111 protein-coding genes, 3 tRNA genes, 1 pseudogene and 1 riboswitch (2 of these 116 running past the window's edge) are annotated in these 115343 nt (G+C 45.8%); of the genes and pseudogenes, 13 read left to right on the top strand and 102 right to left on the bottom strand.

Annotated features, from left to right (window positions below; genetic code table 11):
* The 12 genes from EV210_RS06060 to EV210_RS06005 form a co-directional block, all read right to left on the bottom strand.
* Window positions 1-1147, bottom strand: the 5' portion of a protein-coding gene (locus EV210_RS06060; protein WP_132077104.1) for a phage tail protein. Its footprint begins 599 nt before the window's first position; 1147 of the gene's 1746 nt are visible here — the first part of the coding sequence; its start codon is at window positions 1145-1147; the stop codon falls past the left edge of the window.
* Window positions 1148-1214: 67 nt separating this feature from the next.
* Window positions 1215-2651, bottom strand: coding sequence for a hypothetical protein (locus EV210_RS06055; RefSeq protein ID WP_132077101.1), 1437 nt, complete (start codon window positions 2649-2651; stop codon window positions 1215-1217).
* 35 nt (window positions 2652-2686) lie between these two features.
* A complete protein-coding gene (locus EV210_RS06050) occupies window positions 2687-7159 on the bottom strand; it encodes a phage tail protein (protein WP_132077098.1) in 4473 nt (1490 codons plus the stop codon).
* Window positions 7160-7180: 21 nt separating this feature from the next.
* Complete coding sequence (locus EV210_RS06045; protein WP_132077095.1) at window positions 7181-7981, bottom strand: phage BR0599 family protein; 801 nt, start codon at window positions 7979-7981, stop codon at window positions 7181-7183.
* A complete protein-coding gene (locus EV210_RS06040; RefSeq protein ID WP_132077092.1) occupies window positions 7982-8332 on the bottom strand; it encodes a phage tail protein in 351 nt (116 codons plus the stop codon).
* Window positions 8329-8754, bottom strand: coding sequence for an NlpC/P60 family protein (locus EV210_RS06035; protein WP_132077089.1), 426 nt, complete (start codon window positions 8752-8754; stop codon window positions 8329-8331). Before EV210_RS06035 ends, EV210_RS06040 begins: the two co-directional genes overlap by 4 nt.
* A 12-nt stretch (window positions 8755-8766) precedes the next feature.
* Window positions 8767-9747, bottom strand: a complete 981-nt coding sequence (locus EV210_RS06030) for a hypothetical protein (protein WP_132077087.1) — start codon at window positions 9745-9747, stop codon at window positions 8767-8769.
* 55 nt (window positions 9748-9802) lie between these two features.
* On the bottom strand, window positions 9803-10366 hold the full coding sequence (locus EV210_RS06025) for a hypothetical protein (protein WP_132077084.1): 564 nt from the start codon (window positions 10364-10366) through the stop codon (window positions 9803-9805).
* Between the two features lie 47 nt (window positions 10367-10413).
* Window positions 10414-11178 carry a hypothetical protein gene (locus EV210_RS06020; RefSeq protein ID WP_132077081.1) on the bottom strand — a complete coding sequence of 255 codons (765 nt, stop codon included), beginning with the start codon at window positions 11176-11178 and terminating at the stop codon, window positions 10414-10416.
* A 37-nt stretch (window positions 11179-11215) separates the two neighbouring features.
* Window positions 11216-11629, bottom strand: a complete 414-nt coding sequence (locus EV210_RS06015) for a hypothetical protein (protein ID WP_132077078.1) — start codon at window positions 11627-11629, stop codon at window positions 11216-11218.
* 47 nt (window positions 11630-11676) lie between these two features.
* Window positions 11677-12390, bottom strand: coding sequence for a sigma-70 RNA polymerase sigma factor region 4 domain-containing protein (locus tag EV210_RS06010; protein ID WP_132077075.1), 714 nt, complete (start codon window positions 12388-12390; stop codon window positions 11677-11679).
* On the bottom strand, window positions 12356-12637 hold the full coding sequence (locus EV210_RS06005; protein WP_132077072.1) for a hypothetical protein: 282 nt from the start codon (window positions 12635-12637) through the stop codon (window positions 12356-12358). Before EV210_RS06005 ends, EV210_RS06010 begins: the two co-directional genes overlap by 35 nt.
* 164 nt (window positions 12638-12801) lie before the next feature.
* Here EV210_RS06005 and EV210_RS06000 point away from each other — a divergent pair, with 164 nt between their 5' ends.
* Both EV210_RS06000 and EV210_RS05995 read left to right on the top strand, forming a co-directional pair.
* Window positions 12802-13218 carry a helix-turn-helix domain-containing protein gene (locus tag EV210_RS06000; RefSeq protein WP_132077069.1) on the top strand — a complete coding sequence of 139 codons (417 nt, stop codon included), beginning with the start codon at window positions 12802-12804 and terminating at the stop codon, window positions 13216-13218.
* A gap of 59 nt (window positions 13219-13277) precedes the next feature.
* Complete coding sequence (locus EV210_RS05995) at window positions 13278-13622, top strand: hypothetical protein (RefSeq protein WP_132077066.1); 345 nt, start codon at window positions 13278-13280, stop codon at window positions 13620-13622.
* A 135-nt stretch (window positions 13623-13757) separates the two neighbouring features.
* Here the strand turns inward: EV210_RS05995 and EV210_RS05990 are convergent, their stop codons facing one another.
* The 5 genes from EV210_RS05990 to EV210_RS22525 all read right to left on the bottom strand — a co-directional run bounded on the left by EV210_RS05990 (window position 13758) and on the right by EV210_RS22525 (window position 18459).
* Window positions 13758-14972, bottom strand: coding sequence for an ABC transporter permease (locus EV210_RS05990; protein ID WP_132077063.1), 1215 nt, complete (start codon window positions 14970-14972; stop codon window positions 13758-13760).
* On the bottom strand, window positions 14965-15657 hold the full coding sequence (locus tag EV210_RS05985; protein ID WP_132077060.1) for an ABC transporter ATP-binding protein: 693 nt from the start codon (window positions 15655-15657) through the stop codon (window positions 14965-14967). Before EV210_RS05985 ends, EV210_RS05990 begins: the two co-directional genes overlap by 8 nt.
* A gap of 22 nt (window positions 15658-15679) precedes the next feature.
* Window positions 15680-16810, bottom strand: a complete 1131-nt coding sequence (locus tag EV210_RS05980) for an efflux RND transporter periplasmic adaptor subunit (protein WP_132077056.1) — start codon at window positions 16808-16810, stop codon at window positions 15680-15682.
* 17 nt (window positions 16811-16827) lie between these two features.
* Entirely contained in the window at window positions 16828-18075 is a 1248-nt protein-coding gene (locus EV210_RS05975) for a TolC family protein (RefSeq protein ID WP_165898803.1), read from the bottom strand.
* 225 nt (window positions 18076-18300) lie between these two features.
* Window positions 18301-18459, bottom strand: a complete 159-nt coding sequence (locus EV210_RS22525; protein WP_165898802.1) for a hypothetical protein — start codon at window positions 18457-18459, stop codon at window positions 18301-18303.
* Between the two features lie 328 nt (window positions 18460-18787).
* On the opposite strand from EV210_RS22525, the gene EV210_RS05970 reads away from it, so the two are divergent.
* On the top strand, window positions 18788-19732 hold the full coding sequence (locus EV210_RS05970) for a tripartite tricarboxylate transporter substrate binding protein (RefSeq protein WP_132077050.1): 945 nt from the start codon (window positions 18788-18790) through the stop codon (window positions 19730-19732).
* Window positions 19733-19974: 242 nt separating this feature from the next.
* Here EV210_RS05970 and EV210_RS05965 read toward each other — a convergent pair whose 3' ends face one another.
* From EV210_RS05965 to EV210_RS05820, 30 genes are all read right to left on the bottom strand, one after another.
* A complete protein-coding gene (locus EV210_RS05965) occupies window positions 19975-20682 on the bottom strand; it encodes a hypothetical protein (protein ID WP_132077048.1) in 708 nt (235 codons plus the stop codon).
* A gap of 350 nt (window positions 20683-21032) precedes the next feature.
* A tRNA-Arg gene (locus EV210_RS05960) sits at window positions 21033-21109 on the bottom strand.
* 15 nt (window positions 21110-21124) lie between these two features.
* Window positions 21125-21198, bottom strand: a tRNA-Gly gene (locus EV210_RS05955).
* A gap of 25 nt (window positions 21199-21223) precedes the next feature.
* Window positions 21224-21300 (bottom strand) — tRNA-Pro (locus tag EV210_RS05950).
* A 167-nt stretch (window positions 21301-21467) separates the two neighbouring features.
* Window positions 21468-22694 carry an NAD(P)-dependent malic enzyme gene (locus EV210_RS05945; RefSeq protein WP_132077044.1) on the bottom strand — a complete coding sequence of 409 codons (1227 nt, stop codon included), beginning with the start codon at window positions 22692-22694 and terminating at the stop codon, window positions 21468-21470.
* Between the two features lie 127 nt (window positions 22695-22821).
* Window positions 22822-23868, bottom strand: coding sequence for a [citrate (pro-3S)-lyase] ligase (gene citC / locus EV210_RS05940; RefSeq protein WP_132077041.1), 1047 nt, complete (start codon window positions 23866-23868; stop codon window positions 22822-22824).
* A 2-nt stretch (window positions 23869-23870) separates the two neighbouring features.
* Window positions 23871-25412, bottom strand: a complete 1542-nt coding sequence (gene citF, locus EV210_RS05935; RefSeq protein ID WP_132077038.1) for a citrate lyase subunit alpha — start codon at window positions 25410-25412, stop codon at window positions 23871-23873.
* Window positions 25409-26287 (bottom strand): HpcH/HpaI aldolase/citrate lyase family protein, encoded by an 879-nt coding sequence (locus tag EV210_RS05930; RefSeq protein WP_132077035.1) that lies wholly within the window; start codon window positions 26285-26287, stop codon window positions 25409-25411. The genes citF and EV210_RS05930 overlap by 4 nt, the downstream gene beginning before the upstream one ends.
* Complete coding sequence (citD, locus tag EV210_RS05925; protein WP_132077032.1) at window positions 26284-26577, bottom strand: citrate lyase acyl carrier protein; 294 nt, start codon at window positions 26575-26577, stop codon at window positions 26284-26286. The genes EV210_RS05930 and citD overlap by 4 nt, the downstream gene beginning before the upstream one ends.
* Before the next feature lie 57 nt (window positions 26578-26634).
* Window positions 26635-27576, bottom strand: coding sequence for an alanine-tRNA synthetase second additional domain-containing protein (locus EV210_RS05920; protein WP_243650452.1), 942 nt, complete (start codon window positions 27574-27576; stop codon window positions 26635-26637).
* 14 nt (window positions 27577-27590) lie between these two features.
* Complete coding sequence (locus EV210_RS05915) at window positions 27591-28838, bottom strand: methylaspartate ammonia-lyase (protein ID WP_132077029.1); 1248 nt, start codon at window positions 28836-28838, stop codon at window positions 27591-27593.
* A 12-nt stretch (window positions 28839-28850) separates the two neighbouring features.
* Window positions 28851-30302, bottom strand: a complete 1452-nt coding sequence (locus tag EV210_RS05910) for a methylaspartate mutase subunit E (protein ID WP_132077026.1) — start codon at window positions 30300-30302, stop codon at window positions 28851-28853.
* Complete coding sequence (gene glmL, locus EV210_RS05905; protein ID WP_132077023.1) at window positions 30286-31689, bottom strand: methylaspartate mutase accessory protein GlmL; 1404 nt, start codon at window positions 31687-31689, stop codon at window positions 30286-30288. Before glmL ends, EV210_RS05910 begins: the two co-directional genes overlap by 17 nt.
* Window positions 31686-32114, bottom strand: a complete 429-nt coding sequence (glmS, locus tag EV210_RS05900; RefSeq protein WP_132077020.1) for a methylaspartate mutase subunit S — start codon at window positions 32112-32114, stop codon at window positions 31686-31688. The genes glmL and glmS overlap by 4 nt, the downstream gene beginning before the upstream one ends.
* A gap of 49 nt (window positions 32115-32163) precedes the next feature.
* The gene (locus tag EV210_RS05895; protein ID WP_132077017.1) at window positions 32164-33123 is read right to left on the bottom strand and encodes a GntR family transcriptional regulator; all 960 of its coding nucleotides are present in this window, start codon (window positions 33121-33123) and stop codon (window positions 32164-32166) included.
* Between the two features lie 124 nt (window positions 33124-33247).
* Window positions 33248-34513: a SpoVR family protein gene (locus tag EV210_RS05890; RefSeq protein ID WP_132077014.1), complete on the bottom strand. Its 1266-nt coding sequence runs from the start codon at window positions 34511-34513 to the stop codon at window positions 33248-33250.
* Window positions 34513-35676 (bottom strand): sporulation protein YhbH, encoded by a 1164-nt coding sequence (gene yhbH, locus EV210_RS05885; RefSeq protein WP_132077011.1) that lies wholly within the window; start codon window positions 35674-35676, stop codon window positions 34513-34515. The genes EV210_RS05890 and yhbH overlap by 1 nt, the downstream gene beginning before the upstream one ends.
* A 42-nt stretch (window positions 35677-35718) precedes the next feature.
* Window positions 35719-37647, bottom strand: coding sequence for a PrkA family serine protein kinase (locus EV210_RS05880; RefSeq protein ID WP_132077008.1), 1929 nt, complete (start codon window positions 37645-37647; stop codon window positions 35719-35721).
* A 241-nt stretch (window positions 37648-37888) separates the two neighbouring features.
* Window positions 37889-39613, bottom strand: coding sequence for a methyl-accepting chemotaxis protein (locus EV210_RS05875; RefSeq protein WP_165898801.1), 1725 nt, complete (start codon window positions 39611-39613; stop codon window positions 37889-37891).
* 298 nt (window positions 39614-39911) lie between these two features.
* The gene (gene speD / locus EV210_RS05870; protein WP_132077002.1) at window positions 39912-40733 is read right to left on the bottom strand and encodes an adenosylmethionine decarboxylase; all 822 of its coding nucleotides are present in this window, start codon (window positions 40731-40733) and stop codon (window positions 39912-39914) included.
* A gap of 158 nt (window positions 40734-40891) precedes the next feature.
* Entirely contained in the window at window positions 40892-41377 is a 486-nt protein-coding gene (locus EV210_RS05865; RefSeq protein WP_132076999.1) for a YfcE family phosphodiesterase, read from the bottom strand.
* Entirely contained in the window at window positions 41374-41970 is a 597-nt protein-coding gene (locus tag EV210_RS05860) for an XTP/dITP diphosphatase (protein ID WP_132076996.1), read from the bottom strand. Before EV210_RS05860 ends, EV210_RS05865 begins: the two co-directional genes overlap by 4 nt.
* Window positions 41967-42707, bottom strand: coding sequence for a ribonuclease PH (gene rph / locus EV210_RS05855; protein WP_132076993.1), 741 nt, complete (start codon window positions 42705-42707; stop codon window positions 41967-41969). The genes EV210_RS05860 and rph overlap by 4 nt, the downstream gene beginning before the upstream one ends.
* 12 nt (window positions 42708-42719) lie before the next feature.
* Window positions 42720-44045: a histone deacetylase family protein gene (locus tag EV210_RS05850; protein WP_132076990.1), complete on the bottom strand. Its 1326-nt coding sequence runs from the start codon at window positions 44043-44045 to the stop codon at window positions 42720-42722.
* Entirely contained in the window at window positions 44035-45681 is a 1647-nt protein-coding gene (locus EV210_RS05845; RefSeq protein ID WP_132076987.1) for a hydantoinase/oxoprolinase family protein, read from the bottom strand. Before EV210_RS05845 ends, EV210_RS05850 begins: the two co-directional genes overlap by 11 nt.
* A 56-nt stretch (window positions 45682-45737) precedes the next feature.
* Window positions 45738-46412 carry a coenzyme F420-0:L-glutamate ligase gene (locus EV210_RS05840; protein WP_132076984.1) on the bottom strand — a complete coding sequence of 225 codons (675 nt, stop codon included), beginning with the start codon at window positions 46410-46412 and terminating at the stop codon, window positions 45738-45740.
* A gap of 12 nt (window positions 46413-46424) precedes the next feature.
* The gene (locus EV210_RS05835; RefSeq protein WP_132076981.1) at window positions 46425-46961 is read right to left on the bottom strand and encodes a hypothetical protein; all 537 of its coding nucleotides are present in this window, start codon (window positions 46959-46961) and stop codon (window positions 46425-46427) included.
* Window positions 46962-47010: 49 nt separating this feature from the next.
* Window positions 47011-47817 (bottom strand): glutamate racemase, encoded by an 807-nt coding sequence (gene murI / locus EV210_RS05830; RefSeq protein ID WP_132076978.1) that lies wholly within the window; start codon window positions 47815-47817, stop codon window positions 47011-47013.
* A gap of 56 nt (window positions 47818-47873) precedes the next feature.
* Window positions 47874-48287 (bottom strand): acyl-CoA thioesterase, encoded by a 414-nt coding sequence (locus tag EV210_RS05825; protein ID WP_132076975.1) that lies wholly within the window; start codon window positions 48285-48287, stop codon window positions 47874-47876.
* Entirely contained in the window at window positions 48284-48712 is a 429-nt protein-coding gene (locus EV210_RS05820) for a DUF3842 family protein (protein ID WP_132076972.1), read from the bottom strand. The genes EV210_RS05825 and EV210_RS05820 overlap by 4 nt, the downstream gene beginning before the upstream one ends.
* 222 nt (window positions 48713-48934) lie before the next feature.
* Between EV210_RS05820 and EV210_RS22520 the strand changes: the two genes are divergently transcribed.
* From EV210_RS22520 to EV210_RS22510, 6 genes are all read left to right on the top strand, one after another.
* The gene (locus EV210_RS22520) at window positions 48935-49075 is read left to right on the top strand and encodes a hypothetical protein (RefSeq protein WP_165898800.1); all 141 of its coding nucleotides are present in this window, start codon (window positions 48935-48937) and stop codon (window positions 49073-49075) included.
* 122 nt (window positions 49076-49197) lie between these two features.
* Entirely contained in the window at window positions 49198-49707 is a 510-nt protein-coding gene (locus tag EV210_RS05815; RefSeq protein ID WP_132076969.1) for a DUF1003 domain-containing protein, read from the top strand.
* Window positions 49708-49712: 5 nt separating this feature from the next.
* Window positions 49713-49871: a hypothetical protein gene (locus EV210_RS22515; protein ID WP_165898799.1), complete on the top strand. Its 159-nt coding sequence runs from the start codon at window positions 49713-49715 to the stop codon at window positions 49869-49871.
* Window positions 49872-49903: 32 nt separating this feature from the next.
* Window positions 49904-50626 (top strand): hypothetical protein, encoded by a 723-nt coding sequence (locus EV210_RS05810; protein ID WP_132076966.1) that lies wholly within the window; start codon window positions 49904-49906, stop codon window positions 50624-50626.
* A gap of 87 nt (window positions 50627-50713) precedes the next feature.
* Complete coding sequence (locus EV210_RS05805) at window positions 50714-51190, top strand: hypothetical protein (protein ID WP_132076963.1); 477 nt, start codon at window positions 50714-50716, stop codon at window positions 51188-51190.
* 72 nt (window positions 51191-51262) lie between these two features.
* The gene (locus EV210_RS22510; protein ID WP_165898798.1) at window positions 51263-51436 is read left to right on the top strand and encodes a hypothetical protein; all 174 of its coding nucleotides are present in this window, start codon (window positions 51263-51265) and stop codon (window positions 51434-51436) included.
* A gap of 230 nt (window positions 51437-51666) precedes the next feature.
* On the opposite strand, the gene EV210_RS05800 is transcribed toward EV210_RS22510, so the two are convergent.
* From EV210_RS05800 to EV210_RS05715, 18 genes are all read right to left on the bottom strand, one after another.
* The gene (locus EV210_RS05800; protein WP_132076960.1) at window positions 51667-52485 is read right to left on the bottom strand and encodes an FAD binding domain-containing protein; all 819 of its coding nucleotides are present in this window, start codon (window positions 52483-52485) and stop codon (window positions 51667-51669) included.
* Window positions 52479-52949, bottom strand: coding sequence for a (2Fe-2S)-binding protein (locus tag EV210_RS05795; protein WP_207900663.1), 471 nt, complete (start codon window positions 52947-52949; stop codon window positions 52479-52481). The genes EV210_RS05800 and EV210_RS05795 overlap by 7 nt, the downstream gene beginning before the upstream one ends.
* Window positions 52946-55060: a xanthine dehydrogenase family protein molybdopterin-binding subunit gene (locus tag EV210_RS05790; protein WP_132076957.1), complete on the bottom strand. Its 2115-nt coding sequence runs from the start codon at window positions 55058-55060 to the stop codon at window positions 52946-52948. Before EV210_RS05790 ends, EV210_RS05795 begins: the two co-directional genes overlap by 4 nt.
* Before the next feature lie 22 nt (window positions 55061-55082).
* Window positions 55083-55697 carry a nucleotidyltransferase family protein gene (locus tag EV210_RS05785; protein WP_132076954.1) on the bottom strand — a complete coding sequence of 205 codons (615 nt, stop codon included), beginning with the start codon at window positions 55695-55697 and terminating at the stop codon, window positions 55083-55085.
* A gap of 178 nt (window positions 55698-55875) precedes the next feature.
* Window positions 55876-56796 carry an NTP transferase domain-containing protein gene (locus EV210_RS05780; protein WP_132076951.1) on the bottom strand — a complete coding sequence of 307 codons (921 nt, stop codon included), beginning with the start codon at window positions 56794-56796 and terminating at the stop codon, window positions 55876-55878.
* 121 nt (window positions 56797-56917) lie between these two features.
* Window positions 56918-57940: a glycosyl hydrolase family 18 protein gene (locus EV210_RS05775; RefSeq protein WP_243650451.1), complete on the bottom strand. Its 1023-nt coding sequence runs from the start codon at window positions 57938-57940 to the stop codon at window positions 56918-56920.
* A 16-nt stretch (window positions 57941-57956) separates the two neighbouring features.
* The gene (locus EV210_RS05770) at window positions 57957-59825 is read right to left on the bottom strand and encodes a polysaccharide deacetylase family protein (protein ID WP_132076948.1); all 1869 of its coding nucleotides are present in this window, start codon (window positions 59823-59825) and stop codon (window positions 57957-57959) included.
* 2 nt (window positions 59826-59827) lie between these two features.
* Window positions 59828-61669, bottom strand: coding sequence for a glycosyltransferase family 2 protein (locus EV210_RS05765; protein WP_132076945.1), 1842 nt, complete (start codon window positions 61667-61669; stop codon window positions 59828-59830).
* Window positions 61670-61732: 63 nt separating this feature from the next.
* Window positions 61733-64384, bottom strand: a complete 2652-nt coding sequence (locus EV210_RS05760) for a polysaccharide deacetylase family protein (protein WP_132076942.1) — start codon at window positions 64382-64384, stop codon at window positions 61733-61735.
* A 17-nt stretch (window positions 64385-64401) separates the two neighbouring features.
* Window positions 64402-65724 (bottom strand): nucleotide sugar dehydrogenase, encoded by a 1323-nt coding sequence (locus EV210_RS05755; protein ID WP_132077385.1) that lies wholly within the window; start codon window positions 65722-65724, stop codon window positions 64402-64404.
* A gap of 27 nt (window positions 65725-65751) precedes the next feature.
* Window positions 65752-67257: a hypothetical protein gene (locus EV210_RS05750; RefSeq protein ID WP_132076939.1), complete on the bottom strand. Its 1506-nt coding sequence runs from the start codon at window positions 67255-67257 to the stop codon at window positions 65752-65754.
* 122 nt (window positions 67258-67379) lie between these two features.
* Window positions 67380-67465, bottom strand: a riboswitch (cyclic di-GMP riboswitch).
* A 139-nt stretch (window positions 67466-67604) separates the two neighbouring features.
* Window positions 67605-68462 carry a sensor domain-containing diguanylate cyclase gene (locus EV210_RS05745; RefSeq protein WP_165898797.1) on the bottom strand — a complete coding sequence of 286 codons (858 nt, stop codon included), beginning with the start codon at window positions 68460-68462 and terminating at the stop codon, window positions 67605-67607.
* A 234-nt stretch (window positions 68463-68696) separates the two neighbouring features.
* Window positions 68697-69854 carry a PucR family transcriptional regulator gene (locus tag EV210_RS05740; protein WP_132076933.1) on the bottom strand — a complete coding sequence of 386 codons (1158 nt, stop codon included), beginning with the start codon at window positions 69852-69854 and terminating at the stop codon, window positions 68697-68699.
* The gene (locus EV210_RS05735; protein ID WP_165898796.1) at window positions 69802-70200 is read right to left on the bottom strand and encodes a DUF1987 domain-containing protein; all 399 of its coding nucleotides are present in this window, start codon (window positions 70198-70200) and stop codon (window positions 69802-69804) included. The genes EV210_RS05740 and EV210_RS05735 overlap by 53 nt, the downstream gene beginning before the upstream one ends.
* A gap of 20 nt (window positions 70201-70220) precedes the next feature.
* A complete protein-coding gene (locus EV210_RS05730) occupies window positions 70221-70778 on the bottom strand; it encodes a SiaB family protein kinase (protein WP_132076927.1) in 558 nt (185 codons plus the stop codon).
* An 18-nt stretch (window positions 70779-70796) separates the two neighbouring features.
* On the bottom strand, window positions 70797-72017 hold the full coding sequence (locus tag EV210_RS05725; protein WP_132076924.1) for a SpoIIE family protein phosphatase: 1221 nt from the start codon (window positions 72015-72017) through the stop codon (window positions 70797-70799).
* 14 nt (window positions 72018-72031) lie between these two features.
* On the bottom strand, window positions 72032-72565 hold the full coding sequence (locus EV210_RS05720; RefSeq protein ID WP_243650450.1) for a V4R domain-containing protein: 534 nt from the start codon (window positions 72563-72565) through the stop codon (window positions 72032-72034).
* Window positions 72566-72776: 211 nt separating this feature from the next.
* On the bottom strand, window positions 72777-73076 hold the full coding sequence (locus tag EV210_RS05715; protein ID WP_132076921.1) for a hypothetical protein: 300 nt from the start codon (window positions 73074-73076) through the stop codon (window positions 72777-72779).
* A 60-nt stretch (window positions 73077-73136) separates the two neighbouring features.
* Here EV210_RS05715 and EV210_RS05710 point away from each other — a divergent pair, with 60 nt between their 5' ends.
* Window positions 73137-74516: a sodium:solute symporter family protein gene (locus tag EV210_RS05710; RefSeq protein ID WP_132076918.1), complete on the top strand. Its 1380-nt coding sequence runs from the start codon at window positions 73137-73139 to the stop codon at window positions 74514-74516.
* Window positions 74517-74593: 77 nt separating this feature from the next.
* Here EV210_RS05710 and EV210_RS05705 read toward each other — a convergent pair whose 3' ends face one another.
* The 32 genes from EV210_RS05705 to EV210_RS22505 form a co-directional block, all read right to left on the bottom strand.
* A complete protein-coding gene (locus tag EV210_RS05705; protein WP_132076915.1) occupies window positions 74594-75985 on the bottom strand; it encodes a tryptophanase in 1392 nt (463 codons plus the stop codon).
* A 198-nt stretch (window positions 75986-76183) separates the two neighbouring features.
* Window positions 76184-77818 (bottom strand): sigma-54 interaction domain-containing protein, encoded by a 1635-nt coding sequence (locus EV210_RS05700; RefSeq protein WP_243650449.1) that lies wholly within the window; start codon window positions 77816-77818, stop codon window positions 76184-76186.
* 81 nt (window positions 77819-77899) lie between these two features.
* Window positions 77900-78505: a DedA family protein gene (locus tag EV210_RS05695; protein WP_165898795.1), complete on the bottom strand. Its 606-nt coding sequence runs from the start codon at window positions 78503-78505 to the stop codon at window positions 77900-77902.
* 35 nt (window positions 78506-78540) lie between these two features.
* A complete protein-coding gene (locus EV210_RS05690) occupies window positions 78541-79836 on the bottom strand; it encodes a sensor histidine kinase (protein ID WP_132076912.1) in 1296 nt (431 codons plus the stop codon).
* Window positions 79817-80500 (bottom strand): response regulator transcription factor, encoded by a 684-nt coding sequence (locus EV210_RS05685; RefSeq protein ID WP_132076909.1) that lies wholly within the window; start codon window positions 80498-80500, stop codon window positions 79817-79819. Before EV210_RS05685 ends, EV210_RS05690 begins: the two co-directional genes overlap by 20 nt.
* Window positions 80501-80537: 37 nt before the next feature.
* A complete protein-coding gene (locus tag EV210_RS05680) occupies window positions 80538-82193 on the bottom strand; it encodes an ArnT family glycosyltransferase (protein WP_132076906.1) in 1656 nt (551 codons plus the stop codon).
* Between the two features lie 17 nt (window positions 82194-82210).
* Window positions 82211-83764 (bottom strand): ArnT family glycosyltransferase, encoded by a 1554-nt coding sequence (locus EV210_RS05675; protein ID WP_132076903.1) that lies wholly within the window; start codon window positions 83762-83764, stop codon window positions 82211-82213.
* A gap of 37 nt (window positions 83765-83801) precedes the next feature.
* Complete coding sequence (locus EV210_RS05670; protein ID WP_132077372.1) at window positions 83802-84728, bottom strand: NAD-dependent epimerase/dehydratase family protein; 927 nt, start codon at window positions 84726-84728, stop codon at window positions 83802-83804.
* 21 nt (window positions 84729-84749) lie between these two features.
* Window positions 84750-85718: a glycosyltransferase family 2 protein gene (locus EV210_RS05665; protein WP_132076900.1), complete on the bottom strand. Its 969-nt coding sequence runs from the start codon at window positions 85716-85718 to the stop codon at window positions 84750-84752.
* A 181-nt stretch (window positions 85719-85899) separates the two neighbouring features.
* Window positions 85900-86331: an EamA family transporter gene (locus EV210_RS05660; protein ID WP_132076897.1), complete on the bottom strand. Its 432-nt coding sequence runs from the start codon at window positions 86329-86331 to the stop codon at window positions 85900-85902.
* Window positions 86332-86486: 155 nt separating this feature from the next.
* A complete protein-coding gene (gene sufU / locus EV210_RS05655; RefSeq protein ID WP_132076894.1) occupies window positions 86487-86918 on the bottom strand; it encodes a Fe-S cluster assembly sulfur transfer protein SufU in 432 nt (143 codons plus the stop codon).
* The gene (locus EV210_RS05650; protein ID WP_132076891.1) at window positions 86905-88131 is read right to left on the bottom strand and encodes a cysteine desulfurase; all 1227 of its coding nucleotides are present in this window, start codon (window positions 88129-88131) and stop codon (window positions 86905-86907) included. The genes sufU and EV210_RS05650 overlap by 14 nt, the downstream gene beginning before the upstream one ends.
* A complete protein-coding gene (sufD, locus tag EV210_RS05645; RefSeq protein ID WP_132076888.1) occupies window positions 88121-89233 on the bottom strand; it encodes a Fe-S cluster assembly protein SufD in 1113 nt (370 codons plus the stop codon). Before sufD ends, EV210_RS05650 begins: the two co-directional genes overlap by 11 nt.
* Window positions 89234-89245: 12 nt before the next feature.
* On the bottom strand, window positions 89246-90652 hold the full coding sequence (sufB, locus tag EV210_RS05640) for a Fe-S cluster assembly protein SufB (RefSeq protein ID WP_132076885.1): 1407 nt from the start codon (window positions 90650-90652) through the stop codon (window positions 89246-89248).
* A 14-nt stretch (window positions 90653-90666) separates the two neighbouring features.
* Window positions 90667-91428, bottom strand: coding sequence for a Fe-S cluster assembly ATPase SufC (sufC, locus tag EV210_RS05635; RefSeq protein WP_132076882.1), 762 nt, complete (start codon window positions 91426-91428; stop codon window positions 90667-90669).
* Between the two features lie 364 nt (window positions 91429-91792).
* Window positions 91793-93004, bottom strand: a complete 1212-nt coding sequence (locus tag EV210_RS05630) for a GNAT family N-acetyltransferase (protein WP_132076879.1) — start codon at window positions 93002-93004, stop codon at window positions 91793-91795.
* Between the two features lie 109 nt (window positions 93005-93113).
* The gene (locus EV210_RS05625) at window positions 93114-93686 is read right to left on the bottom strand and encodes a flavodoxin family protein (protein ID WP_132076876.1); all 573 of its coding nucleotides are present in this window, start codon (window positions 93684-93686) and stop codon (window positions 93114-93116) included.
* 167 nt (window positions 93687-93853) lie between these two features.
* The gene (locus EV210_RS23275) at window positions 93854-94696 is read right to left on the bottom strand and encodes a methyl-accepting chemotaxis protein (protein WP_132076873.1); all 843 of its coding nucleotides are present in this window, start codon (window positions 94694-94696) and stop codon (window positions 93854-93856) included.
* 39 nt (window positions 94697-94735) lie between these two features.
* On the bottom strand, window positions 94736-95362 hold the full coding sequence (locus tag EV210_RS05615; protein WP_132076870.1) for a 3-oxoacid CoA-transferase subunit B: 627 nt from the start codon (window positions 95360-95362) through the stop codon (window positions 94736-94738).
* A complete protein-coding gene (atoD, locus tag EV210_RS05610) occupies window positions 95362-96021 on the bottom strand; it encodes an acetate CoA-transferase subunit alpha (RefSeq protein WP_132076867.1) in 660 nt (219 codons plus the stop codon). Before atoD (EV210_RS05610) ends, EV210_RS05615 begins: the two co-directional genes overlap by 1 nt.
* Before the next feature lie 85 nt (window positions 96022-96106).
* A complete protein-coding gene (locus EV210_RS05605) occupies window positions 96107-97504 on the bottom strand; it encodes a GntP family permease (protein ID WP_132076864.1) in 1398 nt (465 codons plus the stop codon).
* A 43-nt stretch (window positions 97505-97547) separates the two neighbouring features.
* The gene (locus EV210_RS05600) at window positions 97548-98576 is read right to left on the bottom strand and encodes a ketopantoate reductase family protein (RefSeq protein ID WP_132076861.1); all 1029 of its coding nucleotides are present in this window, start codon (window positions 98574-98576) and stop codon (window positions 97548-97550) included.
* A gap of 25 nt (window positions 98577-98601) precedes the next feature.
* Complete coding sequence (kce, locus tag EV210_RS05595; protein ID WP_132076858.1) at window positions 98602-99531, bottom strand: 3,5-dioxohexanoate:acetyl-CoA acetone transferase; 930 nt, start codon at window positions 99529-99531, stop codon at window positions 98602-98604.
* A 456-nt stretch (window positions 99532-99987) separates the two neighbouring features.
* Complete coding sequence (locus tag EV210_RS05590) at window positions 99988-101337, bottom strand: sigma-54 interaction domain-containing protein (RefSeq protein WP_132076855.1); 1350 nt, start codon at window positions 101335-101337, stop codon at window positions 99988-99990.
* A 333-nt stretch (window positions 101338-101670) separates the two neighbouring features.
* On the bottom strand, window positions 101671-101877 hold the full coding sequence (locus EV210_RS05585) for a hypothetical protein (RefSeq protein ID WP_132076852.1): 207 nt from the start codon (window positions 101875-101877) through the stop codon (window positions 101671-101673).
* A 250-nt stretch (window positions 101878-102127) separates the two neighbouring features.
* Window positions 102128-102349: an undecaprenyl-diphosphate phosphatase gene (locus EV210_RS23270; protein WP_279388489.1), complete on the bottom strand. Its 222-nt coding sequence runs from the start codon at window positions 102347-102349 to the stop codon at window positions 102128-102130.
* A 103-nt stretch (window positions 102350-102452) separates the two neighbouring features.
* Window positions 102453-103898, bottom strand: coding sequence for an ArnT family glycosyltransferase (locus EV210_RS05575; protein WP_132076849.1), 1446 nt, complete (start codon window positions 103896-103898; stop codon window positions 102453-102455).
* Window positions 103899-103935: 37 nt separating this feature from the next.
* Window positions 103936-104559 (bottom strand): DedA family protein, encoded by a 624-nt coding sequence (locus EV210_RS05570; protein WP_132076847.1) that lies wholly within the window; start codon window positions 104557-104559, stop codon window positions 103936-103938.
* Window positions 104560-104580: 21 nt separating this feature from the next.
* The gene (locus tag EV210_RS05565; RefSeq protein ID WP_132076844.1) at window positions 104581-105174 is read right to left on the bottom strand and encodes a phosphatase PAP2 family protein; all 594 of its coding nucleotides are present in this window, start codon (window positions 105172-105174) and stop codon (window positions 104581-104583) included.
* 187 nt (window positions 105175-105361) lie between these two features.
* Window positions 105362-106054, bottom strand: a complete 693-nt coding sequence (locus EV210_RS05560; RefSeq protein ID WP_132076841.1) for a response regulator transcription factor — start codon at window positions 106052-106054, stop codon at window positions 105362-105364.
* Entirely contained in the window at window positions 106051-107544 is a 1494-nt protein-coding gene (locus EV210_RS05555) for a sensor histidine kinase (protein ID WP_132076838.1), read from the bottom strand. The genes EV210_RS05560 and EV210_RS05555 overlap by 4 nt, the downstream gene beginning before the upstream one ends.
* A 168-nt stretch (window positions 107545-107712) precedes the next feature.
* Complete coding sequence (locus EV210_RS22505) at window positions 107713-107880, bottom strand: hypothetical protein (protein WP_165898794.1); 168 nt, start codon at window positions 107878-107880, stop codon at window positions 107713-107715.
* A gap of 342 nt (window positions 107881-108222) precedes the next feature.
* On the opposite strand from EV210_RS22505, the gene EV210_RS05550 reads away from it, so the two are divergent.
* Window positions 108223-108837: an outer membrane beta-barrel protein gene (locus EV210_RS05550; RefSeq protein WP_132076835.1), complete on the top strand. Its 615-nt coding sequence runs from the start codon at window positions 108223-108225 to the stop codon at window positions 108835-108837.
* A gap of 96 nt (window positions 108838-108933) precedes the next feature.
* Here the strand turns inward: EV210_RS05550 and EV210_RS05545 are convergent, their stop codons facing one another.
* Both EV210_RS05545 and EV210_RS05540 read right to left on the bottom strand, forming a co-directional pair.
* Window positions 108934-109617: a manganese catalase family protein gene (locus EV210_RS05545; RefSeq protein ID WP_132076832.1), complete on the bottom strand. Its 684-nt coding sequence runs from the start codon at window positions 109615-109617 to the stop codon at window positions 108934-108936.
* Window positions 109618-109686: 69 nt separating this feature from the next.
* Window positions 109687-110871, bottom strand: coding sequence for a zinc-dependent alcohol dehydrogenase (locus tag EV210_RS05540; RefSeq protein WP_132076829.1), 1185 nt, complete (start codon window positions 110869-110871; stop codon window positions 109687-109689).
* Window positions 110872-111080: 209 nt separating this feature from the next.
* On the opposite strand from EV210_RS05540, the gene cooS reads away from it, so the two are divergent.
* Together cooS and EV210_RS05530 are read left to right on the top strand one after the other, a co-directional pair.
* The gene (cooS, locus tag EV210_RS05535) at window positions 111081-113210 is read left to right on the top strand and encodes an anaerobic carbon-monoxide dehydrogenase catalytic subunit (protein WP_132076826.1); all 2130 of its coding nucleotides are present in this window, start codon (window positions 111081-111083) and stop codon (window positions 113208-113210) included.
* A 221-nt stretch (window positions 113211-113431) separates the two neighbouring features.
* Entirely contained in the window at window positions 113432-113881 is a 450-nt protein-coding gene (locus tag EV210_RS05530) for a hypothetical protein (protein ID WP_132076823.1), read from the top strand.
* A 2-nt stretch (window positions 113882-113883) separates the two neighbouring features.
* Here EV210_RS05530 and EV210_RS05525 read toward each other — a convergent pair whose 3' ends face one another.
* The 3 genes and pseudogenes from EV210_RS05525 to atoD (EV210_RS05515) all read right to left on the bottom strand — a co-directional run.
* Complete coding sequence (locus EV210_RS05525) at window positions 113884-114396, bottom strand: hypothetical protein (RefSeq protein WP_132076819.1); 513 nt, start codon at window positions 114394-114396, stop codon at window positions 113884-113886.
* Window positions 114397-114621: 225 nt separating this feature from the next.
* On the bottom strand, window positions 114622-115272 hold the full coding sequence (locus EV210_RS05520; RefSeq protein WP_132076816.1) for a 3-oxoacid CoA-transferase subunit B: 651 nt from the start codon (window positions 115270-115272) through the stop codon (window positions 114622-114624).
* 11 nt (window positions 115273-115283) lie between these two features.
* A pseudogene (gene atoD / locus EV210_RS05515) lies at window positions 115284-115343 on the bottom strand (acetate CoA-transferase subunit alpha); it runs 589 nt beyond the window's last position.

Below are 115343 nucleotides of genomic sequence, written 5' to 3'. Positions count from 1 at the left end.
CTTTAGCTCCAAATTGGCCTATAACATTTTGCATTGCATCCTCTTGCCAGGCTCCAGGCGTTCTAGTAGCATCTGAACCACGAACAAAATCTACAATTCTCGGCAATCGGAATGTTGTGCTTCCATCCCCACTAGAATACGCTCCTACTGAAGATTGTGCTGCCGCTTGCGCTTGCCACGCTGTTTCAGTTATTAGTGGGGCATTCGCTTGTACCCACGTCCATAAATCGGGATAAGCAGAACGACTAACCAAAGATCCTTGATCTATCCGCAGGCAACCTGCTGGTGGTGTATTAGCCAAAATCGCAAAGGTAAATCCAACGGGCATACCTGTTGTGACAGTAGTTGCTATAGAAGCGTTTCCCGATCCATCAAAGGTTGTTGCACCTGTAACATCACCTGTTAGGGTAATTGTTCTTGTTGTCGCCAATTTAGTCGCTGTTGCAGCATTACCTGTACAGCTATCTGCCATAACAGAGGTAACAGGTATTGTTATATTTCCACTGCCGTCGAAACCTGTTGCCGTTCCCGTAACTTTTCCGTTTAAAGCTATTGTCCTGGCAAAAGCCAATTTAGTTGCTGTAGCAGAATTGCCAGTGCAATTTGCCGCCGTAGTTGCGCTTGTTGCATTTCCGGTACAAGCTGCGGCCGTAGCAGCAGCCGCCACAGTACCGGTCACCGCGATCGTCACCCGGTCATTTGTCGCATCCGGTGTTAAACTAATGTTATTTCCAGCTACGAGTTCCAAAGTATCGGCAATATTATCAGCCTGTATTGTTGTACTACCAACCAAGACATTACTAAATGCATTTTGGTTGACTTGAGCACCTGCAGCAATTCCATCTAATTTAGCCTTGTCCGTATTACTCATAATTCCATTACTTGATGTAGTTGCGATATTATGTGTATGGCTAGCAGAAGCAAAAGCGCTTGCATCCAGCCCATCCAGCTTATCAGCATTTAAATTTGTATTGACTGTTCCATTTGAAACCGGAATCTTACCAGATGCATTACCAGCAGAAATGCCATTCAGCATTCCTGCATTCACCACTTGCCCGGTTGCGAGCCCTGCTAATTCATCACGAATATCTGCCGGCCCCTGTGCGATTGTCTGCGTATCGGCCGGTTTAAGTCCTGTATATCCCAAATTCTTCACTCCCTATCTAGAACATCTCCTAATCCTGTAAAGCACTTGTACCTATTATTTTTCTTTACTAATTTCCTGGCCTGGAATAAACCCTGCAAACCGTGCCTGAACGAATTCCTACTACTAAAGCAGCATTGCTGCCACCGTTTGTGCTATAAAATGTAACAGAATTCCAAGCGGAGGCCGTAATTTGATTTGCTGACATATAAATAGCATTTGTAAAACCGTAATAAGAATCAAAGGTTGGCATTAATTGCATTTGTGCATAATTATCTTTCGTTACCCAGGCGCAAATTGTTCTTCTGCTAATGCTCTTATTTTCTGGTGGATACTCCGAATTGTACAATGTACCACATATTAACGTGTATCGATTACCTTCTCCTTTTCCCGAAGTAGCAACATATCCATAATCAGAGGTATTTGTTTGTGTCGTTGTATTCGGATAAACATATAAGTAATATCCTCCTGTTGACGCATACGCACATCCTAAAGTATCAATTTGGAACATATATTCTTTACTAGCCATATCCAATTCGGAAATAGTAAAGGATGCCGTATCGGCACCAATCGTCACTTTATTGACAAATTGCCACCAGTCATTCTTAATATCCAGCGTATTTGCAGTATGCTTATGACTATCATCAGCAACAGTGGCCGATATAACAATATTGGCAGAACCATCGAAGGAGGCACCCCCTGTCACATCACCTGCTAATGATATGTTTCTACTTGATGCAAGTCTCGTTGCCGTTGCTGCATTACCAGTACATATCACTGCTGAAGAAGCAGTAGCTGCATTGCCGGTACAAGTATCCGCAGTAATCGCTGTAATAGGTATCGTGATGTTGCTGTTCCCATCAAAAGCTGTTGCTGTTCCCGCCGCTTTGCCGCTTATTGTTATCGTTCTAGCAGTTGCTAACTTAGTTGCAGTAGCTGCATTACCTGTACATAAACTTGCCATCGTGGCTGTTGCCGCATTTCCGGTACAAGCAGCTGCTGTATCGGCGATTGCGGCATTAGCAACCTTACCGGTCACGGCTATTGTCACTCTGTCATTCGTTGCATCCGGCGTTAACGCAATATTATTCCCCGCCAATAATTCCAGTGTGTCAGCTGCACTATCTGCTTGGATGGTTGTACTGCCCACTCGTACATTGCTGAAGGTATTTTGATTTACTTGAGCACCAGTGGCAATGCCATCAAGCTTCGACTTATCAGTAGTACTCATAAACCCACTGATTTCCGTAGTTGCCGCATTATGAGTATGTCCGGCAGCAGCAAAAGCACTTGCGTCCATTCCATCGACCTTGTCGGCATTTAAATTTATATTAAGCATTCCATTAGAAATCGGTATTTTACCGGCTGCGTTACCGGCAGCTATCCCGTTTAATAGTCCAGCATCAACAACTTGTCCTGTAACGAGTCCTTCTAGCTCATTACGGATATCCGCGGGTCCTTGGGCAAGCGTTTGAGTATCTGCCGGTTTCAGTCCTGTATATGCCATAATCTTCACTCCTTAAAATAAAAAAGGGCTACTTTTTAATAGCCCTTTACCCGCAAATCTACTATACCACCTGTATCGGTGCCCGTTACCGTGCTGAACACCTGTAACCTCACATCCGACTTAGTTTTTGCTGACCAGGTAGCTCTACTGCTTATTCCCTCAGCAGTAGGAGTTACAACAGGCACTTCATAAAACGTATAACCATAAGATGCAGTAATTCCGCCTACAGGTACGGTAACAGTTCTAGCAATATCCTTATCTGGTACATCCATACGGATTATCAATTGATTAACTTCCGGAGTTTTCGTTGTATCCTGCGTTACTAAAACAACCCGGAAATCGGCATAGCGAAAAGTTGCCTCTAATGGCTGAAAAGGCTGCCAGTCTGTCCAAGTTATGTTATCCCGCGACAACCGGTATTCCAATCCGGCTGCCGTACCTGCGGCATATAGAACACTTGGCTGAAATACAGAACTAATATTCGCCGTAATAACTTGCCCGATATCCTTCCGGGCGCATGTATAAGTACCCGTTTCCTGATAATGTCCATTCTTTTTTGCAAGCGTTAGTACAGTTGCACCACCGATATCCGAAAACTTGGTGTCTGGATAGTCACTAAAGCGCCCTGGCAATGTGGCAAAGGTAATCAAAGAAGGTCCGAACTCGGTTCCTGTATGCTCCCCTGTTTGTAACTCAATCTCATCAAATGTCTCAATAACGTTTTTTGGAGGCAAATCCGTTACGGCGATAGTTGCTGTTGCTGCCAAGCGGCTATAGCAGCCACTGCGATTCATTGCTTTAATGTGAAATCTGCGCAATATTTCCGTATCTACAGTAAGCTGGTATTGAGTTAGTGTAATACCGGTTGCAATAACTACACCATTGTCAAAATTACTACCTTCCCGCAACTCATACCCTACCACATCATTTTCAGGTACTTTATCCCAGACGAATGCTAACCTTTCGCCGTTCTGAAAAATCCGGAATCCGCTTACATTGGCTGGCTCCAAGGTCACATATAAGCGGGCACTTGCCTCATCGGAATAATAACCGGCAGCATTTAGTGCTTTGACCATTATTTTTACATCTCCAGTTTTCTCCGGCCGGTATGTCCAGTGAATTTCTTTGGTTTCACCGATTTTCACCGCATCTTCCCAGACGTATCCTACCCGCAATTCATAGTTTGCTAAATCACTTTCCGGTGTGGCCTCGTAGGTAATATTGACCAGTGATTTGTCATTGATGTCCTGCATCAATTGAATATTAGTCACTGCCTTCGGGCGCAGACTAAAGATGCCATCATACTGAACGGCATTTCTACTGTACCTGCCGGCTACCGTAACTGCCTTAATCCAGTAGATATGTTCTCCTTCTTTAGAAATAGTCGTTTCGTAAAATGTTCCGGTAACACGCTTGTTAATTATTGTTCCGGCATCCCAACTAACTCCTTCACGAATCTCATGGTATGCCACATCTAAGCTGATCGGATTATCCCACATTAGTCTGATCTTCGTCCTGTCCGCCATGCTCTGTACAGCTGTAAAGCCACTAACATCGTCTGCTTCTACCATTGCCGATACAAACAGATTAGCCACATTCGATAAATAACCGGCAACTGTCTTTGCCCGAATCATGATGGTAAAACTGCCGCTTTCCGCTATTGCATACCGGTAAGAAGTCTCCCGTGTAATATCAATCTGCTCTGCCATATCCCAAATAGTTCCACGGCGAATCTCATAACTATCAATGTCTTTACCAGGCGAGGCTGACCAGGTCAGTTTTAGTATACTGCTGTCTCTAATATCCTGAATAGCTGCCAGGTTTGCCGGTGCGTCGGGCCGCAATATCACTTGTTTGATTTGTACTGCAGCATTGGCACTGGAATGACCAGCTAAATTAACTGCTTTTATCAGGTACGTCTGACTGCCTTCTGCTGATAACTGATATAAGAAAGATGTAGCTTTTAGCTGAGTAGCAATAATTTGCGCAATAGTCCAATTAGCTCCTTGCCTAATCTCATAATAAGAAATATCTTTTTCACTATTAGGCTCCCAAGTTAACAACAGGCGACTTCGATCAGTCTCCTGGACTGCTATAGAAAAGCCGGCCACATCGGCAGGCTCAACTTTTTGCGTTATTAAAACACTTGCCGGAGTACTAGAGTAGTTATTACTGTTATCTGCCGCACACACCAGGAAATTATACGTACCGCTTGCCGGCATAGCGAAGGTATATTGATTATCGAACACGGTATCACTAATAACGGTGCCGCTTTCCCAGACAGGTCCATATCGAAGACTGTAGCGGTTCAAGTCTACATCTTCTGCCTTATCCCACTTCAAATTTACTTTTGTACAGTCGAGAGGATCGATGGCAGCCGAAAGTCCAGTCACATTAGCAGGGGGATTATCCTTACCGGTTACAAAGATAGACTGGGAGATAGCCCCTTCCGATCTACGGCCCACACTATTTTCCACAACAAGCTTCACTAAATATGCCGTCATCGTTCTCGCATTATGAATAACAAAATGCTCATTTGCCGTGTCTCCATAAAATACCCACGTGTTGCCGTTGTCGATCGAATAATACACTGCTACCTTGTTTAAGTAAGGATAGTTAGGCAGCGTACAAGCGCCGGCTATATCGGATACAATAGTTCCATCCCTTTGTTTATAAAAAGTCTGCGTCAATTGAATTTCAGACACGTCTGGAATAGTATCTGTCAATGCATTAGGTAAATTCGTATAATTTTTGACTTCAATCTCAGCTAAATAATCATCATCGTATACACTTTCATTGTATTCCCTGGCCTTTATTTCATAAACGCCCTTTTGCTCCTGTATTTCTACAATACGAAAGGGCTTATCACTGAAATAGTTCCGGTAAGAAACAGTAACAACATCACCAGGCTCTAAATGAGCTGCGTAGGTGCCGGTGCTAAATTCAATAATCAAACTGCATAGCTTATTAAGATTCTTATTTAGATTCCCAATGCGTTTAGCTTGCGTCTGCCTGATAGTCCCCTTTAATTCAATATCTTTTTCAATTATTTTTCCCCGTTCTTCCTGTTCTACCGTATCTTCGATTAGAACAGGAACTGCAGTCCAGTTAGCCAGCGGATCAATGTATTTAATGATATACTTATTGGGAGTATCTTCCAACGAGGTCTGCGTAAAAGATACGGAATCCCGGACAATTGTATCATCGGAAAAATGATAAGAAGCAGCTGTTGACTTTTCAATCCGCAGGGAAATTTTATTGTTGGCTAAGACCAAAAAGCCGCCGATATTAGCAAACATATCTTGTAGATTTTCAATAGCATTCTTCTTTTCCGTTAGAGCAATATCAAGCTGCAATCTTTTTTCCTGACGGATTTTCCCGTCAACATCTTTGAAAGAGATAAGCTGATCACAATAATCAGCCGCTTCCCGAAAAGCAGCTTCATCCAGCATAGTTGCATCGATCCATCGCCCTAAACCATATCGCTTATTTAATAAATAATCCCGTACAATCCAAGCTGGATTATTAGACCATTCAAACTGCCAACGGTTATCGCGATACACCCATACCTTACTGCCTTTTGCTATGGCCGTAATTGTCGGGTTTCCACCTTGCAATTGATCGGACTGCTTTAGCGTTGCCCTAACATAGGCCATGTTCTTATAACTGCCTGTCTTCAAATAATTGTTAGGTGGCAATTGATCTTTTGCACCGCTTTTGAAAACATAAGAACAGCTCGGCAATCCTGTCGTTTCAACAGCAATAGGATTGTTATAGCAGTTCTTCCCGCTATAAAGAATAGTTTCATTTCCTTCACTATCAGTTACAGTTGTCGTATTTGCTACCTGCAGAATCTTACTGGGTGCCGATTCTACATGAACGGTGTTGGAAATTACCCATCCTTTTGCTTTAAGTCCATTGCTGTAACCATATTCCGTCAAATACTGAATCAGCTTTGAAATGGTACAGGAATAGTCATTGGAGCCATCTGATTTAAGACTATTTTGATCCAGCAGGGCAATTTCCGCTGTGGTGCCATTGGCTTTCAGCTTCAGCTTCTTGTTGCTTATTTCAATAGTCGCATCCTCATAAAGGCTATTATGAATGGAAAATACCGAACCTTGCGAAATCAGCAAGCTGTTAGCCGTTGCTCCGTATATTGACGCAATCTCGCCTTCAGCCAGCAAAACATCTTTAGTCAGCGTTTTACTATCCGATGATGTCTGGTGATATGTTTGCAGTCCCCCGACCTTCCGTGTACCATATACGACAGGAATCACTGCATCTGACGAAACTTCATTCATATATTGATCAAAGGGAGTTTCCGTAGAATAACTTGGCGGCTTTATCGGGTTCGTTATTGACCATAACGTAGAAGCCATGCTCATACCGTATAAGCCTGCCTGTAGCGAGCGCCCTGCTAATCCAAATAGTTTTTGCCCTGCTCCACCGGCTCCCAAAAAGAATCCTGCAATACTAAATAATATCTTACCTTTACTTTTACCCATAAGCGACCTCCTTTCCTAAAATCAGCTGCGAATAATCATTTCCCACGGAATGGCTACGAAGCCGGAAAAATTAGCTCCATTATTAAAGCGGTTAATGCAAGTGGACTGGTTTTTATCACAACCGCGGCTAATCTCATACTGGCCCTCAACAGGAATGAGAAACGGGTATTCAACCTTAACTGAATTACCGCTGTTGCTTTTGATTTTCCGTGTTTCAAAGCCAACAGTGATATGACCGTCCTTCCAGTAGTCATCTGATTTGATTTGTTGAATAACGACGGTATGACTATTACTGCCACTTTGAACAATTCCTCTTGTTAGCTCTTTTGCCATACCGCAATCATCAGGATCGGCAAACACCGCGTTGCAAGAAAGCATCGTGGTCCTTCCGGTAGGAATTGTCGGAATCCCCGCCCGGCAGGTTACTTTAAATACCCCTTTGCCGCAGTCTAGGGATGGACTATCCATATCGCCAACAAAAACATAGCGATACTCACCTGTAGTTATTGATGCTGGATAGGCGATTTCCAGTAATTGTATCTGCTTTCCTCTAAAATCAAAAGACTGAAATAAGGCTAACGAAAATTCGTCACCGGCATTGCTGATAGTCAATTCCACATTATCAATCTTAGAGTCTACCCCTGTTTTTTTTGCACCTATTTCCACGGGAAATGCAGTGTAATGCTGACCGTCAAAAAATATATCCTGATCAGCTATTGCCAAATACAAAGGCTGAGGCTGTACCAGCACCCGGAGCAGTGTTATTAGAAAAGGGGCATCCTTTTCCTTTTCGGCAGCTAACGATACCGGAAGTATTTGCATTTATACCACCTTCTCCAGGATAATTTCTGCCTTATAGCCAATTGGATCATGTAATTCTCTAATCAAGGTAATGGGCAGCTTATTTTGCGCAAATCTCACAGTTTGCTGGACCCCGTCCGGGTCAGTCCAGTAAAATGCATCAGCATTTCCGTAGTGTCTGTCAAAGAAAGCTTCTAACTCCAGCCGGTCTTCATTCAAGCCTGCTAACTGAAACTTCCATTGAACTTGTGGAGTCATTGCTATTTTTTGAATTTGTTTTTTTGAAGACTCGAACTGTATCACACGATTAGCGAACTCAGTTCCTTTTTCACATTCACCTTTATAGTTCCAAATAAATGTTTCTATGATCATTCACCCGCTTTCCTACGTTTAAATCCGCAAACAAAAAACTGTCCCCAATAGGACAGCCTGTCTATAAAACTATATGAAGTTACAGTAGCATTCTTAGGGGGAAATGTACTCAAAAACTTATCATATTCCAAGTATATACCAGTATGATGCTCACCATAAACTTCAAAAAGCACGATATCGCCATATTCTAATGCCGCAATGCTGCGAGTCTTCTCAAAGTATTTAATAAAATACCGCAGCATGCGATATTTTTCTTTTACAAACCATTCCCTGTCAATAAGCTTGCCATCATCAAATGAAGGCTGCCACTGATGGGTTTTATAAAATTCCACTAAAAGTCCTATGCAATCGACACCGCTATTCTTATCACGCCCATTAAACTTCCATGGAATACCGATGAAATTGTTATCTTGTCTCACCATTGTAACCACGCATTAGTACCGGTAGCCATAACGCTTCATTTTATTCAGCATGGCTGCGAGTTCATCCATCGACATCTGCTGCTGCATAACAATCGGCTGAGCAACAGTGGTTTGTCCGTTAGAACCATCAGTAACTAATTGGAAAATCATCTGATTTTGTTGAATCATCAGTTCATTCTGCCGCTGCAATTCCTGAATATGTTTTTCCGACTGCTGTACCTGAAGGCTCATTGACGAACTTTTTGCTAAAGCAGGATTTTTGAGATAGGGTACAACATCTGTACCGCTTCTCATAAAAGTCTCAAAAGCTTTATTGGAATCGACTGTTAAGACTCTTTCTCCTACTTTCAGCTTTCTTATTACCTCATCTTCCTTAATGTCTGGCTTGACCATTCCGCCCTCATGCATTAGCTGAGGATATTTAGTCACTACACCGCCATAATGATAACCAAATAATTTGAATATCCGGCTCAGCAAAGATGGTTCCTTGTTTTCAATACGAAATAAAGATTTAATAGCATCCGTTTTTAACCCATCGAGCAAAACCTTCCATTTATCTTTTATATTTGCCCCTTTAACAAATATATCAGTACTTAGCACTGAAAGTTCTTCTCTAATTTTTTCCCATTTGCGTTTTTCTCCACTGCTTTCTGTGGTCTTATCTTTATCAGCAGACTTGCCGGTCTCCTTTATCTTATCTGGTTCGGCAGCTTTAGCAGTGTTTTCTGACTTAACAGGAGTTGCGGTCTCCTCTTTTGTGTCCTTTTCCTTTTTACCACCAAATATCCCAAAAAGTCTGCTCAGGAATGATGGATTATTATTTTCGACCTTAAATATTGATTTAATAGCATCTTCGAGTAAACCATCTAATAAGGCCTTCCATTTAGTTCTGATTTGCTCACCTTTTACAACGATTGCAGATACTATTTCTGAAGCTTCTTTTCTAATTCTTTCCCATCTTTCTTTTTCTTTTTTATCATTGTCATTTGCCAACTTCACCAACTCCCTGTTGTTTTTAGCGATTATGACGAAACCCATAAAGATTTGATTAGAACTTACCTTGCATTTTTTGTAGTGCTTGGATCGCGTCAACACCGGTCAGTTGTTCTTTAGCTTCCTGCTGTTTATTATTCCTATTAATCCCTTCAATAGTGGCTTCGATCTCGGGAATACTCATTTGTTTAATATCCTGCAAAGTCAACGATGTTTCCTGTATTAAAAAGGCAATAAGCCTGTTCCACTCCGGCTCTTTCTCCTGCTCACTGCTGCCCGTTCTTTTGTAGTGTGATACATCCAGAAAGACATCAATGATTTGTCTTGCCGTTCGCAAATCAAGCCACCCTCGAATTTCTTCCTTGGTTTCTTTTTTGTTTACCGCAAGATAAATCATTTCCAGAATCGCCTCATAGCCTTCCTCACTATACATCCTGGAAATACTGCCATCGTGATTGACTTTAGATTTTAAAATATCGTAAGCTAATATATCAGGATAATCCAGTTTCTTCATAAAGTAACGAATTTTATCTTTCCACTCAAGCATTGCAGCATAAATGAAATGCTCGTTGCCATTGCGGTCTACAATGACTTCAAACGCCGTATAAACATCAGCCATAGCTGCCTCCTTAACGAATAAAGAGGGGCTTACGCCCCTCCCTTAGCTTAATCTACATATTCCGTAACATTATAAGAAACGACGCGTTTATCAGCCCGGCCGGAATCCAAAATTTCAAATTCAAGCTTTGGAGCAAAAGCAGCGCCACGTTTTGCATCATATGTATATGCGCCATTTGCTTTACAGCGATAAGCACGAATGTCAATTTTATAGCGCTTGCCATCATCCATCTGGTCGGAAATAAGGGTATGCCGGAATTCAGCCACTTTAGGAATATCATTTTCTAAATGATGTACGGCTTGTCCGCTCGCATCTGTATAATAGTAAGAGAATTCCACTGTTTTACCATTAAGCGAAGTATCAACAGTTACTACACCGGCAGCACTAACCTTAAACTCATTCGCAGCAGGAGTACCGGAAGTCTTAACAAGCGTCACTCCCGTTTCGACTACATTTGCTACTACCGTATCCAGCAATAGATTGGCCGTTTTGTTTAGTGTGCAAGTTCCGGTTGCGATTGCTTTCTTATCTGATGTTACCCATACTTCAGCACCTGAAGTAATAGTTGATCCGGTAGCTGCTTTAATCCCTTCCAATTTAAAAACAGCATCTGTAATAGTCAGCTTTGCAGTTTTTTCACTGGCAAAAGTCAGCAGCGAGTAGAGTGAGTCGCCACCATTTACTTTCTGCTCGGTTACAGTGGCTGCAATCTGCAGATCCTGCGATTTATTGATATTAACAAAAGAACCATCGGTAAATACTAATTGACTAACGCCAACTCCATGAAAAATTAAATCAGGCATCATTACCATTTTTACATCCATCCTTTATTATTAATTTATATAACTGCTAGTTATTTACCAGCGGTTGATAGCGAATACTGTATTGGAATACATCCCAGGGATCTGCATGCTTCTGCCCCTCTGTGATAATAGGCATGTCCGGAAAACGGGCTTGCAACACTCTTGTTACTTCTTTGTGCACTGCAGCTGCTTCATTACGGGTAGCTGCATAGATACAAATCTCCAGCGTGGTGTTATTGCGAAAATAGTTTTCTACTTCCGGTTTTTCCGGTCTGAATACAAAGCTCAGAAATGGTAACTGATCGGCATCAATTGCTACCGGCATAGCCGCAGTTCTACGGAATCGCTTATTTTTGCTGTCGTCATCTGCCGGATTACTCACTAGGGTCATTAAAGCCATATCATGAGTAAATTCACGAAAAATTTTATCCTGTACTTCAAACGGAGTAATAAAACTCACCTCCTCATTCTCTGGCTCGTCTTTCTGAGGTTATACACCCATGCTCTTCACCTCCTCGTACACAAATCCTCACCCCAGTCCGTACCGCAAATCGGACAACAGGTTTTGGTATCTTTAAATGAAGCATGTAATTCCTCGGGCACCTTACAAAGAGTTTGCGAAACAAATTCTTTACGACCATCACGTCTTATCTTCCAGCGACCATTTACAGCTATATGCTGTAAATATTCATGAATAAGTCCCACTGTCAGGCTGGGACTCTTTGCTGTTTGCTTTGATGCTCGGGAGGTTAAGATGTCCTTCACTATATACTTATTTTTTTCTGCATATTGTAACAGCTTCTTACGAATTTTCATTAACCTCCGATGGATTTGCATTTTGTAAGTACCTTGTCGTTTTGCGATTTGCTCAAAGCTAAACTTCTTCACGGTCCACAGATAAAGCAGCTTATATTCTTCCGGCAGTAATATTGCTTTAATATCCGCAACAAGCTTAAGCATTTCATTTAAATTCTCTTGTTCAATCAGCATTTCATCAGGCATTTTTCCATATATCCCAATATAGCTTTCAACAAGAACAGCCCCGCGCCGCATCAGCAAAGTATACTGCTTTGCATCAGCTTTACTATCTTCACTATGCGCTTCCAATTGAAGAATATGAATACATTCTTCCTCACTAATCATTCCATCTGATAAATCCCTCAGTATTTTTTCCAGCTTATCTATTTCAACACACCTCCCTATGCCTTTTATCTGCGGCATAATTTAATCGCTTAGTACGGAGACTGCTAATCATATCAACAACAAAGAAAAAACCACGGATAATACCACAATCGAGCTTTCTTTTTCCCTTTTCATGTCGTTTTATTGTTTCTCCGCTCTTTATATAGCGAACATCATTGCTGCATTTGCACAGATACACTTCTATTTCTTCTTTTTCCCCTTCAACCGCAATACGGCCATATCTACCAGAATTCCTATAGTTAATGAGAAAATAGTGGATTGTCATACGATCACCTCATTTAATTTATGCGATTCATTTATTGATACATTTTGTATCTAAGATCATTTTAACGACACATTTTGTATCAGTCAAGTCTTTTTGAAACATTTTGTTTCCATTATTGCTTAGATACGTTCTGTTTTTTATAATAGAGACAAGGTGGTGTGCTTATGATCAAACCGCAGTATGCATTACGGCTTGCCGAGTTACGTAGCGCACGGGGGTTAACCCAACAACAACTGGCCGATTTAACCGGCTTAACTAGAGGCAGGCTCAATAACTACGAGCAAGGGACACGCGAGCCCGATCTTGTGACCTTGCAAAGCCTTGCTGATTTCTTCCAGGTGACGACCGACTTTTTGCTTGGCCGCACCGATACCACCGGCGATTTCACTGCCGAAACGATGAGCAAGATTGATCAGGCCCTGGATGAAGATCCGGAGCTGCTTGCCTTTTGGCTGGAAACAAAAAAACGCCCTGACCTGCAGTTATTCTTAAAGCAAGTCAAGAGCGCATCGCCGAAAGCCATTCGGCAAATGATGACAATTATTAAAATGATTGAAGAGGAAGAGTCTGATGAAAGCTGATCCTTCCTCTCCAACACTCCTGCAAGTTATAAGAATACGACCAGAAGGCTGGTATAACTATGCACAATTACGAAATGCTCTACTGTCTCTTTGAACCGGATTGCAACATTGAGGAAGTATTACGGTCTTACAACATTCGCACTAAGGTACTGCTGATGGACGGTGCAATCCATGCTTTCGTCTGGCACAGCAGAAAAGGCAGATATTACATCGTTGCCAATGAATGCCTCACCCCTTGTGCCCTGCGCAGCGTTTTTTTTCATGAAATCAAGCATATTTTAGAGGATGCTCCGCTGATGGGGTACTGGCTGGGCCTTGATCAGTACCGTCACCCTATTGAAGAAAAAGCGGATGCCTTTTATGAGATTGCCGCCGCTTATGTAACAACAAATAGAAGCAACTGAGGATACGGCATATGACAGCCGTTTTAAATTGCCGATTTTTATCGAACATACGTTCTAGAGAGGTAAAAAAATACAGCGATGGTAGGTACCATCACTGCGTTTATCAGCCCAAACTATTAGTTTCTTCCTTTATGGTTATTCGTACCGCAAGGCTTCGATCGGATCCAGCAAAGCGGCCTTTCTGGCAGGATAAATGCCAAAGAACAAGCCAATCGCAACGGAAAAGCCGAAGGAAACCAGAATGGAGAGTACGGATATTACTGTGTTTAAACCGCCAATCACCGATATGGCATAGGCAGAAGCAATCCCCAGTAAGATTCCGCCAATACCGCCGATCAGGCCAATAACGATTGATTCCAGCAAAAACTGCAGCATAATATCGCGGTAGGTGGCACCCAGCGCCTTGCGGATGCCGATTTCCCGGGTTCGCTCGGTTACTGACACCATCATAATGTTCATAATGCCGATACCGCCGACAAGCAGCGATATGGCGGCAATGCTGCCAAGCAGCATGGTAATGGTTCCTGTTGTTTCTGTTGCCATTTCCATGATACTGGTCAGATTGCGTACGGTAAAGTCGTCTTCTTTCGTACCGGTAATTTTATGCTGCTGGCGCAATAACGTTGTGATCTTTTCCTGGACGGCATCCATTGCTTCCATTTTGGTCACTTGTATATTGATAGAATGGACATAGTTAATGCCGATCAGCCGCTCCTGTGCCGTCGTCAGCGGAATCATAACAATATCGTCCTGATCCTGCCCCATTGTCGACTGACCCTTGCTGTCCAGCACACCGACAACCTGATAGGGCGTATTGTTTATCCGGACGCTTTGTCCCACAGGATTAACGCTGCCAAACAGATTCTGCGCAACGGTAGCTCCCAAAACGGCGATCCGGTTGCGGGCCGTAATATCCCGATCGGTAACAAAGCTGCCGCTCCCCACCGTCAAGCTGCGAATGGCCATATAATCGGGTGTTATTCCCTGGACAGTGGTTGTCCAGTTCTGATTGCCGGCAATCAGCTGGTACTGTTTGCTGACAGAAGGTGCCACATAATCAATACCTGAGACCGTTTTCCGGATATAGTCGGCATCACCTGTAACCAAGGTTATACTGCTGCCGGAAGCAGACCGCACCCCTTGCGAGGAAGCGGCTCCCGGTGTAACAATCAGCATATTGCTGCCCAGGCTGGCAATGGAATTCTGTACTTTTTCCCGGACGCCCAGACCAACGGACACCATGGCAATAACCGCACCAACGCCGATAATAATTCCCAGCATGGTTAAGATCGAACGCATCTTATTGCTGAGCAACGCACGCAAAGCTATGGTAATGCTTTCTTTAAACATGATTGGACTCCTTTGTCTGGTCACTTAAGATCAAGCCGTCCCGCACCGTTATAACCCGCTTGGCATATTCAGCAATATCCGGTTCATGCGTAACCAGAATAACCGTCCTGCCCTGCTCATGCAAAGAGCTGAAAATATTCATAATATCCACACTGGAGCGGCTGTCCAGATTGCCTGTCGGTTCGTCTGCCATAATAATGCTGGGATTGTTGACAAGCGCCCTGGCAATTGCCACTCTTTGACGCTGTCCGCCGGATAATTCATTCGGCAAATGATTTTTCCGTGCTGCCAGGCCAACCATATCCAGCAGCTTGGCGGCTCGTTCAAGGCGTTCTTTTTCCGGTAGCCGGGCATAAACCAACGGTAAAGCTACATTGTCCCAGGCCGATACCCGGGAAAGGAGGTTAAAATTTTGAAACACAAAGCCAATGCGCTTGTTCCGGGTTTTCGCCAATTCATCATCATTCAGAGTAGCTACTTCATAGCCGTCCAATAAATATGAACCGCTGCTGGGCCGGTCCAGGCAGCCCAAGATATTCATCATTGTCGATTTCCCTGAGCCTGAAGGGCCCATAATCGCTGCAAATTCGCCATCATTGATCTGAAGGGAGATATCGACGAGTGCAGAAACCGTTTCCTCCCCCATTTGGTAGCGTTTTGTTACATTCTGTAAGACAATCCCCACTGTTCATCAACCCCTTTGCCCGCTACATCGGTGGTGGACCATTGTTCTGTTTCGTTGTAGTTTTGTTTTCTGATTTGGTGTAAGAAATAACAAGCTTATCGCCTTCTGTAAGTCCCTGGGTGATCTCAACCTTATCACCGCTTGTTATTCCTACCGCTACCGGTACGGTCTCAGTTTTGCCGTTATCCCGTAAAACGGTTACAGACTGGCCGCCGGTGGTCGTCTTTAAAGCTGACAGCGGTACTAACAGCACATCTTTTTTCTGATCAATGCTAATTGTTACCCGGGCCGTCATTTCCGGCTTCAGCAAATTATTCGGGTCTTGAGCTTCTAAGGTCACGTAATAGTAAATGACACTGCTGGTGGAAGAAGATGAGGATGACGAAGACGAAGAGGTGGACGTATTAGTAGTCGTTGTAGCTGTAGAAATCTGTCCGATTTTACTGACCCGCCCCGAAAAGGTTTGGTTTTGATAGGCATCTACCGTAAAGGACGCTTCTTGTCCTACTTTAATCCTGCCAATATCCGTCTCATCTACCTTTACCTTAATGATCTTTCCTGACAAATTGCCAATCATCATGACAACCGTTGGATCATTAACGCCTGCGGTTACCAGTGTGCCGACCGTGGCCGGTTCACCCATGACAACGCCGTCAATCGGCGATACCAGCACCGTTTCATTCAGGCTGGATTTGGCCGCATCATAGCTTGCCAACGCTGTCTGGTAATTTAGCAGGGCATCTTCAAGGTCAGCGCCGGATTTTGCGCCAATGGAATGCAAATATTGGAGACGTTGATACTTGGCACCGGTATTATCCACCTGGTACTTGGCCTTTGCCAGTGTCGTTTCCAAAGTGGTGTCTTCTAAAATGGCCAGCACCTGCCCGGCTTTAACGGTATCATTCTCCTTGACCTTCAACTCTTTGATCAAACCGGCAACCTTTGAGGAAATATCAACAGCTTCTACCGGTTTGACAGTACCGGTAGCCGACACGACAGAAGTAATATCCCCTTTGACTGCGATTGCGGTTTCCTGTGCAGCACCCGCTGTATTGTGAACAGTTTTCACATAATACGCATAGCCGCCGCCGGCTATCCCTGCTAAAAGAACTAACATAATGATCCACTTTTTAGCATTTGTCTGTTTCCACATAAGACGTATCCTCCCAGTTAATTCATCCCCATACCATTTTCCAGTTTGGCCTTATAATCCGCATAGGCATATTGAGCTGCAATATAGTTGTTTTGCGCAGTTGTCAGTGCAAGCTGTGCATCAATAACATCCAGAATTACACCCTCGCCGACGCGATACTTGGCAACAGCGATCGAATAATCTTCTTTAGCCTTGCTGATCGCCAGCTGGGTAGTATCCCGCCGTTTTTCCGCTTCTTTCATATTAAGATAATATTCCTTGACCGATAGCTCGATTGCATCCTCCTGCGATTCCAATTCCAGACGGGCAGTATCTACCGAGCTTTTTGCTTTTTTAACTTTCGATTTTGTTACCTGACTGTCAAATAAATTCCACGAGGTTGTTAAGCCTACATAGGCATCTTCGCTATTTTCACCAATGGAGGCATCACTCCAGCTCATTCCCGAAGTGAGCGAAATCAACGGCTTGCTGTCGGCTCTGGCAACAGAGACACTCTGCTCAGCCGAATGAACTAAAAGACGGTATTTTTTCAGTTCCGGGCTATGGGCTTTGGCATAAGCCACCGACTCTTCCATCGTCATGGTAAAAGGCACATACTGAAACTCTTCTACCAGCTCCAGTTCTCCCGCCTCCTTCCAGCGCAATTGTTTTTTCAGCGTATTAACAGCTACGGCATAGGCATTTTGCGCCTGCAGCAAGGTTTGCTGCGCATCCGCCAACTCAACCTCAGAGCGCAGTACATCGGCTTTGGCCACATTGTCTACACTATATTGTTCTTTCACATTGGTTAAATGCTGTTGATAGTTATCGACCGTTTCCTGCGCAACCGCCTGGGCCTGATGGGTTTTAATGACCGTTAAGTAATCCGAAATTGTGTTGCTTTTCACATCCAGCTTTGTCTTGACTGCATTCAGTTCCGCTTTTGTCACATCCGTCTCGGCGATCTTAATATTCCCTTCGTTCTTGCCGCCGCTGTACAGCGGCAAGGTAAGCGTCATGCTGCTGTTGCTGGCATCTGTTGAGCTGCCGGGCTTTTTCAAGTATGTATTGTTGGAAGCGGCAAGAGACACACCCTTGCTGCCTTTGGCGCTTTGCAGCGAATACCGGGCTTCTTGTTCCTCGTTGGCAGCAATTTTAATATCCAGATGATTTTTTAGAGCCATTTCAACAGCCTGATCAATAGTCAGCGGAGCGGCACTGGTTATCGCCGTTAAAGCAAACATGCACAATCCACTGAGCAGTGCTATCTTTCTTATGTACCTCATTACAAAATAAGCCTCCTTTTGCGACAACAGGTTCATCACAACGCTTATTTTACACATCAATTTTTAGTTTTTTATTTGAAAGATAAACAATTAATAATTTTTGATAGCAGGAACATCATTATTTATATACTTTTATTAAAAAATCCTTAAATTTTAAAACAAAAAAAGAATGAAAAAGCCACAGGCATAAGCCCGCAGCTCTTCCACTCTCTGCTATTTCATACATTATCTCGTAACATTCACCCGTTCTTGCATTACCTGATTGAATACCCGTTCAAAAGACGGTTCCTCTTTTTTGCCGGCATTGCGTGCAGCTTCACGATATTTATCCTGTAAGTTCACATAAGGAATACGAAATACCGGTGCAACCTTCGTAACTTTCACCGCAATCACCTTCCATATTTTCCCTATTCGTTATTTGGAATAAAATTCCTTTTATTTCTTATTTAAATATATTGTAAAATTTTCTTTTTAGAATTTATTTAGAATGCATGAGCTTTGCGCTTCTCTTAGATATGCCCAGGAGATTCAGCTAATTATATACAAACAAATGATTACTTTTTTCTCAAGATGTGCTACGATATAATAAATTCCATAATATTCCACAATTATCCTAAATTATCCAGGAGGTAACAAAATGCGAAAAAATGTTATTACATTCACAGTAGCTTGCATATTCGTTATTTCGACTATACTGGGAGGGTGTACAAGCATGCAGAGTAAAGAGTCAACTACGAGCAAAAAATATCCGAATAAGCCAATTACTTTTATTGTCCCCTTTGGCGCTGGCGGCGCTCTAGATGTTGTAGCTCGAATGCTGGAGAAATCATCGGTAAAACATTTAGGTCAACCCCTGGTTATCCTCAATAAACCCGGTTCAGCAGGAGCTCTTGGCTGGAATGAACTAGTCACTGCTGCTCCGGATGGCTACACAATCGGTATTTCATCGTCCGAACTTTTTTTACATCCGCTTTATGGTAATTCAAAATACAACTATCCAACTGCTTTAGAGCCATTAGCCCAAATCTCATCGACTCCGTTTATCATGGTAGTACAGGCTAATCAACCTTGGGAAACTGCTGCTGATCTTGTCAAATACGCCAAAGAACATCCCGGCGAATTAAAATTTGGTCATAGTGGCATGGGCTCGATCCCACATGTAGTAGGAGAAGCCTTTTCTAAGTCGGCCAGCATTACACTAGATCAAGTTCCCTTCCGCAGCGCAGCAGAGGCAATAACTGCTTTATTAGGCGGCCATATCCAAGTAGTACTTATTAATCCCGGTACAGCAAAAGAATATATCAAAAGTGGTATGTTAAAAACCCTGGCCGTAACAGATGCTAATCGTTTAATTGATCCAGTTTTTTCTAATGTACCTACCTTCAAAGAGCAGGGTTTTGAACTTTATTATGGCAGCCGCCTTGGTTTAGTTGCACCTAAAGATATGCCTGCTGATGTAAAAGCTAAACTAGTCGAAGGTTTAAAATCAATGCTGACCGATCCAAACTTCAAAAAAGAACTTGCGTCTATGGGGCTACAATATGAATATTTAGATGATAAACAAACTCAAAAACAATGGATATATGAGAATACAGGATTAACTAAAGCTGTTCAGGAATCCGGCATTGTCGAACTTATTAAATCACAAAAACAATAACAACTCAGTAATCAAAGCTGCTGGGCATACTATCCCTTTCATGATCTGCTAAACTCATAGTGAACATAAAAAAGCCAGTCTCCCAAATCGGGAAACTGGCCTTTAAATTTACGCGGCCGCACCATATGACCTAAGGAGTTACGCATTATCTTCCAGGTTTTCTGGAATGTCTATAACTAAGAATACTAATAATAACACTGAAAAACGAGCAATGTTTATCTTGACTCATCACTCTTATGTATTTATGCCACATTACCTTCATTAACTAATTTTTTTTGCTTTTCTAATTGTATATGAGCAGCGAAAGACTCAATAGCCGGATAGCCCAACGGCCCTCCACAAATCTTTCTGAAGTTACTCAAAGCGTTACAACCATTGGCATCATTAAACAAAAACGAAAATTCTGCTTCAATAATTTTTCTATTTGCAGCGCTATACTGCCAAGCCACTAAAATCGATTCAAGCATATTCAAATAAGTTAAAACGAGCCATCTTAGTTTAGAAATTTCCCCTTCACTTAACGTTATATTTTCTTTGTCATTGAATTCGTCTTTATTCTTTTCTTTCCGCTTCTCTTGTTTTTCTTGTTTTTCTTGTTTCCTTTGCTTCTTTTGCTCTTTTAGTTTTTTATACGCCCTTTTTTCCTCTTTATTCATTATTTCTAATATAAACTTATGTTGTTTTTTATTTACCTTAAAAACTTCTTGATTAAACAGGCTTTGGCATTGTTCAAAAGAAAAACTTTCAACTGCTTTTCTAGCTGATGATGTTTCTTTCTTTACCGAATTATTCCATGCTAATAACAAATCAACCGCTTTTTCTCTTCTACCACGCTCATGCTCTGCCTTTATTTGAAATCTTAAAAGAATAACGCCAAGTACTGCACAAGCATTAACAATCGTAGCAACTTTTACCCAGAAATCAACTTCTTTCCAAGATTCGCCAATCAATGTAAAAAAAAATATAAATAGTTAAAGTTAATATCCCGCCTATTATCATAAAACTAATTTCTTTTTTCCCTATATTCATCTGTATTAATTCCACTCCTTATAGTTACATTTGCTTGATAACGTTATTAATCAGTCTTTGTCCGGTCTCAAGCATCTTATTCGCTTTAAATACCGTAATTATTACATATAATACCATAAAATGCGCTTTTTCCCTATAAATAAAAAAACGGGTTTTCTCCCGATTTAACTGCGATAGATTAAAATGTGCGACATTGCCGGCGACAAATCAAATAAAAGACAAAAAAGAGGCCTAGCATTTATCGCTAGACCCCTATTCTTCTGGGTTCATATGGCGTCCTGGAAGGGATTCGAACCCCTGACCCACGGCTTAGAAGGCCGTTGCTCTATCCAGCTGAGCTACCAGGACATATAAACATAAAAATGGAGCGGGTGATGGGAATCGAACCCACGCAGCTAGCTTGGAAGGCTAGGACTCTACCATTGAGCTACACCCGCACGTTTTATTATTATGAAATTGAAATGGTCGGAGCGGCAGGATTCGAACCTGCGACCCCCTGGTCCCAAGCCAGGTGCGCTACCAAACTGCGCTACGCCCCGTTAACACAAGAATCATTATATCACATTCGATGTTTTAATGTCAACACATTTTTCAACATCTTTTTTCAAGTTAGTGGCCAGAGCGCTTACTCCGGCCACTCTTGAAGACAAATATTATAATAACAGATGTTTTATATTATGTCAAGCAGCATTTGTGATATTTTGGTTTATTTGCCAAGTTTTACACGGGCAGCAGTCTTAGCACGGATAATCTCCGGATCAACCTGGATGCGGGCTACGCCGGTTTCAATCGCCGCTTTTGCCACCGCAGCCGCTACTGCAGGGGCTACCCGGGGATCAAATGCATCAGGGACAACAAAATCTTCCCGCAGTTCATCATCAGCCACCAAACCGGCTATTGCATAAGCGGCGGCGATTTTCATTTCTTCGTTTATCTGGCGGGCACGCACATCCATAGCGCCGCGAAATACTCCGGGGAATACCGTAACATTATTGACCTGATTAGGGGCATCGGAACGCCCGGTCCCCGCCACTACCGCTCCGGCAGCTTTTGCCTCATTATACATGATTTCCGGCACAGGATTCGCCATGGCAATGACAACCGGTTCGTTCATAGAAGCAATAATTTCGGCAGTAAAGGCTCCCGGTGCAGACACACCGATGATCACATCAGCACCCTTGGCGATTTGCGCAAAGCTCCCTTTCACCTTCGCTTTATTAGTAGTGCGGGCTAATTGTTCCTGGACGCGGTTAAGTCCTGGCATCCCTTCATAAAGAGCTCCCTGGATATCGACCATCGTTACATTCTCAGCACCTGCATTGACCAGCAAGCGGCCAATAGCACTGCCTGCGGCACCAGCGCCGTTAACAACGATCTTTGCTGTTGCTAGTTCTTTCTTTACATAACGGAGCGCTCCCAAAACAGCCGACAAGGCAGCTATTGCCGTTCCATGCTGATCGTCATGGAATACAGGAATGTCCATGATTTCCTTCAAGCGGTCTTCAATATCATAGCATTTGGGAGAGGCGAGATCCTCCAGGTTAATACCGGCAAACGTCGGCTGCAAGAGCCTTACCGTTTCAATAATTTTGTCAGGATCTTTGGTATCAAGGCAGATTGGTATGGCATCAACATCACCAAATACTTTAAACAGCACCGCTTTGCCTTCCATTACGGGCATTGCCGCTTCCGGACCAATATCCCCCAAGCCTAAAACACGGGTGCCATCCGAGACAATTGCCACCATATTGCCGCGGCAGGTTAAGGCAAATGACAAATCCTTGTCAGCCTTGATCTCCTTGCAAGGCTCGGCAACTCCCGGTGTATAAGCAAGACTGAGATCTTCCCTTGTAGCCAGGGGAACCTTGCTGGCAACTGCCAGTTTGCCCTGATTGTCTCTGTGCAGCTTCAAAGCTGCCTCTCTTATATCCACGTATATACCCCTCTCATGATGCGGCAGACAACCGTCACCTAATGTATATTGTAGAGGAAACATAGGGGGATAAGCAAGACGACGAAGCGGAAATAATGCGATTATTCCCGCTTCGTCGTCCTAATTTTTAATGTCTGGTATTATTTTGCCGGATGTTTGCCAGAACGGCAGCCGCCTCGGGTGAAACCAGGTAGCGGTACGTACTGTCAGGCACCAGCAAGCGAATGGACTCCCAGTCGCCCTGGCGGATCAGCTCCCGCACGCGGGAAGCACTCACCGCTTCCCCTGCAACCGCCAGACGGGGCATTACCTTTACTGCAATACCGTTAGCAGGCAAAATCTCCTGCAACGCCTGATTATAGGCATTTGTTACCGGACAATACGGCTCATCGCCTACATAGCGGACCGCAATCCCCAGTTCAGGTGCAATACGGGAAGCAAAAATTGTGGCATCCAAACGGGTTTGGGCCGCAACGGTCTGCTGTCCCTTGGTAAAGTAACCGGGAAACGTAGCGGCCGAAACAATATACTTCCCGCCAGGAACTACAGCAATATTGGAATAACCGGCTAAACCTTCCTTGATCAGCTTCAGTCGCACATCAAAGGGAAATAAGGATTTGTCCTCACTTACGACCAAAACAATGACAGCTGCATTTTCCCGTGCCGCTTTCGCAATAACAGCCTGATGCCCCAATGTAAAGGGATTACAGTTTACCACCAGAGCAGCCCGCGGTCCTGCCGGCAAATGAGCGGCATATTTCGCACTCTCGCGGCAGTAGCTGTTGATTGATCCCAGTCCCGTTTCCAGCAGCGCAGCGTAATCCGCCTGCGCTACCAGTTGAAAGCCCAGCGCAGTGAACAGGTGCGCTTTATCCGGCTTTGTATACAGGAAATAGTGATATCGTCCCCGCCGGGCGGCTTCACTCATCAAACCGCTTACTACCTGCGATGTCAGCCCTTCCCCTTGCAGGGTTTCATCAACAGCAATATTGCGCAGCACTTCCCCCTGTAATGATCCGGTCGCAACAAGTACTTCGCCCCGGTAAAAGGCAAGCGTATAATCCATTTCGCCCTCAAACGACAGTTCAAACCCCTCCAAAAAAGAGCGGATCTCTGCCACTTCAGCCGCATTTTTCAGGTTAACTACCCGTTTTTCAATATTGCTCCATTCCATAGTTACCTCCTTGTCTGGCGAACAACGTCAATGATTGTACCGTCACGATATTCAATAACGGCTACAACCTTTTCTCCTGTAACAACCGGAGCCGGAACCCCGGAAATCTTTTCTGCTAACTGTTTTAATTCAACGATCTCTTTTACCGGCAGCCCGGCAGCAAGCAGCTGTGCTTTCAGTTCAGGCCGGCGCGGATTTACCGCCACTCCCCGTTCGGTGACCAGTACGTCTATTGTCTCTCCTGGCGTTGTTGCCGTCAATACCCGGTCCATAATAATCGGCAGTCTGCCCCGGATTAAATTGGCGACAACAATCGTGATTCTCGCCCCGGCAGCAGCATCGCTGTGCCCGCCGGAGCCGCCCATAATGACGCCATCCGAAGCGGTAACAACATTGACATTAAAGTCAGTATCGATTTCTGTGGCGCCGAGAATAACGACATCCAGCTTGTTAACAGCACAGCCCTTGTTATACGGGCTGGCATAAAATCCGGCACTTACTTCCAGATGGTTAGGATTGGCAGCAATAGAGCGAATTGCCTCCAAGTCAAAGCCCTGTACGTCAATCAGCTTTTTAAACAAGCCCTGCTCCAGCATTTCCACCATATAGCCGGTAATACCGCCCAACGCAAAGCTGCCTGTTACGTTAGCCTCTTCCATCATTTTCCGGACAAAGTGAGCAGCAGCCAACGAAGCCCCGCCCGCACCGGTCTGGAAGGAAAAACCATCCTTGATCATACCGGCAGCCTGGATAACCCGTGCTGCCGTAGCAGCAATTTTAAGACCTACCGGATCTTTGGTAATCCGGGTTGTGCCTGACACAATGCCTTTAGGGTCGCCTACCTGATCAACAGTGACTACATAATCAACCCGTGTCTGCGGAATCGATACCGGCGACAACGGATATTCTACCAGATAATCAGTGACGGCAACCACACAATCGGCATATTCGGCATCGGGAAGGCTATAGCCCAGCGATCCGCAGGCAGCCGGCCCCTGTACCCCGTTTACATTGCCATATTCATCGGCAGCAGGTGCGGCAATAAAGGCCACATCGATTTTCAGCTGCCCGCATTCAATCGCTCTGGCACGTCCGCCATGAGTCCTGAGCACAACCGGCTGTTCGAGTATTCCTGCCGAAACAGCCTCGGCTACCGGCCCGGACATATAATTGGTATCCAGTGCAGTAACCACGCCATTTTTAATATGGTCAATCAGTGGCTTATGGACTGGGAAAATGGAGCTTAAGGCAACTTTCAGGTTCTTTATCCCCAGCTTAGCGGCAACAGCCAGTACCTGGTTAACAACACCATCACCATTGCGGAAATGATGGTGAAAAGATAAGGTCATACCGTCGGTGACGGGAATCTTTAGGAATACTTCTTCCAGCGAGGCAAGCAGCTTGCTCTCACCGGGAATGATGCGTTTCACCGGCGGAGCCTGACGACCCATATCCGGCGCGGTAGCAAATGCACCGGCGTAGGGTTTGACTTTGCCATAGCCTGCGATAGTTTCCGGTATTTCGCGGTTTAACGTGTTCTTCATTCCTCTGTCCCCCTCCTGAGCCCAAGCAAATCAGCTAAATACAGTGTCCGCTCCGCCCGGTTGACAATCGGCGCATCCACCATCTTGCCATCTAAAGACGCTACACCCGACCCTTCAGCCTCTGCCTGCCGAATCGCCAGCATCACCCGCTCTGCCCAGTCAATTTCTTTGCTGCTGGGGTTAAATACCGTATGAATGCTGTCAATTTGACGGGGATTAATCGTCAGTTTGCCTTTAAAGCCCAATTGTTTGGCAAAAGCCGTGTCCTTTACCAAGCCCTCTTCGTCATTTACGTCTGTAAAGGGAGTATCGATCGATTGTATCCCGGCAGCTGCCGCCGCATTAACCAATGCCGCCCGGGCACTTACGATTTCCGTGCCTTCTTTGGTACGCTGCGCCCCCAGAGAAGCCGTGTAATCTTCAGCTCCTAAAGCCAATGCCAGGAGTCGGTCACTGGCCGAAGCAATGGAATAAGCCTCTGCCAGACCGCGCGGTGTTTCAATCAGCGCAATAATGCCCACAGGCGCTTGCCCTGCCTGTTCGACAGCAGCAATCTCAGCGGCAACTGCGCGGATATCCTCAGCACTCTGCACCTTAGGAACGAGCAGCGCATCCGGGCGGCAGGGAACAATGGCGCGAATATCCTGTTTACCGAAAGTATCCAAGGTATTAATGCGCACTACTTTTTCACAGCCGCTGTAATCGACTTCCCGCAAGGCATGAGCTACTAACAGGCGGGCCGTATCTTTCTCAGCAGGGGCCACAGCGTCTTCCAGATCCAATATTAGGGAGTCGGCACCAAAAATCCCGCCATTTTGCAGCATTCCCGGGTTGTTGCCCGGTAAAAACAGCATTGTTCTGCGTAAAACCGTCATACTAGCGCCTCCTCACCTATAACACCGGCCCGAGCCAGAACAGCCAGCAGTCTTGCCCGTATCGTGCAATCCAGGGCTCCCCGGTCAACGGCTTTTATGTAAATATCAACCACACTCTGCTTGGCTACTGTCTCAGCGATTGTCTGACGAATGGCAGCACCATACTGTGGCATAACAATACTGTCCAGTTCCAGCACCATACCGCTTCCGGCCTCACCGGGAGCAACCGTTATCATAATATCATTCGATTCCAGCGTACCTGCCTGCGCAGGCCGTAGTAGTTGTACCATAGTTTTCACACCTCTCTTGCGATATAGAGAAGGCTGCCCCGAAACGAGGCAGCACAATTAGCAATGCCCAGAAGCCATTAATGTCAATCCGGCAAAACCATCTAAGTCATCTTTCAGCGTACCGACCAGGCCGATAATCAGGAAAGACTTTGTCTTAGGATCATATTTATATTCATACAGCAGCCGGAAATTCTCAATGTCTTCCGTGTTTTTCACATGAGTCCGCGGCCCCGAGCAGGACCACATATCGGTTCCAATACGAATGTGTGTTTCATCTGCATAGCAAATATCAACGCCATCATCAATCATCGCTCTAACCTTTTTTTCCACTTCCCGAAGATCGGCATCCAGCTCGATGGGATATTCCAACACAAAACCATGATGGACATCACGATGGCTGAAAGGCAGGAATGCCTGATAATCATTAACCAAAATCCGGGCAGTCAAATCTTCCGCCGTATGCGCCATCTTGCGGTAACGCAGTGTCTTGGTCACGACTTCAATGAGTTCTTTGGGAAAAGGTCCGAATACCGTTGGCCGCACGACAATCACCTCGCCGCCAACCCCTAACAGCACATCAGCATTGCGCCCTAAAACAGGATAGAGCAAATCAAAATGCTCGACAATTACCCGTTTCTCCTGCGCTAAAGCTTTCTGTACCGCTTCGGCCAGTACATGAATCTGTGTAAACGCCAATTCAAAGCGGATATCCACATGATAGGTATGGCTGGAAAAAAAGCCTTTATCGATATTTTTTAACAGCGGCAGCGGACGAATATTCACACCATCGTCATCATTAGTCAATTCCAAGCCGGGAAACATCCCCCGTACCAGCGACGATTTCCCCGCTCCCGACTCACCGATAATCCCGATCAGCCTGTCAAGCGGAGACAGATAGCGACCGCTAAGCTGCTGCCCCAGAATATACATACGGTTGCGCCCCCGGGGAGCAAAGTAGCTGGAATACATCAATTGGTCGCTAAGTCCGGGTGATTTCATTTTTTCCTCCGTTTCTACCGGCGTGCCTTCCGCAAGGACAAAATACGGCTCATTTCGTTATAGACAATCATCAGGCCTTCGTCAACACCCATGCCTGGCTTGGCCAGCATTTGCACAGGCTGTGTAGCCATAGCGATATGAACGCATACTTGCGCGGAACGGTCGGTCTCATTGCAAGTACCGCCCTGGTAAGCACCGATACCTTTTTCTTTACAGTATAACACTGCTTCGATAATGTTGTTAATACCGCCAAGGTCAGGAGTTTTAATTTGCAGCATATCACCGGCACGCTCATCAGCAAACAGTTTAATGTCGGCCAGGGTATTGCACCACTCATCGGCAACAATTTCAACATCAATGTTTTCCTGATGAAGGCGGGCAGTGATTTCTTTCAGCACCTCAATCTGCTTATCCCGGTCTTCGACGTCAACCGGACCTTCAATGCGCAGCTTTAAGGGAGCCGCCGCTTTTTCCAGTTCACGGAAATACGCGATCATCGGTTCGATTTCATTGTTAAAGGCAAGACCGAACGTACCATATACGTCGATATGCAGGGTAGGCTGATATTCTTCACTGGAACGGATCGCCAGGATACGGTTGCGCAGCCACTCCACATATTCCAGCAGCAGTTCGCCTTTTTCGCCCAGTTTTTCTTTCACGTTATTAATCAGGGCATGCGGCAGCACCTGTGCTTTTTTAATGATCATTTTGTCAGGATTCAAATAGCGGTCATCACCGGATTGAGCAAAAACAGGGATCTCCCGGTCGCTAACCACCGTATTGTATTCATCAGCAATTACTTCGCACATCAGTTGTTTTTTTGCTTTGGCAACAGCATCCAAAATAGCCTGCGTAACACCGTAGCGCAGCGCCGTGTGAATTTGCTTGCCTGTACCGGGATCAACCAGATTATCCACTTCTTCAGCCAGCGTTTTAAAAGAATTCAATTCGCGGTTAACAAGCTGCGGTTTGATCAGGTTCTCAACAACCGGAATGAAGTCATCGGCAAGGAAAACAGGATCCCGTCCGCCGGCTCCGCTGTATTGTACGGCAGCGCAATCGCCATAAGCAACTTGTCCGTCTTCCAGTACCAGCATAACCGATACGGATTCGCCGGCCTGGCGGATAGCGGTAAAGCCCGGTGTAACTGGCTGACCCACATAGGTGAAACCGTCATGTCCGGCATTGGCTTTAATCGCCCGTTGATCATCGAAGTAAAAACCGGTAAGACCACGGGATGCTACAACATCAATAATTTTCATTTTTTCTCCTCCTTAACGCGGACGGCCTACCAGGCGGCCGTGTGATATGGCATATATATCGTCAATAACCATTTGGAAGCTGGCATTACGTCCTTCAAACTTGGCACGCTCATCAATTTTGGCACGGTGGAAATCAATGATATCCTGGGTGAAGGGCAGATTACCCACTTCAAATAAGCGGACTGCGCCATTATTATCACGGGCAGGCAGAATTTTATTTAAGTTAAATTTGCTTGGAGCAAAGGGAACGTCGATGATACCGGCGGCAAAAGCCCGTACGGCACCAACTGCGAAGTCGCCGTCGCCCATTTCAAACACCTTGTCAAGAATGCAGCGGGTTTCTGCTTTAATAATGGCAATTTCCGCATCAATTTCAGCAGTAGCCGGGAAGGCCTGATCACTGAGCATGTTAATTAACTGCTTCGTTGCTCTGAGTCCCTGAGCATTGGCCTCTTTGGTCGGAATGCCAAGTGCTTCATGAGGAGTCTTAACGATAACTTTGGTCGCTTTCGCTAAAGCAGCCGCTGCCGCACCCCAGGAAATAACCGAGAAGGCTTTTGCCTCATCCTGCGGGAAGCCGCCCATCCATTGATGGAAAACAGTTGTCAGTACGCAATCACCGTAACCGTGCTTCGCTAAGTATTCTTCGGCTAATTGTTCCAGCGCTTTAATCGCGGCGATATCCTGGAACAGATTACCGCATTGGCCGTAACCAAGGGTAATATTCTTAACGCCCTGCTCGGCTGCCAGAATCCCTTCAATGATTGCTACCGAATGAGAAATGCTTGGCGGAACCAGCGTACCGGTCAGAGGACCAAAAGGCTCACGGTTGATTTCAATTCCCTGCTCGGCATAATAGCCAACCAGACGGTCGCAATACTGCCAGTCGTAAATAGTTCTTTCCAGGGACACACTTTTTGCATAAGGAATATTGTACGAAATACCGCCGCCTTCATAAGCGGTAAAACCACCAGCCAGCGTAATTTCGGTCAGCAGACGGGCATCAGGAGTGCCATGCCGCACTTGCAGCGGGCCATTAACACTTTCCACAACTTTGCGGACACCGACTACACCATGATTAACAGCGGGGAAGCCATTTAACAGGGACCGGCCTGCTTTAAGGCTTTCATCAATGCCGTTTTGGGCTTCTTTGTATTGATTTTGACGGGTATAGCTGTCAATGGTGGAAGGCAGCAAGTCAGCTTCGCCTTCGCTTTGCAGGAAGTTCAGCAAATTGATGTGCTCATCAATCAGCGCCACACCGGCACGGGGCTGGGTAAGAGTTTCCCCTTTTTGCTTAGCCTTAACCAGGCGTTTGGCAAAATGCTTTTTCGCCGGAATGGTTTGATGATATTGAAACGCCTCTTCCAGATTGACTTCCTTGCCTGTAGCCCAATGGGTAAGTACATCTTCACGCATGCCAAAAAACTGATCAAGGGTCCATTTTTTATTTTTCAGTTCCACGTTTATTCCCTCCGACAATATACTTTTTCATCATGCGCACAGCCGTATCGGGATATTCTTCTCCCAACAAGCCCATTGCAGCCATGATATAGGATTCATCAATGCGATATTCAGGATTGCGGGGCTTTAAAACTTGCGGATTGGCCTCATCAAAAACAACTCCCTGCAGCACACTTGCCGGATAGCGATTGTTAATAATGACGCCGCCGGTACCAATCACGGTTTTTACTTCCGTCAGATCTTTCCCTACCTGACTGTAAGCGGTCCCAAATGGGGTAAAGTAGGTTTCCAAATAGCCCGTATGGCGGTCAATTCCCAGCGCCGTACAAGCCCGAGCCATGGCAATCTCCACTTGTTCCTCTTCCGGGGTCTGCGGCAGATATTCGATATTTGCCTCTACTTGGGCAGCATAATCGATTACGGTCTGTTCTTCAGTGCCTGCCCACCGGGCAATCGCAGCCGCTCTTGCCGCCTTGACCAGAGGTGCTGCACTATAGCGCATCCCGAGATCGCCTTCCACCGTACGCTTGGCTTCCGGTTCAGGCAAGCCATGCAGTGTTACGCTACTCTGCGTGGGATCCCCTTTGGCAATCGAATAAATATCGGTGGTGGCACCGCCAATATCGACGACAATAATATCACCTAGCCCCGGTTCTCCTGCGCTGCCCCGGCTGATCAATTCAGCGGCCTTCAAAACAGCTGCCGGCGTTGGCATAACCATGCGGTCTACGAGCTTATTTGCTTTATGCAGGCCCTTGGCTTCCACAATTTTCTTCAAAAAGATACTGCGGATCATTTGGCGGGCTGATTCAATATTTAATTCATTCAGCCGGGGCATGACATTCTCGGCATAAACCACTTCTGACATGGTTTCGCTTAAAATACGCACCACCGCAGGTGTTACCGATTTATTGCCGGCTACCACAAAAGGCACATCCAAGCCAAGCTGGGACAGCATGTGGGCATTATGCAGAATGACTTGCTTATTGCCGCCGTCAGTTCCGCCGGCAAGCAGGATGATATCCGGCTGCAGCGCTTTAATATCGGCAACTTCATATTCACTTAGTTCATGGCAAAAGACACCGAGGACTTTCGCTCCCGCGCCTAATGCCGCCCGCTTAGCCGCCTCAGCGGTTAACTCAGGCACCAGACCGACGGCTACCATTTTTAAACCGCCGGCAGCACTGGAACAGCCTAAAACACGGCCAAATTCCAATTTGCCTGTCTGGAGAAACAATTGCTCCAGGGCCTCATTCAGCCCTTGGGTAATATCGGTGGTAACGGTTGTTATACCTCTGGCAGTTCCTAAAACGGTTTCGCTTTCGACATCAACTGCAGTTATCTTCGTGTAAGTACTGCCAAAATCGATAAGCAGGACGGGTTTCACGCGCAGAATCCCCGCTCTTTCATGTCTTTTTTGAGATCTTCTATTACTTCTTCCGGCAAAGTGCCGGGAGCATATACCCGCTCATAGCCCATAGCGACAAACTTGTCCTTCACGGCTGTAAAATCTGTTTTACCGACAACTAAATTGCCGCCTACATATAACAGGATGTCGCCAATGCCAGCCTCATGGCAGCGGTCGCGCAGTCCACGGCAGTCAATCTCGCCATGGCCATACAAGGATGCCACTAAAATAGCTTTGGCATCTGTTTCGATAGCAGCATTTACAAACTCTTCCTGTTTTACCAGAACACCAAGATTAACTACTTCAAAACCGGCTGATGAAATTGCATGTTCCAGAATTCGATTGCCGACTGCATGGCAATCGGCACCAATGACGCCAAGAATGACTTTAATTTTGTTTTGCATTCGGTAATTACTCCTTTAGTGCTTTATTAAAATTTTGCATTCACATGAATTACTGGGCTTGGATAACAAGCCGGGCCATAAGCTGGTTGATTGAGCCCTGATCAATTTCATAGGTGAAGACGATAATCTCCTGGTTATCGCCTGCCAGCTGCCGCACAGCCGCCTCCATTTCTTCCGAGACGACCAGAACAGAATGACTGTCGACAAACCGCCTGAGTGCTTCTTTCTCCAGTGATGAAATTGGTTCAAGCTGTAAGGCACCTACGTTAATGCGCGACAACAGCCGTTTGATCGCCCGGAAATAATCATTGCTTTTAGCAATAACGCCAACTGCCTGATTATGCGAAATACGGGCCAGCTGAATAACCGCTTCCAACCGGGGTATGGCAGCGATCGCCATCAGCTTATGATCTACGGCGTGCAGCCTGAGCAGTGCAGCATGGTGTTCCATCGTCGTTACGACTAGGTCACAGGCCTGTAAAAGCTCAATTGGCACTTTTCCCTGTTCTACATCTGCCAGCAGCACTTCTTCACAATGGACGGCAATATGCTGACTGATTTGAGTGGCAAAGCGATGCGTAAATTCGGCCGTGCAATCCACTATTGCCACACGTAATGTCCGGACTGCCATTGTCTTGATCTGAGCCCGGATATGCGTAATAGCTGCAAATTGCTCTACAGTAAAGCCTAACTCACTCGCTTTCGCCATGGCGTCATCGATTATTTTTGCCAAGCGATCGCGTTTTGAACCGGCAACGCTGTCATCCTCCGAAGCGGACGATTCAGCTTTGACAAAAGTTCCCCGGCCCTGCCTCGCCTCAAGCACACCTTCCAGCAACAGCTCTTTGTAAGCAGCACTTACCGTATTGCGGCTGATGCCAAGTTCTGCAGCCAATTCTCTTTCGGTCGGAATTTTACTTCCTGACGAAAAATCGCCTGCTTTTATTTTGTCCAGGATATGCGTTTTCACTTGCAAATAAATCGGGATACCCATCCGATGTAGAATCATCGCCTTACCTCACATTGGCTTAATCCATTAATCCAATTTATATTGGTACTACTATTATCTCATAGGATGTGCGGAAAATCAACAAATTTTCACACAAAAGAAAAAACGGCTCCGATGAGCCGCTTTAGAAAATTAAGTTTATCTCTTTATTATCCACAATTGTTACTAATTCAACCGGTCCGCCCCAGAGGCTGGCAATATATTTTAATGTCTCCTTGGCATAGTTCAGCTCCAGTTCCCTGCCATCAAAGCAGTGGCGCAGAATCAGCTTGCTGCCTTCTACGGCTGCGGGAACAATAACAGGAATGGCAGCAATACCGGTGGCATTCGCCAGCGAGTCACGAACTGCTTTCCAGCCCTCTTCATCGCTGACATCGGTAATAACCAACTCATCCCCCTGGGCGGCATAAGCAAAAAGGTGAAGTTCCTCGCACAATTCCCGGGAAAGATAACGGCGCAGAAAGGATTGATCCCGCTCATTAGCCCGGACTTCCTTGATAAAATCAATTCCCTGTTTTTGTTCCAGATACTCAAACATTTTAAAACCGACAAAGTACGGATTCAGTCGTCCGGGATGAGGCCGTATCACCAAATTGTGGCGCTGCAGAAACTCGAGATAGAGACCTTGTTCAAGCTCCAGCTGCTGCAGCAGTTTATAGTGCCAGAAGCTGGCCCAGCCCTCATTCATGATTTTTGTTTCCATCTGCGGAATAAAGTACAGCGTTTCGTCCCGGACAATATGCACCAGATCCCGCTCCCAGTCCGTTAACTTGCCCCGGTCGGCCAGGAAAAGCAGCAAGTCCTGCTGATGCCGCTCTGCGATCCCGGCACTATCTGCCACCGTAAGCTCTCTCCTCCCGGCCGGTTTACTAATACCGTTGCGCGCGGTTTGGAAGCGCAGTCCATGGGCAGCATCCAGAATTCGCTCGACCTTCTGCGGCCCAATGCCCGGACTTTGCATATATTCTCGTACCCGGTCGGCATGAGCTTTAAAGGTTTCTACCGTTAAATCAGCCCGGGTATCACGGCGAAAGAGGCGGTTATTTTTAAAAAAGTCATTATGGCCATACACATGAGCCATCGTAAGGATTTGCAGCAGCAGCGTGTTGTCCCGCATCAGATAGGCAATGCAAGGATCGGAATTGATTACCATTTCATAAGGCAGTCCGGTAAGATTATGCTGATAAAACGTTTTCTGTCGTTCGTAGGTTTTGCCATAACTCCAGTGGGGGTAATGGCTGGGCATACCGACATAAGCCTCATAGCACAGCATATCCTCATAGCTGCAGACCTCGAAGTGCTGCTCATAACAATCAAGTCCATTTCGCTTAACCAGCGACTCGATTTTTTCATTCCATTCCTCTAACTGCCTGAGGCTGTATCCTTCCACTATTCACCGCCTCCTTCCACCTTAGCCAGAATGTTTCTGAAGGCCGGCCAGACATCTTCCTTGGCCGTGATGGTGGCTGTAACAAAACGGTCCGAGCGAATTATTTCCCGGAAAAGCTGCCCAATTGTTTTCTGCCAGTAGCCGTCAGCGGCTACTTCACCATAGCCAAACAAATTGCAAACTTCACAGAGTTTCTCCGCCAGTGCCATTGCCCGGGGATTATCTTCCGTCCAATTATCGCCGTCCGAACAATGAAACGCATATATATTCCAGACCTCGGGATTATAGCGCTGTTCAATGATTTCCAAAGCTTTGGCATAACCGCTGGAAATGAAAGTGCCCCCCGATTCACCTTTGTGAAAAAACTCCTGCTCGTTTACTTCTTTGGCCTCGGTAGTATGGGCAACAAATACGACTTCCACATGCTCATAACGATAGCGGACAAATTGATACAGCAGGAAATAAAAACTGCGGGCAAGATATTTTTTTGTTTGATCCATCGAGCCTGAAGTATCCATAATGCAGATCACTACCGCATTGGATTGACGGCGCTGCTCTTCTTTTACCCGGAAGTACCGCAAATCCTCTTCTCTGAAGGGCTGCCGCTCTTCAAGGGCAGCACCGGAACGCTCAGCCGATTTAGTTCGCTTAATTTTTTCCATGACAGATTTTTTCTTTGCCAGGCGGGGAGGAATGCCTTTCCGCTGAAAGCCGGACTGCTTATAACGCCGGGCGGCCTCAATGGAGGCCAGTTTTTTACGTTCCATATCCGGAAGCTGCAAATCTTCAAACAGGTATTCTACCAGTTCATCCAGCGTAATTTCCGTCTCAAAAACGTCTTCGCCAGCCTCGCTTCCCGGCCTTCCCGCCCCTTGTCCCTGAGTTTCTTCACCATCAGTCTTGCCGACGACCTGACCCCGCTGTTCATTCCCCTGGCCCCCGCTGGCACCAGGGGTGTTTTTCCCATAAATAAACTGATATTCCTTGATGCCTTTTATCGGCACTTTAATCTTTTTGTCACCTTGCTGACCAATGATACTTTCTTCGGCCACAATATTACCGATATTCTTTTTAATCGCCTCTTCCACCAACTGACGATGACGCTTGCGGTCCCATTGAGAACGGTCAGACGGGGTAAGGCTGCCATCCTTGAATACTGCCATGACGCATTTCTCCTTTCTGTCAGCTTCGGATATCAGGCTGGTTCAATCGCGCCATAAATTATTGGCAGCATATTTCAGGACAACATTGCAGCAGTGATCACAATAACCATTCCGCTTCATCTCTTCCACCATAGCATTAAATTTGCCGTCCTGTTCACCGTCACGGACACGAGCCTTGGTAATAACACGGGATAGCTCTTTGACGGAGACGGTCAATTTTTTCTCAATCGCCTCTTTCAACGGTTCATAACTCTTGTAATCAATCTTACCGCCGCTGCGCAGCAGGGAAAACATATAGGCTGTTACATCCTGCCGGAAACCGAGGGCCGCCGTGCCAGTGATGCCGATCTGTTCTTCAATGGATTGAAGAAACTTTACATCGCACTCCAGCTCCTCACCGGTACTCTTGTCTTTGATTTTGGCCGAATTGACAAAAGCCTCCGAATGATCGAGATAATTATTGAACAAGCTTTCGGCCTGCTCCTGATAGCCATAAATGAATGCACGGGTAACCTCTTTCTCCAGCAGCTTGTTGTATTCTTTTTTCAGCGTATCCTGGAGAAAGCCCAAATAGCGTTTCTTATCGTCTTCGTTAATTACCATTTCCTTGACAGCCTTGATGAGCGTATCCAGCACCGTTATCGGGTTAATACAATTGTGCTCGGAATCAGACAACGCGGTATCCAGCGCCTTCATAATAAACCGGGTTGATATGCCAGTCATACCTTCGCGGGCAGCCTCTTCCCGCAATTCATTGATATCCACTTTTTTCGTGGACCCCTTCTCCACAATTTCCTCACCATTATAAATTTTAAGCTTGGTAAAAGGATCAACCTTAGCCGATGATGCCAGCCGCGATAAGATGGCAAACATCGAGGCCATTTCCACAGTATGCGGAGCAATATGAGCATTAAAAGCACTATTGGACAGCATTTTCCGGTATATCTTCACCTCTTCGTCCAGTTCTAAGCAATAAGGCACTTCCACTTTCACGATGCGGTCCAAAATTGCCTCATTCGTATGGTCTGATTTGAAGCGGTTCCATTCGGCTTCGTTGGAATGAGCCAAAATAATCCCGTCGAAGTAAATCATAGAGCCTTTACCGGGCGAGGGGATGGATTTTTCCTGGGTTGCCGTAATCATGGTATGCAAATACTCTACGTCATTTTTAAAAACCTCGATGAACTCAACAATGCCGCGGTTGCCAACATTAAATGCTCCGTTGAGTGACAATACCCGGGGATCGTCTTCAGGATACATGTCCATTTTTGAAATATCTACTGAGCCGGACAACACCGAGGTATCCTGATTATTAGGATCTACCGGCGGGACAACCCCCACCCCTTTGCGGGAGCGGACAGAGAACTCGGTTGTGGTAACCGGTACATTTTCAAATTCCCCCTTATATTCGTGCTTCAGGCGCCAGCGGCAGACCGGACATAAGTCGCCTTCAATTTTTACACCCAGCATTTTTTCAAAGTTTGGCCGCAGATGCTTGGGTATTAAATGCAACGGCTCTTCCCGCATTGGACAATCTTTGATTACGTACATGGGATGAGCCATTTCCAGCGCCTTCTTCAGCGCTTCCATCAGAGATGATTTACCGGCACCTACCGGGCCTACCAGATACAATACCTGCCTGGCTTCCTCCCCCCGCATGGCGGCGGAATGGAAATAGCGCATAATCTTCATGATACTCTTATCAATCCCATAAAACTCATCTTTAAAAAATGTATATTTCTTAATTACTTCATTACCGTATAAGCGCTTAAGCCGGGGATCGTCCTCCCCGCTGACAGCTTTCACGCCGCGGTCATTCAGCAGCTCGTGCATACGCTGATGGGCCAGCATGGCTACTTTTGGATTGTCTTTAACAATAGCCAGATAATCCAGCAGCGTTCCGGAAAAATGCTGATGCTTCCGTTCTTCGCGATCCTGTTTAATGAGTCCGGCAAAATCCAAATTCGTCATACTCAGGCCCTCCTCTTACATCATTATTTTAATAGTCAAAGGTATCTTGGGGATTTGTTAAGTCAACTTCTTCTTCGTAGATGTTTTCCAGCATAGTTTACATCCCCTTTCTATTTATAAAGGACATTTGTCCTTGTTGATATCAATTTACCATAATCGATGAAACTTGTCTATACGGATGTTTATGGTAAACAAAAAGGCCTGTTCCTTATCAGAACAGGCCTTTTTACAGTATCACTTATTAAACCTTGAACTTATTAACCGCCCCCTGCAACTCCTCTGCCATGCGGGACAAGGTTTGGCTTGCATCCGTTATTTGCGTCATAGATGCCGCTTCTTCATCGGTTGCCGCCGCAATCATTTCGGTTTGGTTTGTTATGTCTTTGCCGGTAGAATCAATTGCCCGCACTGCCATGACAATCTTTTGACTGCCGCCGGACATGTGATGAATCGCGGAGGAAATTTCCTGCACCTGATTGGCTACCTGATTAATGAGTTCTACAATCCGGTTAAAGGAGTGCCCGGCATCGTCTACAACCTGACTGCCTTTCTTAACTTCTTTGGTCCCTTCGTCCATCGCATTGACTGCCTGACCGGTTTCCTGCTGAATTTGGTGAATGAGAAAAGCAATTTGTTTCGCCGCTTCCTGCGATTGATGTGCCAATTTCCGCACTTCATCGGCAACAACAGCAAAACCCCGGCCCTGGTCACCGGCACGGGCCGCTTCAATGGCAGCATTGAGTGCAAGTAAATTGGTCTGGCTGGCAATACCGGCAATCGTATCCACAATCTGTCCAATTTCCTGCGAATGTTCCCCGAGACGGACAACGACATTCGACAAACCCAAAACGGTTCTCTCAATACTGGCCATTTGCGTCGTTACGGAGGCGATGGACTGTACACCATTCTGAGCGGCTGCAGCCGTCTCACGGGACATATCTGACATCTGGTCGGTATTTACGGCAATCTGCGCAATTCCGCTGGACATTTCTTCTACAATCGACAGCGCCTCATTCACTGCTGTCATCTGACTTGCCGAGTTTTGATGAACCTCGGAAATAGAGCCTGCCACCTGATCGGCTGCCGCAGCCGAATGATCGACAATTGCTGTTAATTCCTGGGCCGAACCGGCAACTTGACGTGATAAGTGATGAATGCTCTGGACGATTCCCTTTATGCTGTCCTGCATGGCATTCATGGCTGTAGCTAATTGCCCCAGCTCATCTCTGGACTTAACGACAATCGGATTGGTCAAATCTCCTTCAGCAAAGCGATTGGCGCCATCCACCATTTTCGTAAGCGGATTGATGATCGCTCTTGTCAGGCCAATGCTTAAAACCAAACCGACAACGAAAGCTACTGCACAAACGATTATGCCAATCGTATTTGCCTGCTGTGTATACCATTGCGATAGACGGATGCTGTCATCAACAACTGTCTTATTTTCCGTCACTACTGCTTTCATGACAGATGTAACCTGATCCCCAATCGGCACCATGCGGTCTGCCATTAGAGACACTTCGCCCTTCAGTGCCTGGGCTTTTTCCGCATTGCCGGCAGCCAGCTCACGATGATAAGCCCTTACCAGCGGCGCCAGATCATTCATGATAATATCACTGTACTTTGCCGTATCGCGGATAATTTTCTGGGCATCGGCCCGCTTATTCTCTTCCACGATATCGACGAATTGATATTGTAAAACAACTGTTTCACTCAGTGCTTTTTCCACCTGCTTATAATTCTGCGTATCACCGTAGGCAATAAAGCGGGTTGCACTGGCTGCTCCCTCAGTGAAACTATTCTGAATCTGCATAGCAAGAATTAACCTCTGGCTGGAGGTTTGAATGGAATCGAGATTATGGCCTGACTTAGCCAGCGAGAGAAACGAAACTACCCCTAAAATACCAATGAGTGCCAGCATCACCACAAAACCAACTGTGATTTTTACACCGATTTTTACTTTCATCGCTCTCATCTCCTCCATTTGTACACAAGAGGACAATTAATGAAAAAATGGACCCTGTCCAGAACATTTTGCTCTGATACAAGCTCCATCGCTTACACATACGCCCTCTATCAATAGACTAATATTACCATTAAAATGTAACTTTGACAAGGAATTTTAGCATAATTTTACCAAACAGTTAACTTTTCTATTCTATTTTGTTATTATAATTTACTTTTCCATAAGAAAGACTCAGTTATGCGTCAAATGTCTTGATGACAGACAGCACACTGAGTCTGGCGTAATTGTTTGTTTAAATTCAGCTCTTCACTTTCGGAATGTTGCGTCCGTAAAAAATCTCAGACATTTCTTTTTTCAAGCGCTGCTTGATTTTTTTCTTCTCCCCGGGAATGAGATCCTTCTGTGCAGTGCCAAAGAGATAGTTGTCCATATCAAACTCTTTTAGAATCATTTTGGTGTGGAAAATGTTTTCCTGGTACACATTAACATCAATCATATGGTATAAATCGCGGGTTTCATCTGCGATGTAATTTTGAATGGAATTAATTTTGTGATCAATATAAAACTTTTTACCATTTACATCACGGGTAAAGCCCCGCACACGGTAGTCAATGATCACAATATCAGAATTAAAGCTGTTTATTAAGTAATTGAGTACCTTCAATGGTGAAATTTCACCGCAGGTGGATACATCGATATCTGCGCGGAAGGTACTGATCCCTTTATCAGGATGGCTTTCTGGATAAGTATGAACGGTAATATGACTCTTGTCCAAATGGCAGACAACCGAATCGGATTGTGGCTCCTCTCCATCTACCAGCATTTCCATGCTGTGATGGTCAATCGCCTTACCTTCCGAGATCAGCATTGTCACACTGGCTCCCTGCGGGTCATAATCCTGACTGGCAATATTGAGGATATTAGCCCCGATAATATTGGCAACTTCTTTTAAAATACTGGTCAGTCGCTCAGCGTTATACTCTTCATCAATATATTGTATATATTCTTGTCTGTGCTGCGGCGTCCTAGCGTAGCAAATGTCATACATATTAAAGCTCAGCGTCTTTGTCAGGTTATTAAACCCGTAGAGCTTGAGTTTTTTGAGCGTTTTTACTTCCATTTCCCTACCTCACCAACTGATAAGAATTTTTCATATACAACTTTGTATTATATAGTATACACAGAAAAACTGACAACGTAAATCAAATATATCATAGAAATAATCAATCTGCTTTTTTGCGTAAAAAAGCCTGCTGCCGAGAGCAGCAAGCTCAGTTTCTATGCTTTTGCCACTTCGATCAGATGTGCCTGGATCTTACCATCCATGCCAATATCCAAAATTCCGCAGCTGGCCTTGCTGCCGCCCCGCGGACGGGACGGACTGCCGGGATTAAAAATAACCAGTTCCTGCCGCCAGGTAATATCCGGAATATGCGTGTGTCCATACACCACCGCCTGAACACCATACTGACTGCCCCACCAGGCCAAATCAGCCACCCGTTCTTTCGCCGGATAACGATGTCCGTGGGTAAGCCATATTTTTACCGGTCCGGCCTCAATATATTCATCAAGTTTGGCTGCCACTGATCCATCACAGTTCCCTTGTACGGCCGTAACGGGCAGACCGGTGAATTCTGCCAGAAAATGGCTGTCCTGACTGTAATCGCCGCCATGCAGCCAGCAATCAACCGGTCCGGCAGCAATGACGGCCCGGCGGATGGCTGCCACATCCCCATGCGTATCACTCATTACCCCAATTTTCATGAGAAATAACCAGCCAGTTGTTTCACCATAACCTGAACTGCCCTGCCCCGGTGGCTTACCGCATTTTTTTCCGCAACAGTCATCTCAGCAAGGGTTTTACGGTATTCCGGCATGAAAAACAGCGGATCATAGCCAAAACCACCACTGCCCTGCCCTTCTTCAATAATAATACCTTCACAGGTTCCATCGGCAGTCAGAACCTGCCCATTTGTATCACAAAAAGCTAAAACGCAACGAAATCTGGCTGTCCGGGCAGCACCCGGCCTGGCGTTAAGCTCAGCCAGCAGTTTTTCATTATTGGCACGGTCCGTTGCACCAGGACCGGCAAAGCGGGCCGAATAAACCCCAGGCTCACCGCCCAGCCCGTCTGCTTCCAGTCCCGAATCATCGGCCAGGCAGGCCCGGCCTGTTGCCTGGGCATAATACCGGGCTTTCAGCAGGGCATTGTCAGTAAAAGTAGTGCCTGTTTCCTCAGGCTCCTCAATAGCACCATAGTCGCTGACTGATTTGACAGCAATCTGCAAGGGCGCCAATGCTGCTGCAAGCTCAGCTACCTTGCCGGCATTTTTGGTGGCTACAACGATTTCTTTCATGGCACCCTGCCCACTTTCCAGGCAAGCGGTCCAAGGGAATCCTTTTGCAATTCAATCAGCTGATTGACGCCCAGCTCACCTAACTGCAGCATTTCGCTCATTTGCGCCTTGGTAAACGGATGTTGTTCACCAGTTCCCTGAACTTCGACAAAATGACCGGCACCGGTCATTACAACATTCATATCGACAACGGCATTTGAATCTTCCTCATAGCATAAGTCTAGCACCGCCAGATCTTTTAGCAGTCCTACACTGACAGCGGCCAGAAAATCCGTTACCGGGAAGATCTTATCTTCCGAATAAAAGGTGGCAACGGCATCCACCAGAGCAATATACGCCCCGGTAATCGCTGCCGTCCTCGTCCCCCCGTCAGCCTGGATGACATCACAATCAATCCAGATTGTTTTTTCACCTAATGCTTTCGTGTTAACTACACTGCGCAAGGCCCGGCCAATCAGCCGTTGAATTTCCTGAGTCCGGCCGGTTTGCTTGCCTTTTGCCGCTTCCCGGGGATTGCGAACCTGGGTTGACCGTGGCAGCAGAGAGTACTCGGCTGTTACCCAGCCCTCACCACAGCCTTTTAAAAATGGAGGCACTTTTTCTTCCACCGTGGCAGCACAAATTACCTTTGTGTTGCCAAACTCAATTAATACCGAACCTTCGGCATATTTTAAATAGTTGCGGGTTATCGACACAGGACGGAGTTGATCAGCCTGACGGCCATCGGTACGAATCATGAAAAAGCCTCCCTAAATTTCTTCCAATATGCTATGTTCCTTATCCTGGAGAAAATAAAACTGATATTGACCTGCTCGCTTAGCAGCAGCCAGAGCTTCTTTAGCCTGCTGCCGGCAAGCCTGACAGGCCTGGCGGGGGACTACTGCAGCATAGGCTGACTGATACCCCAAACCAGGGACATCTGCCTGAGTGGCAATAGTACGATATCCATGGCAATTCGGACACAGCCGGACTTTTTCCTGCTGCTGCTCGCGTATGCCGCTGTCATCATAATAAATATTTCGCTTGCGCTGCCAGAAATCGCCGTTTTTCGCAATCTCCCGGCGTTTCAGTTCCGCACGCGCTGCCCATAGCTGCTGCCAGTCAGCTGTCAGTTTTTTGATATACGCGGTAGTCTGCGCCGTCTGACAGGGCGCACGACGGCCAAGATCCGGTTCCACCACTTTGCTGTAATCCAGTCCTGCCATGGCAAGGATAATGCCGGTATTTACATAGGGCAGTGCATCTTCAATCGAGTAACCACCCTCCAGTACGGCAATATCGGCGTTAAGCTTGTCGGCCAGTCTTGCATAGCCTTGTGCCGTTATTGCCATATTGGCCAGAGGATCACTGAAATGATTGTCCTGCCCTGCCGAGTTAATAATCAAATCTGGTGCGAAATCCGCCAGCATCGGTTGAATTAAGTTGTCCAAGACATAATGCAGGCCCTCATCGCCAGTACCAGGCGGCAAAGGAATATTGACCGTCGATCCGAATGCATTGGGGCTGCCCAGTTCTTCCACAAAACCGGTACCGGGATAGAGGGTTCGGCCATCCTGATGAAAAGAGATGAACAACGTGTCCGGATCATGATAAAAAATATCCTGTGTGCCATCGCCATGATGTACATCGGTATCAACAATCGCAATTTTTTTTAAGCCATAAGTATGCCGCAAATATTCTGCCATAATGGCTTCGATATTAACCGTACAAAAACCACGGGTTCCATGAACAACATGCATAGCATGATGTCCAGGCGGCCGCACCAGAGCAAACGCCCGCTTCACCTGCCCGGTCAAGACCGCGTCAGCTGCCGCAATCGCACCTCCGGCGGATACCAAATGAGCATCCGTAATTAATGTTTGGATAGAGGGTACGCCAATATGAACGCGCTCCAAATCGGTGATTGAGGCAAGCTTGGGCTTATATTCCCGGATCTCAGACAAGTCCAGCAAGCCTTCTTCCACAATTTGATCCCGCGTATATAACAGGCGTTCCTGCCGTTCCGGATGTGTGGGTGATATTGCCCAGTCAAAGGCCGGAAAAAACACCAAACCTAAATTAGCATCAGTGGACATGCATCAACACCCCCGGCTTAACTTGCTTACGGCAAGTAATAATCCTGCCTGTTGTTTGAAACCCCCGGACAAGATGAAACTCTTCTTCATAAATTGTTTCCACTTCTTCGGGAATAATGCCAAATCGTCCCGAACGTTCTGAAAGATACGCTTCTGCCAGCCGCCTCACCTCCGTTAAAGAAGAGGCTTTATGGGGCAGCTTTTCCTGTAACCCAAGCTCCGGCACAGCAATCACTCGCCGTTCGGTATCAACGCGGACCGTTATGTCCGTTGTCGCTCTCGCTACCGCAGCTCCCAGCGCATTTGCCACTGCGCCGTTATCCGGTACCTGGCACTCTATTTTTAAGTGACGGGCAACCAGTGGAGCAAGCCCTCCGGCTGTGCCGCCTACACCAATAACGGTATGAGGAGTGAAAGGTTGCGTATTGACCATATCGTTAACTGTATATACTGGCCTGGTCTGCTGGGCGATGAGCATCTCCTGAATTGCGGCACAAATGATTTGAGCTGCAGAATCAAGTACTTCTATCGCGGCTTGCTCAGGCGTCTGCCCGGCTTCCGCCAGTCGCGCCACAGCCTGATAAGCAGCCTGTTTGCTGCCGAAGTCCGCCAAACCGGCCACATGCATCGCATCAGCAACCGTAGGTTCCGTGCCGCCTGCCGCCACTGCCGGACCAATTCGCCCAGGCCCGATTAACAGCTTGCCGTTATCGCGGCGAACCCAGCTGTCGCCGCCAATGCCAACCGATCGCAGCCAAAAGGCCCGTACTGCCGTCGGATAAGCCCCGATTGCTGCGCCCCGCTCGGCAAACAGCGGCCTGCCGTCCCGCCATAGGGCAATGTCTGTCGTTGTTCCGCCGATATCAAGCGATACTGCTTCCCCTTGAGCCGCCCCTATCGCCATTATGCCGAGAACACTGGCTGCAGGACCGGTAAAAATCGCCTCCACCGGCTGATCTTTCGCCATTGCCAGCGGCATTGTACCGCCATCAGCCTTGAGAATATGAACAGGGGCATCAATGCCGCGAGCCTTAAGCGCACCTTCTACGGCAGCAGCGAATCCGCTGAACCTGCGCCACACTGCCGCATTAAAATACGCCGAATTTGTCCGCCGTAAAAAATTGAGCGTACCCGCGATTTGCGAAGCAGCGGTTACATGCTCAGTTTCGGCCTTGGCAGATATTTCCCGGGAAACTTCCAGTTCAAGAGCAGCATTGCGGACAGCAAATTTGCCCGATACGGCAAAGCAGCGCCTACCGGCAAACAATTTGCACGCCTCATCGATCTCCTGCTTAATCAGCTTTGCCGTCTCTCGCCCCCGGTGATCGACATAGCCGGAAAGCAGAACCGCTTTAGCCGGCAGAAGCGGTTCAATATTGAGACCCGGACCGGGAATAACAACCAGTCCAACCGGATCGGTTTTTCCTTCCACCAAGCTGTTAGTTACGACCGTGGTAGAAAGCGTAACTCTTTCAATTGTTCCCGGCGCATCCCGCAAGACAGTATCGATTGCGCAAAATATACCTTGCAGTAAATCGCTGTGAGTGGTAGCTGTCTTTGTTGCAGCCAACACCTTGCCCTCAGATACAATAACAGCATCCGTAAAAGTTCCGCCCACATCAATGCCAAGCAACATGGACAAACACCTCCCACAAAAAAAGAGGATAGGGTTTATTCTATCCTCTTCGCATGTTAAGCCTGCGAGTGTTCAACCACCCGGGCTTCTGCCTGTGCGTAATTTCGAATGATAACAACCGGCGTCATTTGTGATGCATTCCCAAAGGGATTATCAATCAGAATTTTAGCGACCTTTTGCGGTTCCAAACCAGAAGTAATTCCGACTACCCTGGCCCGCTTCAGGTCATTAACATCGGCTACTACGGCCCCGTAACAGCCAAACCGTTTTTTTATCGCCTCGGCAACGCCCTCCGGATTATCAGGCCCGTACACAATGTGCTTATCAAAAGGAGGCATCGTGCCGGTAACATCATCAACCAGCGCGGCCTGCGGTCCCGCCAGTTCATAAAACAGACCGCTCCGTCCGACCAGCTTGCCCAGCATTCCTACCAGCATCGCAAAAAACATCCGCCATTCCCCTTCAACATTCATAGCTGCTTGCATGCCATAAATACTGGACATACTGCCTTTCTGCGGAACAAAGCGGCACATAATGCGGGCCAGAATTCCCGGGTTCAGCTCTTCAGGACGAACAGCGCGTCCCTGTGTGATTGCTACCACACTTTCGGCTACTGATACAACGTCATTAGGGCCGATTTGGTCTTTTGCATACTGCTCTATAGCGTCAACAATATCATCTTGCGGTGTCAAAATCCGGGTTTTTACCGGGATAAGCTGCAGTTCTTCCACAAACAAAACCTCCTATTGCTCAGCAGGGCCCCGCTGAAGGGCTGCTCTAATTTCCGCGGCAGGCACAACCAGCCGTTTTTTCGTGATATACCAGTCCGACCGTGCTACAACCTGATACACAATATCAACAGGCATATCGGGCAAATCAGCAAGTGCCTGCTGGATATTACCATCTTCAGCCGTATAAGTCAGTGTCAGAACAATTGCATCACCCGTAGTTTTAAAGACAATGAGCGCTTCCCAGTAACCATCATTGCGTTGATTGGATTCCAGCGTCAGCCGCGATTGAACGTGACAGCCTTTAAAATATTCATACGGCATCAGATGCCGGGGATAGCAATCCATAATTGTGCCATCCTGAGTCCCTTTATTTAAAAAAGGCACTGCACAGGAAAACACCGCTTTTTCTTTTGTCAGCTCCTCCAAGAGAAACTCACTCCGCCTGTCGACCAGAAAATCCATTTCCGCATCGCCCTGACGCACAATGTACAGCCATAAAGCAAGTAAAACCACACCGATAACGATAAATAAAAAAGCCAGAAATTCCACAGCAATCCTCCATCCAATGTTTTCCTCTTTACTTGACTATTGTATAAAACTATTGATAATCTTGCAAGTTCACCAGCTCAAAGTCCGGTAGCCCCTGCTCAAATAAGTGCTGCGCCATGCGCTTGGCCCGTTCAACATCGGCTGAAACGCAGAATCGTGTCTTACCGTTTCTTCCCTCGGCAAGCAAATGGTGTTTTGCCAGCAGACTGCGGGCATCTTCTGCCGTTTCCCGGGCCGGATCGATAAGCGTCACTCCATCGCCTAAAATACCGCTGATTAAAGCATGAATAAACGGATAGTGCGTGCATCCGAGAATTAAAGCATCTACCCTGGCATCTTTTAAGGCTGACAGGTATTCGACTGCCGCCTCCTCAATGTCAGCGCCCCTGATGCTTTCCCCCTCGATTAACGGAACGAATTTGGGACAAGCCTGCGGGTAAACGGTAGCCTTAGGGTCAATCGCCTTAGCAGCCTTGCCATGCTTACCGCTGGCCACGGTGGCCTGTGTTGCAATGACACCGATATTTCGCGTCCGGCTGACTTTCAGTGCAGAGCGAATCCCCGTATTGACACCAACCAGCAGGTAGGGAACTTTCTTTTTCGCTATATCTAACCCCAGCGCAGTCATCGTGTTGCAGGCAACAACCGCCATTTTAACCTGCTGAGCTGAAAAAAACCGTAAGATTTGCTGCATAAATTCAAGAATTTCCGCGGGTGACCTCGAACCATAGGGAGTGCGGGCCGTATCACCAAAATAGATAATATCTTCGTGGGGCATTAATGCCCGCAGTTCTTTTACTACGGTTAGACCACCTATACCGGAATCGAAAACACCGATTGGTGCCGCCTTATTCACACGCCTAACCTCCTCATTTTTAATAGTCTCTCTAGGCATGTCCAGAATATACCCTGCTAGCGCACTTCCTGCCGGTACATACTATCCAGTTTTTCGAGCACCTTAGGTTCCAGACGGATTATTCTGCCTTGATTATCGGTAAAAACATTCTGGGTCCTGCCTTCCGCCAGCAGCTTACCGTCCGCTTCACGGATAACTCGGTAGCTGAATACCATTTTGGCCCGTGATAACTCAGTTAATGTCGTTTCAATTGAAATGTAGTCATCGAATTTAGCGGAAGACTTGTATTGACAGCTGACATCGGTAATTGGGAAAACAATCCCTTCCTCCATCAGTTCCAGCAAATAGATTCCGGCCTGACGTAAATATTCAACCCGCCCCACCTCAAACCAGCGAAAGTAATTCGCATGATGAACGACTCCCATCATATCAGTCTCGGCAAAACGGACTTTTTCCCTGACTGCGATCATGACTTTCCCTCTTTCTCTGTTACAATTTCCGTCACCCGGGCAACAGCTTCCCGGATTTGATTAACCAGCGGCTTTGCCTCCAGGCCAACAATGGAAAAATGATTTTGATTAACAGGAATTAAGATTTTACCTGCATCCGCGCTGGCTACCAGTTCGGCAATTTGCGGGGTGATTTCGCCCATCATAGCATTCGGAATCACAATTCCAATCGGGCCAACAACAATATCCGCTTTGCGCAGCGATACACGTACGGCGTTTTCGCCTGTTGCACCTCTGGCCGCACCTGCACGGACCATATTATTGGTAGCCAGTGCGTTGGTACCGAGGGCAATTATTTCCGCTTTTTCCCCGAGCTGGGCAGTAAGCTGAGTCACTAGCTGGGCGCCCAGACCACCGCCCATCCCATCTATAACTGCAATTATCATTGCAACCCATCCTTCCGGTACAAACGCATTACGCCGTGCCCTAAGCTTATCTTTATAACATTGTATATTGTACGCTTCTATCCACAATTTGTCAAAAAGGATACTCGCTATACCTATAAGTACGCAGGAAAAATTACCAGGCATATTCGCATTGAAACTAGCATATACATAATAACGGACAAAGCATTATCAAAATACGCTTTTTTTAACGGAGGTAATACGATGGGTGGTAGAACTCTAGATCAGTTTCGCAGCCGTCAACAAGCCAGAGCCAACAGCACAAAGCAAACCAGCCAATCAGACAAAAATCAGTCCACTGACAAGGACAGCTTCACCACTAAATCCTCAACTCCTAATTCATAAGCGCTACACCAAGAACTCCTGAGCTTTCCATCTGTGAAAGCGGGAGTTCTTTTTTTCTGCTATAATTACAGCTATAATGAAAAGTAGCAAGTGAATACATAGGGAAGCGAGGTTACCGGCAAATGAAGGATCATCAGTTTAACGGCCCGGCAGCACGTTATAATCACAACAAACACGTAGTCCGGAATATTAACCACCAATTCCGGGAGCAGCTCACTACCGGCCAGCGCGTCGCCGATAAGGTAGCCAACGTCGTCGGCAGCTGGCCCTTTATTATTTATCAAAGCATTATTATTTCGATTTGGATGGCAGCTAACCTGTACCTGGTTTATTTATCCACTACAGGTCCTGAGTTTTTTAAATCCTGGGATCCTTATCCCTTCATTCTGTTAAATCTGGTTTTAAGTTTTCAGGCCGCCTATACCGGACCGGTGGTCATGATGAGTCAAAACCGGCAAGCAGAAAAAGACCGGCTTATGGCTGAACAGGATTACCAAATCAATAAAACAGCTGAGGAAGAAATCAAAATCATCATGGAGCACCTGGTCCATCAAGATACGATTATGGCACAAATTTTGACAAGATTAGAAAAGCTGGAACAACACCCGGCAGAAAACAATGATAAGCGGTGATCAATATGGAAGTACAATGCCCATCCTGTAAAAAGAAACTGACGCTCTTTACCAGTCAGGTCAAACAAAAAGAATGCCGGATCAAATGTATCGGCTGCGGCTTTGTGATCAAAGTTGCCCCAGGCAAAACAAAACTCAGCATCGCTCAATTTAATCGGCTATAGCAAAAAAATACACCCTCGAAGGATGTGTCACCTTGAAATTTTCAAAATTAGGATTGTTCATTACGCTCACTACACTTATTCTCTTCATTCAACTGCCCACTTTTGCTGCTTCGCCGCAGATCCAGTTAACAGGGGAAGTCGTTTATGTCCCAACAGGCGAAGGTTTTTACGGCATTATTGGTGATGACGGTCTGAAGTATCAGCCTACCAATCTTCCCCGGGAGCTCAGGAAACCGGGCCTGCCGGTGAAATTTTCAGCGATAAGCCGGAAAGACTCGTTTACCACCATTATGTGGGGCAACATTATTGAAATAAAAACGATCGCCAAGATTCCCGCTGCTATTTCCGGGCCGGAACGAGCCGCTATCCGGCTATTGCTGCAACGAATGGATGCTTTTAATCACAAAGATCTTCATAAACTGCAGCAAATTGATACTGTTGCCGAAGGCTTAACTGCTCAGCAGTTTGCCGATTGGGTCAGCAGCTTTCATTCTTTTACCTTGCGTTATGTGGAAATCGCCCAGCAGGATGCCGCCTCTATCAGCGGAACCTGCATTTATACCCGCCAGACAGATGACCCTGCACTGGCCGCCAGTCCCACCATAGCCTATCTTAACTTTACGCTCGACCGCACGAAAACTGGCTGGAAACTAACAAAATCAGCTTCTGCTAATGCCCCTTACACGTTTGATCTTATTCAAAAACAAGCCCTGGAAAAATACCAGACTGACGACTTATCTACTTTATGGCAATAAGGGTTGCTTTTTTCGTACATAATAGGAAGTAGGAGTCAGGCAACGCATCGATTGTCTGCCACAAGCCAGCATATTGGAGGTATGGTAGTGGTGCAAAGAGAGAAGGTCATCCTGTCCGTTATCTTTTTATGTGTGTTGGGAATACTTGGTCTCACCATTTATACGACTAATTTCTTAACCCCTCAGCTACAGAATGCAGAGGACGCATTGCAGAAAGAATCCTACCAGCTGGCTACTTATCCCGGTGCAACATTAACCGACTGCAAAATAATCCGAAAGAACAAAAGTCTGCTAATTTCCCGAAGCTACGCTACCGATCAGCACTGGAGCAATCTCCATGAGTTTTATGTCAAAGAAGCGAAAAAAAATGACTGGCAATTGGTGATAGACGGTACTATTTCCGAGCCTGCCGAGGAAGACAAGGACCTGCTGGTCTTTCGTAAAGCTGATTATGAACTTACGATAACCATCAATACAACTGAGGTTGACTCCTCCTTTCAGGTAGAATTATTCTGGGCAGGGCTCAGGCGCAGGGCTCCACTGTGGGGATTTCCATATATGTAAGCTTCGTTCGGCACTTATTTGAGCGGTCAACATAAAATACAGTAGGAGCGCAAATAACAGGGAGGCATTATTATGGTTTACCGTTGGGCCTATTATCATAGCTGGAGCCTGCCTTATGGACTGGGGTTTGGCGGAGCCCTCGACGGATTTGGCCATAAGTTCGGCAATGGCTTTGGCGGCAGCTTCGGCCAGAATCGTCATTTTATGAATGAGATTCACGAACTCGCACACTATATAAGGGGATAGCTATTATACGGCCTAAAAAGGAGGATGCTATGACAACCTTTGTAATTGCAGCAGTTGTTGTGATCGCTATTGTTTGGCTGGCAGTTGCCTACTTTGACCGGGTTTCCTATCCCTGGCGCTAAACCGCCATCCAAGAGGAGCGAAGCAGCTCCTCTTTTCCTTTTAAAGAGGGAGCCGCAAAACGCTAAAAAACACAGCGAATGCGGCCCCCTGTTTTTCATTCTTTAGTATCAAATTCCGTTGCTTTCCAGGAAATCCCGCAGCAAATTCATACAGACAGTTTTTCTGTATTCTGCCGATATTCTTCCCCTGATAGGAACAATTGCTTCATTATAAGCAGCCAGGTACTGTTCTTTGATGGCTTTAGCCTGAGCAATCGTTTTGCCGCTAAGCATAGCATCAATCTCCGGTTGCCTGATAAAACTATCGCTCACGGCACCAAAAGCGGTGATACAGGATGTTATTTTTTCATCGACTACGTTAAGAACAGCGGCAAAAGCTACTCTGGATATTGCCAGCGCATCCCTTGCCCCAACCTTTTTGTAGTAGTAGTTCTCGAGGCCGGTCCGGCTCATCAGAATTTCCACCAGCAGTTCATCGGCTTGCAATACAGTTTTTCTTCTGCCCAGAAAGAACTCTGTAATGGGAATAATCCGCTCGCTGTTCTTGCTTGCCAGACGTAATTTGGCATCGGTTGCCACAAAAATCAATGTGCTGTCGCCCTTCGGCGATCCGTTGCAAATATTGCCGCCCACCGTGCCAAGATTCCGGATCGCCGGTGCGGCAATTTGAGATACCGCCTCTTTCAGCACAGCCGGACTCAGGTCATGTTCCAAGACTTCCGTAAACGTGCAGGCAGCCCCAATACGAATATACTGACCATCATCCATTATTTTTTTTAATTCGGGAATCTTGCCCAGAAACAGGAAGGTTGCCGATTCCTCCGGTTCAATCATTAAATCAGTGCCACCGCTGTAGGGAATTACGGCTTCCCTTGCTCGGATCTCCAACGCCTCCTGCAAAGTTGTTGCCAAATAACCATTTACCATAATCCCTGCCCCTCCTTTGCCGCAATTGCAATGGCTTCCACAATAGCATTATAGCCAGTGCACCTGCAAAGGTTACCCGATATGCCTGTGCGTATCTGGGCTTCCGTGGGGTTGGGATTTTTAGCGAGGATACACTCAGAAGCCAGCATCATGCCGGGAATACAAAATCCGCATTGAACGGCGCTTACGGCAGCATAGGCCTTCTCCAATACGCTGAAACGCTCTGTTTGGCTATAGCCTTCAATTGTCAGCACTGAGCTGCCATGCACAGTTCCCATCGCAACCATACAAGTATTGACCAGCCGCCCGTCAAGGATAACGGAACATGCGCCGCATTCCCCTTCTTTACAGCCGCATTTTGCCCCGGTAAGGCGAAATTCAGTACGCAGCACATCGAGCAGCCGCTCATTTGCCTTAGCATGAGAGACAACCTCCTGACCGTTAAGAATAAATTGTATCATCATTTATTCCCCTCCTGTAAGACCCTCATGGCATCTTCTGCTGTTATAGGTATCTTAGTAAAGTTTGCCCCAAGTGCATTTTCCATTGCCTCAACATACGCCGGTGCGGCACCTACAGTAGGCAGTTCTCCTGCTCCCTTTGCTCCGTAAGGACCATCCGTATAGGGATTATTCATGATTTCTGTCACTAGATTCGGTATATCCACCGCAGTGGGGATAATATAATCGCTGAAGCTGTTATTGCGAATCATGCCTTTCTCGTTATAATCCATTTGCTCCATCGACGCGTAACCAATTCCCTGCAGGAAACCGCCTTGCATTTGGCCCTGAATAATATTCATATCGATAGGGACGCCTACATCAAATATCCCCCAGGCACCAACTACCTTTGCGGCAGCCGTCAGCGTATCAACTTCCACCTCAATAACATTAACCGCCCACGAATAAGTGGGATAGGCATCACCTTTAAACTTATCAAGACTAAACGGGATAATAAAATCAGGTTCAACAAAACGTTCTTCAATCAGTTGTTCTTCACCTGGCCGCCAGTCATCCTTCAGTCTCCGTGCTGCCTTCTGCAGCAGCCCCCCCACTACCATTAATGAGCGGCTAGCTGCCGTCGGTCCTGAGTCAGGTACAAGATCGGTATCAGGATTATCAATATATACCTGCTCATAGGGTATCCCCAAAGTGTCGGCCACAATCTTGCAAAAGGTAGTTTTAAGGCCCTGCCCCATATCCGTATTACTTGTCAGTATTTCTACCGTTTCATCGGTATTCTTACGGATTCTTGCAACCGCCTTAATAAGATCCCGCTCACCGCTGCCGGTGAAACCGCAGCCATGGAAAAACATCGAAAGGCCAATGCCTTTTCTGTACCGGCCGGTCTGCTGCTGATATTGTTTGCGTTTGCTGCGGTAGCCCGTAAGTTCATCCATGCGATCAACCATTTCCGGCAGAGGTACATGAAAATGATACTTGCCGCTTGTAGAGGTGGCATCTCCCTGTTTAACCATGTATCGTTCTTTTAGTTCCAGCGCTTCAATCCCTAATTTCCTGGCAACATGTCCCATCATCATCTCGACCGCAAAAAAGGTTTGCGGTGCGCCAAACCCCCGGAAGGCACCACAGGGAACGGTATTAGTCTTCACCGCCCGCCCGGTTACCCGCAGATTGTCGATGCGGTATACGCCGCTGGAAGAAATCAGCCCCCGCTGCAGAACAACAGGTGTCAAAGTAGTATAGGCTCCACTGTTGTAAGTAACATCAATATCCATACCGGTTATTTCACCGTTTTTTACAGCCACTTTATACGTACTGATGGACGGATGGCGCTTGGAAGTAAACTCCATATCCTCACGCCGCTCAAACACTACTTTTACCGGTTTATTTGCTTTTTTTGCCGCTACTGCTACCTGGCAGGCAAGGATCGACGGATACGCTTCCTTACCGCCAAAACCACCGCCAGTAACGTCCTGAATAACCTGTACATCTTTGCCGGCATACCCCAGCGCTTTGGCAACCGCACCATGTACATAATAGGGACACTGCATCGAGCCCCGCACTGTCATCCGCCCGTCATGCGGGTAGGCAATCATTCCCTGGGTTTCTAAATAAGCCTGTTCCTGATAACCGGTTTGGAAGGTTTCGACAAACACGCTGTCCGCTTCAGCTAATGCCTGCTCGATATTACCCTTTTCATAATTATAATGGAAAAAGATTGTATCCGATTTTTGCATGTCCAGTACGGCAGTCAGTTCTTCATAGACGATAACAATCTCGTTTCTGATGCGTTCAACTTCTGTCAACTCCGGACCGACAACCATTAGAATTGGATCACCAACGTATTCAACCGTATCGGCTGCATAAACAGGTGTATCATCCTGAACAATATGAACCTGATTAGCTCCGGTTATGTCATTTCTGTCAACAACAAAATACCCTTCAGGAAGTACAGGAAGATGAATAGCGCTAATCCGCGCCCTGGCTTTAGCTGAACGCAGCAAGCGGCCATACAGCATGCCATCAATCACATGATCATCGACATAAAGAGCACGGCCGGTTATTTTCGTTTCATGATCTTTTTTCTTTGCAAATTGACTAATCTTCTCCATAGGGCGCCTCCTATACATTAGACTATGAATTTGAAAGCTCCATGTAATTTACCAGCCTGTTATAGTCTTCCCTGGTATCTGCGTCAAGTCTGCATCCGATATCTTCAACAGCAACAGTTACAATCTGATTATCAAACTGTCTCCAAACCTCTCTAAGACCGCCTGTGCCGTCAAACTTACCGATTGTTTCCATACATTTTGCTGAAATCAGGGGGGGATGCTTCCGCTGCCCCGCCAAAGTGGGAAAAGCAATTAAAGCCTGGGACCTGACCATAGCTTCTTTTACTTTCAGAAAAGTCTCTAAATTTACAGCAGGCATATCCCCGGGCAGTAGAAAAAAGGCATCACAGTCTGGCAATGATATTAAACCAAATTTAACAGATGCCAACATATCCGTTTCGGCATAATGAGGATTGCGGGTCAGTACAAGCTGGGGCCGGCCGCCTTTTGCCAGCAGCGCGGCCTCTATTTCCGCGGCACGATAACCGAGTACCACAACGACTTGCTGCACGCCGGACTGAAGCATACTGTCAATACTGTATTCAATTATCGTTTTTTCCTTCAGCTTCAGAAGGGGCTTTAAGGCCTTCATGCGGCTTGACAATCCGGCAGCCAGTATAATTCCGTTGATTTTCATCAGCTTCCCCGCTCTCCTCAAAGAATCCGATTAAGACGGTATTTATCCTGACATGCGCGACAATAAACAATAATCTCCAGTTTACTCGTTATAACAATCCTCGTTACCATCATTATAAAATGGAGGCTGCTTTTTCTTCAAATTCTTTATCAGAGGAACTTGCCTTATCGCAGCGACGCTAAAATAAACGCTTAAACTCATCTTTCGCATATTGGCGCACATTCTGTTCAAACTGCTCAAATTTTTCTAGAAACAAAGCCCCTTCTTTCGTCAAAAAAGTTTTTCCGCCTTTACTGCCACCATGCTTTCTCTCAATTACGGCATAGCCGAGCTCCCGCTCCAGCTGATTCAGCATATTCCAGGCTTTGCTGTATGACAGGGCAATATGCCTGCAGGCACTGCGAACAGAATGCGTATCCTGAATTAATATAAGCAGCAATTTTGTCCGGGAATTAAAAAACAGCGTTTCTTTTTCAATGCTGATTCTCAGAAAAGGATGAAGAATATGCTGATTATGTTTTTTTAACAGATAATCCAGGCGTTCTATGTCCATATCCTGAAGAATACCTTCATCATCAATATCCAGCCAATGCCGCTGTATCCCTGTGCTCCGGATAGCCCCCCGCATCCCCATACTACCTTCGTAGGCCAGGATCTGAGGAATTAATTCAGACGACAGCAATAGCGGATGACCGGATTTCCCCTGATACGAGGGGGATATTACCGCTTCACCGCATTCCATCATTCTTTGAATGGTCTCCGGCGCAAACATCGGAATAGTCATCGGTGTAAATACTACCTGCTCACATTTATTCTGCAAAAAAGACAAGCCGATTTTGGCAGAGTGAAACATTTGGGTGTTCTCGTATTCTTCATTGCGTAAAAAAATGACTCCGTAATCGGCTAAATCATGCTCAATCTCTTCCGCCCTAAAGCCGGTAATGACGACAATCGGTGAAATTCCTACCTGCTGAAAGGTTAAAACAATTCTTTTTACTACCGTGATAGAGCCAATTTTGAGCAGCGGACTTGGCTCATTCCGTTTGGATCGCTTGCCTGCTGCAACAATGATACCGCCTGTGGTTTTCTTCTTTTTCATCTTTACCTCATCAAGCAACTTCGCAGGTCATTGATTTCCTTTTTCTTACTATAGCATTTTAGTAAGAAAAAATGAACTGTAAAACAAAACCTTCCGGCAGATTATTGCCGGAAGGTTTTCTTCAGTTAAGTTTATTAATATCCACATTTCCGCCAAGACGCCAGAGGCTGATCTGATTCACTCCCTGCTCCTGGGCGGCGACTATCCAGTACTGGAGGGTCTTGCTGTCGGCATACCATACCTGGTAGGCGACGCCTTTCTCCTTATAGGCAAAAACCAGGCACTGGCTGTCCTCATCCCGTTTTTGCTGAACTCCATAAGTTGCGGCCAGGGTTCTTGCTTCCACTTCTGTTAAGAAACGCTTTTCGCCATTATCGCCCCACAGGCATCCGCCGGTGGAAAGCGCCACTGCCTTTTCGCCAGGCAATGCAGCCATCTGCTTAACTTTCTTTTGGATGAATTCCTTATCCGCTTTAGGTCCGGGAGAATTGTGCAAACCGTGCAGATTGTACAGCATAACCACATATTCAGGTCCCCGGGGAAAATCAACACTTGTAAACGGCGTACCCGGTTCCAGTATTACCCGGAGATCTAAATCCTGGTTGATCGCTTGTTCATACAGCTTCTCGGTAAAGCGGATAAATGCTTGTCCAACCTTTTCATCTTTCCAAATCCGCTCATAATCAATTTCGATGCCATCATACCCGCCCTGCTTGGTCATGGCAATGATCTCGGCGATATGCTTATCCATAGCAGGTTCATCAGCAAACAGTCGTCTGAGGATATCAATATCTTTCATTACCGCAGACCCATCGGCATTTTGCTTATCATTGACAAAAGTTAAATAGGTTTGATAATTACCCTTCTGCTTTTGCAGCTCAGTTTTCTTATCACTAAGCTCTTTCGGGAGGAAAAGGCGGTCATCTTTATCAAAATAGGCCCCAAAATAAGAAAGCTTTTCCAGCTTTTTGCTGACCTTTGCTAAATCTTTTTCACCTGCTTCCAAATCCCAATAGGCAAGCCATGCAGATTTTTGTACAGGCCCCGACACTGCAGCCTGACTGTTATAGTTACAGCCTGCCAGAAAGACAAGCGCTATGGCAATAATAGATCCTTTGAGCATTCCAGCATATAACTTTTTCACGCATTTCCTCCTTTTCCTACAGGTTAACAACAAACCAGTTAATGAGAGCTGACCAGTACTGTTTTAGCTTAAACATAACAGCATCAAAGCCCTGCATACGGCTGTCAAATAAGACTTTTTCTTGATCGACACCGGTGTTTTCCGTAATTAACAGTTTATCAAACACACCATCGTAAACGTCATCGGCCAAGTTTCGCTGACTCCAGCCATAACCCCCCCATGCCGTCTCAAGATAAACAGCACCGGCTTTACCATTTGCCAGCTGTAAGTTCTGAACCGCTTCTTTGCCATCCAGCAGAATACTCAGCTTATCATTTTTAAGGGAGAGAGACAGCAGCCTGTCTCCTTTTGCGTGTACGCTGAGTTCGGGTACGTATTCGTCCGCGCCTGCCGCAACAGTGGGCACATTTTCCCTGGATTTGTTTACGAGCCGGGCAGCGTAAATTTTAGCCCGTTCAGCAGAATCGGCGTATTTGATAAACGTTTCCAATTCCCGCATTTCCGCTGCCTTTTTATCTTCGTCAATAGACAAAGGCACTTTACCGTCAAATTGATCTAAATTTACTTTGTAGAGTTCCTTTTCCGTGCCATTCACTTTTTCGGTTACATAGAAATTGTTGTTGTACACGTACACGGATAAAAACCGGTTTAAGCTGTCATCGGCCCGCAGATATAACTTCTGCAAGCCAAGCTTGTTACCCTTCATTCGTACCGACAGCTTCAAATCGCCAAAATCATTACTGTTCTTTAAGCGCAATAAGCCTTTATCTTTCGGCAGGGATGTCAAAATGATCGACTCTTCCTGAAATTCTGCAGCTCCTTTGACGATGTCCCAGGCTTTCTGTTTACTGCTCTCACCGGTAACAAACGGCAGGTCCTGATTAATATCATACTTAATGCGCATCAGTAAATGATTGGTATACCAGTAAGCCTGCGGCTGCATCCTTGTTAAATCATAGATACTGCTGTTGCGCTGATTAAAGGCAAAGCCTTCACGGTTAAAGTTCAGTTTAAACAGCGTATGAATCCATTGTTCATTTACGGCGCTGACTTTATCATTATTGCCAAAGCTCCCTGTATTAGAGTGCATAAGGATATACATACCCGGAACATAGCCCAGTTCCTTCGAGTAAATCTTCTGCAGCGCCTGATAATCATAAGAAATGCGCTCTTTCATACGGGACTGGCTCTCTTTGGGAATCCCATATTCATCCCGGATAAAGTCCATTAAATAGTGATTATATTTGCGCCCCAGGTACGATGCTACACTGGCATGTTCCAGGGGATCCAGCTCCCCCAGATAATTGTCGTACCGGTCAAATACGTTAATAAAGGCCAGACGGTAGCCGTTAGTCCCCATCTCCCAATAGCTGTTTTTCTCCAGTTCTGTTAATTCTTTCGGCATTAAGAATTTCGGGTCATTTTTTTCAAACTTTTCCGGGTAAGTCAGCATGGTTGCTTTAAAGTTCAAGTCTTCCAATATCTTTTGCGAAAATATTGCCGTATCCCGCCTGCCGTCTTCAAAGATTAAAAACAGCGATTTTTCCGGCAAGGTTTTACCATTCTGGTAATAGTCGACAATATCTTTTTGCGTAATCGTCACATAACCGGCATTTTTTAAGGCCTGCAGGTGGTCATGCAGCCTTTCAACCCCTATCAGGCTCTGGTTGCCTGATCTGTCCACACCAAAATAGGCAAGGGAAACAAATCCCTTATCTCCGGCATATTTCACATTCTGCTCTGCAAAAGGCGAATACGCCTTGAGCGTAAAGAGAACATAAACCCCAACGGCAAATACTGCCAGGAGAAAGAGAATTTGAAACACAACCCGAATGCGTTTTCGTCTGTCTTTGCGGGCAGTAAATTCTTCACGCGATATTGTCATCTCTAGGCCCTCATTTGCTTGTTACGATTCTTTTTCAGCGCTTCCAGCACGTCAGCCGGAGTCATGCGTGTTCCCCAGGTTGTTTTCCAGAAAGTAACCCAGGCAATCGGCATTTGCCACAGCAATACCGCTTCATAATACAGGCAGAACCATAATCCGTATACCCAGGTTGAGCTTTTGCGCAGCAGCAGCTGAGCCATGCTCATCAGAAAAGCCATTAAAGCAATCCCGATAATAAAGGTGAAAGGAAAAACTCGCTGGGTAATGGGAATGTACAATAAGTTATAAATAACAATCAGGGGCGCTACCAACGGAACCAGTACACCCATATAAAAGGATAAAGCCATAAAGGGTTCTTTCTTCCACATAAAACTGGCGGCAATTAGTGATTCGCGAAGCCACGAGCGCTTCCAGCGCATTTGCTGTTTTAAAAAAATCCGGTGATTATTGGGAACAATGGTATTGCAAATGGCAGTATCCTGATACCCGGTACGATGTTGGCGCAGAATAAAGTTTGTCATACTTCGGTCATCACCAAAAGTAGCCTTTTCTCCTAAAAAGCGCTGATTCAGCCATGCATCCATATAGCGAAGGACCAAATCCTTGCGATAACAGGAGAGCGGCCCGGATAAACAAGTAACTGCATCAAAATAGCTCTCTGCCGCTTTCATAATACGAAAGGCGATATAATAGCGGACAGCCTGCATTTTCGTCAGCGCATTGGTATACGTATTGGCTACGTCGGTCCGTCCCGATACGCCGCCCATTTTTGTATCCTTAAAGGGTTGAACAAGATTGCGAATTGCAAAAGGATCCAGGAAACTATCGGAATCAACGAAAACGATTAAATCATGCCTGGCCATCACGGCACCTCGGGCCAAAGCCTCGCGCTTGCCTGCATTTTGTTCCTGCTTGATATAATGCAGGCGGCTTTCAATATCATACCGTTTTTCCTGAACCTTCAGCGCTTCGACAAACTCGGTAATTTTGGCAAACGACTGGTCATCCGAGCAATCGTCAACAACAATGACTTCCAGTTTATCGATTGGGTAATCCTGATTAATACAGCCGGCAATCGTTTTTTGTATCCATTCTTCTTCATTAAAGCAGGGAATAATAATCGTTACTCCCGGTGTGAAGTCCTTGTCAATCGGCACCGGTCGATAGAAAGAGCCGAACAAATACCGGCTGAGCAAAAATGTAGCGGCAATAATGCTATAAAAATACAAAGCCTTGTTAAATTTAAAGTAGATAATGCTTTCCGCCCGCATTAATAAGATGACAGCAGTTATAAAAAACAGGAACAGCGATGCCACCGACAGCATATACCAATTTTTCTTCTTTGCTGCATACTCGGCCAGTGACTGTACGAACACGACACCGCACAGCCCCTTGCCATCCGCGGACTCACCGGAACGTACAAATTGGGCGGCAATATCCACCTTCATCTCGTAGCCTTCCGGCATCGTACCGGGAGCGATAACAAACTTCAGTTTAATCATCGCCGCCTGACTTAAGTCACGGGCAACTTCCGGTGTAACTTCCAGCAGCATACCGGTTGTTGATATATCAATCCCTTTACCATGGCACTTTACCGTTTTGTCACCAGAGGCGTATTCAATAGTTACCTCATAATTGACAAGATAACGTATGCCTCTGTTCGCATTATTGATCAGACCGGCGATGTCGTCGGCACTCTCATTCCCCTGCGCCCGCCGTCTGTCGATATTCGTGCGCAAGCCTTCCTTATCCGGCACCTTGGATAGCAGCCTGCGGTCGGGCTTGGCAACAAGTAAAACATCTTCTTCTTTTTCCGGGCCTTGTTGAAATAATTTATTGAACATCCGCTTTCCTGCCATTTCTCGCTGCCGGGTCTCGCAGCATATAATTATCCCTGCGCTTCATGCCTATTTATCGGGTTCTTGGAGATGATGCGCCATTTGGGTATAACCTGCTTTTAAATAATCGGATAATCTGCCTACCTTAAATTTGGTAGGATCAGAATCAGCCTTGGCTTCATTGGCGGTTAATAAAATATCCAGCGCCATCGGCGTATACGAAACGGCATCACCCATATGCATAACAAATACGGCTCCCTTTTTCACTTCCCCCTGCTTTGTATAAATTCCGTCTTTTATCGTGTTGACAAGCTGGGGAACATTTTCGGCCTTGTAGTCATAAGTACTGCAAGAGCCAGAAATGATATAGTCGTACCCTGTTGCAAACAATGCTTCAAAGCCCATTTTACTAACCGCGAGGGTTGGCGGCCGGAAAAAGCGTGTCAAAGCAGGTTTTCCATTAACAGTCACGTTGCCAACGATTTGTTCCAGCTTTTGATACGAGAGTGCCAATTCATTGGTATACTCATCTTTATTCTGAGTTGGAATTTGCTTGCCCGATTTCGGATCACGCACTACCATCGGCTTATGCATGTCAGAGTGACTGCCGATCTCATGCCCCTCCGCTGCAATAGCACGAAGTAAATTGGGATTATACGTTACGTTATGGGTGAGGACAAAAAAAGTCCCTGGCACATTATGCTTGCGCAGCACATAGAGCAATTTATTAATAGGTGCATCGGTACCCCAATCATCAAAGGTAAAGAAGATAACATTCTCATTGGTATGCACCTGGCCGCTTTTGTCGAGACGGCGGGCGTCCATTCTGGAAAACCCGAGCATGCGGTCGTCATAATCCACATCCGGATTTCCAATATACCGCTTTGAAGCCTCTGTTAGGAAATTATGCTCATTGATGGTAAGCTTAGGGGCGTTGCTTCTTAAATAGGCCGGAACGGTTGCAGGATCAATCGGATACTGGTACACATACTTTGCATTGCCAAGAATTGCTCCCACCGGCTTGATCGTATACTGGGAACTATTCGCCCGGTTATTTGCAGGATTGTCATAAGAAGTAGCAAAAGCAATATTATCCACTTTGTTTTGCTTTACGGCTTCTACCAAATCGCCAATTAAACGGTTATTAGAATAAAAGTCCATTCGAAAATGAATAATCTGGCCCCGCCCCAGCGAAAGCACTGATTTACCAAAGATCTCTGCCATTACCTGCTCAGCAGAGCTATAATCCTTATGCTTGCTCTGAACGACATTAATCGACTGGCCAATTAATTTGCAGCCTACGCCGGCAACAGCGGCTTTTGTCGTATCTGTTACAGCTCCCCAGGGCTGTTTTACTAGATCGGTATCAACACCGAACTGCTCCTGCAGCTGCTTGCGGTCACGCAGAATGAGCCTTTGTGTTTCTTCCAGCGTTTCATTGTCCTTGGGCCTGATCGCAATCCCAATTTCGTGTCCGTTTGCAATGATTCTCCGGAGCGTAGCAGGATACCTTTTCATTTCCGTGTCGGCAATAAAGAACGTCCCTTGAATACCGAGAGTTTGCAATCTGGCCAGCATATCATTCACCACAGCTTCATTGCCGATACCGCCAAAAGTAAAGGAAAGTGCCGGTTCTGTAGTAGTAATCACTTTTATTTCCTGAGCAGCAGCACTTACCGCATCTGCTGCATAAGCTTTCCTGACGGACAGAAAACTCATCGCCTCCTCCTGGATGAAGGAAGCTGCCGCTGCCCAATATGCAGCAACATACTGGGTCAGCTGTCTGCCGTCAGGCAGCAAAGACGTTTTTACCGGTTTGATCAAACTGTTTGCAGCAAAATCTTCTACATAAACGGTTGTGTACTTGGCCTTAACCAGCGCAATCAGTAGTTTTTCAACTGCCTCGATCGTTCCTTTTTCACCGTAATCAGCCTGCTGGGTCAGATTTTTCAAGCCCGGCTGTTTATCAATTGCCGGTTTTTGCTCAGTTTTACCCGCATCCTTAGCTACCGGTTCCGTATTCGTCTTTAGCTTAACGGAAACAATACTGCCCGGCTGGAGACTGCTTACAAATGCATCGGCCGCTTGAGGAGTCGTAATTTGTTTCACATTAACAAAAGCATTGCTTCTCACAACACTTACAAATCCGGAAGCTTTGGCAGCCTGGAGCACTTGGTCCGTATAGTTAGTATCATTGCATTTGAGAAGATTCGGTCCTTGATCAGTTGTAACCCTGATGATTTTCTGGGCCCGGCAGAAATCCTTAACCAGGCGTTCCACCGGCAGAGTCTCCAATTTCCCCATTCCGGAAAGCGTATAGTTTTCTATTTTATAACCCGCATTCCTAATATTTACGACAGTTTGTGGATCTTCAGCTGTTTGCATCCCATCTACAAAAAAGGTAGCCTTAATATTATATTTCTTCAATAAGTCCAAAACCTGCTGCATGGTGGTACGATCAGATAAACCGTCAAAAGTCAGGGCAATCTGCCGCTGAGTACTTTTGGTACCTGTAATAACAGTAGCTTTTTCCTGGCTGTTTTTGAGCTGTTCCAACGCATTGGCAATTTCCGCATCAGCCTCATAGGAGCTTTTCATATCGGTAATATTGCGATACTCACTACCAGTAGGTGCCCATAAGACGTTTTTGAAAAATAACAATCCAATCAGACAAACACCAAGCACAGCAGCTAGTGACAGCACTATTTTTTTGTTTTTCACGCCTATCACCTCTCCGCTTAAAGACTCCAGTAGGAATAACCTTTGTCCTCAATCGTTTTCCGGTCAAACATACTCTTAATATCAATAATCACCTGTTTTGATTGTGCTTTCTGCGGTTTCAGCAGTTTTTCCAAATCAACCGGCTGCAAATCCTTGAATTGTTGGTGAGCAACTAAAAAGACCAAACAGTCCGCATTATGGACATCCTGAATATCTACCAGATTGAGGTTCAGTTCTTTCTTAAATTCCCGTTTATCCACTACAGGATCCACTATTTTCACTTTAATTCCATAAGCGGCAAGTTGTTTATATACATCAACCGCCTTTGAATTGCGCATATCGGGACAGTTTTCTTTAAAGGTAATGCCCATTATATAAATATTCGATTTTGATAAATTCTTGTTTGCCTGAATCATTTTTTTAATGATATTATCCGTGACAAAAGCAGCCATACCATCATTGACTTTTCGCCCGGCAGCGATAATTTGGGAGTGATAACCCAGCATCTCTGCCTGATAAATAAAATAATACGGATCGACGCCAATACAATGACCGCCTACCAGCCCAGGATGAAAGCCTAACGCATTCCATTTCGTATTCATGGCATCAATAACCTGTTTCGTACTGATGCCCATGCGGTCAAACGCCATTGACAGCTCATTCATGAAGGCAATATTAATATCCCGCTGCGCATTTTCAGCCAGTTTCGCCGCTTCGGCTACTTTAATGGTTTCCGCACGGTAAACGCCGGCCTGAATAATAAGCTCATAAGCCGCTGCGATATTGGCGACTGTTTCCTCATCCATGCCGGCGACTATTTTGCGGATATTCTCCAGCTTATGCACTTTATCTCCCGGATTAATCCGCTCCGGTGAATAGGCAATCTTAAAATCACGGCCACAGGCAAACCCTGACTCTTGTTCTAAAATAGGTACGCAAATATCTTCGGTAACACCAGGATATACCGTAGATTCAAAAACAACAACTGTTCCCTTTGTTAAGTTTTGGCCAATTATTTTACTGGCATTGACTACCGGCGCCAAATTCGGAGTTTTATCGCCGTTGACCGGTGTCGGAACAGCGACAATAATCATTTTCGCTTCTTGTAAACGCGCCGGATCGGAGGTAAATTCCAAAGCTGTCTGCCTGATTCTTTCCTCGCCAATCTCATTGGTTGGATCAAAACCTTGTTGATAAACAGCAATTTTTTCCTGGTCAATATCAAAGCCTATTGTCTTTACTTTATCGGCAAAGGCAACCGCAATCGGCAGTCCAACATACCCGAGGCCAACTACAGCAAGATAATCATTGCGGGACTTTATTCGTTCAAAAGCTTCCAGCTGCAATGCAATTCACCCTTTTCTTATTTAAAAATAACGTGTTACATAATTCCACCAGGTATTGCCTTTCGAACCATCAGCTTTATCCGAAAGATGATAATATTCTGTCCCCGCTACCATATTCTCCGCCAAGGTGTAGCTGATACCCACGCCATACCCCTTGAAACCGTTCTCCATTACACTGCCCTTGCCATTCATACCGTGAGCAATAAATGTATAGCGGGGCTGATTATAATATTTTGCAAAAATACTATAGGTGCCGGGCCGCCAGGATTTAAGATCCCCATAATTCACACTGAACACATAACCGGTCCCGTCGCCGTGGTCCTGAGGACTTGATTGTAAGATCATAGCGCCTACGCCAAAATTACTGAAGTTATAATTACCGCCAAACGTTCGAATGGTGTTTTGTTTACCGCCTGCCATATTGTAGTGGTAAACACCGGCTTCCAGATTGTAATCATAATCCTCATACCGCGCTGAGGCAGTCAGGGTTTCCTTTGTTTCATCCGTCTGCCCATAGCCCAATGTATATTTGACGGGTTTACCAAAGTCAGCTCTAACTCCTTTAAAGCCGCTGTCATAAATATTGCCTTCCGCCATGAGATAGCCGAAGGAACCTACCGTCACTTTTGTTTCACCAGTTTGTCCTGCTGCATACAAACGAGATGGTTTTAAGAAATTATTGTAATTTAGGATTTTCTTCTGGCCTTCCAGCATACCATATAGACGCCAATCCTCCTCAATAGGAACATCTAGTCCCAGGCGGACACGAATGCCGGCCGAATCGCGGTCAAAAAGATCGGGGCCGCTATTTTGTGCATAATGGTAACGGACTTCTCCATCAATATTTACTTTATTATCAGGCTGGCGATTACTTGCATCGCCTACGTGCTTTAGTTCATTGATCAGCCCATTATACGTTTCCGGTGCAATGTAACTCGGATTCGCCTTGGTTTTTTGTTCGGGTACTGCACTTATCGGCGGGGAGGGCAATGCCGCTGCTTTTGGTTCAATATCGGCATTATTGCGCAGCAGCGGCGCAGAAGATCCACCGCTGCTTAAACTGCCTGCAGCCGCATTACCGGAAGCGGCGCCGGCAGACGCCAAATTGGTTGAGCCAGCAATCATTTTTGATGTCAGGGTTGCCATTTCATAGGAAAAATCGGCTTTCGCCCGCTCTACATTAAGATTAGAGTCATTCATTATTCTTGCTGTATTCTGCGCCATAGTGTAAGCAAAGTCCCGTCGCTGGCCTTCAGGCAGCAGCGGCATTACTTTTGCCGTTACCCTCGCAATTGCATAAGAATACTCCACTTTAAAGGTTTCAACGTTTGTGCTGGGAGCAGCGAAAAGCTTGGCCGTTATTTGGGCCATTTCATAAGCAAAGTCTGCTTTTGCACTTTCGTCTGTATTCGCAGGCAGACTCGCAGCGTATACCACGTTGCCCTTCGGTCCATCGCCGAACTGATTTCCTGCCGTTATACTAATTGCTGCCGTCATAGCCAACAGCATTCTGACGGATTTTCTCACGTGATTATTTCACCGCCCTGCTAAGATAAGTACAATGATTCGACGATAAGTTTTTTAAACAAGCTAACATCAAATGCTGTATAAAGTGATTTAGGCTAAAACGAAAAAAATACCAGGCTGCGAATTGCAACCTGGCAGTCATATACAGAGTGTACTTAGACCCATAGCTTTGCGTCCTTACTTTTCAATAAGTTTGCAGTTTATTGCTTATTTTGTTTTAAAACAACATAAATCTGCAAAATGGTTCGTTATTGTTTAATCTTATCATTATTATATAAATTGTATCAAGCTTTATTATAACAGAATTATTTTTAATAAGTTTGTAATTTTTTCTAAGAGCGATATAACTACCAAAATCGGCCAGTGTTTTTTATGCCAAATTTCTCGGCTTTTTCCAATAATGCATTTTTTTGTGTATTTTGATAGTATTTTTTATGATACATGGCTTTATCTGCGATATTCAGTAAAGCATCCACCCCGATATCCATACCGCTTTCGACCATGACCAGACCTGTACTTACTCCCATGCTGTACGGTTTTTTTACTGAGGCCGAAAGTGCGTTCAATTGCTGCTGAAGGCGGTAAATAACCTGTTCAGCATATGGCTGTGAACATTGGCTAAATATTACGGCAAACTCATCGCCGCCGATTCTCCCGGCAATATCAGTCGTACGCAAAGCGCCAAGAAGCAGTGATGTGAACATGCTGATATACCAATCACCCTCGCGATGACCGTATGTGTCATTCACTTTCTTCAGTTCATTCAAATCCATAAAGGCAAGAAAAAAAACACTTTTTTCTTGCTGCAGATTATGCAAGGCCATTTCCAAACTTGCCCTGAAGGTACGGCGGTTTAATAATCCCGTCATATCATCTTTCGCCGCAAGCTGCTCCAGCTGCCCAATTTGGCAGCAAGTTGCAGTTATGTCTACTAAAGTAAGCAGCAAATGGGTTGATCCGGCAAAATCAACACACGTCGTATAAACTTTTACGATGGTTTGCTGATCTTTCAAAAAAAGTGAGCTTTCCGGTATATTTGTACCATTAGCTTGGATACCGGCATACCATGCCTGATATTCCGCCTGCTCTTTATAGAAGAACTCGGCAACCGGTCTGACAGCGACTTCCTCATCCTGTCCACGCAGCAAGCTCTGGGCAGCAGCGTTTACCCGGATCACCAGCAGTTCCTTTCTTGTAACCAGCACAATGGGTATAGGCATCCTATTGAATAGTTCTTCTAACTTATCGCCTGCCTGGAAATTCAATAGATCACCCGGCTTTCTATGGCCGCAGCAGCCTTATTATCAGCAGTGACATAAGGAGAGCAAGCCAGTATACAATATGCTAGCCTAACTATAGCAAAAGTTCTGCCTGCTTCCTATCGGCTGGGAAGATAAAAAATTATCCTCTGAAGTATCATCAGAGGATAATGAGGCTATCTAACCGCGAAATTGCAGCAGATGCAGAGCGATAGCTATATGGAATCTGGTCTCAAATGACTCCAGCGATATACCAAGAATACTTTCAATTCGCTGTTTTCGGGATACGATTGTTTTATGATGAAGAAACATGTCTTCCGCCACTATTTTTAAATTAGCAGCTTGAATAATCTTTTTCAAGGTCACCAGCAGCTCCGTGTTATTCTCCTTATCATAATCCAGCAGCTTTCCTATCATTCTGTCAATAAATTCTGCCGCATTCTGACTATCGGCCAATGGATAAAGCAGTTGATACGCCTGCCCATCATGATAATGATGGATCAGCCGTTCCGGCCAAAGACGGCTGCCGAGATTCGCTGCGGCTCGCGCCTGATAACACAGATACGCAAAACTGTCTGCTTTGCCTTGCCGGCCCGAAGTGCCGATTGCAGTTTCAAAGTGGGGTAGGCTAGAAGACAATTGTTTCTTTAGTTCCAGTCCGGTGTTCAGCTGTCGCTCCTTAGTTTCCCCTGGTAAGGCAGCATGCAGCATGCCAATTCCATTCCCCCATTCCCATGCAATGCCTCCCTGAGCGGAATTCAGCCTATCCACCAGGTTATCGATTGCCGTCTGGATTTCAGCTGCATCAACTGCAGCTTGACTGAGTGAATATCCCTGCCAGCTGGTCAATTGTATATAAAAGACATAAAACAGGGACGGTAGATTCAGCTTCAGCTGCCGGGCCACATTCCAAGCCGCTTCATCAAAGCTGCGGTTACCCTCTGCCAGCTCAAGCAAAAACTGATTACGCCGATGCCGTTTATACGAATGAGCGACTTTTTCTTCCGCCTTAATTCTTTCTTCGATTTCCCGCTCCAATTCATGCTGAATTTCCTGCAAATACAACTGCTGAGAGTCGCTGATCCTCGTCATCTTCATCATGGATTGAAGATTTCTTTCAAAAATGGCCGCCATATTCTTATATTGCGCAAGCAGCTCATTATTCGTGTACTGCTGGTCATCGCATATGCTTTTAATCTGCGCTAATTGCTCCAATTCCTCCTGGAATAGCTGGCGAATATTGCTAACCAATTCAAACACCTCTACGTTAAAAGAGTACAGGATTTTACCGGAGAGTTGACTGGCTAATTTCCTCCGGAATAATATTAAACTTAACATTCAGTTCTTCCCGGAACTCTTCTCCACACTCCCGCATGCTTCGATTCCTTGCCGTATAGTGCCAATTGATGCAGATATCGGCCCCAGCGTTAAAGGCATCCTCCAGTATGTAAATGATGTCCATTATACATTTCGTGCTGCTGGTATTCATATAGGAAATATGAAGCTCCACAATAACTGCATGTTCTGCACTGACAAGATAATTTTTGAGCCAGGCAAACAGATCATGATAAAAGGCAGGTGGGTTTTCCGGGTAGGATTGACCCGTTATTTTTAAAATCCCTTGCTCCGGATCAAAATCAATCTCCGGCGAGGACTTCGTACTTGCCCGATATAACCGCTCCAACAATAAAACCTCCTCGCTAACTACAGGCTTACCTTTAGAGTAAAAAAAGAGTATCGCTCGTCACGTGCGATGAACATATACTCAAGGGGCAACGCTGCCTTACGGGCCATGTCAATGATACCCAGTCCGGCGCTGTCAGAATGACTATCTGTCCGCCTCAGCGTTTCCTTATATAATTTCTTCAACTGTTCTTTCGTTAAAGAATTAACATAATCAATACGTTCTTTTAAGCTATTTACATCTTCATTCTGTACTAAATTACCGGAACAAACAAAAAAGCGTTCTTCCAGCCGCCCAATCACAATAATACTTTCAAAAGCGCGGCGGCTGATTTCCAGTTTATCACCAGCAGCTGCTTTTTTTAAGAAATAGGTTTTGATATTTTGCGCCTGCTCAATATAAACGGAAAATACATTGTGACTTTCTGTTTCGTCAGTATTTCTCTCTGCCTGCAAGTAGGACGTGATTGCTGTTCCGATCTCTTCAATAATGCCTTGGGTGAAAGAGCCGTTAAAACTGACAATAATTCCATAGTTGGTCAATTCACCAATCAGTTGATGCAGATTTTCATTGATCACAATCCACAAGCCTCCCTTTTAAAGCTCAAAGCCAATAACCGTAATATCATCGCGTTGTTTTTCGCTTCCCATATACGCTCTAAGTCTGTCCTGCAATATGTTTTTTTGCGCCTCCAGCGGAAGTGATTCGATTTCTAACAGCAATTGCGCAAAATAATCTACACCAAATGGATTCGGATCTTTCTCGCCATGCTGATCAAAGTAACCATCGGTAGACAAGTACAGTTTGTCACCGGCTGCACACGGGATTTCCCTGTTTAGAAACTGCACAGCAGACTTTTTCCCGAGGCGAGTTTTGCTTTCGTAACCAATACTGCGCCGCGCGCCGGTTACCTCCGTTATTTGCTTGTTATGGATAAAAAATAAGGGCAGTCGCGCACCGGAAAAGATAATTTTCCGTTCAACAGAATTGACGAATACCAAGCCCATATCCAAACCGGCATGAAGGCTTTCCTGATTTTTGCCTGATGAGTAAAACGTCTCCCGTACTTGTTTATCTAAAATAGCAAGCAGCTCAGCAGGGGTAAGCAAGCTGTTGCTCTCCAGTGTCTTCAGCATCTGACTGACTGCCAGCGTCATAAACGCACCGGGAACGCCATGACCGGTGCAATCAATAACCGCCGCCATAAATCCGTCAGGGCGGGGTACAAACCAGTAAAAATCACCACCCACAATATCCCGAGGCTGCCAGATAACAAAAGAAGCGGCAGTCTGCTTGTCCATTAATACTGCATCGGGTAATATGGAACGCTGAATGACGGCGGCATACTGAATGCTGTCGGTAATCAGTTTATTTTGCAGTCGAAATTCCTTCTCAGCTTTTTGTCTAATGAGAATTTCGCCCTTTAGCCGTTGCTCGCGCTCTTCCAATTTGACGATCATGGAATTAAAGGCCAGCGAAAACTCCCCCATAAAGTCAATACGCTGTTCATAGTCTCCCTTCTCAATCCGTTGTGCCTGCCAGGTTAAATGACTAAGCTTGGAATGAAGCTCTTTCAATCCGCTGGCGAGAAAATTGGTTTTTCCCGGCCGCTCTACATTCAAAATGCCTCTGGCTAAAGGAATTGTATAATCATACAGTTCTTTCAACTGCCAGGCTAAACGGTTAAATAAGCGGATAACCGCTGACAATTCCTCACTGCATCCTTCTTCAGGCACTTCCTCCGGATATTTACCCTGCATCAGCAGCTTTAAGCCCGCCTGTAGCTGCTGCACTGCTGCCACATCATGATGATTCATACACCCACCTGTAGTCAGTCGTTGCAGGTGACATGAAACCGGCAGGTCCGGTCTCCTGTCGCCCAGCAGTCAATTTCTTTTGCAGTAAACTGTTTGCCGGTATATTCATTCAGTATTCCGGCTATGAAACCTTCATCATAATCACAAACAGATTCCTCCGTAATCGGCAGTCCGGAGCAATCTAAATCTTCCTCTACGGTCAAAATGAATTCCAGCTTTTCCATATCAGCTGATTCCAGACGAAGAATACCAATTTTGAGCTCTGCCAGCTTTTTCTGCAATTGGGCAATAAAGCTGTCAAATTCGAGACTGGTATCCATGATATTCTTACAGAATTCCCTGCCCGCAAGTTTTCCCGCAGCCCGAATCAGATCGCTGGCCTGACGGCAGCCATATTCGCGATTCAGCACCTCACGCAGTGTGAACTGAAACAGCCGATAAACAATAACCGGCATATCAGCTCCGAGATTTGCCCGTCCTGACCCAATGTTCCCCAGGCACTCCCAAGTAAATGCTTCATTTTGCTGATCATCTTTAAATTTATACAAAAAGGTCACCTCTGCTTGTTGTTCAATTACATAATTTAACAGTTTTCAACAGTATTTGTAATTATTCGCAATTTACAAACCTATTTCCTCCCAAAGGAAAGCAATAAACATTGCATAAAGCAAAACACACCCGGCAGGGGTGTGTTTTTTAAGGAGCATAGGACATCTTTCTATCATCAGGCAGGAAATCCGCAGAACATGACCAATAGATTCAATTAAGCAACGAAAATTCTTTGACAAATTCGGCTCTCTCAGGGTCCTCAGCAAAATCATCCAGGAATTGCAATCCGACCCAAAAATCACACTGAAACTTCTCCATAATCATAGCAATCGTCAGGCCTTCGATTTGGTAATGATCTGCCAGTGACTTATCTTTTAGATAGGCATCAATTAACGGCTGCAGCTTCTGATTAAGGCACCTCATACTTGCTACCGACTCAGCTACCTGCCGTTCTTTGTAGCCATCCTCAAGCATAATTTTCCGAACCCGCTCGCGGTCAAACAGGATCACTGTCATTCCTCCTTCGGGGTGTTGATCTTCCGGTTGTATGCCAAAGTAAGGAGAATTAAGATGGAACTTAACAGTATACATTTAGCCAGCCTGTTGGTTACACTTACCGTCGTTATCGGCAGCAGTATCTATTCCTCCCGCTCAATAACCTCAGCAGCCGAATATAGTTTAGGCGGCCGGGCATCGGGAGTCCCGCTGATTGCCGGCTGCATCGCCGGTACGGTTGTCGGCGGCGGCGCTACGATTGGAACTGCTCAGCTGGCCTATTCCTTAGGACTTTCAGCCTGGTGGTTTACACTGGGGTCAGGTATTGCCTTTATCATCATGGGTCTATTTTATGCCCGGCCTTTGCGTAGCTCCGGCTTAGAAACCATCCCCCAATATCTCGTACTTAATTACGGGCAAGCAGCAGGGCCGCTTGTCAGCATCATTTCCTCAATCGGTATTTTATTTAGTGCAGTTGCCAGCAGTTTACCTGCAATCCAGATAATTGCAGCAATCTTTCATATTGCCCATTGGCCGGCAGCGTTACTTCTGCTGGTACTGGTTACCGCTTATGTCTTTTTGGGAGGAATGAAGGGCTCTGGAATATCAGGACTGCTCAAACTGGGGATTGTCTGGATTACCCTGTTTGCAGCAGGCGGATCAGCCCTTTCTGCTTTGCAAAACATACCGGATTTGGAGATAGTTTTTCCTGATTCACGTTGGTTTAGCCTTTATGGCAGCGGAATCGGAGCGACAATCAGCAATCTATTTTCACTGATTGTCGGCATTATCTGCACGCAGACATATGTTCAGGCAATATTTTCCGCCTCCGATTCGCGCACGGCTTCGCTAGGCGCCTTTACGGCGGCACTTGTGGTAATTCCTGTCGGTCTGCCGTCAGTTGCGATTGCAATGTTCATGCATGCCGCTCATCCTCCCGTCTTGCCAATCCTGGTTTTACCGCTATATTTACTACAATACCAGCCCGCCTGGCTGGGAGGAATCGGCCTCGCGGGAATTCTGCTGTCTTTGATTGGCTCTATTGCCGGACTGGCACTTGGAATTGGCACAATGGTGTCGAAGGATCTTTGCTCCGAATTGTTACATATTCGAACAGAAAAAACCGTATTATGGGTCAATCGCTTTACCATTCTTGCAGTTACATTCCTAGCAGTGCTTATTGCCATTTTGAACTTAAAATCTCAGGTTTTAGCCTGGAACTATATGTCTATGGCTTTGCGTGGGGCCGGAGTTTTTCTGCCACTCTCCCTTGCTATATTTTCTCCGGGAAAATTAACAAAAAACTGGGCTGTTGCTTCTATGCTTATCAGTACGGCGGCAGCAATTAGCTGCGTTCTCTTTCAGCTGCCACTAGACCCTTTATACGCGGGCCTTATGGTAAGCACTGCCGCAATCCTGATTGGCCTGCTCACATCCTGCCGTCTACCGGCCTAACAGCCAGTCATACGAAAGAACCGGACAACATTAGCTTGCGTTGTCCGGTTCTTTGCTGTTTGGAAAAGGTTATGATCCTATTCTTCTATCGCGGCAAGTTCTGCCTGGAAATGCCGGAGAATCGGCGGTTCCCAAACAATTTTGTAGCCTCGCTTAATCTCATGTGCTCTCGCTTTAATTGCAATTAAGGCCTCCGCCATAATGTCAAAATGACTCTGCGTATATACGCGGCGCGGAATCGCCAGACGGGTAAACTCAAAATCCGCCTGCAGCTGTTCCCTGGTATCCGGGTCATTGCCGAGCATGTAAGAGCCAATATCACACGAGCGGATTCCAGCCTCCTTATACAATTCAACCGCCAGAACCTGACCGGGGAATTCATAATAGGGGATTTGAGGAAACATTGCCTTGGCATCAATAAATACACCATGGCCACCAACCGGTGCCTGGTATGCGATACCGGCATCATCCAGGCGTGCAGCCAGATATTCCATTTGCCCGATACGGTATTTGAGATAGTCTTCCTCAAGACCCTCATACAAGCCTATCGCTAATGCCTCCAAGTCCCGTCCTGCCAAACCTCCATAGGTAGTGAATCCCTCATAGGAGATGCAGCGGGCTTTAATCGGTAAAATTAGCGGCGAATCCGCATTTTTCACCCCGATTAGCCCCCCCATATTAACTACCGTATCTTTTTTGGCAGACATCGTGAACATATCCGCACAATCAAACATGGCCCGGATGATTTCCTTGATTGAGGCATCCTTGAATTCCGCCTCCCGTTGTTTTACAAAGTATGCATTTTCCGCATACCGGGCGGCATCAATATTCAGTGGAATATTGAATTTCCTGCAGACAGCAGACACGTCACGAATATTCTGCACCGAAACGGGCTGCCCTCCGGCAGAATTATTCGTGATAGTCACAACAATCAGTCCAACATTCTCAGCACCATATTCCAAAATTAATTTTTCCATTTTTTCAACATCCATATTGCCCTTAAAAGGAGCCCTTTTAACAGGGTCTTTCGCTTCCTCAACAACACAGTCGACAGCACGGGCCCCACACAGTTCTACATGAGCTCTTGTTGTATCAAAAAACATATTGGATATGGCTACCTTTCCCTGTTGAAGCATGGTTCCAAACAGAACTTTTTCGGCCGCACGGCCTTGATGGACAGGCTGAATGAAACCATAACCAAAAATATCTTTGCCTGCTTCCAGCAGCTTATAATAACTGGAGGAACCGGCATACGCCTCATCGCCTCTCATAATACCGGCCCACATTTGATCCGACATGGCATTGGTGCCGGAGTCCGTCAATAAATCAATATACACATCCTGACCTGCCAGATTAAATACATTGTATTTAGCTGCTTTAATTCTTTGCTCTCGTTCCTCCCGGGTAAGCATTTTAATGGGTTCAACCATTTTAATTCGAAAAGGTTCGGGAATGTACTTAATTGCCATGAGAATTCCTCCTAAGCTATAAATAACGAATACCTTCTTCTCTCGCAACTATCATGCCAAAACAAAAAATCAGCCTTCCCGGCGAGTCCCGGTTAAGCTGATAAATTTATTTGATAAAAATTCTTTTCAAGTTGATAAGAAAACTTCTCATTATATAGCATCCAATGAGCGGCAGCGCTCATGCCTATTGCCCAATCTCTAAATTTTATATTCACGGATTTTATTCAGGATTGTTGTGTTGGATACGCCTAAAACTTGTCCGGCTAACCGCGAGGAAGGGTGCTTTTGCAAGACTTTGGCAATTACTTCTTTTTCAACAGCAGCGACGATCTCCTTTAGATGCGGCCACTCGTTGTTAACCGGAATTTCTACCTGCAAGCTTTGCTGCTTTTTCTCAATCTTTTCACTACCTTTTACGGCAGTATGATCAATATCCGTCCAGTCACAAAAATGCTCAGGACGAATCTCTGTAGTGTCCAGTAAATTAAGCAATCGTTCCAGTGTATTTTCCAGCTGCCGTACATTGCCCGGCCATTGCTGTGCCACCAGCAATGCAACGCTTTCTCTGGTCAGATGGACTTCCGGCTTATTAATTTTACTGCAGATCTTGCGTATTAAATGCTGCGCCAGTAAAGGGATATCCTCTTTTCTTTCCCGTAAGGGCAATAGGGTCAGCGGGATAACATTAAGCCGGTAATATAGATCATCCCGAAACTCACCAGTCCGAATCATGGCTTCCAGATTACGGTGTGTAGCGGCGATAATCCGCACATCGACATTAACATCCTGATTTCCGCCTACCCGGCGAATGGTTCCTTCCTGCAGAACGCGCAGCAGACGCACCTGCAGCCGCAAAGATATATCACCAATTTCATCCAGAAACAGTGTTCCGCCGTTGGCCTGCTCGAAAAGCCCTTGCCGTCCGCCTTTCGCGGCACCGGTATAAGCGCCGTCTTCATAACCAAACAATTCACTTTCCAGGAGACTTTCTGTTAAAGCAGCACAATTAATGGGAATAAAGGGCTTTTTGCTTCTCAATCCGGCGGCATGAATAGCGTTGGCAAACAACTCCTTGCCGGTACCACTCTCTCCGCGCAGCAGGATAGTAGAAGAATTTCTTGCCACCGCACGGGCAGAAGCAATGAGGCGAATCATTTGCGGACTCTGGTGGATAATATCATCAAAGGTACAGCGCTTCGCTTTATCGGCTCGTAAAATAATGTTTTCGATTTGCTGGAAATCCTGAATGGTTGCCACAGCGCCAATAATTTCTCCCTGATCATTGCGAATGGGAATGTTACTTGATAAAAATTGCAGATCCTTGCCGTTCCTGGTTACTTTCCAGCGCTTTAACGGTGAAGCCCGCCCCAATCGCAGCGTTTCTAAAATAGGCGGAGCTTCGCCTACCAGTTCTTCCACGGGTAATCCCATCGCCTCTTCCAGTGTGCACTGCAGTACACTGCAGGTAACTTGGTTAATATGCGAGATAATCCCCTCTTTGTTAATAGCCAGAACACCTTCATTAACCGAATTCAGAATTGTTCTGAGTTCAATTTCTTTTTCCTGATAAGGCATTTGGGAGCGAAACGAAACGGACGTAATGTTGGGAAGAGCCGCAAGCTCAGCTACTAACCTATCCACCTGCTCTTGCGCCGCACATTGGAACTGAATAGCCATGCCATGGTTAGGAATAACCTCCATCGCAATTTTATCAATATTATTTTTTTCAGTAATCCTAAATATCTCATAGCCCAAGCCAGGACAATTAACAAAATCAATTTGGATCATATATTCCCGCACCTTCATCCCGCCTTTCCAAAATGAGCAATCCATCTGGTATTACTCCTTCTCCAAGCCGTGACAAAAAGCCTTTCAGGTTAATCCCGGAAGGCTTAGTCCGATTATCCATAATCGCTATTCAGCACTGAGCTGAGTACGGTTTTTCCATAAACAATATACGATAATTGCCAGCAAGCCTCCCACTACTATCAGACCGGCATTATGACCGGCTGCACTAATCTGCTGCCAGTTTTCTCCCAATAACTTTCCGGCATAAATAAGGCCTATTGTCCAAGGAACAGATCCTAAAACTGTCAGCAGCGAAAATTTAATAAAATCTACTCTGGCAAATCCAGCCGGCAACGATATAAAGGTGCGGATTACCGGCAGCAACCGGCTGAAAAAAGCCGCTTTTAGGCCATAACGGTCAAACCACCTTTGTGCCGCTTTTACATGGTTTGCAGATAACAGTACGTATTTCCCATATTGGGTAACGAATGACGGTCCCCCGTAATAGCCAACCAGATAAGCAAGCATTGATCCCAAAAGTCCGCCGGCTACTCCGGCAAGTACTGCAGTAGTAAAATCCAAGCGCCCTAAATAAACAAGATAACCGGTAAAGCCAAAAATCAATTCACTGGGGACAGGCATACAAGCATTCTCCATAGCCATTCCAACTGCAATGGCCCAGTAGCCGCCCCAGGCAATAAAATCCACAATTACCTGGAAAAACTGCTCCACAGGTACACCTCCTTCCTTACACCGCTATGATTTTGCTAAAGAGGTAAGGTGACAGTAAATGTACTGCCCTCCCCTGGAACACTTTCTACTTTGATTTTTCCCTCATGAGCAGATATAATCCATTGTGCAATAGCCAACCCAAGGCCGACATCGCCTTCACTGCGCGATCTTGCCTTATCTGCCCTGTAAAAACGCTCAAAGATACTCTTACACTGGGCTTCAGCAATCCCCATGCCCGTATCGTGCACGGCAATGGCAGCATATGGTTTCTGTGCAGCGATTACCGCAAGCGAAATACGGATTCTGCCGCCGGTAGGAGTATATTTAATTGCATTGTCAACCAAAATTAAGAGCAATTGGCTTATTCTTGCCTGATCGGCAACAACAAAAATCTCTGCGTCACTTTCTAGTGTCAGATGGACTCCTTTTTGCTCTGCTAGTGGACGCACTGACCGGACAAGCTGCTCTGCAAGGGCCACTAAATTAAATTCTTCTTTTATTAAATTAGCTGTTCCGGCATCCGCCCTTGCAAGCGTTAATAAATCGGTGACCAGTTTGGTCATTCTATGAATTTCTGTTTTCATATCCGCAAGTACCTGGCTTGAGAACGAAGTTAGCTTGAGCTCATCATCAGTTTGCACCGCATCTACCGAGGTCAGAAGGATACTCAGCGGAGTGCGTAATTCATGTGAGGCATCAGCAACAAACTCACGCTGTCTAAGAAAAGCCTGTTTGATCGGAATCATTGCCTTACCTGCCAGTAAATGACCGGCAAAAGCCGCAATAACCAGGAAAACAATCGATATGAGTACCATCATAATCAGCAGCATTTTCAACATGTGATAGTACGAACTAATATCTTCACCGACAAAAACAGTCCCAATCATTTTCGTTTCATCATAGATTTGCCTGCTGCACAACATAACCACTGCCCTGTCACCGTTGAGCAGGCGAAACTTTTTCAGCTCAGCCTCCCCCTCTGGTGCATCCCACTTGTGAATGATGTTTAAAACACCTGCACGAATTTCATTTACTGGCTCCTCAGCTGCAGCCTGCCGACCATTTGTGTCAAAAACATAATAAAATATTTTTGTCCCGATCTCGGCATGCTCCCCTTCCTTAGGTGTAAACTGAAAAAAACCGGCTCTTTCTTTATATATTGCTGCTTGCTGCCTGGCCTCCGCTTCAGTAAAGGATTGCAGGTCCTGCTGCTCTTCCCGGTAAAGTATCCAAAGCAGCCCCGCAGAGCTTACAATAATGAAAGCCATCATCAGCAGCATCATGACCAATGTATAACGAAGAGTTAAACCCTTACGGATTTTGGCAAACATCCTGTACCTCCAGCCTATAGCCTATGCCGCGAACGGTTAGTATGGACACCGCATTATTGAGCCCTCTCAGTTTCTTACGCAGCAACCGTACATAGGCGTCAAGATTATTCGAAGAGATAGCGTTTCCCCATACTTGCGCTAAAATATCGTCTCTTGCCACTACGCGTCCCGGGCTGCGCATAAGCTGCTCAAGCAGTTGAAACTCTCTGGCAGTAAGCTGAATCTCCCTTTCACCCTGCCGTATACAATGCGTGAAGCAGTTAAAGATTACATTACCGATTTGCAAAATTTCAGCAGCAAACCGTGCTTTTCTACGCTTTGACAAGGCCCGAAGTTTATCCGGCAATTCGGCAACCCGGGATTTAGCCACATAATCATCAGCTCCGGTATTGGAGCCAAACATTTTATTTTCATCGGCATCATCTGGCGTCAGTATTAAGACAGCTCCCTGATAGCCGCGTTTGCGCAAGCGCTCGCTAATACTGTTGCCGGGTTTAGCAGACAGCAGCTCGTTCAGGATAATGACATCATATGAAACATGACAGGCATACTCTAACGCCAGATCTTCACTTACCACCCAGTCCACCGGAATGGCAGCCTTCTCTAAATTGTCTTTGATTAAATTCCCCTGCCTGGAATCCTCTTCAGCAAGTAATATCCGCATACAGGAAACCTCCTTCAAGTAGTCCTCAACGGCAAATTCATTTGTTATCAACAAGGTAATAAATTAACCCTTTATTGCTCATTATGGGCTGAGGACGAAAATCGGCCGTTTCTGTCAGAAATGCTTTTTCCTGCTGATCAGGTACAACAACCAGGCTTCTGGAGGAATCCTTCATGAAGTTAGCTGTGCCTTGAACGGGCATAGTATACTTGCTTGACCAGTCCAAGCTGCCTGTCTGGTGCATAACCGGCATATCTGCCGCCTCGAGTTTAACAGCAATATTCCCGTTGTAAAATACCGAAGAAGTACTATAAAAACGGTATAAGCCGATTTTGTCCATTCCTAATGCGGCAATATGATCAGCCAAGTCTCTGCCGGATCTGGTCTCAGCTATTACAGGGAATACGAAGAAGGAAAGCAGGCTATAGCATACCAGCTGACACAAACAAAGCAAAGTAAGCATATATTGCGCACTTCGTTTTTGAAGCCGCCAGAAATACGCCAGCAGGAACGGCAATAAGCTGGCTGCAACGACCCCCAAGCTTACCCACCCTACATGCCGATACGCAACAGCAATATAAGCACAAAGCTGTAAAATGAATGGTCCCCCCACCCAGCAAATCACTGCAGCCGGGCTATTCAGTTCAAACATTTTATCCAGGTGTATCGCAGTTAGTATGGCTATTGGAAAAAGCACAGGAAACGTATATGTCACGTATTTGGTAGCCATAAGTGAATAAAAACCAAAGTAAGTTGCTATCCATAAGATGAGAAACAGCAGCAGCGGAGAAGACGAGGAGCGTAAGGCCCTGCAGCTCTGTACCAGTGCTTTTACAGCCAATGCAGACCACGGCAGCATACTCAGCAGAAATACAACCAGATAATAATAACTTACATTATCCACCGGATGCTCCGAAACCGTAGCCCGCAGGTAATTATGGACGCCAAAAAAGCTATTCAAAAATTCGTTTCCGTGCAATGAGTACATTGCTGCATACCAGGGTACCGCAATAACCGCAAAAAGCATAATTCCGGCAGGCGTTACAAGTTTTCTCAGTTCTGTCCAACTGCGCCGCAAAACAAGAAAAAGCAGAATAACCAAGCCTGGCAGCAATACTCCGACCGGTCCTTTCGTCAATACAGCCAAGGCCATACTGCTATACATTCCGAGATACCAGCGCTTGGTATTGTCCATTTTTACATATCCTAAATAAAAGAAGCTCAGCGCCGTGCAATTAAAGAAGAAAAAGACCATATCTGTAATAACCAGCTTTGCCAGCACCGTATATTCAAAAGATGTCCCTAAAATCACCACCGCTAAAGCAGCAATTGGCTTATAGGTAAGCTTATTGACAAACCAATACATCAGCACTAGTCCCAGTGCCGCAAAAACAGCCGGTGCTAACCGTGCAGCCCATTCAGAGAAGCCAAACACTTGAAAAGCGGCTGCCGTAAGCCAATAGAAAAATACCGGCTTATCAAACCAGACATTCCCATAAATTCTAGGAGAAATCCAGTCAGCTGAAAGCACCATCTCCTTTGCCGTCAGTGCATAGTTCGCTTCTACCGGGTCGGTAATTGGTACATGCTGGTTATAAATCACATAAATGATAAAGGAAAATATAAACAGCCCCAAGTATTCCCACTTAGAAGAAAACGGCTGACATGCCGCAGCAGCAGTTTTTACTTTCATACTCGTCCTCCTATGAGTTACTCACTACCGCGAATAAATAAAATTTTATCCTCTTGGGCATTTACAACGCGCAGCGTGCTGCGGACTTCCGGAGACAGCTTGTCATATTTTCTTTTTTGTACAATAAAATAAGCTTTATCGGGTTGACTGAGCACCGCTGCCTCCAGTTCTTCCGGATTCAGTTCAAAGCTTGTCACATCGCTGTAATACTGAAATCCCGGCCGGTAAAATTTAGCAACATAAACTGGGGCCTGCCCGTCATATTGCTGTTTAAACTCATCCACAACGGGCTTCACCGAAACTGCCGGTATAACAGCAGGAAGCGCCTGGGTCATTATCAAGGCTGTAAAAACGACCATTCCTGCTACAAACAAACTAAATACAGCCCGGAATTTACCGTGAAAGCTTTGATACAAAACGGACACAGCCAACACTGCCAGCATGCCTGCGATAACCTTAACGGGAACTATCAGCTCTGCAGTCACTGCCGTTGCGGCGTAAAGCAGGCCTGCACTCATGAGGATTGCTGCGGCAGAAAAAACAGCAGCTGAAGTTTTCAGCGCCCGATATTGCCGCTCCGTCCAGGCTTTGTCAAAATAGTAACCAACCAGCATCGCTAACGGTGGGTACATTGGCAGAATATACGAAACGAGCTTTGTTTGAGAAAGTGAGAAAAAGCTAAATACTGCCACAGCCCAGATTATCAGAAAAAGACAGGTATTTCGTTTTTCGCCGGTTTCCTTTATTGCCGCAGAAAATGCCTGTGCCAAAAAAGCAGTCCAGGGGAAGAAGCCTAAAACGACTACAGGAATATAGTAATACCACAGCTTTCCCGAGGAGTGCTCCGGCTGCAGAAAACGGGTAACATTATGAAAGCCCAGGAAAGTATTAATAAAATCCATCCCGTGGTAAACATACATGATCACATACCAGGGGAGAGCAATAGCTGCAAATAGCAGAACTCCCCTTCCTGCCTGCATGTGCTTGACCGTTTTCAGCTGGCCTGTCATGGCCAGGTATACGCCAAGGATCACTGTACAAAAAAAGATAGCAACAGGTCCCTTGGTTACTACTCCAAGCGCAGCAAAGACATACAGCAAATTATACTGCCTGTGCAAAAACGCCAGCAGTGCGGCTGTTAAAAAAAATGTCAGCGTCATATCCGTTACAGCCGCATTGCCTAAATAAAAATATTCCAGGCTGGTGGCTAAAATCAGAGCTGCAAGAAATCCGGCACGCTCATTAAAAAGCTTTCGTCCCGAAAAAAAGACCAATAATGCACCTCCTACAGCAAATAATGCCGAAGGAAAGCGGGCAGCAAACTCACCGCCACCAAACACCTGAAAAGCTGCCGCTACCAGCCAATAGTACATCGGCGGCTTGTCATACCAAAAGTCGCCAAAAATACGGGGAGAAATAAAATCATGATATTGCAGCATTTCTTTTGCTGTTTCGGCATATACCGGCTCATCCGGATCCAGTAAAGGCTGTGAGCCCAAATAGGAGAACATGAGTATGCCTGCTACGGCAATAATAATGGCTGCATAAATCCAGCTAGTTCTAATCGTCATTGTATTTTTTGTCCCTTCCCAGCACGTTGTCTCACTTTTATCTAAACAACCTGATTTCCAAAGCATGCAGCATCAGTTCCAGCCCTTTTTGCAAGGGATATGACGGCTGCCAGCCCAGGCCATGGGCCGCCGCCTCGTTTGCCAGCACCGAGCGATATATATCGTTGCTGCGGCTGGCCTCATTTTTAACACTTAACGGCCGTTTAGCAGTTGAGGATAAAAGGGCAATCAATTCATTTACACTTGTCTCTGTCTGAGTACTCACGTTGTAGCTGCGGTTGGCCATGCCGGTAAACAAGGCCTGATGGTTTGCCGCCGCCACATCTTTGACATAAATATAATCGCGAGTCTGGGTCCCATCACCATAAACGGTCAAAGCATGGCCAGCCAGCAATTTTTTCAAAAAGATGCTGATAACGCCGCCTTCGCCATTATCACCTTGACGTTCACCGTAGACATTGGCGTATCGCAAGGCGACATATTCAAGTCCAAAATTTTTGTAATATAAATCCAAATACTGTTCGCTCGTCAGCTTACTTAGTCCATAAAAGGAAGCCGGGTGCTTTTCATACTCCTCGCTGATTGGCAAAGAGGCAGTGTCACCATAAATAGCCGCACTTGACGCAAAAACAATCCGCTTTACCGCCGATAGTCTGCAAGCCTCTAATAAATTAACCAGCCCACGGATATTCACGTCACAATCGTAATAGGGATCCTCCAGTGATTTTGCTACAGTCGTTTGCGCCGCCTGATGGATAACATAGTCAAAACGCTCTCTTTGCAGTACCTCTTTTAAATCGGCATCGCGAATATCTTTTTTTAAAAAAACAGCCTCAGGGCTGATGTTGCCAAACGATCCGGAAGTCAGGTTATCCAGAATATAAACCTGCATATTAGCCTCAACAAGCGTATCTACAATATGTGAGCCGATAAAACCGGCTCCTCCTGTTACTAACACTTTCATATTTTTCATTCCCTTCTTCATCTAAGCTCCTAGCTTGTCTTGTTTTCTGCCAACAGATTCCGCATTACTGTGTAATTCTGCACTGACCCAGTATAATGGCCGTTGCTTAACCTCTTCGAAAATACGTCCCACATATTCGCCGATAATTCCCAGTCCGATCAATTGGAGGCCACCTAACAGCAGTACACTGGCAGCAATTGTAGCCCACCCCGGAACTGCCTCGGTCGTAAACAATTTCGTATACACTACGTTAATTGTTACAGCAAAGCTCATTGCGCCAAAGATCAGCCCCAGATATAAGGCAAAACGCAGCGGCATCCGAGAATATGCAGTAATCCCATCAAGGGCAAAGGAAAGCATTTTCCTGGGGGAAAACTTAGACTTGCCTGCATAGCGTGCAGGAGCTGCAAATTGTACCTGCGTCTGCCGGTAGCCCATACCGCCAATGATACCGCGAATAAACCGGGCTTTCTCCTTAAACTGCTTAAAGGTTTGGACGACTTTCCGGTCAAGCAGCCTAAAATCCGAGCCGCCTTCGACGATCGGCACCTGAGACATGGCATTCATTAGCCGGTAAAACATACCTGATGTGAATTTTTTCAGCCACGAAACCCCTTCCGTATCAATTCGGACGGTCTGCACAATCTCATAGCCTTCATCCCATTTGCGCAGCAGCAGCGGCAGCATCTGCGGCGGATGCTGCAAATCGCCATCCATAGTAATTACAGCATCTCCTTTGGCATAATCCATTCCGCAGGTTAGTGCCACCTGATGTCCGAAGTTGCGGGCAAGCAGTATTGCCTTTACTCTCGTATCCTGCTTTGTCAGCCGTGCAAGGCTGGCGGCAGTACCGTCGGCCGAACCATCATCAATAAACAACAGTTCAAACTCATGCTCCAGGGGATCCATATATTTACAAACTTCCTGATAAAACATTTGGATGTTATCCTGCTCGTTATAGACAGGTACAACAATTGAAATAAAACTCATTTGTGTTTCCTCCTTAGCTGGCTGCGATCTGTTCCAATAACTAATTGCAAAACTGAGTATAACAAGTCATTCTGAAATTAATATGAAAATGAAGCATTTTGGAAAGAACCGCATAAAAAAACTCAGCCATCCAACAACAGATGGTTGAGTTTTTTTACGCGGTTTTTTGCAATAACGCCTGTTAGCCAAGCGTAACAAGTATTGCGCCTGCAGCAATAAGAGCGATCCCAATACTACTGATGAGACTAATTTTTTCTCCCAGAAGTATCACTGCAAGCAGAGAGGCAATCACTACGCTCAGCTTATCTATTGGAGCCACTTGCGAAACTTTGCCGAATTTTAAAGCCATGAAATAAAACAGCCAGGATACTGCACCGGCAATGCCACTTAAAGCAATAAAAGCCAAAGCCCGCTTGTCAGCCAATATAACCGGGATTTGCTTTAAATTCCCCTGAAAAGCCACAACCGCGATCAAAAAAATCGCCATAATTACTGCCCTTATCGCAGTTGCCGTATTTGCATCCAATGATTGGAGACCGATTTTGCCAAACACAGCAACCAAAGCAGCAGCCGCTGCCGATAATAATGCAAAAATCAACCATAACTGTTCCACAAAGCGCCCTCTCCCTTATATTGGGTTACCACAGCAGGTCTGCCCACTCCCTTACTTCCAGCATACCGGATGATTCTGAAAAACGAATGAAAACCATTAAAGAACAATAATCCTTCCAGCCAATACTGAAAGGATTATTGTTCATGCTGGCTGCGTTAGCCTTGTTTCTTTATTCCTTCATCCAGAGTGTGCCAGGATAAAACCGCACATTTGACCCGGCCCGGTAAGTTGGAAATATTCTTCAGAGCAGCTGCTTCATCCAGAATTTCCAGTGCTTCATCATCTGTAATTTCCCGTTTAATCATCGCCAGAAAGGTCTGAATCAGTTCTTCAGCATTTTCCAGGTTCTGTCCGCGAATCAAATCGATCATCATCGATGTCGATGCCTGAGAAATAGCGCAGCCACTACCGGTAAAAGCTGCGTCTTCAATCACCCCTTGCTTTAACTTCAACTCCAGCTCAATTTCGTCTCCACAACTGGGATTTCTGCCTTTTAAAACAAGGGTCGGAGCAGCCAGATGCTTTTTATTGCGCACCGACTTGCTGTGTTCTGCAATCACTTCCGTATAAATTTCACTTAGGTTCATAGCCCATCACCCTCCGGACACGGCTCAAGCTGTCAAGTAATGCATCAACATCGTCCTTTGTATTATAAAAATACAGGCTGGCCCGGCAGGTAGCATTCACACCCAGATATTGCAGCAAGGGATGGGCGCAATGATGACCGGCCCTGATGGCAATCCCGTCAGCATCAAGAATGGTCGAAACGTCATGAGGATGAACATCCTGCACATTAAACGATATAACCCCTGTTTTATCAACAACATTACCGCAGCCATATAAGGTAATATAAGGAAGTTTGTTAAGCTTATTTATTGCATAGCGGACCAACTCTTTCTCGCACTCTTCAATAACAGACATTCCCACGCTGTTCAGGTAATCAATCGCCGCCGACAAGCCCATGGCTCCCCCTACATTCTGTGTTCCTGCTTCAAACTTGGCAGGCAGCGGTGCAAAGGTAGTATCCTGCTCCTGAACATATTCAATCATATCTCCGCCAAACAAAAAGGGCGGCATTGCATCCAGCAGTTTCTCTTTGCCGTACAAAACGCCAATTCCCATAGGAGCCAGCATCTTGTGACCGGAAAAAGCAAAGAAATCGACATCAAGCTCGCGTACATTTACAGGAAGATGAGGAATACTCTGGGCACCGTCTACTACCACCACCGCGCCGACAGCATGTGCTTTTTCGGCAATCCGCTTAACGGGATTAATGATTCCCAGCACATTAGACACATGGGTTACTGCCACCAGTCTGGTCTTGTCAGTAATTTTGCTGTCCAGTTCTTCTTCAGACAACATTCCGTCTGCGTTTACATAGAGATATTTCAACACGGCACCTTTTGCTTTGGCAACTTGCTGCCAGGGTACCAGGTTGCTATGATGCTCAGCAATGGAAATTACAATTTCATCACCGGCCTGGATAAAGTTCATGCCATAGCTATAAGCTACCAGGTTAAGAGATTCGGTTGCATTTTTTGTAAAGATAATTTCACTTGTCTTAGCTGCCCCTAAAAAGTCTCTCACTTTTTCACGGGTATTTTCATATATCTCGGTTGCCTTAATACTAAGCTCATAGGCTCCGCGGTGAGGATTGGCATTAAAGGCGGTATAATACTGCTCAATGGCACGTATAACGGACAGCGGCTTTTGCGTGGTCGCTCCGTTATCCAAATATACCAGCCGCTTTCCTTTATCGGGTTGCAATAGAGGAAAATCCTCCAGATAGTTATTGGACATGGCTTAACCTCCCTTGGACATAATTCGAAATCTCTTCTTTTAATGCTGCTAACGGTACTTCGGCCAGAATGGGCTGAAAGGCAGCTTCAATGACCAGTTTTTTGGCTTCTGTTTCGCTAAGTCCTCTGCTCATGAGATAAAACAATTTGTTTTCATCCACTTTACCCGCGCTGGCAGCATGCTGTCCCTCTACCGCATCCTCTGAGCACAGCATGAGTGGAATTGACCGGTTGCGCACTTCGGGACTCAGTAAAACGGCATACTCTTCTTCTTTACCCCTCGCACCGCTGGCCCCTTTTATAAAATCCAATGTCCCGCGAAAGGTTTTCTTGCTTTGATCAAGCAAAGCTCCCCGCGCTTTTATTTCTCCAACTGTTTCGCGGGCCTGATAGGAAAGCTGATAATGAATGTCAATCTGCCGGTGCTTATCGCCGAAATAAATGGAGTTAATATTACCGGCACTGCCTGCGCCTGCCAGACGGGTTTGGCAATTGCTGATGATCTGCTGCGCTCCCAGTTCAATTAAGGTGCAGTCAATCACGCTCTGCTCATCGGCAGCCGTGCCTACCGCATCGATATGATAGGCATCACCGGCCAGCAGTTGAACCTTTATTAGGCGAACCACTGCTCCGGCACAGGCGACAATCTTCGTTAGACCATTATGATAGGCTTTACTGCCTGCCTGCGAAGAGTAACGGATCACAACCGTTAGTTCGCTATTTTCCCGGGCATAAATAAAATGCTGATCCACCAAAACTGGATTTTCCTCATCCAGCTCATACTGCAGAACAACCGGTTTTTCACACTTTTCCCCTGGGGCAGTTTCAATAAAATACCCGCTGTTAAAATAAGTAGCTGCAAATACACTTGTCGCATCGCTCGCACCTGCTTTAAGGCGGTTTTCCGTCTCAAGCCTGTTTATAACATCCCTACAGGCACTGATTTCCGTAATTTTAACCTTTGTACCTCCCGCCTGGCATACGGACTGCTTACGGTATTCTGTGACAGCCGGTAAACTTACGGCCAGTGTACTTTCATTAACTCCCAGCCAGTTCCATGTCCGGACAGGAATATGGTTTATCTGCTCACTTTGTTTTGCCATGTCATCACCCCTCTAGCCGATAGCGCCTTCCAGTTCAATATTGATTAAATTATTCATTTCCACCGCATATTCCAGAGGAAGCTCTTTGGCTACCGGCTCGACAAACCCCCGTACAATCATCGCCTTCGCTTCCTCTTCACTAATGCCGCGGCTCATGAGATAAAAAATTGCTTCTTCGCTGATTCTGCCGATCTTGGCCTCATGTCCGATCTCTACTTCATCATGTAAAATATCCATCACGGGGAGAGTATCCGACCGGGAAAGTGCATCCAGCATCAGCGACTCACAGTTTACTGACGATCTGGCGTGATGCGCCTGGGGAGTCACCACGATCGCCCCGCGGTATACCGCAACACCGCCGCCTTTAGCGATGGAGCGCGAGCTGATATTGGAAGAAGTATACGGTGCAGCATGGATTACCGCCGCACCGGTATCGAGATATTGTCCCTCCGCCGCAAATGTCACCCCGTTAAATTCTGCTCGGGCGCCTTCTCCTTTTAGGATGCTGCGGGGATAAAGCATGGAAATTTTGGAGCCAAATGAGCCGGATACCCATTCAATACTGCCATTTTTCTCGACTATAGCCCGTTTGGTATTTAAATTCAGCATATTGCGCGACCAGTTTTCAATGGTCGAATACCGTAAGCTGGCTCCCTCATTTACAAATAACTCCACACAGCCTGCATGCAAATTGGTGACATTGTGTTTCGGAGCTGAACAGCCTTCAATAAAATGCAGCTTTGCTCCCTTATCCACAATGATCAACGTATGCTCAAACTGTCCGGCGCCTGCAGCATTCAAACGAAAATACGATTGCAGCGGAATATCCACCTCGACGCCGGGAGGGACATAGACAAAAGAGCCGCCTGACCATACGGCACCATGGAGCGCCACAAATTTATGGTCACTAGGTGCAACCAGCTTCATAAAATGCTGCCGCACCAGTGCTTCGTGCTCAACAAGCGCAGTCTCCATATCGGTATACACTACGCCCTGCTTGACCAGTTCCTCTTTGATGCTATGATAGACAACCTCGGAATCATATTGGGCCCCCACCCCGGCCAGCGACTCCTGTTCAGCCTGAGGTATCCCCAGCCGTTCAAAGGTATTTTTTATATCAGCAGGTACGTCCTGCCAGTTATCCTTCATTTCCGTTTCAGGCCGGACATAGGTAATAATATTGTCCATATCCAGTTCAGCCAAAGAAGGCCCCCAGTCAGGCATTGCGGTTTGATAATAGATATCCAGTGCCTGCAGACGAAACTCACGCATCCACTGGGGATCATTTTTTTCCCGGGAAATATCCTGCACAATCTCGGGCGTAAGTCCGCTGGCCGATTTATAACGGGAGCGGTCTGCATTTTTTATATCATAGAGGCCCCGCTCGATATCGGCGACCGCTGTTTTCTTTTTTTCCATAAACTCACCTCATCTCAGCCAGTGTTCTTACATCCTCTGGAAACTAACGAAGAATAACCTTCACTGTTGATTTTCTCAACAAGTCCGGCATCTCCTGAACAGATAATCCGGCCACCCATCAAAATATGCACACGATCGACCTGCAGCTGTTCCAGAATCTTTGTATTATGAGTAATAATTAAAATTGCATTTTCGGAATTCTTAAACTGGCTGACTCCGGCGGAAACGATCCGCACCGCATCCACATCCAGCCCGGAATCCGTTTCATCCAGCAAAGCGAGCTTCGGCTTGAGCATCATCATCTGCAAGATCTCATTACGCTTCTTTTCACCACCGGAAAAACCGACATTTACATGCCGGGCGGCATAAGCATGATCCATCTTCAAGGAATCCATTGCTTTCTGTAATTGCTTTTTAAAAGCCATGATTTTTACCGTTTCGCCGCTAATCGCGTTTTGCGAAGTACGGATCAGGTTTTCCACCGAAATACCCGGTATTTCCTCCGGGTTTTGAAAGGACAGGAAGATCCCCTTCCGGGCTCTTTCATGAATTTTTAGTGCGCTGATATCTTCACCCTCAAAGGTAAGCGTACCTGCAGTCATTTCATATTTCGGCTGCCCCATGATCAGGTTGACCAGTGTCGATTTGCCAGAGCCATTTGGTCCCATAATGACATGAACTTCGCCCTTATTGACCTTTAGGTCCAGTCCTTTTAAGATTTCCTTACCATCGACAGCAGCGTGCAAGCCGCTAATGGCTAAAAGTTGTTCCGCCATATTTCCACCTCATCAGCATTTTCTTACTACTATGTTAAAACGATTTCAGACTATTCAAACCGGATTAGTCGGATTTACATTTATTTTATTGCCTTTTTTACCGGCTGTCAAGGCGCTGAATTGCCGTCAGCCAGCTGATAAATAAACAAAAGGAGATCAAATTTTCCTAAGAAAATCTGATCTCCAGCTCATTCTGGTCGAACAGTACTATTATCTATTATATTATTCCTTTAGAGAAAAAAAATCAAGTCTTACTTCAACAACTACTTAGCTACCACACGGTTAGCAAAAGTTGTACCCCTAAAAGCTTGCAAAGCTATCCAGCAGTTGTTTGGTATATTCCTCCTGCGGCTGAAAGAATCCATCAAAAATAATCCGAGAAATACGGCGTCTGGTGTTCAATAGAATCTTCCAGCATATCGACAATCTCCGGAGTACATGACAAGCGGCCAATTTTATGTAGATATTCCGGACGTTTGTAGCCCATCAGCATGGTGGTCATGGTTTTGATGTCAATCCGCGAATTGCTTTTTTCCCCGGTGCGGGTGATTTCCCCTTTTCCATCCGGCTGGATTGTTAAGGTAAAAGAGCCCTGGTTCCAGGACAACAGCGGATCATCCAGCGTAAAGGTCCAAGACCGCTCATGACTTTCCGGCTTAAAGGGATACTGACTAATGAATTGCTCCAGATCAACAATGCGCGCCATATAGTACGGCGATATGGTCTCTTTTATGTCCGCATCCTCTAAGAGAAAGGCCAGTGGTTCATCCGTATAGATATTACCGACCACCTTGGAAATCATGGAAAAATGAGCACTAATGAAATTCCACAGACCACTGCGGGCTTCTTCGTTAACAAAAATCATGTCTTTAATATGAAAAACTTCATCAGCAATCCAGTACAGCACATAGCCGTCAGGCTGCCGGTCTTCATTATAGTAGATAGCGGCTGTCAACTCATCATAGTCCCATAGCCAATATTCATTCCAGGCTAACTCGTTGCGCAGCATCGCCCCGTGGCTTTGATAGGCGAAGCGTTCATAAGCGGTTTTTAATTCATCACTCTCAATCGCAACGCGTTCAATTTCCCCCGGAACCTGCTTGGTCTTCGGCAGTTGATAATCCTGGACCTCGAACACAATTTTATCCGATATAATTTCCCAGCCTTTTCGGCGGTAATAGGGAATGGAATAAGGATACAAATACGAGATGGACTGTTTTTTTTCCCGCATCCCTTCCAGTGCCTGAAATAACAATTTGTGCATCAGCCCCTGATTGGAATACTCGGGAAAGGTCCCCACTCCGGTAAGCCCGCCCATTTCATAGGTCCGGTCGAATATCCTCACCTGAAAAGGATATACGGCAACCTGCGATACCAGCTTATCGCCGTCAAACCAGCCAAGTACATCTGCCTTTTCCAGTACCGGCGATTTGGCCATAATTATGTCACGTGCTTCCCAGCCAAACCTGTGCAAATCATTATTGGTCACCTGAAAAACATAGCGAAGCAACTGGCTGTACTGCTCTAAGTGCTCCATGCTTACTTTTTTCAACTTTAAACGTTTTTCTCTGCCCATAAGAAACCTCTTTCATCTGCCGAAAGCTGACCGGCAAATCTCCTAACTAAATTATATTATGCCAGCCAGGAATAAGCAAAATGCGGCTTTAGCGACAGATGTGCAAAAACTAACGGGATAGGCTTTTTTCCTCGCCAGAAATGCTTTTGCCCAATGCTTCTGCCCGAATCAGCCCGTCAGTCTGCAAAACGTCCTCTTTATCGTGCAATCCCGGTACGATAACAACACCGCGGTCTTGCCAGTGCAGATACTCGGCGATCAGCTTATAGGATGCAACAATTCCGGCAAACTTTGCTTCATCAGCATCGCCGCCGCTGACCAACAGCGCACATTCTTTAATCTTCCACTCCTTGCCGCCAATCAAAAAAGCATAGAATTTATCGATAGCAGCTTTCAACTGCACCGGAAAGGAAAACCAATACATCGGCGTTGCCAATACAAGCATATCCGCCTGCTCCAGCAGCGGTGCCAGTTCACTAAAATCGTCCGGAATGGAACAGGCCTGCCCCTTTTGAAAACAGTGCTTACAATCGATACAGCCTTTAATGGTTTTATTGGCAGTTGCATATATTGTCACCTTATGCCCCGCCTGCCGGGCTCCAGTCATGAATGCCTCAGCCAGCTTATCCGTATTACCGCCCCTGCGCGGGCTGCCTGTCAAAACGAGGATATTTTTTGCCATTGCTACCCCAGCCTCCTTTTTGCCATAATCATACCCATTCTGCGGGCAGCTTACAAGTACGCACTTATTTGTTGCCTAGTATCCGTATGCATACCGATACGAGATTAGGTTGCTCCACAATAAAAATAGATAAACCAAACTGGTTTACCTATTTATTAGTATATCTCTTATTTATTGCTTAGTATTTCTGCTATCCGATCCAGCTTGACCGCCATTGTACCAATTTCTTGTATTGTTTTAGCTACATGATTGACTGCTTCAGCAATCTGCATGGTCATTTCTCCCACACGGTTCAGCTCTTGCTGGTTATGTTCGCTATCGGCTTGAACCCCCTGGATGATTTGTGTGATTTTCCTCACCGATAGAGTCGAGCTGTCGGCAAGTTTGCGGATTTCCTCGGCAACCACCGCAAAACCGCGTCCGTGCTCCCCTACCCGGGCGGCTTCAATAGCAGCATTCAGACCAAGTAAATTCGTCTGCCCCGCAACATGCTTGATTAGCTCTAAAACTTGGCCAGTTTCCCGGACTCTTGCCTGCGAATCCTCAGATAATTGTCCAAGAGCCCTGGAAATTCTGGCGACTTCCTCTGTTTGCGCTGATACTTCCTCAGTAGTTGCAGCTATCGTACTAATCGCTTCCGCTAGTTCTGAAGCCATTTCGTAAACCGCATCCTGCGTGTCCACTGATTCTACAAAAGCGATCGCCCCAATCACTTCCTGTACAGCATTCAGGATTGTCACTGCAGCTCCTATATAAGGCACACCAAACTTTTCCTTGCCCCCCCGCATCTGGACAAGCTGCTGTTCTTCCATCGCTCTTGCAATAGCCGTACCAGGCTTTATGGGCATACCGGACTTAACACCGGTATCAATCTTAGGATTAATAAGACTAAATATATATTTTTCCCGGTCACATACACCAATGGTAATGTCACCACGAACAAGGTCCTGGACCAGCGGCAGTACAGTAAAAAACTGTTTAAAAATCAGGGAATTTTCTTCCTCGCTCATTTCCTCATCTCCCTAACCCGCAGAAGGCTTTGCTGCAGCTTATAAGCCCACCAAAAACTCAGCTTCAGTCTTTGCCCTCACTTCATCCACGGTGACGCCTGGTGCAGTCTCCTTGAGAATCAGACCCGCCATCGTCACTTTAAACACACATAAGTTAGTGATAATGTAATTCACCACACCTTTTCCGGTCAGCGGCAGGGTACACTTTTTTAATATCTTCGGCACCCCGTCCTTAGCGGTATGCTCCATGGCAACAATCACCTTTCTGGCACCGGATACAAGATCCATGGCACCTCCCATCCCCGGTACCAGTTTCCCCGGCACCATCCAGTTCGCGAGATTGCCTTCCTGATCAACCTCCAAAGCGCCAAGGACAGTCACATCGACATGCCCGCCCCGGATGATCGCAAAGGACATGGCACTGTCAAATACCGCACCGCCGGGAATAATCGAAACCGGTTTACCACCTGCATTTACGAGATCGGGATTTGCTTCTCCTGCCAGGGGAGCGAGGCCTACAAAACCATTCTCTGATTGAAGAGTAACGCTGACACCGGCAGGCAGGAAATCAGCCGCCAAAGTTGGGATACCAATCCCCAGATTCACCACATCACCGTCTTTAAACTCCTGGGCCACCCGTTTTGCTATTATTGTTTTTGCATCCATTATTCTTTCCCCTCTCCCCGGACAATCCAGTCAACGACGATTCCCGGTGTCATTACCTGATCGGGATCAATGTGACCCGCTTCAACAATATTTTCCGCTTGAACAATAACGGTACCGGCAGCCATGGCCATTAACGGGTTAAAATTGCGGGCCGAGCGGTGAAACAATAGATTACCGGCCGTATCCGCCGTATGGGCCTTAATTAACGCCACATCGGCCTTTAGATATTTTTCCAGCAGGTATTCCCTGCCGTCAATCACGATCATATCCTTCCCTTCGGCAATAATCGTACCCAGGCCGGTCGGTGTGAGAATCCCGCCCAGCCCGGCTCCACCGGCACGAATCCGTTCAGCAAGCGTCCCCTGCGGGACAAGTTCAACCTGCAGCTCGCCGGCATTCATTTGCCGCCCTGTCTCCGGATTGGTTCCGATATGGGAAACGATCGCCTTTTGCAGGCGACGGTTAACTACCAGTTTCCCAATGCCTTTATCCGGAAAAGCCGTATCGTTAGCAATGACAGTGAGATCCTTTGTCCCCTTTGCCAGCAATGCATCTACCAGCAGCTCCGGCGTCCCTACGGCTAAAAATCCGCCAATCATAACGGTCATCCCATCTTGCACGGATTCGAGCGCTTGTGTAATTGTAGTAACTTTATTCATTGGTCCCTCCATACGTTTATTGATGAGAAAGGACTTGGCTTACACCAAGTCCTTCCGGCTTCTGCCACTTTATCACCACTTGTGTTTACAATATGCCTGTTGCCAAATGAATTGCGATAACCAGAAAAGCAACCAGTGTTTTTAAAACAACAAGTGCAAAAAGATCGGGATAAGACTGCTTATGCGTTAAACCGCAGATAGCAAACAGGGTAATAACCACGCCATTATGGGGCATCGTATCCAACCCACCTGAGGCCATTGCCGCCACTCTATGGAGAACTTCCGGCGACATACCGATCTGATTCGCCCACACCAGCCAATCTTTAGCCATTAAATCCAGTGCGATCGACATACCGCCGGAGGCCGATCCGGTAATAGCAGCAAGCGTTGTAACAGTCACGCCCTCGGACACCAGCGGCGTGCCGCCAATGTGAATACCAAGCAGGGCATTGGCAATCGACTTGAAGCCGGGTAACATGGCAATAACGTTGCCATAGCCAACCTCTGAAGCCGTATTCATAATAGCCAGCAATGAGCCGATAGCACCTGCGTTTAGTGCCTTAGCCAAACCGCCTTTAGCCATATTGCGGTACCCAATAGCTACGGCCAGAACAGTACCAAGTACAACAGAGATAATTAAGGCCCAGATTGCAGCCACGTTCTTAACGGCAGTTGCCGTTAAGGGCAGTTTCATCTCAATAAAAGGAGCTAAAATAGCAGGATTCCAGGTGAACACATTACTCATGATATAGTTGACAACAAGTACCGTAACCAGTGGTACCAGCGCCAGCTTCCAGTCCGGCATATCGTTGACATCAATATCCGCAGGCTCGTTAATATGGTTTTCACCATATCCTTCACCTTGAGCCTTGGCCTTTTTGTAACGCCACTCCAGATAGTACATGCCTCCGAGGAAAATCAGTATACCGCCGATTATGCCAAGCGTGGGTGCGGCATAAACATTTGTACCAAAAAAACTAGTGGGAATGATATTTTGTATTTGGGGAGTACCAGGAAGAGCATCCATGGTATACGTGCAGGCGCCCAGGACAATACACCCCGGAATCAGCCGTTTCGGGATGCCGGCTTTCTTAAACATAGCAGCGGCAAAAGGATAAATGGCAAATACGACAACAAACAGGCTTACTCCGCCGTAGGTCAACACACCGCCGGCTATGACGATTGATAATATACTGCGCTCGATACCAACCGCTTGCAGTATCCTGTAGGCAATTGCTTTTGCCAGCCCGGTTTCTTCCATAACTTTGCCGAAAACGGCGCCTAGCAGGAATATGGGGAAAAAGGATTTGACGTAAACAACTGCTTTGGCCATGAAAAGCTCAGTATAGGCAGGCATAGGAGAAAGCCCTTGGCTTACAGCTGCTAACAGCGCAAAAACAGGCGCAAACAAGATAACGGAAAACCCACGGTACGCAAAAAACATCAATAAAAACAAACTGAGCAGTATACCTAATACTTCCATAAAAGACATGCCTCCTATATTTCACATTTTGTAGTAGGCTAGCTTATTTCGCACTCTCGATAATGTCATTGAACCGCTCGAGATAACTAAAATCATTTACTCCGCCTCTTGCTTCCGCTTCTTTAACCAATTCTACAACCTTATCATTGAAGGGTGTCGGGATATTGCACTGACGTCCGCCCCGGCAGACAACCCCGTTGATATAATCAATTTCAGTTTTTTTGCCTTTCTCCAGATCCTGGAGCATGCTTGCCTTGTTATTATGACGTCCCCATACTTTTTTGTAAAACTCCATTTTTGCTGGAATATCTGCTTTGCTGTTGAGCTCCAGGAATTCAAAATCAGAACCCTGCATCTCAACCATCCGGTAGCCAAGACCATGGCAGACTTTGATTACTTCATCAGCAATATGGGCAACGCAAACCATAGCCTTAGGGTTGGCTAAAACATCGCTGAAAAGCCCGTTGAGAGCAGCCGACATGCCACTGAAGGTTGAATTCATTAATAACTTCGTGTAACGGATTCCCATCAGATTCGTGAGGATGGTTGTTCCCCCGGCAGTACTAAGAACCTCTTTTACTTTTTCCAGCCGCGGCCGTACTACTCCATCGATTTCACCAATCTCAAAGGCAAATTTTTCTACTGCTTCCATCGAGGAGGTAAGTTCAGACACCCCTGGCCTCAGCCAGGTTGCCCCGAAGCCAACTGCACCGCCAATGGTTCTTTCTTTGCCCACATAGGATGCCACTGAATCTTCGGGAACACCATTTTGCAGCGTGCAGACAATACTATCTTTATGCAGGTGGGGCAGCAGCTTGGGCAGGGCTGTTTCGTTAGCCGTTTGCTTGGTCAATAACAAAATAAGGTCATAGGTTCCGGTCATTTCCTCCGGAGTGAGCGCCTTAACCGGCTGGTGCATCTCCAGAAAACCGGTAACGGTAGCGCCGTTAGCATTTAATGCATCCACATTTTCTTTAAAAGAATCGATAAGATCAACTTGCTGACCATTTTGGGTCATCCTTGCACCAATAATAATTCCCAGAGCACCTGCTCCTAAAATCGCTGTTCTCATATGCAATCCCCTCCAGGGTTTGTATTTAATAATTCACTTTATCGATGCCTTTAAGAGCAAGAATTTGCCGGGCTTCATCGGAGTTGGCAATTTCAAGGCCAAGCCGTTCGGCAATCTCTTTAATCTGCAGCACTTGCTCAGCACTTGATTTTGCCAGCACGCCTGGTTTTAAATACAAGTTATCCTCAAGGCCGACGCGGGCATTGCCCCCCATCGTCAAAGCAGCAGTAACTAATGGGAACTGTGCTTTACCAGCCGCCGCGCAAGACCAGACAAAATCACCGATCTGCTCACGGGCTGTCTTCACCAGATAAACAAGATTATCAACAGTGGCGGGAATTCCGCCCAATATTCCCATGACAAATTGCAGATAAACCGGCTTTTGTACCAGGCCTTTTTTCATAAAGTAAGCAATGTTATTGATCATGCCTACGTCATAAACCTCAAACTCTGGCCGTATTTCATGCTCATTCATCGTTTTCAGATAATATTCCAGCCCGGTAAAAGTGTTGGTAAATACCAGCTCGTTCGTGCGTTTGAGATAAGGAATTTCCCAGTCATATTTCGGATTCTCCAGCTTTGACGCCAGATCGGCAAACACAAAATTTACCGAACCTGCATTGCAGGAAGCCAGCTCCGGCTTTAGCTCAGTAGCGGGGGCAAGGCGCTGTTCAGAGGACATCCAAACCGCACCGCCGGTGGTGATGCAGACAACCGCATTGCATTGCTGCTTGATAGCAGCAACGATGTCCTTCATAATCGCCAAATCAGGTGTCGGACTGCCATCCTTCGGATCTCTGGCATGAATATGAACGACTGCGGCCCCCTCTTTATGAGCATCTACCGCATCCTTAATGATTTGCTCCGGTGTTGCAGGAAAATAGGGACTCAAACTTGGCGTATGTGTTGCTCCTGTAATTGCTGCTGTAATGATAATTTTGTTTTGCTTTGCCATATAAACTCCTCCAACTGTTAAATTTGGTGATCCCGGGAGCAAAGATTCAGGCTCGGTGCCTGCTCCCCCCGTTACTCCTTTCTGCTGATCTATCAGAATATATCGCAAAATTCATGCCAAAACGGTCAATGACTTAGCCAACCTGTTAAAAAAGTGAAGAATGCAAGTTGTTCCTTGTCATCAAGATCCAGCTTGATGCAGCTCAAATTCAGTAGTTATGCGGTGTTGTAAGGTACTTAACTTCAGAAGGCTATAGCCGTGAGCGGGGAAAAGCACCTGCAGTAGAATCGGCCTATTCAACCGGAAGATGCTAACAATAGAAATCATAGTGTAAGCGGATACTGACATACTTTTCAGATTATTCTTTATTGCGTTGCTAAATCAGGTGAAAATTAAAGCAAAGAGAGACAGTGTAAGTAATCACTTACACTGTCTCTCTTTGCTTACACTCTACCTTCAGCTGCTGATGCCCAGACGGCGCATTTTCTGATATAATAACGGCCGGGCAATTCCGAGCAGCTCTGCCGCTTTCTTCTTATTGCCCTGGGTCACCTGGAGGGCATTTAAAATAATCTCTTTTTCACTTGCTGCTCTTGCCGCCTGAATACTTCTTCCTGCCGTTTCCTTTCCTTTATCCTGCAGCTTTGGCAGCAGCCATTCAAAGTGAATTGTCTCCAGTGTCGTGCAGCTGCAGAGGTTAACAGCCCGTTCTACAGCGTGCTCCAGTTCCCGGATATTGCCGGGCCATTCGTATTTCATTAGCAGCGCCATCGCCTCAGCGTCTACTGTTACTGCCCCTAAACCTGCCTGGTCGGCATATTTTTCGACAAACTTTTTCACAAGCAGGGGAATATCCGATTTTCGTTCTCTTAGTGGCGCAACCTTAATAGGAATGACGTTCAGACGATAATATAAATCAGCCCTAAATGTTCCTTGCTTGATCATTGCCTCCAGGTCATCATTCGTAGCAGCGATAATTCTTACATTCACGGGAATCGGCCCCGATCCCCCTATACGCTCGATTTCTCTTTCCTGCAGGACACGAAGCAGCTTGGCCTGTGCCGCCATGGATAACTGACTGATTTCATCGAGAAAAAGTGTTCCCTTATCGGCTTGCTCAAATTTTCCTTTTTTGCCTGTCCGGCGCGCTCCCGTAAAAGCGCCTTCATCATAGCCAAACAGCTCCGATTCAACTAGCTCCTGCGGAATAGCAGCACAATTCAGCTTAACAAACGGATAAATCGACCGACGGCTTTCCTGATGCAGCGCATGAGCAACCAGTTCCTTGCCTGTCCCCGTTTCGCCCTGAATCAAAACAGTGGCATTTGAACAAGCAGCCTTCAAGATTGCCGTACGGATTTCAACTGCCGCTGGGCTTGAGCCAATCGTATCGGCTAACGAATAGCGCACTCCCCCATACTTTTTCACTTTTTCTTTATAGTAATCAAGCTGGCATTGCAGCTCCTGTATCGATTCAAACAGCTTGTCAACCCCTTCAAAAACCTGATAAGACATGGCACCAATCAGAACGCCGTCTTTTATCAAGGGGTAGCGGTTGCAAATAACTGTTTTGCCCTCATAGTAATACACATCACCGAGGATTGGCTTACCTGACTCAACAACAACCGGCAGCTTGCTTGTCGGGATTATATCCTTAACATAGCAGCCAATTACTTGCTGCGGATCAATTCCTCTTGACCGGGCATAAGTTTCCTCGACAAACACAATCCGCGACTGTTGATCAACGACCACCATCCCCGCCATATGCGCAAATACTTGCTGCATGATTTCACTGTGTTTTGCCATTCGGAATCCCTCCTGCCCTTCATTCGTTCGTCTTTGTTATAGGATAACACATCCTTTTGTTTATCGCAGTAAAAATTCAGACAATCTAATAAACCTGATTACTTTCTCAAGAAAAGTGACTATCTTCAACGCTTTTCTTCTTACGTCCTCAAAATGTAAAAAGCCTTTTAGCAAAGCAGCTGAAAGGCTTTTTTCTAATTTCAATTGGCAAAATGTGATTGGATGCTGGGTTTCCCTTTAAACGGCATTGCACCTGTTATCGTATGCATGAACAATAGATAAACAGAATCGGCCAAGTCCAGATAAAGAACAGTTTCTGGTAATCAACAAAGTTCATTTCACAGCGCTCGCATAACAGATACAGCGCTGGAATTTTGCTGCAAAAGTTGCAATTGATGGAATCAAGACATCAGAAGCACAGCTTTTTACCAGCTCCATTTGCTCGTCCAGCTTATAGTTAACAGCAAGAGCTATAGCCGCTCCAACCATAAACAGAACTCCGCCATGGGCAAGGCCGCCAATCAATGATGCAACAACCATAACGGTTGCCAGCTAAAATGCTGGAAGCTGTATTTAAGTTAGTTTTTATTTGCCCTTTATAAATAAAGATATCCCTACTAATTCTGTAGATATGCTAGCGTGGTCACCATCTAAACCATTATTCGCAAGCGCTTGTACGCTTAGCATGAAGATAAGTAAGAATGTAATGATTAATGCTTTTTCGTGCAAAGAAATCCTCTCCTTATCCGTTATCTTACAATAGCTAGTTCCCCATAGATAATTCCGATTGCTAGGTACCTTGTGTCAGATAAACAATAGTAATAATCGCCGCCAACACCAATCTATATCCTGCAAATACAGCAAAGTTATGATGCTGAAGGTATTTCAGCAAAAAACCAATACTGGCAAGGCCTACCATAGCCGATGTAATAGTTCCAACCCAAAATAAAGGATTGGTAATATTCAGTTTATTTAAACACAGTATTATTAATTTTAGATACTGCTCGTCCAATTTGTCAGCTTAAGTGTACCAAGTCAATCTGAAAATACCATGAAAAATGAAGCCCCATATCAAAAATACAGCACAAATTGAACAAACGATTTGTGCTGTATTTTCATTGTGCTCGTCGATAATATATAGTTGCCTTCGGCAACTTTTCAACCGGCGTCCATTCATCTGTTTTAAACTCTTTAGCGAAATCATCCTTTTTGTGCTCATCCCAAATGATATAGATATTCCTATCTCTGGGAAGCTCTTCAAAAGAAAGAAAAGGCATCACATTCTTGCTGCTCCAGCTCATGGCTTTCGGTTTAGCTTTTTCTATTTGATCTGCATGCACAAGATTATAGATCACCTGATTACTGTAAAAAACAGCTGATGCCTTATAGTCTCCATAGCTTGCCACCAGATCCCCGGGTTGCACCTGCTCTTGCAATACGGCAGCAACATTTCGTCCTGAGTACGAGTTATTACAAAGAGGAATAGCAACAAAAAAGGTCAATGCAAGATAAAAGAAAACATTAAAAGCGACCAGACGCCTGACAAACCTTTCATGGGTATAAAGAAGACGAGCAGTCAAAATAGCCACCGGCATTAATGCCGGCAGAGTATACGTCGCATACTTAGTCGCCATACACTGATAAAATCCGTTAACCAAAACAGCCCAAAGCAGCAGGAAGAGCGTAGTTTGATCAAGCACCGGCCACTGACGCTTTTTCCAGTATTTTCGAATTGCCATCGGCAAGCTAAAGCACCAGGGAAAAAAGCCTAAAAAGAAAATAGCAAGATAGTAATACCATACGTTGAACTTTGGATGCTCAGACACGGTTGCCCGCAGTACATTGTGAATACCCAGAAAGGTATCAAGAAAAACCTGTCCATGCAATTGATACATTAGATAGTACCAACTACCTCCCACTATAAGAAAAATTACCGTGCCACCTAGCCATTTCATGCGCTTGATTTCTGCATAATCACGACGGCATAAAATAAAAACTGTTACAATTAATCCTGGCAGCAAAATCCCGATCGGCCCCTTGGTAAGCACCGCCAGTCCGGCAAATCCATAGCAAAGATAGTAATAATTTTTATTTTGGCTCGTATATGCAAGATAAAAAAAGACAAGTACCGCATTGAAAAAGAGAAACAAAGTGAGATCGGTAATAACAGTCTTGGAAATAAGCCAATACTCAAAGGAAGTGCCAAGGATCAATGCTGAAAAAAGGCCTGTTTTTGCGTCATAAATTTTGCGGGCAAAGCCATAGACCATAAACAGTCCGGCAATACCCGCAAGCGCAGGAAAAAAGCGTGCAGCAAATTCATTGATGCCAAAGACCTTAAAAGCAGCAATGAGTTCCCAATAGAAGAAAACTGGCTTATCATACCAAAAATTACCGTAGATACGAGGTGATAAATAATCACCAGACGCAAACATCTCTGCCGAAGTCAAAGTATAATTGGACTCAACCGGGTCTGTAATGGCAATAGAAGCATTGCCAATAAAAAATAAAACTGCACCTAAAACCAAAAGAATCAACAAATGCTTTTTTGTCTCTGTCATTATTCGAACTCCTTCTAGTTTCTGTCAGGACTGATAGTTACGACAGCTCTCCGTCTTGCCGGTCTTTTCTAATACGTTTATACCGCACATACAGTATGATCATTACCACGGCAGCCGCCCCAACAAAAGCAAGGCTGAGTTCATGTCCGATTACGGTTAGCTGCTGCCAGCCTTCGCCCAGCATCATACCTGCCCACAACATCAAAACTGTCCACGGCAGAGAACCAAGGAAGGTGTAGAAGAAAAACTTCTCAATATTTACATGGGCAAAGCCCGCCGGAAGAGAAATGAAGGTACGCACGATTGGCAGCATGCGGCTGAAAAATACGGCCTTTATCCCGTACTGATCAAACCACCGCTGAGCAAATTCCACGTGGGAGTCCTTTACAAAGAAATATTTACCGTAACGTTGAACAAAGGCATGTCCGCCATGGTTACCAACAGCATAGGCTAAGAACGAACCGGCCATCCCACCGATCATGCCGGCAGCCAATGCTCCGGTAAAATGCATTTTCCCCGCAAAAATAAGATAGCCAGCAAACCCTAAAATGAGTTCACTGGGAATGGGGATGCAGGCATTTTCAAGTCCCATGAGTACAGCAACTGCCAAATAACCCCATGCATCAATAAAATTAAGAAATATCATTGTAAACTGTTCCATACCGCTCTCCTTTCCAAATTATTACTTAGTAACTGCCTCTTTACGAGTTACTAGCCCGAGTTTAGGCAGTATATTTTTCCACGAGCGTGTAGTCGACAGATAACAGCTCAATCTGTAAGCTGCAATGCCGGATATAATACCAAGCAGAACACCTGCCAGGACATCACTTGGATAGTGAACAAACAGATACAACCGGGAAAAACCGATTCCAGCTGCCAATAAAAGTGCTGCACTTCCTGCTTTCCTGCTCCGGCAGAAAATCGCTGTCGCAGCAGCAAAAGATGCGAAAGTATGCCCCGAAGGAAAAGAATAATCTGTCGGCAGCGAAATCAGCATCGGCATCCACGGAAAAACAGTGCCGGGCCGCAGGCGCGCTGCTAGTGGTTTCAAGATGCCGTTGCCCACTACCACGCTTATCGCCAGTGCCAGCAATACAGCAACTCCTAGCCAGCGATATTTCCTGACCACCAGCAATACCATCCCTAATACAAACCAAATAAACCCGGAATTTCCTATCTCAGAAAGAAATATCATATACGGATTAAATGTACTGCTAACCAGATGATGTTGTATCCAGAACAATACGTTTTGATCCAAAGTCGTTATCCATTCCATAATGTCTTCGCCTCTTCTCTAGAATAGCCTTAGTATAGGTGCTAAATCTAAACAGTTTCTAAACAGTATAAAAACAGTTCCTAAAAAGCAATCTGCCAGGAACTAAACTCTTCTAAAATTAAAAAAGACGAGCTGTCTGCCAACTGGAATAGTTGGCAGACAGCTCGTCTTTTTTAATACGCTGTTTTTAAAATTTCTTAAACCGGTAACCGGCCCCCCAGACCGTCTCAATGTACACCGGGTGTGCCGGATCGGGTTCAAGCTTTTCGCGAATACGGTTAATATGCACCATAACCGTAGCATTATCACCCATAGCATCCATGCCCCAAACACGATCAAAAAGCTTTTCCCTGCTAAACACAATACCCGGGTTTTCTGCTAAAAATGCCAGTAAATCAAACTCCCGGTTTTTCAGTGTCACTTCTTCTCCCTCAGCAAAAACACGGCGTGCCTCCATTTGAATTTCCAGCCCAGCATAGCGTAATACTTTCTCTTCAGGATTTCCGCCGGAAGTCAACCGCTCATAGCGGGCTATATGTCCTTTCACCCGCGCCACCAGTTCATTCGGGCTAAAGGGCTTCACAATATAATCATCGGCGCCTATGCCAAAACCACGAACCTTGTCAATATCCTCCCGCCGCGCCGATATCAGGAGAATCGGCGTATTCTTGTGTTCACGCACCTGGCGGCACACCTGAAAACCATCATGTCCAGGCAGCATAACATCCAGCAAAATAAGCGCATATTCTTCTGTCAGGGCCTTTTGTAGTCCCTGGCTGCCATCAGCAGCAATTTCCACAGTGAAATCATTTGCCTCCAGATAATCCCGTTCCAATTCCGCAATACCCTTATCGTCTTCGACAATCAAAATCTTTTTCATGCGCCATCCTCTCCGGCTGCTGGCAGCAGAATACAGATGCTCAGCCCTTCGTTCTCACCATTCTGCGCCCAAATTTCTCCCTGCATAGTTATAATGATCTGCTTTACAATTGCCAAGCCCAGACCGCTCCCCTTGTCAACATTCGTCCGTGCCGGATCGGTACGGTAAAAGCTGTCAAAAAGCTTCGCTAGATCTGCTGATGCAACTCCTTGACCATTATCAGCAAACTCCAGCCGTATTTTCCCCTCAGCCTCATTTGAAAGAGAAATTGTCAGCGATCCTATTTCACCTTGTTTATATTTTAAACTGTTTTCCACTAAGTTTTCTACTACCCTTTGGAATTGCACGCGATCGATACGCACCGGAAAATTTGTACCCTGATTTTTAAACGTCAGTTGCAGTCCCCTTGCCAGCAGCCTATCAGCATTCTCAGTCACATAATCCGTAAAATAATCCTGCAACTGCACTGCTTCCAGGCAAAATTCAACTCGCCCAAGGTCAAGCTTCGAAAACAAAAAGAGACTTTCCACCAATTTTTCCATATTGCAGGCTGTCTGATAAATCATAGTAAGATAGTGTGTTTTTTTCTCATTAGTTTTAGCTATGCCATCTAATAGACCGCTCGCATACCCCTTAACAGAAGTCAGCGGTGTAGATAGATCGTGCGATATGCCGACGATAAGTTCCTTCCGGTTTTCCTCATATTTTTCTTGCGTTTCCCTGGCAGCTTTAAGCCGCATACGCATATGGTCAAACTCACGGCAGGCAATTCCCAGCTCATCCTTCATCTCTGTAGAAATCGCATAGTCCAGATTACCCCGGCTGATTTCAATAGCAGCATGGCGCAGATCTTCTAATGGCTTAATAATCTCTTTCGATAACCGGCGCGAAAGAAATGCGCCGGTAAACACGATGATGAATATCGTAATGCCAATGACTACAATGGCTATAAACTCTAAAGCATTTTTAAAAGTCGATTTGGAGATTCCTGCGCGCGCAAGAAACGGTACATCCCCTACGGCAACAGCAGTGATTGCATTATTCGTCGCTTCATAACGAAAAGCAAAACCAGCCTCATCCCAAAGCAAAACCGGCCCGGCCCCGGTATAGCGCATCCCCAGCTTAGCCACTATTACCGAAGCATCATTTCCCTGCGTTACATAAAGAACATCATTGCCATTTACGATTGCCACCTGAATACCTTGTTCCTCTAAGGCCGTACAAGCCTCCAGCACTTCATGCATATCGAGCTGAGAACCCTTCGCCCGGTCAACTTCCACCCGCAAAGAACTGACTGCCAGCTGGACCGATAACATCGGTCCGCTTTCCGGCCATAGCAGCGCAATTTCACTGCGCCGCGCATTGCCAGTCATGCGCAGCCCGACTAGTACACTTATACCAATTAATAAAATAAGCAATACAGGAATAAAAACCATCATGAAGTTGGAAAACCATAATTTCTTTTTGACCGATAAATCCCGCATTCCCATTGAGTACACCGCCTCTTTTGTCCATCAGTATTAATATAAACCAACATCAGCAGTTTTAAGTCCAAATTAGTGGAGAATACTGCTTACCATTTGCACATTCCCTTTGGTATGTGCGTTAAGTCTTATAGAAAACTGAGTTTAAACACTCTGCAGGAATATAATGTATTTTCAGGTCATTATAACACGAAATTCATTAGAAAGAGTGCAGCAAAAAAGCATTTTTCTGCTGTCTGCCTTCCCCCGCATCAACTGGCACTCTTCTATCTCGGACACTTGCTGCGCAGCTGTTTGTGTCGGCATCCTTACTTTTTGTCCGGCCTGCTGCTGTCTATTCATCCTGGCCTCCTTAGCAATTTGATTCCCATAGGTCGGAAGCCAGGCTTTCATCAACCGGCTTCCCGATAACAGAAAAGACCGCCAGCGTACGCCGACAGTCTTTTATCTAGGTTTTCCTATGCTATCATTATCAATCATCCGACGACAAAGCTGGTGCATCATTAGTGCAATGTATTGCTGGTCACGACTAAAAAAAACTGCCAATTATTTAACCTATACAATCAGTTTTATTTATTAAAAATTATTAATATTTTAATAAATATAGGACTTTAGTTGCAGGATTAACCCAATTTTTACCTAATCTTATAGTAAGTCCATTACATTTACTAGGAGGAACCAATAATGAAAAAATGTCTATTAGTTCTCGCAGCATCTATAGCAATGTCTGGTATCGCTGCAGCTGCACCAGTGACCAATCTCGAGAAAGGAGAAACAACTGCGGGCTATTTATATTGGAATCCGAAAGTAGAAATTCGTTCCTATGATTTTGGCAGCCATAATGCAAATGGCTTCTTTGTCGAAACAGCCCTCACCGACAAAGTCATCGTGGGAATCGAAACAATCAAAGGTGATGCTTCTGCAGTTATCAGCGGGGTTTATGGAAGTGCTGATACTCGTTTTACCGATGTAACAATTCAGTATAAAGTAGCAAATAACATTCGGTTGATTGCCGGTAATCGTAACTATGATACGAATGGGTCAACTGCTGGCGCATCTGCCAGTTTATCGGAAAACAAATTACTGTATGGTATCAGCGGTTCTACTGTACTAGGTGAAAAAACGACCGCCTATGCAAGTGTATTGCAAAACTCTATCGGAACAGACTGGCAGATTGGTGTCAATCAGAACGTAAGTGAGAACTTAACACTTAATGTTAACTATCGCTACTATGACGAAGATAGTTTCTTGGATACAAAACTAAAGGGTGTTGGTGCGGGTATAATCTATAAATTCTAATACAGACCAAGCAAACAAGGCTTCCGGCAAAATTGCCGGAAGCCTTGTTTGCTTCTAGGCGGAATCCGTCAGAAGCCTGCATCCTGCTGCAGTAATTTAATGTTTTACCCCTGGATCGGGATTTTGAAAAGCAGGGGGCTGCGGATTCTTGATGTCAAAATATTTGCCCGGAGTGGATAGATCAAAGTAAAGCCGGGCATTTTCATCTACACCCCAATCCTGAGTTGAACCGGTGCCTTGAATCCGGTTGAACGCTTGACGGAACAGTGTGTTATGAGCTTCTTCCCGGTTTAACAGGAAATCTATCGTTTCCCGCACATATTTATCGGCGATCTGCCGGTGAAGATACTCATACACTACTTTTGCTCTTTGCTCAGCCGCAATGTTGGAGAGCAAATCTGCCGCTAAGTCTCCGGTTACATTCACATAGGCTGCCGTCCAAAGATAACCTGACGCATTTGTTAAAGCAGGATTAAGCCCTGTTAAAACATGACTTTCAATTTGCCCAGCTGCTACACCTTGCGCGTCTAACTCGTGTCCATTCAATAAGTTGATTGTAGTTGCAACCATTTCCATATGACTTAACTCTTCTGCCGCAATGTCCATAAAAAGATCTTTAATAGCCGGATCTTTAATGCGAAAGCTTTGCGCCATATATTGGATAGCTGCTTTCATTTCACCTTGCGGTCCACCAAGCTGTTCTGTCAGCATCATTGCGTACGTTGGATTGGGCCGTTCAACTCTTACAGAATTGAGTAGTTGTTTTTCATGCTTAAACATTTATTAATAACACCTTCCCTACATTACTTCTTAGTAGATTTCGCTGTGTCTATGGGCTTTATTCATTTTTTACGGATGCATTACTACTTTCAGGCAATTATCGATACGCCGGCCAAATTTCTCATATCCTGTCATTGCCTCATCCAAAGCCAGACGGTGCGTGATGATATCATCGGAACGCAATTTTCCCTGCTGGATAAGTTGCAGCAATTCATCCGTATAATTTTGTACTAACGCCTGGCCACACTGTATGCTGATTCCCTTCGCAAATATATCACCGATCGGAAAGCCATCAGCCTTGGCCCCATATACACCTGCTAAGCCAAGACAGCCGCCGTGACGAAGCGCTTTTACCTCCCAGTTAATTGCTGAGACTGAAGCGACTGCCGGCTGATCTTCCGGCCGGGTTCCTGGCAGCGGCGGAATGCCCATCCGTTTCATGCCTGCCATCGCTGCCACAATTGAATCTGTTGGTTCCGATTCAAAACCTACCGCATCAATTGCCACATCAACACCCCGGCCGCCTGTCAACTCACGAATTACTTCACCTGGATCATCGTGGTCACGAAAATTAATTGTTTCCACTCCCGGATTTAGCTTTTGAGCATATTCCAGGCGGTAGGGAATTTGATCCACTGCATAAACACGCCGGGCCCCTTTCAATATTGCACACCGCTGGGCAAGAATTCCCACCGGGCCACAGCCGAAAACAGCAACGGAATCGCCGGGCTTAACCCCGGAAACATCAACAATCCAGTAAGCCGTAGGCAATATATCAGTCACAAATAACGCCTGCTCATCAGTTAGTTCATCCGGTACTGCTAATGGACTGACATCGGCATAAGGTACCCGTACATACTCGGCCTGTCCACCTTGAAAGCCACCATAAAAATCCCCATGCCCAAATACCGCTGCAATTTCGCCATGCTCGTTTGAACGCTCACAATGACTCCACAATTTGGCTTGACACATAATGCATTCACCACAGGAAATAGGGAATGGAACTAAAACCCTGTCGCCTCGCTTCCACCGCTTAACGCTCTTGCCTACCTCTTCCACAATTCCCATAAACTCATGCCCCGGAATAAGCCCATCATGCAGCATCGGCTGTAAGCCATGATAGATGTGCAGGTCTGAGCCGCATATGGCCGTCGAGGTTACACGTATAAGCATCTCCCGGTCATCCTGAATTTCAGGATCTTTCACTTTCTCTAAAGAAAGCTGATAAGGCTTATGATAAACAACTGCTTTCATTCTCTTCCTCCTTTTTCCGACGACGTATTTGGCTGTTACAGTATGTTTTACCGATATAAGCTTAAATATCAGATCTTATTCCATTAAAGGAACGAAAGCAACCAACATGTATTTTTTCTATTATGCCTGCCTTTTCTGTAAAACGAATATTAGCTGCGTATATTGCTGAAACTAGGCACGATATCTTAAGCAAAATTGGAGGGTGTACAATGTCGAACCAAGGAAATGATGCTTTGATTAAAAGTACCGATCAAACAAGTACGGGCGATGTGGAGTCGATTGCAGGAAAAGGTGACGCCAGCGGAACGAATGACCCGAATATGCATTTTGACGTACATGCAAATGCACAAAAATATTATGATATAAAAAAATCCCCGGCTTCTATGGAGGAAGTACATAAATGGCAGCGTCAGCACATCCAGGTGCACGATCAAAGTAAGGATGGTTTTCCGCTAAACGTCATTATTGATCCGGCAATGCGCGAAATGTATCAGCATGTTCACGAGCAAGGGCTGACAAACGTATTTGACCGCTTCGAGCAGCAGGAAAAGATCCGCTGTAACTTCTGCGCCCAAGGGTTATCCTGTCAATTATGTGCCAATGGCCCCTGCCGGATTAATGCTAAAGTTCCCCGCGGCAACTGCGGTGTCGATGCACATGTAATGGTTGCCCGGAATTTTGTATACCGTCATGTCACCATTGGTACATCGGCCAATATTTTTCATGCTCAACAAGCTGCCCGTACGTTAAAAGCGGCTGCCCAAAGCCCTGATAGCGGACTTAAAATCAGAGATAAGGAAAAACTGTTAAAGTATGCGGAAATGGCTGGCCTCAACAGCCATGAGGACGTAAACAAGGTTGCTGTTAATTTTGCTAACTGGGTTCTTGAAGATATGGGACGGCCGTATTGGGAAGAATCCGCTATGACTAAAGTTTTTGCCCCACCTAAGCGGCAGGAGCTTTGGCGAAAATTGAACATCTTCCCAGGCGGCGGTTTTAGTGAGGTTGGCTTTGCCCAAACAAAATGTATGACCAATCTAAATGCCGATCCTGTTGACTTTTTATTGACATCCGTGCGCCTGGGTATTATTAATGAATATCAAGGCCTGTTCGCTCTTGATATTCTGCAGGAAATTTTAATGGGTACGCAAAAAATCCGTACTGCTAAGCAGAATATGGGACTGTTGAAAAAAGATATGGTAAATATCATTACCAATGGCCATATGCCCTTGATGGCCCACGTCGTAATTGAATTAGCATCAACTCCTGAGTGGCAGGAAAAAGCGAAAAAAGCCGGTGCAAGCGGTCTTCAAATATTAGGGCATGTGTGCGAGGGACAGCAATTATTGAACTATGAGGATACCGGTAAAATGAGTGCCTATGCCGGTCAGGAAGGTGAGTGGCTGTCGGAAGAGTACCTGCTGGCGACCGGGGTAATTGATCTTTTCATGTTCGACTATAACTGCACCATTCCGACGCTGCCGCTATATGCCAAACGCTTCGGTACAAAAATGGTAAGCACGCATGAGGTAATTCGCATGCCTGATACCGAAGTCGTAGAATTCCAGCCGGAAAAAATGCGCCAGCAGGCCGAAAAGCTCCTTGCTATGGCTATTGACGCTTATAGCAAACGTAAAGCCGAAAACCGTGAGGTGCACATTCCCCCCCATGTCTCAGACTGTATGATTGGCTTTAGCACAGAATCAGTTAAAGCTGCCTTGGGTGGCTCTTGGAAGCCGCTCATTGATGCTATCGTCGAAGGCAAAATTCGCGGAATCGCAACCGTAGTTGGCTGTACTACCGCCCGTTATGGCCAGGGTGGCAGTAATATCTTTAGAATTACCAAAGGCTTAATTGAAAAAGACATTCTCGTTTTATCCGGCGGCTGTACTTCATCCGTCATGCAGTACACAGGGTTAGCGGATCCCAAGGCTGCTGATGAAGCAGGCCCGGGCTTAAAAGCGGTCTGTAAATCACTGGGCATTCCGCCGGTACTATCCTACGGAGCCTGCGTTGATATTGGCAAAATGACGCAAACGGCAAAGGAAATAGCTGACACCCTTGATGTTGATACCAATATGCTGCCTATCGTAATTGGTGCACCTGAGTATCTGGAACAAAAGGCGGTAGCCGATGCTTGCACAGCAATTGCTTTGGGTTGGCTCGTCCATGTCGCTCCTGTACCATCCGTAACCGGCAGTGATGTTGTGGTAAAAACCCTGACCGAAACAACCGAGACGTTAGGCTTAGGTAAGCTTACAGTTGAAACAAGCGCCGATAAAACAGTTCAGATTTATGTTGACCATATTGAAAAGAAGCGCAAGGAATTGGGTATCTAATTGTAAAAAACAAGCCGGTCTTAGGTAAACTTCCTAAGACCGGTTTGCTTTTTTCGTGACACTTGCTCAAGTAATAAACATACTTTTATTTTAATATGTACCTGACAGCCCGTATTAGCTGTCGACCGTTCATTGAAACAAGTATTATTACCATGCCGCTGGTGCAAAATACCTATACAGCTATATGCCAAGCGACTCATAGCTGCTGGGAGGAATTCTGTTTGAAATATGATAAACCATTAATCGCAGCCGCCATCGGAGCAGCCTCTACCCTAGCTGCAGAAATCACATCGCGGATCATGCTTCTCTTCGGAATTGGCAAGTATAGTATCTACCAATTAGATAGCCTGTTAATTACTTTTAACCGCCCCGATTTCTTTTTAGGGCTTTTCGTCAACTTCATCATTGGTGGCATTATTGGTATCGCATTTTATTATTCTCTCAAGATTTTAGGGACTGATTATATTATCTATAAAAGCATCGTGGTTGGGCTATTTGCTGAGCCACTAAGCGAAATTCTCATTACGGGCCTCATCGAGGGAACGTATATAGACATAAGGCCAATTGGTGATTACTACCTGCACATTGTTGGTGCACTTGCTTACGGATTGTTGATGGGTGTTTTATTTGAAAAATATCTGGTGAATGCAAAAACGGCAGATAGGAATTAGAATTAACTTCTTTCCTTATAAGTTTCATCGAGGGCAGCTACTAAATCACCACCATTCGCCAATAGTTTCTCTTTAAGGGTAAACCACTGAACCAAAAAAGGTAAAGCTTGCGCTTTCTCCCAATGGCTTTCTTTATAATTAGCAGTTAAAACCCAAGCACTTTTTGCCATCCTGACTAAATCATTATCCGTTCGATTTACAGGAATGCCCGTAGGCCTAACCCCAACTCCGGGCCCGGAAAATCTTTGCGGCTTTCCAGAACTCCGAACTGGAGCGCAGCTTAAAATTCTCACCGCTAATTCTCTTTTTTTATAATCCCGCTGCCGCTGAGCCTCATCACTGTGCGCCAATCGTTTATCCACAGCGTTTATCAAAGCTTCTATTTCTCTTTTCACGTCTTTCGTTATATATAAGGTATAGCCACTATTGGCAAAGGCACTTACAGGATCAATATTCATTTCACTAAAATTATCAACCATGTTTGAATCAATAATAACTTTCAGCGGATTGACCATGAATATCATCCCCCTTCAGGTTATTTACCTTCGACATAGCATTAAAAAGCCCTACAAAATAGCAGCACTTATACATACTACCAGCTGAATACGTTCTGGATATGTGTATTCTACACTCTTTTACTACATAAGATGCAATAAAAAGCTGCCGATTCTATCGACAGCTTTTTTGTAATTTATAGAAACCAATCAACTTATTGATGGCCAAATGACTGCAATCAACCACTACGCAAGATTCATCGTAAGTACGGGAACTGCAACTGAAAAATTCGCTTCCGTTTTCGCGCGTACATCATCCACTGAAATTTCCGGCGCTAGCTCCTTAAGAACAAGTCCAGCCTCAACGACCTCAAATACACAAAGATTTGTAATAATCAAGTCAATCACACCTTGCCCGGTTAACGGAAGAGTGCATTGTTTTAAAATCTTGGCGGCACCATCTTTCGAAGTATGTTCCATCGCAACAATAACTTTTTTAGCGCCTGATACTAAGTCCATTGCGCCCCCCATTCCTGGTACCAGCTTGCCCGGAACCATCCAGTTCGCGAGATTGCCTGCCTGATCAACTTCTAATGCACCCAGCACAGTAATATCAACATGTCCCCCTCGAATAATCGCGAAAGACATTGCACTATCAAATACAGCACCACCGGGAAGTATTGAAACAGGCTTGGCTCCCGCGTTGACCAGCTCAGGGTTAGGAGGGCCGTCCAGTGGCGCTAAACCCACAAAACCGTTTTCAGACTGTAGGATAACACGTACTCCTTCTGGCAGGAAATCTGCAGCTAATGTAGGGATACCAATCCCTAGATTTACAACATTACCATCCTGAAACTCTTGCGAAACCCGCTTAGCAATTATCGTTTTTGCATCCATTCCTAATCCCCCTATCCCTGGACAATCCAGTCAACAAATATTCCTGGTGTCATTACCTGATCCGGATCAAT

Source organism: Anaerospora hongkongensis (genome assembly GCF_004339805.1).
Taxonomy (GTDB): Bacteria; Bacillota; Negativicutes; order Sporomusales; family DSM-15969; genus Anaerospora; species Anaerospora hongkongensis.
Note: the sequence above shows the minus strand (reverse complement) of the source record. Positions and strands in the feature narration are given on the sequence as shown.

Bases quoted from the DNA above. Each gene is read 5' to 3' on its own strand.
- EV210_RS06055 (WP_132077101.1), bottom strand. From the start codon at position 2,651: ATGGCATATACAGGACTGAAACCGGCAGATACTCAAACGCTTGCCCAA.
- EV210_RS06050 (WP_132077098.1), bottom strand. From the start codon at position 7,159: ATGGGTAAAAGTAAAGGTAAGATATTATTTAGTATTGCAGGATTCTTT.
- EV210_RS06045 (WP_132077095.1), bottom strand. From the start codon at position 7,981: ATGCAAATACTTCCGGTATCGTTAGCTGCCGAAAAGGAAAAGGATGCC.
- EV210_RS06040 (WP_132077092.1), bottom strand. From the start codon at position 8,332: ATGATCATAGAAACATTTATTTGGAACTATAAAGGTGAATGTGAAAAA.
- EV210_RS06035 (WP_132077089.1), bottom strand. From the start codon at position 8,754: ATGGTGAGACAAGATAACAATTTCATCGGTATTCCATGGAAGTTTAAT.
- EV210_RS06025 (WP_132077084.1), bottom strand. From the start codon at position 10,366: ATGGCTGATGTTTATACGGCGTTTGAAGTCATTGTAGACCGCAATGGC.
- EV210_RS06020 (WP_132077081.1), bottom strand. From the start codon at position 11,178: ATGGTAATGATGCCTGATTTAATTTTTCATGGAGTTGGCGTTAGTCAA.
- EV210_RS06010 (WP_132077075.1), bottom strand. From the start codon at position 12,390: ATGCCGCAGATAAAAGGCATAGGGAGGTGTGTTGAAATAGATAAGCTG.
- EV210_RS06005 (WP_132077072.1), bottom strand. From the start codon at position 12,637: ATGACAATCCACTATTTTCTCATTAACTATAGGAATTCTGGTAGATAT.
- EV210_RS06000 (WP_132077069.1), top strand. From the start codon at position 12,802: ATGATCAAACCGCAGTATGCATTACGGCTTGCCGAGTTACGTAGCGCA.
- EV210_RS05995 (WP_132077066.1), top strand. From the start codon at position 13,278: ATGCACAATTACGAAATGCTCTACTGTCTCTTTGAACCGGATTGCAAC.
- EV210_RS05990 (WP_132077063.1), bottom strand. From the start codon at position 14,972: ATGTTTAAAGAAAGCATTACCATAGCTTTGCGTGCGTTGCTCAGCAAT.
- EV210_RS05980 (WP_132077056.1), bottom strand. From the start codon at position 16,810: ATGTGGAAACAGACAAATGCTAAAAAGTGGATCATTATGTTAGTTCTT.
- EV210_RS05975 (WP_165898803.1), bottom strand. From the start codon at position 18,075: ATGAGGTACATAAGAAAGATAGCACTGCTCAGTGGATTGTGCATGTTT.
- EV210_RS05970 (WP_132077050.1), top strand. From the start codon at position 18,788: ATGCAGAGTAAAGAGTCAACTACGAGCAAAAAATATCCGAATAAGCCA.
- citC (WP_132077041.1), bottom strand. From the start codon at position 23,868: ATGGAATGGAGCAATATTGAAAAACGGGTAGTTAACCTGAAAAATGCG.
- citF (WP_132077038.1), bottom strand. From the start codon at position 25,412: ATGAAGAACACGTTAAACCGCGAAATACCGGAAACTATCGCAGGCTAT.
- EV210_RS05930 (WP_132077035.1), bottom strand. From the start codon at position 26,287: ATGACGGTTTTACGCAGAACAATGCTGTTTTTACCGGGCAACAACCCG.
- citD (WP_132077032.1), bottom strand. From the start codon at position 26,577: ATGGTACAACTACTACGGCCTGCGCAGGCAGGTACGCTGGAATCGAAT.
- EV210_RS05920 (WP_243650452.1), bottom strand. From the start codon at position 27,576: ATGAAATCACCCGGACTTAGCGACCAATTGATGTATTCCAGCTACTTT.
- EV210_RS05915 (WP_132077029.1), bottom strand. From the start codon at position 28,838: ATGAAAATTATTGATGTTGTAGCATCCCGTGGTCTTACCGGTTTTTAC.
- glmS (WP_132077020.1), bottom strand. From the start codon at position 32,114: ATGCAAAACAAAATTAAAGTCATTCTTGGCGTCATTGGTGCCGATTGC.
- EV210_RS05895 (WP_132077017.1), bottom strand. From the start codon at position 33,123: ATGATTCTACATCGGATGGGTATCCCGATTTATTTGCAAGTGAAAACG.
- yhbH (WP_132077011.1), bottom strand. From the start codon at position 35,676: ATGGCAGTATTCAAGGATGGCAGCCTTACCCCGTCTGACCGTTCTCAA.
- EV210_RS05880 (WP_132077008.1), bottom strand. From the start codon at position 37,647: ATGACGAATTTGGATTTTGCCGGACTCATTAAACAGGATCGCGAAGAA.
- EV210_RS05875 (WP_165898801.1), bottom strand. From the start codon at position 39,613: ATGAAAGTAAAAATCGGTGTAAAAATCACAGTTGGTTTTGTGGTGATG.
- speD (WP_132077002.1), bottom strand. From the start codon at position 40,733: ATGGAAGTAAAAACGCTCAAAAAACTCAAGCTCTACGGGTTTAATAAC.
- EV210_RS05865 (WP_132076999.1), bottom strand. From the start codon at position 41,377: ATGAAAATTGGGGTAATGAGTGATACGCATGGGGATGTGGCAGCCATC.
- EV210_RS05860 (WP_132076996.1), bottom strand. From the start codon at position 41,970: ATGAAAGAAATCGTTGTAGCCACCAAAAATGCCGGCAAGGTAGCTGAG.
- rph (WP_132076993.1), bottom strand. From the start codon at position 42,707: ATGATTCGTACCGATGGCCGTCAGGCTGATCAACTCCGTCCTGTGTCG.
- EV210_RS05850 (WP_132076990.1), bottom strand. From the start codon at position 44,045: ATGTCCACTGATGCTAATTTAGGTTTGGTGTTTTTTCCGGCCTTTGAC.
- EV210_RS05845 (WP_132076987.1), bottom strand. From the start codon at position 45,681: ATGTTGCTTGGCATTGATGTGGGCGGAACTTTTACGGATGCTGTTATT.
- EV210_RS05825 (WP_132076975.1), bottom strand. From the start codon at position 48,287: ATGATCGCAGTCAGGGAAAAAGTCCGTTTTGCCGAGACTGATATGATG.
- EV210_RS05820 (WP_132076972.1), bottom strand. From the start codon at position 48,712: ATGATAATTGCAGTTATAGATGGGATGGGCGGTGGTCTGGGCGCCCAG.
- EV210_RS22520 (WP_165898800.1), top strand. From the start codon at position 48,935: ATGGGTGGTAGAACTCTAGATCAGTTTCGCAGCCGTCAACAAGCCAGA.
- EV210_RS05815 (WP_132076969.1), top strand. From the start codon at position 49,198: ATGAAGGATCATCAGTTTAACGGCCCGGCAGCACGTTATAATCACAAC.
- EV210_RS22515 (WP_165898799.1), top strand. From the start codon at position 49,713: ATGGAAGTACAATGCCCATCCTGTAAAAAGAAACTGACGCTCTTTACC.
- EV210_RS22510 (WP_165898798.1), top strand. From the start codon at position 51,263: ATGGTTTACCGTTGGGCCTATTATCATAGCTGGAGCCTGCCTTATGGA.
- EV210_RS05800 (WP_132076960.1), bottom strand. From the start codon at position 52,485: ATGGTAAATGGTTATTTGGCAACAACTTTGCAGGAGGCGTTGGAGATC.
- EV210_RS05795 (WP_207900663.1), bottom strand. From the start codon at position 52,949: ATGATGATACAATTTATTCTTAACGGTCAGGAGGTTGTCTCTCATGCT.
- EV210_RS05790 (WP_132076957.1), bottom strand. From the start codon at position 55,060: ATGGAGAAGATTAGTCAATTTGCAAAGAAAAAAGATCATGAAACGAAA.
- EV210_RS05785 (WP_132076954.1), bottom strand. From the start codon at position 55,697: ATGAAAATCAACGGAATTATACTGGCTGCCGGATTGTCAAGCCGCATG.
- EV210_RS05780 (WP_132076951.1), bottom strand. From the start codon at position 56,796: ATGAAAAAGAAGAAAACCACAGGCGGTATCATTGTTGCAGCAGGCAAG.
- EV210_RS05770 (WP_132076948.1), bottom strand. From the start codon at position 59,825: ATGACAATATCGCGTGAAGAATTTACTGCCCGCAAAGACAGACGAAAA.
- EV210_RS05765 (WP_132076945.1), bottom strand. From the start codon at position 61,669: ATGTTCAATAAATTATTTCAACAAGGCCCGGAAAAAGAAGAAGATGTT.
- EV210_RS05740 (WP_132076933.1), bottom strand. From the start codon at position 69,854: ATGTTAAGTTTAATATTATTCCGGAGGAAATTAGCCAGTCAACTCTCC.
- EV210_RS05725 (WP_132076924.1), bottom strand. From the start codon at position 72,017: ATGAATCATCATGATGTGGCAGCAGTGCAGCAGCTACAGGCGGGCTTA.
- EV210_RS05710 (WP_132076918.1), top strand. From the start codon at position 73,137: ATGGAACTTAACAGTATACATTTAGCCAGCCTGTTGGTTACACTTACC.
- EV210_RS05705 (WP_132076915.1), bottom strand. From the start codon at position 75,985: ATGGCAATTAAGTACATTCCCGAACCTTTTCGAATTAAAATGGTTGAA.
- EV210_RS05700 (WP_243650449.1), bottom strand. From the start codon at position 77,818: ATGGATTGCTCATTTTGGAAAGGCGGGATGAAGGTGCGGGAATATATG.
- EV210_RS05690 (WP_132076912.1), bottom strand. From the start codon at position 79,836: ATGTTTGCCAAAATCCGTAAGGGTTTAACTCTTCGTTATACATTGGTC.
- EV210_RS05685 (WP_132076909.1), bottom strand. From the start codon at position 80,500: ATGCGGATATTACTTGCTGAAGAGGATTCCAGGCAGGGGAATTTAATC.
- EV210_RS05680 (WP_132076906.1), bottom strand. From the start codon at position 82,193: ATGAAAGTAAAAACTGCTGCTGCGGCATGTCAGCCGTTTTCTTCTAAG.
- EV210_RS05675 (WP_132076903.1), bottom strand. From the start codon at position 83,764: ATGACGATTAGAACTAGCTGGATTTATGCAGCCATTATTATTGCCGTA.
- EV210_RS05670 (WP_132077372.1), bottom strand. From the start codon at position 84,728: ATGAAAGTGTTAGTAACAGGAGGAGCCGGTTTTATCGGCTCACATATT.
- EV210_RS05665 (WP_132076900.1), bottom strand. From the start codon at position 85,718: ATGAGTTTTATTTCAATTGTTGTACCTGTCTATAACGAGCAGGATAAC.
- sufU (WP_132076894.1), bottom strand. From the start codon at position 86,918: ATGAACCTAAGTGAAATTTATACGGAAGTGATTGCAGAACACAGCAAG.
- EV210_RS05650 (WP_132076891.1), bottom strand. From the start codon at position 88,131: ATGTCCAATAACTATCTGGAGGATTTTCCTCTATTGCAACCCGATAAA.
- sufD (WP_132076888.1), bottom strand. From the start codon at position 89,233: ATGGCAAAACAAAGTGAGCAGATAAACCATATTCCTGTCCGGACATGG.
- sufB (WP_132076885.1), bottom strand. From the start codon at position 90,652: ATGGAAAAAAAGAAAACAGCGGTCGCCGATATCGAGCGGGGCCTCTAT.
- sufC (WP_132076882.1), bottom strand. From the start codon at position 91,428: ATGGCGGAACAACTTTTAGCCATTAGCGGCTTGCACGCTGCTGTCGAT.
- EV210_RS05630 (WP_132076879.1), bottom strand. From the start codon at position 93,004: ATGGGCAGAGAAAAACGTTTAAAGTTGAAAAAAGTAAGCATGGAGCAC.
- EV210_RS05625 (WP_132076876.1), bottom strand. From the start codon at position 93,686: ATGGCAAAAAATATCCTCGTTTTGACAGGCAGCCCGCGCAGGGGCGGT.
- EV210_RS23275 (WP_132076873.1), bottom strand. From the start codon at position 94,696: ATGAGCGAGGAAGAAAATTCCCTGATTTTTAAACAGTTTTTTACTGTA.
- EV210_RS05615 (WP_132076870.1), bottom strand. From the start codon at position 95,362: ATGGATGCAAAAACAATAATAGCAAAACGGGTGGCCCAGGAGTTTAAA.
- atoD (WP_132076867.1), bottom strand. From the start codon at position 96,021: ATGAATAAAGTTACTACAATTACACAAGCGCTCGAATCCGTGCAAGAT.
- EV210_RS05605 (WP_132076864.1), bottom strand. From the start codon at position 97,504: ATGGAAGTATTAGGTATACTGCTCAGTTTGTTTTTATTGATGTTTTTT.
- EV210_RS05600 (WP_132076861.1), bottom strand. From the start codon at position 98,576: ATGAGAACAGCGATTTTAGGAGCAGGTGCTCTGGGAATTATTATTGGT.
- kce (WP_132076858.1), bottom strand. From the start codon at position 99,531: ATGGCAAAGCAAAACAAAATTATCATTACAGCAGCAATTACAGGAGCA.
- EV210_RS05590 (WP_132076855.1), bottom strand. From the start codon at position 101,337: ATGGCAAAACACAGTGAAATCATGCAGCAAGTATTTGCGCATATGGCG.
- EV210_RS05585 (WP_132076852.1), bottom strand. From the start codon at position 101,877: ATGGTTGTTGCATCATTGATTGGCGGCCTTGCCCATGGCGGAGTTCTG.
- EV210_RS05575 (WP_132076849.1), bottom strand. From the start codon at position 103,898: ATGACAGAGACAAAAAAGCATTTGTTGATTCTTTTGGTTTTAGGTGCA.
- EV210_RS05570 (WP_132076847.1), bottom strand. From the start codon at position 104,559: ATGGAACAGTTTACAATGATATTTCTTAATTTTATTGATGCATGGGGT.
- EV210_RS05565 (WP_132076844.1), bottom strand. From the start codon at position 105,174: ATGGAATGGATAACGACTTTGGATCAAAACGTATTGTTCTGGATACAA.
- EV210_RS05560 (WP_132076841.1), bottom strand. From the start codon at position 106,054: ATGAAAAAGATTTTGATTGTCGAAGACGATAAGGGTATTGCGGAATTG.
- EV210_RS05555 (WP_132076838.1), bottom strand. From the start codon at position 107,544: ATGGGAATGCGGGATTTATCGGTCAAAAAGAAATTATGGTTTTCCAAC.
- EV210_RS22505 (WP_165898794.1), bottom strand. From the start codon at position 107,880: ATGAATAGACAGCAGCAGGCCGGACAAAAAGTAAGGATGCCGACACAA.
- EV210_RS05550 (WP_132076835.1), top strand. From the start codon at position 108,223: ATGAAAAAATGTCTATTAGTTCTCGCAGCATCTATAGCAATGTCTGGT.
- EV210_RS05545 (WP_132076832.1), bottom strand. From the start codon at position 109,617: ATGTTTAAGCATGAAAAACAACTACTCAATTCTGTAAGAGTTGAACGG.
- EV210_RS05540 (WP_132076829.1), bottom strand. From the start codon at position 110,871: ATGAAAGCAGTTGTTTATCATAAGCCTTATCAGCTTTCTTTAGAGAAA.
- cooS (WP_132076826.1), top strand. From the start codon at position 111,081: ATGTCGAACCAAGGAAATGATGCTTTGATTAAAAGTACCGATCAAACA.
- EV210_RS05525 (WP_132076819.1), bottom strand. From the start codon at position 114,396: ATGGTCAATCCGCTGAAAGTTATTATTGATTCAAACATGGTTGATAAT.
- EV210_RS05520 (WP_132076816.1), bottom strand. From the start codon at position 115,272: ATGGATGCAAAAACGATAATTGCTAAGCGGGTTTCGCAAGAGTTTCAG.